This is a genomic window from Streptomyces sp. ATexAB-D23, from assembly GCF_000373645.1.
Taxonomy (GTDB): Bacteria; Actinomycetota; Actinomycetes; order Streptomycetales; family Streptomycetaceae; genus Streptomyces; species Streptomyces castrisilvae.
Window position 1 is genome coordinate 1 of the sequence record NZ_KB892020.1, and the last position, 98068, is coordinate 98068.

Here is a 98068-nt window from a genome sequence, read left to right on the forward strand (position 1 = left end):
AGGAACTCGGCCAGCTGCTTGCCGCCCTCGCCCTCGTCCTTCACGATCGTGCCCGCGGTGCGGGCCGGACGCTCGGCCGCGGAATCGACCGCGGTCCAGGAACCCGCCAGACCCACCTCGTCCGCGTCGATACCCAGGTCGTCCAGGTCCAGGGACTTCACCGGCTTCTTCTTCGCCGCCATGATCCCCTTGAACGACGGATACCGGGCCTCACCGGACTGGTCGGTCACCGACACCACCGCAGGCAACGACGCCTCCAGCTCCTCCGACGCACTGTCACCATCACGCCGGCCCCGGACGACACCGCCCTCCACCGACACCTGCGACAACAGCGTCACCTGCGGCACACCCAGCCGCTCCGCCAGCAGCGCCGGAACCACACCCATCGTCCCGTCCGTCGACGCCATCCCCGAGATCACCAGGTCGTAACCCGTCNCCTCGACAGCCTTCGCCAGCACCAGCGACGTACCGATCACATCCGTACCGTGCAGATCGTCGTCCTCGACGTGAACCGCCCTGTCCGCACCCATCGACAACGCCTTGCGCAACGCGTCCTTGGCATCCTCCGGACCCACCGTCAACACGGTGACCTCCGCATCGTCCGCCGCATCCGCGATCTGCAACGCCTGCTCGACCGCGTACTCGTCCAGCTCCGACAGCAGACCGTCGACATCCTCACGGTCCAACGTCAGGTCATCGGCGAAATGCCGGTCACCGGTCGCGTCGGGCACGTACTTCACACAGACAACGATCCTCAAGCTCACGCCGGCTCTCCCTGTACCTGGTGGTGTCCTGCGGGAATCCTATGGCACTCAGTACCCTGCGTAAAGGTACCCAGTGTCAGAGGGGCGCTTTCGGTGTTACGTTTCCGGCATGACCGAAGACCGCGGACCGGCCAAGAAGCCCCCCATGCGTGACGTGCTCGCCGAGGCGGCCTTCGGGCTCTTCATGGAGCGAGGGTTCGAGCGGACCACGGTGGACGACATCGTCGCGAGGGCGGGGGTGGGGCGGCGCTCCTTCTTCCGCTACTTCCCCTCGAAGGAGGACGCGGTCTTCCCCGATCACGAGCGCTGCCTCGCGGACATGACCGCGTTCCTCGCGGACGCGGGCGACGACGACCCGGTCGCCACGGTGTGCGACGCGGCGCGGCTGGTGCTGCGGATGTACGCGGAGAACCCGGAGTTCTCCGTACAGCGCTACCGGCTCACCCGGGAGGTGCCCGGCCTGCGCACCTACGAACTCTCCGTGGTGCGCCGCTACGAGCGGACCCTCGCCGGCTACCTGGAGCGCCGCTGGGCCGAGGCCCCGGACGCTCCGTCGGACGCCGCGCTGCGGGCCGAGGTGATCGCGGCATCGGTCGTCGCCGCGCACAACAACGGGCTGCGGTCCTGGCTGCGTTCGGGCGGCGAGGGCGACGCGGGGGCGGAGGTGGACCGGGCGCTGGAGCTGGTGCGCGCGGTGTGGAGCGAGGCGGACATACGCCCCGTCACCCGGGCGCCACAACCCGCCCCCGTCGCCACCGCCCCGGCCCCGTCCGCCCTCGTTGGCGAGGACGAGGTGATCGTCATGGTCGCGCGCAAGGGGGCGCCGATGTGGCGCGTGGTCCAGCACATCGAGTCCGCGCTCGGCACCGCCTGACGGCCCGAGGAGAGCCACATCACCTCTTCGCGGCACTCAGTGCCTTTACTTCGTGGAACTAAGTGCCATACGGTGCCGGTGTGCCGTCGCCGAGGGTGCGGCGCGGCCGAGTCGAGCGCGGGAGGCGGAACGTGTTCAGTACCGGAATCGACGTGGGGCCGCCGGCCCGTGAGGCAGTACGGCCGGACAGTCACGAGGGGCTGGTCTACCAGGTGTGCCGGTGGTGCGGCACGGCCTCGTTCCGCAAACTCCTGTGCCCCGTCTGCGCGTCGAGCGACCTCGAATCGGAGCGCAGCGACGGATACGGCGTCGTCGTGCGTTCCAACGTCGTCAACCGCTACTCGCGGGTGATGCGCAACGAGTCCCTGGTCCGCTTCCCCGAGGGCTTCGTCTACCGGTGCCGCATCGTGGGCGCGGCCCCGCACCTCGTGAACGTCGGCGACCGGGTCCGTCCGGTCGGCGGCAGGACCTCCGAGGCCGGCGAAGTGGTGCTCGAACTCTGCGACCCTCCCGGCTCCTCCGGCTGGTACTGAGCGGGCGGGCCGTTTCCGCCGGAGGCGTGGCCGCGGTCACGCCTCCGGATGGCGGGGCACGGCGAGGACGCCCCGGTATGCGGTTCGCCGCCGGCCGAGGTGCGCGGTCCCGTACGCCCACCCCGCGGTTGCCCGCAGGGTGCCGGGCCGCCGGGCGGCAAAGCGGACGTCCAACTGATTCATCCGATGAACTTTGCGCCCGCCCTTCTCCCGAGGGGGCGTCGCCGCTACCATCGGGACGCGAAATGGGAGCGCTCCCACATCCGTTCACCCCCTTACCGCCGTTGTCGGCGGTCCTGTTCGGAGAGGACGTTCCCGTGCGCTCACGCGCAAGATCCCTTGCCACTCTGGTGGCAGCACTCACGCTCACCGCCGGGCTCTTCGCCGCCGGTGCCCCGGCGTCGGCGAGAGCCGGCGATGCCACCCCCACTGCCCAGGCATCCGATGTGTCCCTCGCGGCGGACACGTACGACTGGAAGAACGTCCGCATCGACGGCGGAGGCTTCGTCCCGGGCATCGTCTTCAACCGGTCGGAGAAGAACCTCGCCTACGCCCGCACCGACATCGGCGGTGCCTACCGCTGGGACCAGTCCGGGAAGCGATGGACGCCGCTGCTGGACTGGGTGGACTGGGACCACTGGGGCTGGACCGGCGTGGTGAGCCTCGCCTCGGACTCCGTCGATCCGGACAATGTGTACGCCGCCGTGGGCACGTACACCAACGACTGGGACCCCACCAACGGCGCGGTGCTGCGCTCGTCGGACCGGGGCGCCAGCTGGAAGGCGAGCACGCTGCCGTTCAAGCTCGGCGGCAACATGCCGGGCCGGGGCATGGGCGAGCGGCTCGCGGTCGACCCGAACAAGAACTCCGTGCTGTACCTCGGCGCGCCCAGCGGCAACGGTCTGTGGCGGTCCACCGACTCCGGTGCGACCTGGTCCGAGGTGACGGCCTTCCCCAACCCGGGCAACTACTCCCAGGACCCGACCGACACCAGCGGCTACGGCAACGACAACCAGGGCATCGTCTGGGTGACGTTCGACGAGCGCACCGGCAGCGCGGGCGGCGCGACGCAGGACATCTACGTCGGGGTCGCCGACAAGGACAACACCGTCTACCGCTCCACGGACGGCGGGACCACCTGGTCGCGGATCGCCGGACAGCCGACCGGATACCTGGCGCACAAGGGCGTACTGGACTCCGAGAACGGCTACCTCTATCTGACGCTCAGCGACACCGGCGGTCCCTACGACGGCGCCAAGGGGCAGATCTGGCGCTACACCACCGCGACGGGCGAGTGGAAGGATGTCAGCCCCGTCGCCGAGGCCGACACCTACTACGGCTTCAGTGGGCTGACCGTGGACCGGCAGCACCCGGGCACCGTGATGGCGACCGCGTACAGCTCCTGGTGGCCGGACACCCAGATCTTCCGCTCCACGGACAGCGGGGCGACCTGGACCCAGGCCTGGGACTACAGCAGTTACCCCAACCGCACCGACCGCTTCACCCAGGACGTCTCCTCGGTGCCGTGGCTGACCTGGGGTGCCAATCCCTCGCCGCCGGAGACCACGCCCAAGCTGGGCTGGATGACCGAGGCGCTGGAGATCGACCCGTTCGACTCGGACCGGATGATGTATGGCACCGGCGCGACGGTCTACGGCACCGAGAACCTCACGAACTGGGACGCCGGCAGCCAGTTCGAGATCACCCCGATGGTGCGGGGGATCGAGGAGACCGCCGTCAACGACCTGGCGAGCCCGCCGTCCGGGGCGCCGCTGCTCAGCGCGCTCGGTGACATCGGGGGCTTCCGGCACACCGATCTCGACGCCGTGCCGGACATGATGTTCACCTCGCCGAACCTCACCTCCACCACCAGCATCGACTTCGCCGGGACCAGCCCGAACACGGTCGTCCGGGTCGGCAGCGCCGACGACACCCCGCACATCGGCTTCTCCACGGACAACGGCTCCAACTGGTTCCAGGGTTCCGAGCCCTCCGGGGTGACCGGCGGCGGCACGGTCGCGGCGGCGGCCGACGCCGGCGGTTTCGTATGGAGCCCGGAGGGAACGGGCGTCCACCACACGACCGGGTACGGGAATTCGTGGACCGCGTCCACCGGCATCCCGGACGGCGCGGCGGTCGAGGCGGACCGGAAGAACCCGAAGAAGTTCTACGGGTACAAGGCCGGCACCTTCTACCTCTCGACGGACGGCGGCGCGACCTTCACGGCCAAGGCGTCGAGCGGCCTGCCCACCGAGGGCAACGTCCGCTTCCAGGCCGTGCCGGGCACCGAGGGCGATGTGTGGCTCGCGGGCGGCAGCGCGACGGGCGCGTACGGCCTGTGGCACTCCACCGACTCGGGGGCGACCTTCACCGAGCTGACCGGCGTCGAGGAGGCGGACTCGGTCGGCTTCGGCAAGGCGGCGGCGGGGGCCTCGTACCAGACGGTCTTCGTCACCGCGAAGATCGACGGGGTGCGCGGCATCTTCCGCTCCACCGACGCGGGCGCCAACTGGACCCGGATCAACGACGACGCGCACCAGTGGGGCTGGACCGGCGCCTCGATCACCGGTGACCCGCGCGTCTACGGCCGGGTGTACGTCTCGACCAACGGGCGCGGGATCATGTACGGCGAGTCCTCGGACAGCGACGGAGGCGGCACGGACCCCGGCACCGACCCGGGTACGGACCCCGGCACCGACCCGGGTACGGACCCCGGCACCGACCCGGGTACGGACCCCGGCACCGACCCGGGTAACCCGCCCGGTGACGCCGCCTGTTCGGTGACGTACGAGGTCACCAACGAGTGGGCCGGTGGTTTCCAGGCCGAGGTGACCCTCACCAACACCGGCGGCACGGAGCTGGACGGCTGGGAGCTGGCCTGGACGTTCCCGGACGGGCAGCGGGTCGGCCAGATGTGGAACGCGACCCCCGCACAGGACGGGACGAAGGTCACGGTCTCCAACGTCTCCTGGAACGGCAGGGTGGCGCCGGGCGCCTCGGCGGGCTTCGGCTTCACCGGCACCCTGACGGGCGGAAACACGCCACCGGACGACTTCGCCCTGGGCGACGAGGTCTGCGCCACGGGCTGATACCGGGTGCGGTGGCCTTCGGGTGAGGGGCGGGCCGGGCGAGGCCGGCCCGCCCCTCGACACGCTCTTACTGGCCCTGTACAGGTTCGTCGGCCATACTGCCCGCCGTGGAGCAGCGCATAGATCCGAACACTCAGCCCGCGTACGCCGCAGGGACCGACCCGGCGTACATCCCCGGTCTCACGGCCCCCCGACCCGCCGCGACGGCGGAGAAGGAGGAGCCGGAGAGCACCGGGGAGCCCGCAGCCGCCGACGCCGTCACGGAGCCGGCGCCCGACGACGCGAAGCCCGACGACGGGCCGGCGGCGGACGACGAGAAGGCCGGGGAGACAGCGACGGCCGACGCCGGCGAGGAGGCCGCTAGGGACGAGGCCGGCGAGGCGGCCGGGAACGACGAGGACGGCGAAGAGGCCGACGGCGGGCCCTCGTTCGAGGTGAGCGACCGGCGCGGCTCGATCTCCGCGGGCCGCGCCGGCGTCCGGTTCACGCTCGACGACCAGCAGGCCGACTTCGGCTGGGACGAGATCGGCGCGGTCGAGCTGAAGCCGGCCCGTTTCGGCCGCCGGTTCACCGTCACCGTCCACCTGTCGACCAAGCGCTGGTTCAACGCGGAGGTCGAGGCGGAGTCCCGCGGCAGCCTCAAGGAGTGGACGGAGGGCTTCGACGCGGTCCTGGACGCCTACTTCGAGGAGTCCTGACCCGGGCTCGGGCCATGGCCTGACCCGGCCCGCGCGGCGCCACCAGCAGGTGCGGCCACGCGGACGCCCCGAGCGCCGCGTCGGCCGCGGGCGAACCCCCGTACCGGAAGCGGTCCGAGGCGGCGACGGGCCCCTCCCCGGGCAGCCCGGGGCGGTGCCCGGCGTCGGCGCGGACAGGCGGGCGGTGCGTTCCACGAGGTTCGCGCCGCCGATTGCCGCTCAGGCGTCCGCGAGGACCACCGAGCGGGTCAGGTGGCGCGGGCTGTCCGGGTCGAGGCCGCGGGCGGTGGCGCGGGCGACGGCCAGGCGCTGGACGCGGACCAGGTCGGCCAGCGGGTCCAGGTCGCTCTCCACCCAGCGGGCGCCGGTCTCCAGGAGCTGCTCGCGCAGGCCGTCGGGGGCGGCGCCGAACATCCAGGTGGCGGTGGAGTCGGTGGCGATGGAGATGGGGCCGTGGCGGTACTCCATCGCGGCGTACGACTCGGTCCAGGAGAGCGAGGCCTCCTTCATCTTCAGCGCCGCCTCGTTGGCGAGGCCGGCCGTCCAGCCGCTCCCGAGGAAGGTGAACTGGGTGCAGTCCACCAGGCCCTCCGGCAGCGGTTCGGCGAGTGCCCTCTCCGCGTCGCCGGCCACCGCGTCGGTGTGCAGGCCGAGGTGGGCGCGCAGCAGCGTGAGCAGCGTGGTGGCGAACCGGGTCTGCACGACGGACTGTTCGTCGGCGAAGTCGAGGACGACGACCGCGTCCGCGACGGTCATCACCGGGGTCCCGGGGTCGGCCGTGATGGCCACCGTGGGCGTGGTCCCGCGCAGCCGGCCGAGGAGTTCGAGCACCTCGGTCGTGGTGCCGGAACGGGTGAGCGCCACGACCCGGTCGTAGCGGCGGCGGGTGGGGAACTCCGAGGCCGCGAAGGCATCGGTCTCGCCCTGCCCGGACTCCTCACGGAGCGCGGCGTATGCCTGAGCCATGTAGAACGAGGTGCCGCAGCCGACCACGGCGACGCGCTCGCCGGGCGCGGGCAGCACGGCCGCGTGACTCGGGGCCAGCTCCGCGGCGCGGCGCCAGCACTCCGGCTGACTGGCGATCTCGATCTCGACAAATGACACTTTTGCACTCCGTACTGGTGATGGGATGCTCGTTTACGCACGCTACCCGCGATGAGCGAGCATTATCAAGCATCCTCTTTGCAGAGGACTTGACTCGCCTGAGCCTTGTGCGACGCTTGCGCCCTGTCCGGTGATCGCGCCCAAGGGGATGGGCGCACGCAGCCCGGGTCTGTGAGGAGAAGTCTCTTGTCCAGGGATTCCCGGTGGAACGCACTGCTGGAACTCGTCGGTAAGAACGGCCGGGTGGACGTCGAGGACGCCGCGAAGACGCTGGACGTCTCGGCGGCGACGATCCGGCGGGACCTGGACCAGCTCGCCGAGCAGCAACTGCTCACCCGGACCAGGGGCGGCGCGGTCGCCCATGGCGTCAGTTACGAGCTGGCCCTGCGGTACAAGACCGGCCGCAACGCCCCCGAGAAGCAGGCCATCGGCCGTGCCGTCGCCGAACTGGTCGCGGTCGGCGAGGTGGTCGGGCTCACCGGCGGCACCACCATCACCGAGGTCGCCCGATCGCTCGCCGTCCGCTCGGACCTGGTGGGCGAGGGCGCGGGCGGAGCGGCCGGGCAGCCGACGCTGACGGTCGTGACCAACGCCCTCAACATCGCCAACGAGCTGGTGATCCGGCCGCAGATCAAGATGGTGGTCACCGGCGGCGTCGCCAGGCCCCAGTCGTACGAGCTGACCGGCCCGCTGGCCAGCGGGGTGCTGGGCGAGATCACGCTGGACGTGGCCGTCCTCGGCGTCAACGCCATCGACACCGAGCGCGGCGCCTACGTGCACCACGAGGGCGAGGCCAGCATCAACCGCCTGCTCGCCCAGCAGGCCCAGCGCGTGGTGGTCGCGGCCGACTCGTCGAAGATCGGCAAGCGGGCGTTCGCCCGGGTCTGCGATCTCTCCCTGGTCGACTTCCTGGTCACCGACCGGGGCATCACGCCCGAGGCCTCCGCCCGCTTCACGGAGGCCGGCGTCACGGTCGTCGCCGTCTGAGCCCGCCCGCGCCATCCCACGGCGGGCCGCCGCGCATCCGTGTGCGGCGGCCCGCCGTCCGCTGTGTGCCCCTCCTGCCCGGCGTGCTGGATCATGCGCGATGCGCCCAACGGCACTGCCTGAAAATGTTTGTTGCATCCGTGAAATGAACAACTATTGCCATCGGGGCGCGCGGTCGTGAACTATGTGCCTGTCGTCGCGAAGGGCCGTGGCCGCACCTTCCGACGTGCGCGCCGCCCTCCACGTCCGCGGGACGTTCTCTCGCTCCACCGGCCCCGGAGGTACCTGTGACGATGGCAAAGCGAGTTCGAGGCCCCGCTCACCGGTAAGCGGTCTCCGCCCGCACGACCCGCACCAACAGAAGGGACTACCGTGTCAGACCTGCGACTCGGTGTCATCGGGCTCGGCCTGCGCCGGTCCATCGCGATGTCCGCCCACCACCCCGGCAGGGGATCGGCGATCACCGCCGTCTGCGACCTCGACCCGGAGGTGCGCCGCCGCGAGGCCGAGCGCTTCGGCGCCGGGATCGCGGTCGAGGACTACAAGCTCCTCCTCGGCCGGGACGACCTGGACGCCATCATCGTCGCCACCCCGGACGACACCCACGAGGCCATCGCCGTCGACGCCCTGCGGGCCGGCAAGGCGGTCTTCGTGGAGAAGCCCCTCGGCATCACCGTCGAGAGCTGCGACGCGATCCTGCGCGCCGCGTACGAGACCGGGTCCCGGCTCTACGTCGGCCACAACATGCGCCACATGGGCGTCGTCAGGCTGATGCGTGACATCATCGCGCGCGGTGACATCGGCGAGCCCAAGGCCGTCTGGGTGCGGCACTTCGTCGGCTACGGCGGGGACTACTACTTCAAGGACTGGCACGCCGACCGGACCCGGACCACCGGTCTGCTCCTCCAGAAGGCCGCACACGACATCGACGTCCTGCACTGGCTGGCGGGCGGCTACACGCGGCGCGTCAACGCGCTGGGCGACCTGCTCGTCTATGGCGGTCTGCCGCGCCGGGAGCCGGACACCCCGCGCCCGGAGAACTGGCTGCGCGAGTTCGACTGGCCGCCCACCGCCCGCAAGGACCTGCACCACATCGTGGACGTCGAGGACGTCTCGGTGATGAACATGCAGCTCGACAACGGCGTCGTGGCCGCCTACCAGCAGTGCCACTTCACCCCCGACTACTGGCGCAACTACACCGTCATCGGCACCGAGGGCCGCCTGGAGAACTTCGGCGACGGCCCCGGTGACGAGGTCAAGGTCTGGAACACCGGCCCCAGCGGCTACCGCGCCGACGCCGACATCACCTACCGGGTCCCCGAGGCCAAGGGCTCCCACGGCGGCGGTGACGGCCGGATCATGGAGGAGTTCTGCCGGTTCGTGCGCGACGGCGGTGTCACCGACACCTCCCCGGTCGCCGCCCGGATGAGCGTCGCCGCCGGCGTCCTCGCGACCCGCTCCCTGCGCGAGGGCGGTGCGCCCCACGAGGTGCCGGCCCTCGACCCGGAGCTGGTCGCGTACTTCGAACGCGGCCAGGTCCGTTCCTGAGGATCTGACCGGGAAAGACCGGGCCGGGGCCGCACGGCCCCGGCCCGGAGCCCCCTTCCCCCCATCAGAAGCAGGTGTACCGCATGAAACTGCGCCACTTGTTCGCCACCACCACCGCCACCGTCGCCGCGGCCGCTCTCGCGCTGCTCGGCACGGCTCCCCCCACCCAGGCCGCGGAGCTCGGCACGACTCCCGGCACCTACACGAACTACGCCTTCTCCGGCGCCCCGGTCCTGACCGACGTCACCTGGTCCACCACCGTCCAGCACGACCCCGGCTACCGGGCCAACGTCTTCTGGAGCCACCAGTTCGGCTTCGACAAGGGCAACGGCGCCTACCTCGGGACGCAGTCCAACGGCGGTTCGAAGCGGACGCTCCTGTTCTCCGTCTGGGACGTCTCCGAGGCGAAGTCCGGCTCCACGGGCAGCTGGTGCCAGGGCTTCGGCGGCGAGGGCGAGGGCATGAGCTGCCGGATGAACCTCGACTGGACCGCCGGCCACCGCTACACGTTCGAGGTGGCCGCCGAGGGCGACGGCTGGTTCGGCGCCACCGTCACGGACACCGCCACCGGCACCGCGTACAAGCTCGGCTCCATCAAGACCCCGGCCACCGCCATCTCACCCACCGGCATGGTCGACTGGACCGAGTACTTCGAGTGGAACGACCCCCGGGCCACCTGCTACGACCAGCCGTTCAGCGACGCCCGGTTCGGGGTGCCGACCGGCAACGGCGGGACGGTCACCGCCTCGGTCTCGGGGACGTCCGACAGCGGCAACGCCTGTGCGTCGATGACCCGGACGGACGTCGCCGCCGACTCCACGGTCCAGAACCTCGCGATCGGCAACTCGGTGCGCGGCGCGGTGACCGGCCAGGCCGGAAAGTGCCTGGACGCCCTCGGTGGCGTCATGGACGGGGCGGTGGCAGGGATCTTCCCCTGCTCGGGCGGCGCGAACCAGGCCTGGGTGCGGGCGGCCGACGGCACGCTTCGGCTGCCGTCCGACTACTGCCTGACCGCCGAAGGCACCGGCAACGGCGCGGCCGTACGGGTCCGCGACTGCGCGGGTACGGGGGAGGGCGGCGCCGTCACGGACCCGGCCCGGCAGTGGACGTACGGCACGAGCGCCCGCACCCTCGTCAACAAGGCGTCCGGCCGCTGCCTCGACGTCCCCGGCGGTGACATCACGGACGGCACCGCGCTGAACCTGTGGGACTGCGCGGGCGGCGCCAACCAGCAGTGGAACGCGCCGGCGACGTACTAGGCGCATCCGAGCCGCAGCTCCCCGCAGGACCGCCCCAGGCGGTTCCATCGGGGAGCTGCGGCGACTGTTTTCGGCCATGCTCGGTGGGTAATCGACCCCTCCCGGTTTGACAGCGGCCCGTCGCCTGTCGGTGACGGATGTGGTCGAGCCCATGCCTTTCCCGCCGGAACGCCCGGAACATTCCGTACGGTGACGGGCTCGCGTGCTCTCATACGGTCACCGGCCGACGACCCAGGAGGCCAGTCAAGGGCTGTTTCACGCCAATCGTGTGTCCAGATAGCAGGGTTCGAACGCGCGGCCGGAAAGCGGTCGGCATAATCGCGTCCATGTCGATCACGGTTGGGGACGTCGTTGACCTGGGCCGGGGCCTGTACGCATGGCTCCCGCCGAAGCGTGGCTGGGGGCTCGCCAACTGCGGCCTGCTGGTCTCGCCTCGTGGTGCGCTCTGGATCGACACCCCGTACGATCCGGTCCTCGCCGGCCAGTTCCTCGCCGAGAGCACCAAGCGGCTGCCCGACGGGGTCTCCATCGACCGGGTGATCGTCACACACGCCAACGGCGACCACTTCTGGGGCGCGGGCGTGCTCCCGGACGCCGAGATCATCGTGACGCGCGAGGCCAGGGAGCACATCCACTACGAGCCCTCGCCGCAGCAGCAGCACGCGCTCGTGACCGGCGGCGACCGGTCCACCCCGCTCGGCGCCTACCTCGGACGGCACTTCGGGCCCTTCGACTGGTCGCGGACCGAGCCGGTCAGCCCGACCACCTACTTCACCGGCGAGCTCGAACTGAGCCTGGGCGACTACCCCGTGCAGATCACCTCGCTCGCACCCGCGCACACCACGGGCGACCTGATGGTCCATCTGCCCGCCCAGTCCGTCGTCTTCAGCGGCGACATCATCTTCTCCTCGTCCCCGGACCAGCCCGGCGACCACCCGATCCACTGGGAAGGCCCGCTGAGCAACATCATCGGCGCCTGCGAACAGGTCCTCGCCACCGGCGCCGAGACCATCGTCCCGGGCCACGGCCCCGTACTGGACCGGGCCGGGGTACGGGAGCACATCGGCTACCTCGCACACATCCGCGAGCGCGCCCACCACTTCCACGCCGCCGGCGTCCCGTCCATCGACGCGGCCCGCCGGGTCATCGCCGAGAACCGCTACCCCGGTCTGGGGCTGCCCGAGCGGCTGGTGGTGACCATCGGCAGCGAGTACCGGCAGCTCGACGGCTCCGAACGGCCCAGTGTGGTCCAGGTCATGACCGACGTCGCCACGGTCGCGCACGAAGTGGAGCAGGCCAGTGAGACGGCCGGCGCGGCCGGCTGACCGCGCGGTCCCGCACCGCGCCCGCCGGCGGACCGCCCCGACGACAGAAACACGGTAACGGCATGGCATGGATCGTGGCAGTGATCGCCGTCGTCGTCGCGGTGGCGGCGGCCTCGCGCGCGTACCGGGCCGGCCTCTCCGAACAGCAGGCCCTGACCCGCGCCGAACTCGCCGAGCGCCAGTCGAAGGCCGCCGAGGCCCGCACCGCCGCCCTCCTGGACGAGATCAGACAACTCGCGCGCAAGCGGATACCCGCCACCGTCCTCGCCCTCTCCCACTCCAGCGCCTCCGTCCCCGGACTGCGCGAGGCGGCCGAGGTCGACGGCGGCGCCGCCCTGCTGCTCACCGAGGCCGTCCAGGCCGCCCGCACCGCCGTCCTGGAGGAGCGCGGACGCGTCGACGCGGCGGCCCGCGCGGCGATGCGCGGCACATCGGCCAAGATCCAGTCCCTGCTGAACCAGTCGCAGCAACTCCTGCACGAACTCCAGCACGAGTACGACGACCCCCGCATCCTCCAGCTCGACTTCCGCAACGAACTGGCGCTGCGCCGCACCCAGTCCACCGCCGTCCTCTGCGACGCCTGGCCCGGCCTCGCCCGGCAGAACTCCCCGCTGGTCGAGATCGTCCTCGGAGCCCAGTCGAGGGTCGCCGGCTACGAACGGATCAAGGTCGCCAACCACCTGCGCGACGAACGGCTCGCGCTCGTCGCCCGCGCCGCCGAACCCCTCGCCATCGCCCTCGCCGAACTGCTGGCCAACGCCACCGCGTACTCCCACCCGGACACCGATGTGCAGGTCACCATCCAGCAGAGCGGCGGCCGAGGCGCGTTCCTGGTCGTGGACGACGCCGGTATCGGCATGGACGAGGACGCACTGGCGCGGGCCCGCGCCCTGCTCGCCGGCCCCTCCGAGGTGCTCCTGACCGAACTGGGCGACCCGCCGCAGACCGGCTTCGCCGTCGTCGGCCGGCTCGTCGTGCAGTACGGCTTCGACTGCCACATCGAGGGGTCCCCATTCGGCGGGATGCGCACGATGCTGCGCGTCCCCGCCCACCTGCTCACCGTGCTGGACGAGGACCGCGACCTCTCCGCCCTCGCCCCGACACCCGTCACGGCCGCAGCCCAGCCCGAACCGGCCGCCTCCCGGCCCGTCGCCGACGCGGCGCCGCGGAGCCCGGCCGAGCCCGCCGAGCTGCCCAGCCGGCGCCGGCGCGCGCCGCGCCGTACCCCCGCACCGGCCAAGGCCACCGAACCGTCCGCCGGACAGGTGCCCCGTACACCGGAACAGGCCGGGGCTTCCTGGGCGGCCCTCCAGCAGGGCACCCTCAACGGCAGGAGCGTCACCGGGCGGAAAACCGCACCGGACACCGGCGCCCACGACCACCAGGACGACCAAGGAGACGACGAGACGTGAGCGCCCCCAGCCCCACCTCAGGCGACCTCGCATGGGTGCTGACCCCGCTGCTGGAGCTTCCCGGAGTCCAGCATGCCGTGGTCGCCACCGGTGACGGCCTTGTCGAAGGCGCCTCGCCCGGCCTCGACCGGGCCTCCGGCGAACGGGTCGCCGCGATGACCGCCACCCTGCACGCCGCGGCCCGCGCCTTCACGACCGCCTTCACCGACGTCGAGGCCCCGCAACTGGCCCAGACGGTGGTCGAGTCGGACCTGGGCTTCGCCGTCGTCGTACCGGCGGGACGCAACACGACACTCGCCCTGTTCGCCGAACCCGGCGCCAAACTCGGCGACATCGCCTACCAGATGCAGGTGCAGGTCACCGCGCTCACCCGGGCGATGCACGCACCCGCCCGCCAATCGGACACCGCCGCCCGGCCATGACCCCCGGCCCAGCACGCCGTCTGATCCCCGCCTATCTGGTCACCGGCGGCCGGTCCCGGCCCGCCGGCCCCGCGCTCGACCGGCTCGCCGTCCTCGTGCGCACCGACGCCGCCGTGCCCGAGGACGCCGGTTCGCAGGCGCGCAGACTCTGCGCCCTGCTGGAACCGGGCGCGCTCACCGTCGTCGAGTGCGCGGCCCATCTGGACCTGCCGGTCAGCGCCACCCTGTTCCTGGCCACGGATCTCGCGGCCACCGGACTTCTGCTCACCCGACCGCCGATACCCAGTGCCGGGGAGATCGACCGGTCGCTCGTCGAGAGGCTGCTCGTTGGACTCCGCTCCCTGCCCTGACCGGACCGGCGTCGGCTATCTGCCGGCCGCCGCCCGGACCCTGATGAAAATCGTCGTCACGGGTCCCTTCGGCGTGGGCAAGACGACCCTGATCCGTACGCTCTCGGAGATCGCCACCCTGCACACCGAAGAGGCGATGACCCAGTCCAGCACGCGGTTCGACTCCACCGCCGGACTCCCCGACAAGAGCACCACCACGGTCGCCATCGACTTCGGACGCCTGACCGTCCAGGACGACCTGGTGCTCTACATGTTCGGCACACCGGGCCAGGAACGGTTCCTGCCGCTGTGGGAGGACATCGCCCGGGGCGCGCTCGGCGCGCTCGTCCTGGCCGACACCCGGCGGCTCGCCGACTCCTTCACCGTCATGGACATGGTCGAGGAGCAGGGCCTGCCGTACGCCGTCGCGGTGAACCGGTTCTCCGACGCGCCCGCGCACAGCGACGAGGTGCTGCGCAAGCACCTCGACCTGGACGCCACGACCCCGCTCATCCAGTGCGACGCGCGCGAACGCCGCGGCAGCGTCGACGCCCTGATCGCGCTGGCCGAACACGTGCTGACCCGCATGCCGCCGCCCGAGGACGCCTCATGAGCCCGTACGCACCGCCGCCGAGGCCCCTCGCGCTGTTCGGCCCCGCCTTCGCGGCCGACCCGCAGGGCCACTACCGCGCCCTGCGCGAGCACGGCCCGCTCGCACCCGTACGCATCGCCCCCGACATCGAGGCGATGCTCGTCACCGACTACCAGGCCGCCGTCGACCTGCTGCGCGACACCCACACCTTCAGCAAGGACCCACGCGCCTGGCAGGCGACCGTTCCGCCGGACTCACCGGTGCTGCCCGTGCTCGGCCACCGCCCCACCGCGCTGTTCAGCGACGGCGCGGTGCACACCCGCTATCGCGAGGCCATCAACGACAGCCTGGCCCTGATCGAACCCCACGTCCTGCGCGCCGAGGTCGCCCGGGTCGCCCGGCAGCTGATCGGCGGGTTCGCCGCCACCGGGAGCGGCGACCTCATCGCCCAGTACGCACGCCGGCTCCCGATGCACATCTTCGTCACCTGGTTCGGCGCCGACCCCGACGACGGCGACCGCATCGTGGACGGCATCGCCGGCATGATGAACTCCGCCGAGGACGCCGCCGCCGCGTACGCCGACCTCGTCGACGTCGTCACCCGCCTCGTCGCCGACCGCCGCGCGAAGCCGCGCCGCGACCTGACCTCGCACTTCCTCGCCCACCCCGCGGGGCTCGACAACGACGAGACGGTGCGTCAGATCACGCTGGTGATGAGCGCGGGCAACGACCCCATGACCAACCTGATCGGCAACTCGATCCTCCACATGCTCACCGACGAGCGGTACGCGGGATCGCTGCACGGCGGCGCGATGACGGCCCACGAGGCGATCAACGAGGTGCTGTGGCGCGACCCGCCGATCGCCAACCTGGCGGCCCACTACCCACGCCATGACACCGAGTTCCACGGGGTACGGCTGCGCGCCGGGCAACTCGTCCTGGTCTCCTACGCGGCAGCCAACGGCCAGTCCGCCCCGCCCGTCCTCGACGACGGGGTCCGTTCCGGGGCCAGCGCCCACTTGTCCTGGTCGGTCGGACCGCACCGGTGCCCCGCCAAGCAGCCCGCCCTGCTCATCGCGATGACGGCGATCGAACAGCTCACCAGCCTCCTGTGCGACGCGGAACTCGCCGTTCCGGCCGAAGAACTGCTGTGGCGGCCCGGCCCGTTCCACCGCGCGCTGGCCCACCTGCCGATCCGCTTCACCCCGCTCAACACCATCGCGCCCGTCATCCCGCCCGCCGAGCCCGCGGGACTTCGGACATGATTCCGGCGGGGTCGGCCGTTCCTGAGCCGTGTCGCTCGTAGGCCGAACGGGTGAGGGAGGGGACAATCGCCCGATGAACAGTGAGCGCGACCGGCACAACGCCGACCGATGTGCGGACGGGGTGGTCCGGTGAGCAGGTACGACAGGTACGACGTCACGGACGAGCAGTGGGAGGGGCTGGCCCAGGTCGTACCGCTGCGCAGCCGCAACGAGTGGCCCTCCCGGGTGGATCACCGCACCGTCTCCGACGAGGCGGAGAGCGCCGAGCAGCGGCGCATGGTGGTGCTGCGGGTCCAGGTCTTCGCCGACGCCCGCGAGGTCGCCGAATACCTGGTCGCCCAGGTGCCGGTGCTGCTCGACCTGACGAGCGCGGAGAGCGATGTGGCCAAGCGCATCCTGGACTTCGCCAGCGGTGTCGTCTTCGGCCTCGGCAGCGGAATGCACCGGGTGGACCGGAACGTCTTCCTGCTGTCGCCCATCGGCATGGAGGTCGAGGGGACCACGGCGGCGGGGGTGCCGGGCGCGTAGGCCTCTCCCTCAGCCCGTACGGGGCGGGAGTCCGTACGGGAGGATGCCGTCCCGGTCCGACGAGCGGCCGGGACGGCTGGTAGACCTGACGCCGTGACGGAACTCGACGTACGCGCCCTCCAGCAACGGCTCGCCGCCTTCGCGGCCGCACGCGACTGGGAGCGGTACCACACCCCCAAGAACCTGGCGTCGGCGCTGAGTGTCGAGGCCGCGGAACTCGTGGAGATCTTCCAGTGGCTGACGCCCGAGCAGTCGGAGCGGGTGATGGAGGACCCGGCGACCGCGCCCAGGGTGGCCGACGAGGTCGCGGACGTGCTGGCGTATCTGCTCCAGTTCTGCGAAGTGCTGGGCATCGACGTGCTGGCGGCGCTGGCGGCCAAGATCGAGCGGAATGAGGGACGTTTTCCGGTTCCGGGGCCGGCGGAAGGCAAAGATCGTCACTCTTCGGAGTGATCGATTTATTCACACTCGATTGAGTGTCCACAGATTTCCGAAATCCTCTGGCCTTTCGGTACCACCGCCCTCACTGTGGGTAATGGAAGTGGTGAGCGGGATTTCGCGTCGAACGGGGGCAATCGATGGAAGCGGAGCGGCTGGTAGCGGTCATCAGGCGGGCCCTGGCCCAGAGCCGGGACACGCCGGACATCATCGCCGAGGCCTGGCAGGCCCAGGCCCTGGCACAGGCGGTCGGCAGCCGGCTGGCCGCGAGCGGCCCCAAGGAGTTACGGGGCGAGGCGCGCGCCCTCAGCGAGATCGGCGGCCGGAGCAGCGGCGCGCTCGACCACCCGGCGGCCCGCGCCGGGGTCGCCCGAGCGGCCCGCCTCTCCGAGGTCGCCGACCCGCGTGAGGCCCTGACCGGTCTGGGCGCGCTGCTGGGGGAGGTGGGGATAGCCCTGGTCGGGGTGGCGTGCGAGACCGACGAGCAGAGTCTGTACTGGCAGTGCATGGAGGCGATCGACGCCGCCGACGAGTCGACGGACCGGGTGCGCTCCATGCTCCGGCTGCTCGACGAGCGGGACCGTGAGCGGCAGGACCGCCGGGACCGCGGCCGGGAGCGGGACGGCCCGCACGGGGTGCTCCACGGCCCGGCGGGGCCGATGGGCCCGGCAGGCCCGGTCACCGGCATCCAGTGAGCCGGCCCGCCCCGGGAGGGCGGCGGCGTGCGGGCGGGGTCGGAAGAGGGGGACCGGGGCGAGTGGGTGCAGGATGGAGGCATGGATCTTCGCATCTTCACCGAGCCCCAGCAGGGGGCGAGCTACGACACCCTCCTCACCGTCGCCAAGGCCACCGAGGACCTCGGCTTCGACGCCTTCTACCGCTCCGACCACTATCTGCGCATGGGGCAGGGCGACGGGCTCCCCGGCCCGACGGACGCCTGGATCACCCTGGCCGGGCTGGCGCGGGAGACCAAGCGCATCCGCCTCGGCACGCTGATGACTGCCGGTACGTTCCGGCTGCCCGGCGTGCTCGCCATCCAGGTGGCGCAGGTCGACCAGATGTCCGGCGGGCGTGTCGAACTGGGCCTGGGAGCCGGCTGGTTCGAGGAGGAGCACAAGGCGTACGGCATCCCGTTCCCCAAGGAGAAGTTCGGCCGGCTGGAGGAGCAGCTGGCGATCGTCACCGGGCTGTGGGCGACCGAGGTCGGCAAGACGTTCAGCTATGACGGCACGTACTACCAGCTGACCGACTCGCCCGCGCTCCCCAAGCCGGCGCAGGCCAAGGTGCCGGTGCTGATCGGAGGCCACGGCGCGAAGCGCACGCCGAGGCTCGCCGCCCAGTACGCCGACGAGTTCAACATCCCCTTCGCCGGCCTGGAGGACAGTGACAAGCAGTTCGGCCGGGTCAGGGAGGCGGCCGAGGCGGCGGGCCGTCGCGCGGACGACCTGGTGTACTCCAACGCACTGGTGGTCTGCGTCGGCCGGGACGACGCGGAGGTCGCTCGCCGGGCCGCCGTCATCGGCCGTGACGTGGCCGAGCTGAAGGCCAACGGACTGGCCGGCTCGCCCGCCGAAGTGGTCGACAAGATCGGCCGGTACGCGGCGATCGGCGCCTCCCGGATCTACCTCCAGGTACTCGACCTCGACGACCTGGACCACCTGGAGCTGATCGCGGCGCAGGTCCAGTCCCAGCTGACCTGAGCGAGGAGCCCCTGATGTCACCCGCCCGCGCTCCGGGCCCTGCGGCCGGGGCGCCGTCCCGGCCTCTCGGGGCCGTCCTCGCCGAGGGGAGGGCCCTCGTGCTCGACGGCGGGCTCTCCAACCAGCTGGAGGCGCAGGGCTGCGATCTGTCCGACGCGCTGTGGTCCGCCCGGCTGCTCGCCGACGGGCCCGAGCAGATCGAGGCGGCGCACGCGGCCTATGTGCGGGCGGGTGCGCAGGTGCTCATCACGGCCAGCTATCAGGCGGGCTTCGAGGGGTTCGCGCGGCGCGGGATCGGGAGGGCGGAGGCGGCCGGGCTCTTCGCCCGCAGCGTGGAGCTGGCCCGGCGGGCGGCCGGTGCGGTGGAGCGGGACGTCTGGGTGGCGGCCTCGGTCGGCCCGTACGGGGCGGTGACGGCGGACGGCGCGGAGTACCGGGGCCGCTACGGGCTCACGGTCCGGGAGCTGGAGCGCTTCCACCGCCCCCGGATCGAGGCGCTGGCCGCCGCGGGGCCGGACGCGCTGGCGCTGGAGACGGTGCCGGACATGGATGAGGCGGAGGCGCTGCTGCGGGTGGCGGGGGAGTGCGGGCTGCCGGTCTGGCTCTCCTACACCGTGGCCGGGGGCCGGACCCGGGCCGGGCAGCCGCTGGACGAGGCGTTCGCCCTGGCCGCGGGGTGCGGCCAGGTGATCGCCGCCGGGGTGAACTGCTGCGACCCGGCCGACGCGGACGCGGCCGTCCGGACGGCCGCCGAGGCCACCGGAAAGCCGGTCGTCGTCTACCCGAACAGCGGCGAGCGCTGGGACGCCGCGGCAGGGCGCTGGGCGGGCGGAGCCACATTCGACCCGGGCCGGGCCGCTGCCTGGCGGGATGCCGGTGCCCGGCTGGTCGGCGGCTGCTGCCGGGTCGGCCCGGCGACCATCGCGGAGCTGGCCACCGCACTCGGCGGAGGGGGCGGAGCGGGGGAGGGAGGGGAGGGCGGGGCGGGAGGGTAATTCCCTGGTGGGAGGGGGCCGACCGGACCATACTCAAACGCGTGTTCCTGACGATCAGTACAACCGGCACCCCGGAGCGTCCCGCCACCGATCTCGGCTTCCTGCTGCACAAGCATCCCGGGAAGGCGCAGGCGTTCTCCACTTCGCACGGCACCGCGCACGTCTTCTACCCCGAGGCGTCCGACGAGCGGTGCACAGCGGCGCTGCTACTGGAGGTGGATCCCGTCGCCCTGGTGCGGCGGGGCAAGGGCAAGGGCCGGGGCGGTGCCCCCGACGCGGCGCTCGCCCAGTACGTCAACGACCGCCCCTACGCGGCCTCCTCGCTGCTGTCCGTCGCGATGAGCACCGTCTTCAAGTCCGCGCTGAGCGGTGCCTGCAAGGCGATGCCCGAGCGGGCCGAGGCTCCGATGGAGCTGCGGATCGAGGTGCCCGCCCTGCCGGCCCGTGGTGGTGCCGAGCTGGTGCGGAAGCTTTTCGGGCCGCTCGGCTGGTCCCGGGTGGACGCGGTGGCCGTGCCGCTGGACGAGAGGTTCCCGGAGTGGGGCGACTCGCGCTACGTACGGCTGGTGCTGGAAGGGGAGTTGCGGCTCGCGGACGCGCTGCGCCAGCTGTACGTCCTGCTGCCGGTGCTGGATGACGCCAAGCACTACTGGGTGGCGCCCGACGAGGTCGACAAGCTGCTGCGGGCGGGTGAGGGGTGGCTTGCCGAGCACCCCGAGCACAAGCTCATCACCAGCCGGTACCTTTCGCGGCGCTGGGGGCTGACGCGGGAGGCGATGCAGCGGCTGGAGCTGGTACGGCTCGCCGAGTCGGACGACCTCGATGTCGAGAGCATCGACAACGCCGTCGACGAGAGCGCCGACACCGAGGAGCGGCCGGTGCCGCTCGCCGTGCGGCGGCGGGACGCGATCCTGGCGGCGCTCACCGCCGCCGGGGCGAGCCGGGTGCTCGACCTCGGCTGCGGGCAGGGGCAGTTGGTGCAGGCGCTGCTGAAGGACACGCGGTTCGAGGAGATCGTCGGCGTCGACGTCTCGATGCGTGCCCTGACCATCGCCTCGCGCCGGCTGAAGCTGGACCGGATGGGGGAGCGGCAGGCCGCCCGGGTGACGCTGCGCCAGAGTTCGCTCACCTACACGGACAAGCGGCTCAAGGGGTATGACGCGGCGGTGCTCAGCGAGGTGATCGAGCACGTCGACCTGGCGCGGCTGCCCGCCCTGGAGTTCGCCGTGTTCGGTTCGGCGCGCCCCCGCACCGTGCTGGTGACCACGCCGAACGTCGAGTACAACGTCCGCTGGGAGACCCTCCCGGCCGGGCACGTCCGCCACGGCGACCACCGCTTCGAGTGGACCCGGGCAGAATTCCGGGACTGGGCGGGCGAGGTGGCAGGCCGGCACGGGTACGACGTGGAGTTCCTGCCGGTGGGTGAGGACGACCCCGAGGTGGGTCCGCCCACCCAGATGGCCGTGTTCACGGTGGCCAGGACCGACGAGACCGAGAAGGAGGCGAAAGCCGCATGACCAGGACCGGAAACACCGGCCACACCCCCGGACCGTCCGAGCCCACCGGAGGCACCGGCCGCACCGAGCCCTCGGAACCCACAGGACGCACCCGGCGCACCGAGCCGTCGGCGCCCACCGCACCCACCGACCTGTCGGACCCCACCGCGCCCACCGCGCGCACCGACCTGTCGGACCCCACCGCACCCACCACGCGCACCGGCCCGTCGGACCCCACCGAGCCCACCGCGCCCGCTGCCCGTGCCGGGCGTGTCCTGCCGGTGACCGATACTGGTAACCCGGGCTATTGGAAGTTGCGGAATGGCCGATCTCTCTCAGCCTGGCGCGAGCTGCTTGTGTGCACGAGTCCTGGGGCGGACGTTGGCCGGCTTGGGTTAGTTGGCCTCCCCCAGGTAGCTCAGGGCTTGGCGGAAGTCATCGAGGGCGCGCCTGAACTCGCCGGCGGCGGTGTGGAAGGTCGATCGGTCGATCAGGATCCTCGCCAGTGTTCGCGGTCCCTCCACCGGGTCGTGCTGAGACAGCCGACGGGCCAGGCCCACTCCGTCGTCGAACAGGGAGCCCACCCGCTCCACGAACAGATGGGTGCGGTGCTCCCAGTAAACGGCGGAGCGGACAGTGAGAACCCGATGCAGGCGGACCAGTTCGGCCAGATGCCGGTCCGGATCCTCAGCGGCTCGCGGAGCAAGGGCGTCCACCTCTTCACGGAGGGCATGACGGCTGTCGAAGTAGCGCTGCTTGGTGTCGGGCGACCACCGCATGGCCACAGCCCCCGAAGGCGGACGCGGTCCATCGGACGCAGGCCGATCGCTGTCGGCGCCGGACATGGTCAGCAGCACCGCCCAGAACGACGCCTGGTAGCCACTCCAGGAATTGCGCTCACCGGTGTCTGCCAACTCCGTCAGCAAGGCGAGTGCATCCTGCCGCACGTGAGCCGCCTGCTCGCCTCGGCCGTGGGCGTCGAGCATCCGTGCGTACCCGATGAGCGAGTAGAGATGGCAGGCTATCGGGCCGCTGTCGTTCGCGGCTTCGGCCGCTTCCATGCCGACGAGTGTCTCGAACGCGGCGAATGCTTCGCCGAACCGGCCGGCGTCATGGAGAGCGGCGATCCACTCGAGGAGTGACCAGGCGAGAGCCCCACTGCGGGGCCCGTGGGGCAGGATCGCAGTGACCAACTCGGTCATGGCATCGGCAGCCTCGGCGTACCGGCCTTCCTCGGAAAGGCCGGCAGCCCAGTCTTTCAGTCCTTGGACCGCGGAGTTTCCGGTCACTTCGGCCTGCGCGCGGCCAATGGCGAGCATCTCGGCGCGCATGGCAAGTCCTTCTGCGCGTCGGCCCGCCATGTACAGCTGTCGCTGGCACGAGTCGAGGGCCTGGTACAGAACATCGGCCCGGGCAGTCTCGGCCGGGTCGATGGACCGCGCAGCGGCCACTGCCTCCTCGCACAGCGCGAGCGAGGACGGATGCCACTTGCCGACGCTGGTGTCGTAGCTCAGACGTTGCAGCGCCCTGGCCAAGAGAGGAAGGTACGCGGCGGGGCTGACCTGGGAGAGCACCCGGTAGGCGTCGACTTCCTCGTGCGGCGTGCGGCGTCCCGACGCGAGCAGCACATTCCGCGCTCGCACGATGTCGTCCTGATCGACTTTCCCCGAGTGATTCATAGCGGAGATTCTGGGCGCCCAGAGAGGGTCGAACAAGGCAGGTTGCATGTGCCGTTCCTCCTACGAAAACACCCTCTGACCTGTCATGATGGGTGTGACATCACCCCTCGGGGTGTACTGGTACTGAGATTGAACGCGTGGTGTCGTAGGGGGTGACGGCTGGCCGTTGGCTGCGGTATCACCGAAGGTATGCGGTATCCACAAGGGGGCGGGCTGACCGCCGAACGGCAGGCGTTCCGCGAGGAGTTACGGCTGCGGGCGGCCGAGCGGTTCGCTCTGGGCGAGGGCAGTACAGCGATCGCCAGAGATCTGCGGGTGAGTGTCCGCTCGGTCCAGCGGTGGCGTCACGCGTGGGCCGAGGGCGGCCCGCGATCCCTGCGGTCGCAGGGGCCGGCGTCCCTCCCAAGGCTGAGCGGTCGGCAGTTCGCTCAGCTGGAGGCGGAGCTGGCCAAGGGGCCGGCCGCGCATGGCTGGGAGGACCAGCGCTGGACGCTGGCCCGGGTCAGGACGGTGATCGGCCGGCGCTTCCATCTGACGTACACGATCCAGGGTGTGCGGAAGCTGTTGGTGCGTAACGGCTGGTCCTGCCAGGTCCCGGCCCGCAGAGCGATGGAGCGGAACGATGACGCGGTCGCGGGGTGGGTCAAGGAGGTGTGGCCCCGCGCGGAAGGTTAGCGGCGGCCCGTGGGGCCTGGCTGGTCTTCGAGGACGAAGCCGGCTTCTCCATGACGCCGCCGCACGCGAAGACGTGGTCGCCACGCGGCCGCACCCCGGTGGCCCGGGTCCGCGGCCGTTCCCGCCGCCAGCTCTCCATCGCCACGCTGACCTGCTACAAACCCGGCCACCGATCGAGGCTGATCTACCGGCCGCGACGGGACGACGGCAACCGTGACGGGCGCAAGAGCTTCTCCTGGCGCGACTACCGGGACCTGCTGATCGCCGCCCACCAGCAGCTCGACGGCCCCCTCGTGCTCATCTGGGACAACCTCAACGTCCACAAAGCCGCAGGTCTTCGGGAGTTCGCCGCATCCCGCGATTGGCTGACCATCTACTACCTGCCGCCCTACGCACCCGACCTCAACCCCGTCGAAGGCATCTGGTCCCTCCTGCGGCGCGGCTGGCTCTCCAACGTCGCTTTCAGCACCCCAGAACACCTCGTCCAGACCGTCCGGCGCGGCCTGCGGCACATCCAGTACCGCAGCCACCTCATAGACGGCTGCCTCACCGAGACCGGCCTGACCATCAGACCCACCTGACCAGCAGCACGACATTCCGAGTTCAACCTCAGTAACCCCGGCTAACAGAACCTGCGGAATGAGATCTGCCCAGGCTCACTCCATGTCTTGATAGTTTTGACGTTCAAGACGTGGAGGCGTGAGTCGTGATTGAGGTTCCGACCCCCACGGGGGAATGCTTCTGTGGATGTGGATCCGTTGCGAGGCCCGGCAACTACTTCAGGCAGGGCCACGACAAGAAGGCGGAAGGCGATCTCAACGCCCTCTACCACGGTGATCGCGTCGTCCAAAGGCTAGTCGACAGGGGCTTCGGGCCCGGCGGTCAGAACCTGCACCAGGCGGCGATCGATGGCGGGGTGCGAGAAGCGTGCGGCGTGGTTCCGAACTGCCCGGCCAGTGGTAGGCCGGGCAGCGCTGAGCTGAGAAGGCACCGGGCGACGCATCAGAAGCCTGCCGACGGCTGATCCCTAGGCACCCCACCCCGGTAGCAATAGCGGTCGGTCTGGGGGCACTTGGTCAGATATCATTTCCGATGACAGCGTGGCAATCAGGGGCCGTGCCCGAGCTCCTGACGCTGGTCTCGTGGGCCAATCTGGCTCTGAAGCTTCTCTATCCCAGCACTACGAAGCCGACTCGGCAGGCGAGACGTAGGTAGGCGGCTGGACACCTTCCTCATGTGGAGTTGTCCACGTATGTGATCTGCGTTGTTGCCGTTTTCGCCCTGGTGGTCCAGGAGCTGTTGGACGACACGGGCGGCGGGCGCGGCGCCGACACGGACACTGACGAGGACGGTAATGGCTGAGAACGTGAGACGACATAGCTGGGAGGGCGACACCCGTGCCTTCGGCGTCGCCGAGGTCGTCGTGGGCGGGCTGATCGTGTTCTGTGTCGTGGCCGCGGTCCTGCACTCTGACTCGAAGAAGGCTGGGCGGGCCCTGAAGATTCTGCCGATGCTGCTTGGGTTCGCGACTTCAATTCGGGAGTAGTCTCCTTGGACGGAGCTCGGACCCGCGTGTCGGGTTCGAGCCCGTTGTTCGTTCACGCCCGAGGGTGAGGCCGCGGAATGGCCGTGGGTCGGGAAGGGATCATCGTCCGAAGCGCATGTCCCCGTCCTCGTCTTCATACGGGCTGAGGTAGTCCTCAGGGTTGTCGTCAAGGGGAACGTCGCCAGCCAGGTCTCCCAGGTGCCAGAGCATCTCGCCTTCCACCTCAAGATCGCAGGCAGAGCAGGCGAAGACATGGGTAACGAGGTAGGCGCCCTCTCTGCCCACCTCCACTTCGCCGGCCAACCAGCCCTGTGAGTCACACGCGGGGCACTGTTGGGGCACTTCTCGTGCCATGCCGACGGCTGGGTGACTGGTGATTGTGGCGAGGACGACTTTTCGTTCGCTGTCGGACAGGTGCCCGAAGCGCTGCCAGAAGATCGATCGCGCATTGACAAGCATGGTCTCCACGTCGACGCGGGTTTGCTTGACCTGCTCTTCGATCAGCCTGTCGTGCAGAGCACGGTAGGGCCCCCAGTAGGTTTCGGGATCGATCTTCAGTTCTTCGAGAATGGGATCTGTCAGCCGCAGGCAGGTGGTGAAAACGGTTTGGACTTCGGCAAGATCGTGGATACCGCTGTGCGCGACGCCGTTGCGGGCATTCGCGACTGGCATGAAAGCTCGCTGATCGATCGGGATCTGCTTGCGCAAGATCTTGTGCACTCGGGCATGCGCTTCCATCAGGCCGATTGTCTTCGCCCGGCTTGCTGGGGCGGACGCGTGCGTGCCGTGGCCGGTGGCGTGGAGCAGCGAGTCGAAGTCCTTGGCCTCGACTATCAGCGCCGGGTGCAGGGACGCGAGGTAAGCCTTGAGGAGGTGCTCGGCGGCGATCCCTGCATGGTGAACCGCGAAGTCGTAGGAGTCGGCCCCCTGCGAGAACGCCGTGAGCGCCGCGTTCATCCACCTCTGTGAGGAGAGCTTGAGCTGTTCGGCGTGCATGGAGTGGACTCTAGGCTTGCCGGGACAGTGGTACGACCTGCTTTAGGGCTCAACCCCGTGAGGGCGGTCAGTCCGGGATCTCTGCCGGCAGGGCGAAGCTAACTTGCTGAGACCGTTACGACTTGGTGGACGAACCCGATCGCCGACTCGACGCGAGTGCGGATTCCCGACAGTTCCGTGATGGTGAAGCGCCCCGCGTGTCCATGCGTGCCGTCATTGAACGTCCGGAACAGCGACAGCAAGTTCTTGACGTCCTCGTTGACGAGGTTCGTGATGCCGTCGTCAGCCACGCCGTGTCGGCGGAGGAGGTAACTGATCTTGGCTTTGCGGGTCGGCGCACCCCTGTCGGTCACCTCGCAGGCCGGTTCCTCTTGCTTGACCTCTGCGTCAGGGGCCGAGCTGTCCAGCATGGTGATGATCACTTCGCGCGCACTGGTGCAGAAGTGCCGAGCGGCGTCCGGGTTGTGCGGACTCAGTGCATAGAGAGCCCCTGTCCACCGGTTGACGAGGTCTTGGCCGAAGGCCGCGAGTTCGGTGGCCATTGAGGGGGCTCGGAGCTCATCCTCGGTGGGGTCATCCTCGGGGGCCCCGTCGCCGTCGAGCGCGTTGACCAGGTACACACTGTTCGCTGTCTCGTCGCTGGCAAGGTCCAAGAACCGCTGGGCAGTTGGCGAAACAGCACGCGATGCCAGGCTGGACTCGACCGTGCTGTACGTCTGAACGAGAGTGGCTGTCGAAGCCCGGTAAGTGCTGAAGGTTGTACTTGTGGGCCGAGCGTTGAGGCGCGCAATCTCCTGGTTGATGCGCCGTCGCTGGTTCTCGACCTGGCGGTTGTGAGCGCGCGCCTTCGAGTTGTAGCTGCGCACCTCGCGGTTGTAGTCGTTGACCGCCTTCTTCACCGCGGCGTTGTAGTTGCGCACCTGGCGGTTGTAGTTGTCGATGGCACGTTTTTGTTCACGCTGGGCCTTCTGCGCGGCAGCCCGGAACTGTGCGGGAGTCATTCTGCGGACCATGTTGTCCAGTATGAGGGGTGGGACTGACAGCCGAACGGCGTTTAGGCGGTGGCGGCTTTGGAGCCAGCTCCCGGCAGTTGCACAACGCCTGCTGCCGGTGGCTGGGCGAGGATTCTCAGGTGCTCTCACCTCGGCTGTCAGTCCTTGCGGTGTGCCATGCGGGCAACCTCGGCTGCGTAACTCGGGCGAGTGTTTCCGGCTTCTTGGGACCAGAGTGTGGCGGTGTTGAGGTTGAGGCCGAGGAGTCGGCTGAGGACCACGGAGGGCAGCTGCCCGGCAAGGTCCATGAGCGCGGTGGCTCGACCGGCCCGGGTGGGAATCCCGAGTCGGCCGAGTCGGCCCGTGAGATGCATGGGACTGATCGGTCGCCCGGGGAGGCCGCCGGGGAAGAGCCAGGGATGGGTGTCGGTGTGACCGACGACCGCCATCCCTTTGCGGGTGACGACGAGTTCGCGAATCAGCGTGCTCAGGGGCTCCGGGATCTCGACAGGGCGTGTTCCCAGCATGAGATGGAGGCGTTCGCCGGTGTCGGTGACCTGTGCCGTTGTGAGGTTCGCGATGCGGGTACAGGGCTGACCGTAGAGCAGGACAAGGCAGCCGGCGACGCGGTCGATGGTCGCGAGTTCGGTGTCGTGCAGGAGACGGCGGCTCAGGCGCCATCGCTGATCGGGTTCTGGGAGTCTCGCCTGGCCCCGGGTGCTTCGGTGAGGGGGGATGGCGACGCCGTGGGCCTGGCCGCGGTCCACGTTCCAGACCAGGAAGTTGCGAGCGTCGAATTTCTCCCGGCCGCCTGAGGCGAGCCAGGCATCGATGTCGTGCTGGGTGCAAGCAGACAGGGTTGTGCCGCGGCCGTGGAGCCAGTCGAGCAGACGGATAGCCGCCCGGACGTTGCCCTGGGCGGTGACCATCTGGCCGTGGGTGAGCGGGCGCCGGGCGGACCGCTGCCGCAGTCGGCGTAGGAGGAACCAGACCGCAAAACTTTGCAGGTCACGCCGTTCATCAGAGTCTTCGACCTGTTGAAGGGTCGGCTCAAGCCATCGCTCGAACCGGGCGAGGAACTCGTCTCGCTCGGGAAGCGCCGCGTTGGCGACCAGGATGGCGCGGAGGTAGCGCACCGCCTTCGAGTCGGTCACGTTGTCCAGCGTCTCGTGGGTGACCGGACCCGACCCCGTAGCGAGGATGGACAGCAGATGACGAGGCCCGGAACGTGACAGCCAGAGCAGGACGGAGGAGGGCTCACTGTTGGCGACGGCGGTGACGATGGGCTCCAGTTGCAGGCGCATGGTCCCGTCAGGGCCCGCCAGCAGGCTGCGAAGCTGTCGCGGTGCGGCGCATCGGGCGCAGAGTCCGAAGTGGTGGAGCCGTTCGACGACGCCGCACTCGACGCAGGCGGAGAACGACACGGGATCGTTCGGATAGCAGCTCTTGCAGAGGGGACCGCTGTGGGTGCGTCCATGGACTCGGCGGACTCTGCCGCAGTTCGAGCACGGTTCTGTGCGCCGAGAGCAGGACTCGCAGAGCGGGTTTCCATCGTCGGTGCGGGCCCAGACGGGGCGGGTAGTGCCGCAGTTGGCGCAGGGCTCCGGGTTGAGGCGGGCTGTGCAGCTGGGGCAGCGTGGTGAATCGGTGTTGGCGTGATGGCAGGGCTTGTGGATACCGCAGACGGAACACGTCGCCAGGGGCGGCCGCCAGCAGCGTTTGCAGAGAGCGGCACCGTCTTCGGTGCGGTGAGCGGCGATAGCGAGCCGCCCGCACTCAGCACAGGTTTCGTGGTTGACCGGATCACGGCGGAGGCAGGTTGTGCAGAGAGGTTCTCCTTGGGGCGTGCGGGCGGCGACGGGCATTGGTCGGTGACAGCCTGAGCACGGCTGAAGCCGTGTCTGGTCGTAGCAACGGCGGCAACAACGAGCGCCGTCCCGGCGGAACCTCAGCGCAACTGAACGGTGGCAGAACGGGCAGGCTGGCAAGACGACGCTGCGGGCGCCATGAGCGATCAGCTCCTCGATGAGCGCCACCACCCGGGTTGATCCGTAGGCTCCCAGCCCGGACAACAGCTCAGGACGACGGGAAAGTTCCTCGGCGACCTTGCGGCGCTGGAAAGGCAAAGGCAGGGCCAACTCAACGACGTATTTGATGAGTTGACTGTCGAGGCCCGTGTCCATCTCCTCAAGGACGGCGCAGATCACTTCAACGTCGCCTGTCTCCTTGGGCCGGTGCCGGTGGCAGCGGGGACGCCCCTCCCGGTCCTGCCCGGAAACCTGCCGAGTCTGGCCGCAGACAGCGCAGGGGCGACGCTTTACTCCGCTGAGCAGGTTGCCGCAGTGGGAGCAGAGCCGCCTGTCCCCGTCTGTGCGAAGCAGCGGCTTGGTCTTGCCGCAATCGGCGCATCGCGGCAGGACGAGACGGGAGGCGCCGTGCGCCAGCAGAGTGCGTACCAGCAGTTCGACGAGGCGAGGTCCCTCCGGGCGCCCGGAGGCCAGCAGGTCAGGGGTGGATTCCAGGGCCTGGGCCAGCCGCCGGAGTTTGGTCCGGGTGTCGGCGACCTGGTCGACGTCCTGCGTGAGAACTTCGAGTGGAAGGGCGGGTTCGGCGGTAACGAGGGCTTCGAGGATCACGGCCCGCGGGTCTGTCAGGAACCGCGGGGCATCGTCGCTGGTGCTGGATATCACGGTGGAAGATCAGAGGATGCGGGCTCGCTTGGGACGGAACGTACCGACTCCGGGGTCCGGGGTCTCGGGGCCGGCGGCAGCGGTCTCGCCGGAAGCGGTCTTGCGCTGGCGGCCGGTGACGCGGATGGGCTCGATGAGTTCTTCCATCCGGCAGCCCAGGATGTCCAGCAAGGCCATCAGGGTCTTCATGCTAAGGCGTTCGGGCTTCTCGGTGACCAGCCGGAATACCTGGCTCGCTGAGAGGTTGATGTCCCGCTCGGCCAGCAGCGGGCGCAGGTCGGTGGTGGAGAACATGCCCCGGATGGCCATGAGCTCCCGCAGGTGCCACTGGTAGTCCAGCTTGGCGCTCATATCGTCTCCAGTTCGTCGGCGGTGAAGGCCCGGTCGAGGGCGTTACGCATCATCGTGTTCATGAAGTCCGTGCTGACCCCGGTGTAGATGGCGGTCGTCGACGCGAATCGGTGGCCGACCTGTTCCTGTACGAACTTCGGGTCGACGCCGTCCTCGATCTGGTGCGTGACGTGGCTGTGCCGCAGGCAGTGGGGGACGAGGGCCTTATCGAAGCCGAGGGCATCACGGTAGGCGGCGAACCGCGTCTCGATCTCCCGGGGTTGCAGGCGGCTGCCCCGCTCGGTCAGCCAGACGGCTTTGCGGTCAGCGTGATCCCGAAACCTCGGACGGATGTTGACGAGGTAGTCCTCCAGGGACTCGACTGCCCAGGGCATCACGCTGGCCACCATTCGGCGACGTGGCCCAGACCCCTTGGACGCCTTGCCGTAACGGACGTTGATCATTCCGAACTTGCCGAGCTCGGGAGCCTTGGCGTTGCGAAAGAAGTCGGTGAGATCGAGGCGGGACACCTCACGGGCTCGCAGACCCCAGCCGTAGATCGTCTTGAAGACGGTGGCATCCCGGTATGCCGTGAGGGCACCCTTGCGGCCGAGACGGATCGCCTCTTCGACCCGGGCATCGGCGTAGTCGAACAGGGCCTGGCACTCTTCCCGGGTCAGCGGTCGGCGTTCGGCATCGCCCTCGTAGTCCTCCAAGTGGACCGCAGTGTTCCACTCGTGGCAGATCTGGATCGGATGCGTTCCGAAGCGCTTCACGCACTCCTCAGCCCACTTGTAGTGGGGCGAGGTGATGAAGTCGCAGAACAGGCGGATCGCACCTTGGTAGGAACGGATCGTTGACTTCGCCCGCCCCTGTTCGGCGATGAGCGAGAACGACCACTCGTCCATGTGGGCGGCGGTCCAGTTCCACGGATACTCCCCGCTGAACTCGATGAATCGCCGGACGAGGCGCTGGCGGTCGTCGATCGTGTCGGGCTCCAGACGGCGCCCGCGCTGCTGCTTCTCCCACCCGTGGAGCATCCCGTCCAGCACGGCGTCCTCGGGGTGCAGCAAGAACACCCCGTCAACCAGCTCCAGCCGAGCCGAACCTGGCGACTCGTCGTCGCGTGGGACCACATCAACCCCCATGCATCGGAAGGTCGAATCATGCATCACATGAATGATCGCTGTCATCCTGCCTGGTTGAAGCCCGCATCGGGCGTCGCAACAGGCTGCTACTGTGACCGGCAGGTCAGGGGCGAATCGCCCAGCATGGGATGCATCCAATGCAATTCCCCGGGGTTCCTCTCCCTCGTCGTCCTCATCGGGGCCAGCGGCTCAGGCAAGTCCACGTTCGCCCGCCGCCACTTCAAGCCGACCGAGGTCATCTCCTCGGACTTCTGCCGCGGCCTGGTCGCCGACGACGAGAACGACCAGAGCGCCAGCAAGGACGCCTTCGACGTACTCCACTACATCGCGGGCAAGCGTCTGGCCGCCGGCCGGCTCACCGTCGTGGACGCCACCAACGTGCAGGCCGAGGCCCGCCGCCGGCTCGTGCGGCTGGCCCGCGAGCACGACGTGCTGCCCATCGCCGTCGTCCTCGACCTGCCCGAAGAGGTCTGCCTCGCCCGCAACGCCGACCGCCCGGACCGTGCCGACATGCCCCGCCACGTCGTCCAGCGCCACCGCCGCGAGCTGCGCCGCTCCCTGCGCGGCCTGGAGCGCGAGGGCTTCCGCAAGGTCCACGTCCTGCGCACCGAGGAGGAGGCCGAGCACGCCGAAGTGGTGCTGGAGCGCCGCTACAACGACCTGCGCCACCTCACCGGCCCCTTCGACATCATCGGCGACATCCACGGCTGTCGCTCTGAGCTGGACACCCTGCTCGGCAAGCTCGGCTACGTGGACGGCGCCCACCCCGAGGGCCGCACGGCGGTCTTCGTCGGCGACCTCGTCGACCGGGGCCCCGACAGCCCCGGCGTGCTGCGCCGCGTGATGTCGATGGTCGCGGAGGGCAACGCGCTGTGCGTGCCCGGCAACCATGAGAACAAGCTCGGCCGCTACCTCAAGGGCCGCAAGGTACAGCTGACCCACGGCCTCGCCGAGACCGTCGAGCAGCTGGAGCGGGTGGACGCCGAGGACCCCGAGTTCCGCAAGCGGGTCGGGGAGTTCATCGACGGGCTCGTCAGCCACTACGTCCTGGACGGCGGCAGGCTCGTCGTCTGTCACGCCGGTCTGCCCGAGAAGTACCACGGCCGCACCTCCGGCCGGGTCCGCTCGCACGCGCTCTACGGCGACACGACCGGCGAGACGGACGAGTTCGGTCTGCCCGTGCGCTACCCGTGGGCGGAGGACTACCGGGGCCGCGCCGCCGTCGTCTACGGCCACACCCCGGTCCCCAACACCTCCTGGATCAACAACACCATCTGCCTGGACACCGGGGCCGTCTTCGGCGGGAAGATGACCGCGCTGCGCTGGCCCGAGCGCGAACTGGTCGACGTACCGGCCGAGCGGGTCTGGTACGAGCCGGCCAGGCCGCTGGTCACCGAGGCACCCGGCGGGCGCGAGGGCCGGCCGCTGGACCTGGAGGACGTGCGGGGCCGCCGGATCGTGGAGACCCGGCACATGGGCCGCCTCGCCGTCCGCGAGGAGAACGCGGCCGCGGCCCTGGAGGTGATGAGCCGGTTCGCGGTCGACCCCCGGCTGCTCGCCTACCTCCCGCCGACCATGGCACCCACCGCCACCTCCCGCGAGGACGGCTATCTGGAGCACCCGGCCGAGGCGTTCGCCCAGTACCGGCAGGACGGCGTGACGAAGGTCGTGTGCGAGGAGAAGCACATGGGCTCGCGCGCCGTGGCCCTGGTCTGCAAGGACGCCGCCGCGGCCCGGGAGCGCTTCGGGACGGGGGAGGCCGGCGGCGGCGGACCGACCGGCGCGTTGTACACCCGCACCGGCCGCCCGTTCCTGGACGACTCCGCGCTCACCGAGACCGTGCTCGGCCGGCTGCGCGCGGCCGTCACCGAGGCCGGGCTCTGGGAGGAGTGGGACACCGACTGGGTGCTGCTCGACGCCGAGCTGATGCCCTGGTCCCTCAAGGCGGCCGGCCTGCTCCGCTCGCAGTACGCGGCGGTGGGTGCCGCGTCCGGCGCGGTGTTCCCCGCCGCCACCGGGGCGCTCGCGGCCGCCGCCGCGCGCGGTGTCGACGTGGGCGCGCTCGCGGACCGGCAGCGGGACCGGGCAGAGGACGCGGCAGCGTTCACCGAGGCGTACCGGCGCTACTGCTGGAGCACCGAGGGCCTGGACGGCGTGCGCCTGGCACCGTTCCAGATCCTCGCCGTGCGGGGCCGCTCCCTGGCCTCCGTACCCCATGACGAGCAGCTGGCCTGGCTGGACCGGCTGGTGGAGCACGACCCCAGCGGCCTGCTCCAGGTCACCCGGCGGCTCGTGGTCGAGACCGCCGACGAGGCATCGGTCCGTGCGGGCGTCGACTGGTGGCTGGAGATGACCGGCCGGGGCGGTGAGGGCATGGTCGTCAAGCCGCTCGGCGCGCTCGTCAGGGACGGCAAGGGCCGGCTGGTCCAGCCGGGCATCAAGGTGCGCGGCCGGGAGTACCTGCGGATCATCTACGGACCCGAGTACACCCGCCCGGAGAACCTGGACCGGCTGCGGGGCCGTTTCCTCGGCCACAAGCGCTCGCTCGCCCTGCGCGAGTACGCCCTCGGGCTGGAGGCCCTGGACCGGCTCGCCGACGGGGAGCCGCTGTGGCGGGTCCACGAGGCGGTCTTCGCGGTCCTGGCACTGGAGTCGGAGCCGGTCGACCCCCGGCTCTGAGCGCCGGGGCATACAAACAGGCTGGCGATTCGCCGGGTGAACGGCGCGCCGCGCGGTGAGGATGTGGGCATGGGATTCCATGTCGACTCCGAGGCCGGGCGGCTGCGCCGCGTCATTCTGCACCGCCCCGATCTGGAACTGAAACGGCTCACACCGAGCAACAAGGACGCGCTCCTCTTCGACGACGTGCTCTGGGTGCGCCGGGCCCGTCAGGAGCACGACGGCTTCGCGGACGTGCTGCGCGAGCGCGGGGTGGAGGTGCATCTCTTCGGCGACCTGCTCCGCGAGTCGCTGGAGATCCCCGTCGCCCGGCGGCTGGTGCTCGACCGGGTCTTCGCGGAGAAGGAGTACGGCCCGCTCGCCACCGAGCATCTGCGGGCCGCGTTCGAGGAGTTGCCGGCCGCCGAGCTGTGCGAGGCGCTGGTCGGCGGTATGACCAAGCGGGAGTTCCTCCAGCGGCACCCGGAGCCGGTATCGGTGCGCTTCCACGTCATGGACCTGGACGACTTCCTGCTCGGACCGCTGCCCAACCACCTCTTCACCCGGGACACCTCGGCGTGGATCTACGACGGGGTCTCCATCAACGCCATGCGCTGGCCGGCCAGGCAGCGCGAGACCGTCCACTTCGAGGCGATCTACCGCCACCACCCGCTGTTCACGGGCCCGGAGGCGGGCGCCTTCCACCACTGGTCGCAGGGGCAGGACGACTACCCGTCCACCATCGAGGGCGGCGACGTCCTCGTCATCGGCAACGGCGCCGTCCTCATCGGCATGAGCGAACGCACCACACCGCAGGCGGTGGAGATGCTGGCCCGGGGCCTCTTCGACGCCGGCTCGGCCCGGACCATCGTGGCGCTCGACATGCCCAAGAGCAGGGCGTTCATGCACCTGGACACCGTGATGACGATGGTCGACGGCGACACCTTCACCAAGTACGCGGGCCTCGGCATGCTCCGCTCGTACACGATCGAGCCCGGTGAGGGACCGCGCGACCTCAAGGTCACCGACCATCCGCCCGAGCAGATGCACACCGCCATCGCCCATGCGCTCGGCCTCGACTCGATCAGGGTGCTCACCGCCACCCAGGACGTGCACGCGGCGGAGCGCGAGCAGTGGGACGACGGCTGCAACGTGCTGGCCGTCGAACCGGGCGTCGTCGTCGCCTACGAGCGCAACGCCACCACCAACACCTATCTGCGCCAGGAGGGCATCGAGGTCATCGAGATCCGGGGCAGCGAGCTGGGGCGGGGCCGGGGCGGGCCCCGCTGCATGAGCTGCCCGGTGGTGCGGGAGGCCGTATGACGGGCGACGGGGGCTCTGTATAGCAATGCATTGCGTCGTATAGAGTTCCAGGGATACCGTATGCGTCCCCCGCCCGACCCAGGAGCAGTCACCATGGCCATAGACCTCGCAGGCCGCCACTTCCTCAAGGAGCTGGACTTCACGGCCGCGGAGTTCCGCGGCCTGATCGAGCTGGCCGCCGAGCTCAAGGCGGCCAAGAAGTCGGGTGGCGAGACGCAGCGGCTGCGCGGCCGGAACATCGCGCTGATCTTCGAGAAGACCTCCACCCGCACCCGGTGCGCCTTCGAGGTGGCCGCCGCCGACCAGGGCGCCTCCACCACGTACCTCGACCCCTACGGGTCCCAGATGGGGCACAAGGAGTCGGTCAAGGACACCGCCCGTGTCCTCGGGCGGATGTTCGACGGGATCGAGTACCGGGGGGACAGTCAGGCGACCGTCGAGGAGCTGGCCGCGCACGCCGGGGTTCCGGTCTTCAACGGGCTCACCGATGACTGGCACCCCACCCAGATGCTCGCCGACGTCCTGACGATGACCGAGCACAGTGCGAAGCCGCTGGAGGAGATCGCCTTCGCCTACCTCGGCGACGCCCGGTTCAACATGGGCAACTCCTACCTGGTCACCGGGGCCCTGCTCGGCATGGACGTGCGCATCGTCGCGCCCGAGGCCTACTGGCCCGCCGCGACGGTGATAGGGCTGGCCCGCGCGCTCGCCGAGACGTCCGGGGCGAGGGTCACGCTCACCGAGGACGTGGCCGAGGGCGTGCGCGGTGCCGACTTCGTCTCCACCGACGTCTGGGTCTCGATGGGCGAGCCCAAGGAGGTCTGGGACACCCGCATCGCCGCCCTCGCGCCGTACGCCGTCACCATGGACGTCCTGCGGGCCACGGGGAACCCCGGGGTGAAGTTCATGCACTGCCTGCCCGCATACCACGACCTCGGCACCGGGGTCGGGCGCGAGATCCACGAGCGCCACGGGCTGACCGAGCTGGAGGTCAGCGACGAGGTGTTCGAGTCCGCGCACTCCGTCGTCTTCGACGAGGCGGAGAACCGTATGCACACCATCAAGGCCGTCCTCGTGGCGACGATGGCCAAGGACTGACCCGCACGGGCACCCGCATGCCCATGCACCCATTCGGGTGAACATGCGGGGGCATGTCTATGATGGTTCCGATTGGTGGGGTTCGAGCTCGCACGCTCGGACCCCCTTTTCGTGCGCGGAACGGCCCGGTCCACGACGACGTCGGACCACCGCCCGGACCGCACCCCCCCCACGTGTTCCGCCAGAGATGAGACCCCGCCGTGAGCCCCCTGCGCCTCCCCGGCCCGCCGCAGCGCGTCAAGGACCCACACCGGCTGATCGCCGAATCGGGCGCCGACCTGGAGGGCCACGGCCTCAAGCGGACCATGGGCCTGTTCCAGCTGGTGTGCTTCGGGGTCGGCGCCGTCGTCGGGACCGGCATCTTCGTGGGCCTGTCCGACAGCGTCGCCGAGGCCGGTCCCGCCGTCGTCGTCTCCTTCGTCCTCGCGGCCGTGACCTGCGTCTTCACCGCGTTCTCGTTCGCCGAACTGGGCAGCGCGATCCCCGTTTCCGGCAGCTCGTACTCCTTCGCCTACGCCACGCTCGGCGAGCGCCTCGCCTTCCTCGTCGGCTGGTGCCTGCTCCTGGAGTACGGGGTCTCGGTCTCCGCCGTCGCGGTGGGCTGGAGCCAGTACGTCAACGAACTCCTCGACAGCCTCCTCGGGTACCGGCTGCCGGACGTGCTCTCCGCCGGGCCCGGTGACGGCGGCGTGATCAACCTGCCCGCCGTGATCGTGGTCATGATGGCCGCCACCCTGCTGGTGCGCGGCGTCCGCGAGAGCGCCGGTGCCACCGCCGCGATGGCCGTCCTCAAGCTCACCGTCCTGGCGCTGTTCTGCGTCATCGCCTTCACCGCGTTCGAGCGCGGCCACCTCACCCCGTTCGCCGCCCATGGTGCGAGCGGCGTCACGGCGGGCGCCTCCCTGGCGTTCTTCTCGTACATCGGCTTCGACGCGATCACCACCGCCGGCGAGGAGGTCAGGAACCCGCGCCGCGACATCCCCGTCGCGATCATGATCTGCATCGGGCTGGTCACCCTGCTCTACTGCGCGGTCGCCCTCGCCGCGCTCGGCGCGCTCGGCCCGGAGGCCGTCTCGGACAAGCCGGCCGCGCTCTCGCTGATCGTCGACCGGGTCACCGGCTCCTCCGTCGGCGGCGGCGTCATCGCGTTCGGCGCGGTCGTCGCCATCGCCTCGGTCGTCCTCGCCGTGATGTACGGACAGACCCGCATCCTGATGTCGATGTCCCGCGACGGCCTCGTGCCGAGGGTCTTCGAGCGGGTCTCGCCGCGTACCTCGACCCCGGTCGCCAACACCTGGATCGTCGCCGTCGTCTTCGCCGTCCCGGCGGCCTTCTCCTCGCTCGGCATGGTCGTGAACCTGACCACCATCGGGACGCTCGCCACCATGGTCGCCGTCAACACCGCCGTGATCGTGCTGCGCCGCCGCAACCCCGAGGTGAAGGGCTCCTTCCGGATCCCGCTCCACCCGCTCAGCCCGCTCCTGGGCGTCGTCTTCTGCGTCTACCTGATGTACGGGACCGGCTGGACGACCTGGGTCCAGTTCGCCGTGTTCCTCGCCGCGGGCGCCCTCGTGTACGCGGGCTACGGGCGCCGCCGCTCCCGCCTGGCGGACACGGCCTGAGGCCTACTTCGGCGGCAGGGTGAACCAGACCGCCTTGCCGCGCTCCGTCGTGCGGTGACCGCAGGACGAGCTGAGGGTACGGATCAGCAGCAGCCCCCGGCCGTGCTCCTGCCAGGGGTCCGGTACGTCGTCGGGCTCCGGCCGGGACAGATCCCCGGGCGGGGCCGGGTCGCCGTCGTGCACCTCCACCTGGCACCCGCTCGGCAGCAGCTCCACCACCAGCTCTATGGGCTCGTCACCGGGCGTGTGCTCCACGGCGTTGGCGACCAGCTCGGCGGTCAGCAGCTCGGCCGTGTCGCTGTCGGCGGGGGCGTCGATGTCCGCCAGGACCGTACGGATCAGCGCGCGGGCGATCGGCACGGCGGCCGTGGAGTGCGGCAGGGTGATGCGCCAGGAAGGGGGTGGCAGGCCGTCGGGGGGCACGGGGGTTCCGTTCGGGTGAGCGCGGGTGTCCTGGGCTCAGATTTCCGCGCTCAAGACTTCTTGGCTTCAACCTTACGAAGCCGCGCGACGCGGACAAGAGGCTGCGGGCCGGTACGAAGGGGACGTTCGTCACTGGCCCGGCTCCGCGCCGGCCGTGAGGGCGCCGACGTCGTCTTCGGAGGTCCGGCTCATGCCCCGCATTCTGCCGGGCGCGACGCCCGGCGGGCAGGGGTTTTCCCGACGGACGCCGAGCGCGCGCACCGCGTCCGGGTCCGTACCGATCGCAGCGGGCCGTGGTGGGTGCGGCGCGCCGTACGGGTGAAGCGAGGCAGGGGAGATATCTGTATTGAGTGCCCTTCGCCCGTTATGTGACTGTCCGTGTCACCCCGTCCACCGCCGCGCCCCGCCCCCCTGCCGCATGACCGCGCTCCTCGTCTGTCACTTCGTCCTCGCGGCCTGCGCGCGCCCGCTGGTGCGATGGCTGGGGACGCGCGCCTTCCTCGTCCTCGCGCTGCCGCCCGCCGCCACCACCTGCTGGGCCTTCACACAGTGGGACATGGCCGCGTCCGGCGCCTCGGTCTCCTGGTCATGGGCGTGGATGCCCGACTACGGGGTCTCCGTGGACATGCGCCTGGACGCCCTCGCCGAGCTGATGGTGCTGCTCGCGGCCGGCGTCGGCACGCTCGTCCTGCTCTACTGCGCCTCCTACTTCAGCGACGACACCCCGAGGCTGGCCGGATTCGCCGGGAACCTGCTCGCCTTCGCCGGGGCCATGCTCGCCCTCGTCCTCAGCGACGACCTGATCTCGCTCTACGTCTTCTGGGAGCTGACCACGGTCTTCTCGTACCTGCTCATCGGGTACAACAGCGAGCAGCGGCACAGCCGCCGCTCCGCCCTCCAGGCGCTGACCGTCACCACGCTCGGCGGGCTCGCCATGCTGATCGGGTTCCTGATCGTCGGTCAGGAGGCCGGGACCTACCGCATCTCCGAGATCCTCGCCGACCCGCCTCAGGCCGGCCCCGCCGTCGAGGCCGCCGTCCTGCTCATCCTGTGCGGGGCGCTGTCCAAGTCGGCCGTCTGGCCGTTCAGCCTCTGGCTCCCCAACGCCATGGCGGCGCCCACCCCCGTCAGCGCCTATCTGCACGCCGCGGCCATGGTCAAGGCGGGGGTCTACCTGGTCGCCCGGCTCGCCCCCGGCTTCGCCGACGTGCCCGCCTGGCGGCCCGTAGTGATGGTCCTCGGCGCCGCGACGATGCTCCTGGGCGGCTGGCGGGCGCTGCGGCTCAACGACCTGAAGATCGTCCTCGCCTACGGGACCGTCAGCCAGCTCGGCTTCCTCACCCTGCTGGCGGGCATCGGCAACCGCGACATCGCGCTGGCCGCCGCCGCGATGATCCTCGGGCACGCCCTGTTCAAGGCCCCGCTCTTCCTCGTCATCGGCATCGTCGACCACGCGGCCGGCACCCGGGACCTGCGCAGACTCTCCGGCGTGGGACGTGCGCTGCCCCATGTCTGCGCCGTCGCCGTGCTCGCCGCCGCCTCCATGGCCGCGCTGCCCCCGCTGCTCGGCTTCGCGGCGAAGGAGGCGGCGTTCGAGGCGCTGCTGCACGGCGACGCGGCGGACCGCTGGGCGCTGGGGATCGCGGTGGCCGGGTCGATGCTGACCGTCGCGTACACCGTCCGGTTCGTCTGGGGTGGCTTCCTGCGCAAGCCGGGCGTGCCCGACACCCCGGTCCACCGGGTCGGCCCCGCCTTCCTCGCCCCGCCCGCCGCGCTCGCCCTGTGCGGGCTGGTGCTCGGCCCCGGAGTCGGCTGGACCGACCGGCTGCTGAGCGCCTACGCCGACGTCTTCCCCGCCCCCCACCACCCCTACCACCTGGCCCTCTGGCACGGCTGGGGCACCGCCCTGCTGCTCTCGGCCGTCGCCGTGCTGGGCGGCGCGGTCCTCTTCGCCGGACGCGACAGGGTCACCCGGCTCTCCCGGCGCATCGCCTGGCCCACCGCCGACAGCGTCTTCGGCCATGTGCTGCTGGGCCTGGAACGCCTCTCCCTCCAGGTCACCGGCTTCGTCCAGCGCGGCTCGCTCTCCGTGTACCTCGCCACCACCCTGCTGGTGATGCTCGCCGGACAGCTCGCCGTGCTCGTCGCCGACCGGCCCTGGCACGGCGCGCGGGCGCCCCAGCTCTGGGACGTACCGCTCCAGGGCGCCGTCGCCGCGCTGACCTGCGCGGCGGCCCTGCTCTGCCTGACGGTGAGACGGCGCATGAAGGCCGTCGTGCTGGCCGGACTCACCGGATACGGGACCGCGCTGCTCTTCGTCGTCCAGGGTGCCCCGGACCTGGCGCTCACCCAGTTCTGCGTGGAGACCGTGTCCATGATCGTGTTCGTGCTGGTGCTGCGGCGGATGCCGGTGCACTTCCAGGAGTCGGTGAGTTCCTGGCGGCGGGCCGTGCGCATCCCCGTCGCCCTCGCCGCCGCCGCGACCCTCGGCGTGGTCGTCTGGGTCGCGGGCGCCGCGCGCACCGCTCCCGCGGCCGGCGCCGCCATGGTCGAGGAGACCGCGCACCACGGCCTCAAGGACGTGGTCGCCACGATCCTGGTCGACCTGCGCGCCTGGGACACGATGGGGGAGTCCGCCGTCCTCGCCGCCGCCGCGATCGGCGTGACCAGCCTCATCTACCTGCACCGCCGCGCCGAGGGAACGGCGGCACCCTCGGAGACGCGCGGGCACACCGCCTGGTCGGTGACCGCCGCCCCGCTGAACGGGGTGCCGCGCGGCGACGAGGGGGCGCCCGAGCGCGGCTGGCTGGCGGCCGGAGCCACCCTCGCGCCCGAGCACCGGTCCGTCGTCTTCGAGGTGGTGGTGCGGCTGCTGTTCCACCCGATCCTGGTGCTCTCCGTGTACCTGCTGTTCTGCGCCGAGAACATGCCGGGCGGCGGCTTCGTCGGCGGTCTGGTCGCCGGCCTCGCCCTGATCACCCGCTACCTGGCGGGCGGCCGCTTCGAACTCGCCGAGGCCGCGCCCCTGCAACCCGGGCTCTTCACCGGCCTCGGCCTCTTCCTCTCCACCGGGGTGGCGCTGCTCGGCCTCCTTGACGGAACGGTCCTGCACGCCTGGACCCACCACGGCCACCTGCCGCTGATCGGCGACTACGAGTTCGGTACGCCGGTGATCTTCGACTGCGGTGTCTACCTGCTGGTCCTGGGCGTCGTCCTCGACATCGTGCGGGCCCTCGGCGCGAAGATCGACCGCCAGATCGAGCGGGCCGCCGCCGAGAAGGCCGCCGCCCGCGATGCCGGACCGGAGACGGGGGAGGCCACCCCATGAGCGTCAGCGCCTCGCTCCTCGCCACCGCCACGGTCCTGTGCGCGGTCGGCGGCATCCTCATGCTCACCCGGCCCCTCACCCGCATCCTGCTGGGCGCGGTCGTCGCGGGCAACGGCATCAACCTCCTCATCCTGTCGGCCACCGGATCGGCAGGCCGGGAACCGCTGCTGTACGGCGTCGACCTCGCCCGGGTCACCGACCCGCTGCCCCAGGCCATCGCCCTCACCGCGATCGTCATCACCCTCGCCACCACCGCGTTCCTCCTCGCCATGGCCTACCGCTCCCACCAGCTGACCGGCACCGACGAGGTCCACGACGACCTGGAGGACCGGCGCATCGTGCTGCGTGCCGAGGTGCTGGGAGAACGCGACGAGCTGCGCGAACGCTTCCGCGCCGACGACGAGCGCACGGCCGAGACCCGCCGCCGCTACCGCGAGGCCCGCCGCGGGCTGCGGGCCAGGCTGCGCGCCGACCGCGCCCTCCAGGCCAGGGGCCGCAACGCCACCGGCGACCTGTGGCACGACGTCCTCGGCGCGGACCCGGAGGACTACGCGAAGCGCGACGAGGCCCCCGCGCCCGACACCGACAACCCAGGAGGCACCGGATGAACGCACTCGTCCCGCTGCCGGTGCTGCTCCCGCTCTGCGCCACCGGACTGAGCCTGACCTTCGGCACCCGGCTCAAGCGGTTCCAGCGCTTCATCAGCGTCGCCGTGCTCACCGCCGTCCTCGGGCTCTCCGTCACCCTGATGGTCGCCGCCGACACCGAGGGCCCGCTCTCCGTCCACCTCGGCGACTTCGCACCGCCGCTCGGCATCACCCTGGTCGCCGACCGGCTCTCCGGCCTGATGCTGACGATCTCCTCGGCCGTCACCCTGTGCGTCCTCGTCTACTCCCTGGGCCAGGGCATGGCCGACCGCGACGAGGAGACGCCCGTAGCGGTCTTCCACCCCGCCTACCTGATCCTGGTCGCCGGGGTCTCCTGCACCTTCCTCGCGGGCGACCTGGTCAACCTCTACGTCGGCTTCGAGATCATGCTCGTCGCCAGCTTCGTCCTGCTGACTCTCGGCGGCACCGGCCCCCGCATCCGGGCGGGCTCCACCTACGTGATCATCTCGCTGTTCTCCTCGATGCTCTTCCTCACAGCCATCGCCATGACCTACGCGGCGGCCGGCACCGTCAACTTCGCCCAGCTGGCCGGGCGCCTCGCGGACCTTCCGCTGGGCGTCCAGACGCTCATCCAGGCCATGCTGCTGACGGTCTTCGCCATCAAGGCCGCAGTCTTCCCGCTCGCCGCCTGGCTCCCCGACTCCTACCCCACCGCCCCCGCCCCCGTGACCGCCGTCTTCGCCGGGCTGCTCACCAAGGTCGGCGTCTACTGCATGCTCCGCACCGAGACGCTGCTCTTCCCCGGCAACCGGCTCGGCGACCTGCTGATGGCGGCCGCGCTCGCCTCGATGATCGTCGGCATCCTGGGGGCCGTCGCCCAGACCGACCTCAAGCGGCTGCTCTCCTTCACCCTCATCAGCCACATCGGTTACATGGTCTTCGGGATCGGCCTCGCCACCCGGGAGGCGTACGGCGGGGCGATCGTCTACGTCGTCCACCACATCACCGTCCAGACGACGCTGTTCCTGGTCGCCGGGCTGATCGAACGACGGAGCGGCACCACCGAACTGACCCGGATCGGCGGCATCGCCCGCGCGGCCCCCGCACTCGCCGTCCTCTTCTTCGTCCCCGCGATGAACCTGGCCGGCATCCCACCGCTCTCCGGCTTCATCGGCAAGCTCGGCCTGATGCGCGCCGGCGTCGCCGACGGCGGGGTATGGGCGTGGATCCTCGTCATCGGCGCCACCGCCACCAGCCTGCTCACGCTGTACGTCGTGGCCAAGGTCTGGAACCTGGCCTTCTGGCGGGCCGCGCCCCCCGGACAGGCCGCCGCCGGCACGGTCCTGGAGTCGGACGACGACAGCGACGACGACACCGACGAGGGCCCCGACCGGATGCCCGGCACCGGAGACGAGGGCGTACGCCTGCGCCACCAGCCGGCCGGGCTCGCGGTCGCCGCCACCCTGCACGGCCGCGCCGTCACCACCACGAGTGTGCTGCCCCGCCCGATGATCTGGGCGACCGCCGCCACCGTCGCCCTCGGGCTCGCCTTCACCGTGTTCGCCGGACCGCTGACCTCGTACACCGACCGCTCGGCCGCCGAGCTCATCGCCCGTACCCCCTACATCGAGGAGGTGCTCGGCCGGTGAGACGCCTCGTCACCTTCTCCTTCCGGAACAAGGACCTGCCGCCCTTCAGCGCCGTGTTCGGCCGCCGCCGCGTGCTCGACCTCCCGCTCATCGCCTGGCTCACCGTCATCTGGGTGCTGCTCTGGTCCAGCCTGAACTGGGCCAACCTGCTCACCGGGGCCGTGGTCGCGGTGGCCGTCTCCCTGGCGTTTCCGCTGCCCAGGGTCGACCTCGGACTGCGGCTGCACCCCTGGGGCATCCTGCGGCTGAGCGGCTATCTGCTCTACGACATGTACACCTCGGGCGTGAAGGTGACCCGGCAGATCCACGGCCGCCACCCGCGCCGGGGGGCCGTCATCGCCGTACCGCTGCGCTGCCGCTCGGACCTGATGCTCACCGCCGTCGCCGTCGGGGTGTCCAACGTGCCCGACAGCTCGGTCGTCGAGGTGCGCCGCGCCACCGCCACCGTCTTCGTGCACATCCTGGACGGCCGGCCCACCGAGCTGGCGGCGGCCAGGCGGTCCGTCTGGCGCATGGAGGAGCTGATGGTACGGGCCTTCGGCACCCGCGACGAGATCGAACGGGTCGCCGCACCGCCCCCGCGACTGCCGCACACCGGCGGGCGGCCGGGAGACCAGGAGGAGGGCACATGAGCGCGCCGGAGACCGTGGACCGGGTGCTGCTCTTCGCGGCCGTCGTCGTGACCGTCATCGCGGGCGCGGCCCTGCTGGCGCGCATCTGGCGGGGGCCCTCGATGCTGGACCGGGCCATCGCGCTGGACGTCTGCGCGGCCCTCATCATCGCCGGGCTCGGCGCCAAGTCGGCCTTCGCGCGCGACCCGTTCTACTTCCCGATCATGCTGGTGCTGGCCTTCCTCGGCTTCACCGGTTCCGTCGGCATCGCCCGCTTCATCGCCGTACGCGACCGGCCGCCGGGCCACCCGCACGGGGAGCGGACCCGGCACGGCGGGGAGGAGAAGCCATGAGCGTCTGGCTCCAGATCCTCGACACGGCGGGCGCGGCACTGGTGCTGATCGGCGCCGCCATCTGCCTGCTCGGTGTGATCGGCATGCTGAAGCTGCCGGACGTGCTCTCGCGCAGCCATGCCGCGACCAAACCGCAGGCGCTGGGCATGCTGATCGTGCTGGCCGGTGTGGCGCTGCGGCTGCGCAGCGGCATGGATCTCGCCACGCTCGCGCTCATCGGCTTCTTCCAGCTGATGACCGGGCCGGTGGCGGCGCACCTGGTCGCGCGCTCCGCCTACCGGACCGGGCAGGTCGACCACGGTGAGCTGCTCTTCGACGACCTCGACGAGCAGCTCACCGAGGAGCACTGATCCGGCCTACGGCGAAGGGGTCGCGCGGATGTTGCTGAGCCCGAGCCCGAGATCGCGCCCGGTGCCGCGCAGCCGCCGGGCCATCCCGTCCTCCATCACCCGGGCGAGGAGGGCCAGCGCGTCGGCCACCCGGGTCCGGTCCTCGCCGAGCCCGGCCAGCAGCTCGGTCTCGATCTCCACCTGGCGCGGGAAGAGCGCGTCGATCGCCGCCTTGCCCGACTCCGTGATGGTCACCAGCGCGGCCCGCCGGTCGGCCGGGCTGGGGGTGCGCTCGATGTGGCCGCGCTTCTCCAGCTTGGCCAGCGTCTTGCTGACCCCGGCCCGCGACAGCCCCATGTTGTCTGCCAGCCTGCGGGCGATGGCGGGCTCGGTGGCGTGCCGCAGCGGAATCAGCAGCTCCGCCTCGGGGCCGGTGAGCGGGGCGCCCTCGTAGAGCGGCTCCAGGGCGAGGTCGAACAGCGAGGACACCTGTTTGACCAGGGCCACGACCTCCATGGCGGAGATGTCGAGCCCGGGATTGTGGCTGGCCCACGCATCGCGTACGCCGTCGGGATGGGACTGCACCGGCACTCCTTCGTCAGCGGCGAGCTTATCGAATCCCCGCTTTGTTAACTAGTGAACCATCGGTTATCTTTTTCGTCATGCTCTCTCGTCCCCCCGCCTCCGCCGAGGCGACCCAGCAGGCCGCTCCGTCCGTCCCGCCCGGCCGGGCCTCCGCCCTGATCGCCGTGCTCGGCGCGCTCACCGCCGTCGCCCCGCTCGCCACCGACATGTACGTGCCCGGCTTCCCCTCGATGGGCACCGCCCTGCACGCGAGCGGCTCGGCCGTGCAGCTCACGCTCACCGCGTTCCTGGTCGGCATGGTCGTGGGCCAGCTGCTCATCGGCCCGGTCAGCGACGGCTGGGGCCGCCGCAGGCTCCTCATCGCCGGAGCGGGCGGCTTCATCGCCTTCTCCCTGCTGTGCGCCGTCGCCCCGAACGTGGAGCTGCTCACCGCGGCCCGGTTCCTCCAGGGCTTCGCGGGCGCCGCCGGCATGGTGCTCGCCCGCGCGGTGATCACCGACTGCTTCCACGGCGCCGACGTGCCCCGCTACTTCGCGCTGCTCTCGCAGATCCTCGGCATCGCGCCGATCATCGCGCCCGTCATCGGCGGCGCGGTCCTCTCGGTGTCGACCTGGCGCGCGATCTTCGTCGTGCTCGCCGTGATCGGTGTACTGCTGTTCGCCGCCGTGATCAGGTACGTCCCCGAGACGCTGCCGCCCGAGCGGCGGCACGGCGGGGGCCTCACGGGGACGTTCCGCACGATGGGCACGCTGCTGACCCGCCGCGCCTTCATGGGGTACGTGCTCGTGCTCGGCTTCACATCGGCGGCGCTGTTCGCCTACATCAGCGGCTCCAGCTTCGTCTTCCAGAACGTGCACGGCGTATCGCCCACCGTCTACTCGCTGATCTTCGCCTCGAACGCCGTGGGCATGCTGATCGGCGGGGTCACCTTCGCGCGGTTCGCCGGCCGGGTCGGCCTGAACAGGCTCCTGATCATCGGCCTCGCCGTCTCCGGCGCCGGGGCCCTGGCCCTGCTCGTGATCCCCGCCCTGGCCGGGCAGAGCCTCGCCGTCAGCTGGATCTGCCTCTTCGTCGCCATGTCCGGCGTCGCGCTGATCTTCCCCTCGACCATGAGCATCGGCCAGAACCTCGGCCGCCGCGCCCCGGGTGCCGCGTCGGCGCTCATCGGCGGCCTCCAGTTCCTGTTCGGCGCCGCCGCCTCCCCGCTCGTCGGCCTCTTCGGTGAGGACACCGCGACCCCCATGGCCGTCATCATGCTCGCCGCCCTCGCTCTGGCCGGCCTCGCCCTCGTCCTGCTCGCCCGGCCGTGGCGGGCGCACGGCGAGGTCGGCGCCGACCGCTCCTGACCCACGCGGTCACACCCGGGCCGCCGGTCTTCTCACACCGGCGGCCCGCGCGATGTGCGGCGAGCGTTACCGCCCATGATCGGCCGGGGCCACACCGGCGTAACGGGCCATTCCTACCGTCGGGGCACGATCCGATGTCACGGAAGGTCTCCCGGTGCCCCCACACAGCTCGTCGGCCGACACCACTCAGGTCCGTACGGTCTGCTCGTACTGCGGGGTGGGCTGCGGCATGGTCCTGGACATCGGGTCGGGGCCCGACGGGCGCCGCACCGTCCGCAAGGCGTCGGGGGACAAGGCCCACCCCGCGAACTTCGGCCGGCTCTGCACCAAGGGGGCGACCACCGCCGACCTGCTCTCCGCCCCCGGCCGGCTGACCACCGCGCTGATGCGGCCCGAACGCGGGGCGGAGCCCGTACCGGTGGCCGTGGACGAGGCGGTCACCCACACCGCGCGGCGGCTGCGGTCGGTCATCGACGAGCACGGGCCGGACGCGGTCGCGCTCTACGTCTCCGGGCAGATGAGCCTGGAGGCGCAGTACCTCGCCAACAAGCTCGCCAAGGGGTTCGTCCGGACCAGCCGGATGGAGTCCAACTCCCGGCTGTGCATGGCGAGCGCGGGCAGCGGCTACAAGCTCTCGCTCGGCGCCGACGGCCCGCCCGGCTCGTACGACGACCTCGACCACGCGGACGTCTTCCTCGTCATCGGCGCCAACATGGCCGACTGCCACCCGATCCTCTTCCTGCGGCTCCTGGACCGGGTCAAGGCGGGCGCCAAGCTCATCGTCGTGGACCCGCGCCGCACCGCCACCGCCGACAAGGCCGACCTCTTCCTGCGCGTCAACCCCGGAACCGACCTGGCCCTCCTCAACGGGCTGCTGCACCTGCTCCACGCGGACGGGCACACCGACCCCGCGTTCATCGCGGAGCGCACCGAGGGCTGGGAGGCGATGGAGGAGTTCCTCGCGGACTACCCGCCCGCCGCCGTCGCCGCGGTCACCGGCGTCCCGGAGGAGGACATCCGCCGCGCGGCCCGCTGGATCGGCGGGGCGGCCGAGTGGACGAGCTGCTGGACGATGGGGCTCAACCAGTCCACGCACGGCACCTGGAACACCAACGCGCTGATCAACCTGCACCTGGCGACCGGCGCGATCTGCCGCCGGGGCAGCGGCCCCCTCTCGCTCACCGGCCAGCCCAACGCCATGGGCGGCCGCGAGATGGGCTACATGGGACCGGGCCTGCCCGGCCAGCGCTCCCTCCTGGACGACGAGGACCGTGCCTTCACCGAAGCGCTCTGGGGCCTGGAGCCCGGCACGCTGCGCAAGGACGAGTGCGGCCGGGGGACCGTGGAGATGTTCGAGCGGATGGCGGCCGGCGACATCAAGGCGTGCTGGATCATCTGCACCAACCCGGTCGCGTCTGTCGCCAACCGCCGCACCGTCATCGAGGCGCTGGAGCGGGCCGAACTCGTCATCACCCAGGACGTGTTCGCCGACACCGAGACCAACGCGTACGCCGACGTCGTGCTGCCCGGCGCGCTGTGGAGCGAGGCGGAGGGCGTGCTCGTCAACAGCGAACGCAACCTCACCCTCGCCCGCCCCGCCGTGGACCCGCCCGGCGAGGCCCTCGCGGACTGGCGGATCATCGCCCGCGTCGCCTGCGAGATGGGGTACGCCGACGCCTTCACGTACGACAGCGCCGAGGAGGTCTTCGAGGAGCTGAAGCGCGCGGCGAACCCGCGCACCGGCTACGACCTGCGGGGCGTGACGTACGAGCGGCTGCGCACCGCGCCCGTGCAGTGGCCCGCCCCCACGGCCCAGAGCCCCGACCGCAACCCGGTCCGCTACCTCACCCCGGACGGCGCGGGGCCGGTCTTCCCGACACCCACCGGACGCGCCCGCTTCTTCGCCCGGCCCCACCTGCCGGCCGCCGAACTTCCCGACGACGACTATCCGTTCACGCTCAACACCGGGCGGCTCCAGCACCAGTGGCACACCCTCACCAAGACCGGCAGGGTCGCCAGGCTCAACAAGCTGAACCCGGGCCCCTTCGTCGAACTGCACCCCGAGGACGCGGCGCGGCTCCGGATCGCCGAGGGCGACACGGTGGAGGTCGAGTCGCGGCGCGGCCGTGCCGTGCTGCCGGCCGTGGTGACGGACCGGGTGGCACCGGGCTGCTGCTTCGCGCCCTTCCACTGGAACGACCTGTTCGGCGAATACCTCAGCGTCAACGCGGTGACCAGCGACGCCGTCGACCCGGTCTCCTTCCAGCCGGAGTTCAAGGTGTGTGCGGTGGCGCTGACGAAAGTGGCCGCCGCGCCGGCCCCGGTCACGCATCCGGCCCCGGCCGAGGCCACCGGACCCGCCGAGGTCGCCGGACCCGCCGAGGTATTCGGCCTGGAGAGCGCGCCGCCCCCCGTGCTCGCCGAGCACGAGCGCCAGTACCTGGTGGGATTCCTCGCCGGACTGCCCCTGGGCGCACCCGGCGTCCCCGTGCTCCCGGCCGGCGCGCCCTTCAGTACGGAGCACGCCCGCTGGGTCGACGGGGTCCTGGCCGGCATGTACTCGCGCACCGGACAGCCCGCCGCCGACCCCGCGCCGCCCGCCCCCGCGGAGGCGCCGCCCGGCCGCGAGGTGGTCGTGCTGTGGGCCTCGCAGACGGGCAACGCCGAGGAGTTCGCCGTCGCCACCGCCGACCGGCTCACCGCGACCGGCCACCGGACGCGGCTCCTCGGCATGGACGAGGCCGACCCGCGCGCCCTGCCGCCCGCCTCGGACCTGCTGCTGATCACCAGCACCTTCGGCGACGGCGACGCGCCCGACAACGGCTCCGGGTTCTGGGAGGCCCTGACCGCCGCCGACAGCCCGCCCCTGGACGGCAGGCGGTACGCGGTGCTGGCCTTCGGCGACTCCTCGTACGACGACTTCTGCGGGCACGGACGGCGCCTCGACCGGCGCCTCGACGAGCTGGGGGCCGTCCGGCTCGCGCCGCGCACCGACTGCGAACCCGACTACGAGCCGTCCGCCCTGAGCTGGCTGGACCAGGTCCTGGCCGGCCTCACCGCCCCGCAGGACGGGACGGCCCCCGCGCCCGCCGCCGCCCCCGCCCCTGCCAGGAGCGCCAAGCCCGAGCCGGTCACGGCCCGGCTCTGCGGCAACCGGCTGCTCGGGCTGCCCGGCGCGGGCAAGGAGGTCCGCCGGTTCACCTTCGACACCTCCGGCACCGGCACCGCCCTGGACTACGCGGCCGGTGACGCCCTCGGCGTACACCCCGTCAACAACGCCGCGCTCGTCGCCGAATGGCTCGCGGTCACCGGACTCGACGCCGACGCCGCGATCGAGGTCCCCGGCCTCGACGGCCTCCGGCTGGGCGACGCGCTGCTCACCCACCTGGACATCACCCGGCTCACCCCCGCACTGCTCGGCTTCGTCACCGAACGCACCGGGGACCGGGAGCTGAAGAAGATGCTGCGGCCCGACAACAAGGGCGAGCTGGCCCGCTGGTCCTGGGGCCGGCAGGCCGTCGACGTCCTCGCCGCGTACCAGGTCCGGGCCACGCCCCAGGAGTGGGCCGGCATCCTCAAGCCCCTCCAGCCGCGCCTGTACTCGATCTCCTCCAGCCCGCTCACCGAGCCGGACCGGCTCTCCCTGACGGTCTCCGTCGTCCGGTACGAGAACCCGGACGGCCTGCCGCGCGCCGGGGTGTGCTCACCCTTCCTCGCGGACGCCGAGCCGGACGCCCGGGTCCCGGTCTTCGTCCGGCGCGCCCCGCACTTCCGGCCGCCGGCCCGCCCCGACGCGCCCATGGTGATGGTCGGCCCCGGGACCGGCGTGGCTCCGTTCATCGGCTTCCTTGAGGAGCGCCGCGCCCGCCGCGACCCGGGCCCCAACTGGCTGTTCTTCGGGGAGCAGCACCGGGCGACGGACTTCTTCTACGAACAGGAGCTGGCGTCGTTCCTCGCCGACGGCACCCTCACCCGGCTGGACACCGCCTTCTCCCGGGACCAGCGCGCCAAGATCTATGTGCAGGACCGGATGCGCGAGCACGGCGCCAAGCTGTGGACCTGGCTGCGCGACGGCGCCCATTTCTACGTCTGCGGCGACGCCGCGCGGATGGCGAAGGACGTCGACCGGGCGCTGCGCGACATCGCCGTCGCCCACGGCGGGCTCGACCCCGACGCGGCGGCCCTGTACGTGAAGCAGCTCGCCGCCGACAAGCGGTACGTCCGCGACGTCTACTGACCGGCGGCGCCCCGCTCAGAGCGCCACGAGGGTCACCTCGGTGGCCTTGACGCCGGTCCACACCTCCACCCCGTCGGCGAGGGACAGCTCCGCCGCGGCCTGCGGGGTGATCTCCGCGACGAGGTCCGGTGCCCGGTCCGAACCGATCAGGATCCGGAGCCGGCTGCCGCCCGCGGTGATCTCGCGCACCGTCCCCGGCCACACGTTGCGCGGGCTCCCGGTGGGCTTCTCGCGGTGCACGGAGACCGCCTCCGGCGCGATGACCGCGAGCGCGGGCACCCCGGCGGGCAGCGCGTCGGCGACGACGAGGTGCCCGCCGTCCGCCGGGGTCAGCCCGTCGGCGGTGGTGGTGCCCGGCCAGGCGTTCCGGCCGAGCATGCGGGCGACCCAGGGGGAGCGAGGGTTGCGGGTGACGTCGGCGGGCGGTGCGTCCTGGAGCGTACGGCCCTCCTCCAGGACGAGGACCCGGTCGGCGAGCGCCACGGCTTCGACCGGGTCGTGCGTGACGATCAGGCACACGCCGCCGAAGCCTTCGAGGTGGCGGCGCAGGGTGTGCCGGACCTGGGAGCGGGTCGTCTGGTCGAGCGCGGCGAGCGGCTCGTCCAGCAGCAGGAGGCGGGGGCGGGCGGCGAGCGCCCGTGCCAGCGCCACCCGCTGGGCCTGCCCGCCGGAGACCTGGGCCGGCCGGCGGCCGGCGAGGTGGCCGACCCCGAGCCGGTCCAGCCACTCCTGGGCGCTGCGGCGGGCCTCTGCGCGCGGCACTCCCCGGGCGCGCAGCCCGTAGGCGGTGTTGGCCAGCGTGCTCATGTGCGGGAACAGGGCGCCGTCCTGCGGGACCCAGGCCACGCCCCGGCGGTGCGCGGGCAGGGCGGTGACGTCGGTGTCGCCGAGCCGGAGCCGGGCGTGGGCGCGCGGGGTGAGGCCGAGCAGGGCGCGCAGGAGGGTGGTCTTGCCGGCGCCGTTGGGGCCGACGACGGCGATGGTGGTGCCGCCCTCCGCGTCCAGGGTGAGCTGGTTGAACCCGGTGACCTCGGCGTGCAGCGGCCAGTTCTCCCGGTCGGCGGCGGGCCGCGGGGCGGCCTCCACCCGCTTGCGTACGGCCGCCGGTTCGTCGTCCGTGTCCTCGGGGCGCGGCGCGCGGGGGCGGGGGGCGCCGCCGGTCCACCGTCCGCGCAGGGCCAGGAGCACGGCCATGGCGATGACGAGCAGCAGCAGGGAGACCGAGGTGGCGGCCTCCGGGCTGTCCTGGAGCAGTAGATAGACCTGGAGGGGCAGCGTCTGCGTGGTCCCGGGGAGATTGCCCGCGAACGTGATGGTCGCGCCGAACTCGCCGAGAGCGCGCGCCCAGGTCAGCGCGGCGCCGGCGGCGAGCCCGGGGGCGACCATCGGCAGGGTGACGGTGAAGAACACCCGTACCGGCGAGGCTCCCAGGGAGGCCGCGGTCTCCTCGTACCGGGGGCGCAGACCGCCGAGCGCCCCTTCGAGGCTGATGACCAGGAACGGCATGGCGACGAAGGTCGCGGCCAGGACGGCGCCGGAGGTGTGGAACGGCAGGGTGATGCCGAACCAGTCCTCCAGCCAGGGCCCCAGCAGTCCGCGGCGGCCGAATCCGAGCAGCAGGGCGACACCGCCGACCGTGGGCGGCAGCACCATCGGCAGCAGGACCAGCGAGCGGACGAAGACCTTGCCGGGGAAGTCGACCCGGGCCAGCAGCCAGGCCAGCGGGACGCCGAGGACCAGGGAGAGGGCCAGTGCCCACCCGGAGACGATCAGCGACAGGGTCAGCGCCTGTCTGGTCCCCTCACTGGTGAGGTGGCCGCCCAGTTCGCCCCACGAGGTGCGGGCGAGGATGCCGGCCAGCGGCAGCAGCAGAAAGGCGACGGCCAGGAGTGCGGGGACCGCCAGCACGATCGGCGCGCGAGGGCGCGCGGCGCGGCTGCGGGGACGGTTCATCGGGGTTCCCTGGGGCTGGAGGGCAGGGCCGCCCGGCGGGTGCGGGCCGGGCGGCCGTCCGCGTTACGGCTGCTGGAAGCCCGCGTCGGTGAGGATCTTTTGCGCCTCGGGCGTCGACAGCCACTTCACGAACGCCTCGGCGGCGTCGCTGTGCTCGGTGGTCTTCAGTGTCGCCGCCGGGTAGGAGGCGACCGCGTTCTGCTCGTCCGGGATGTCGACGGAGTCGACCTTGCCGGAGGCGGAGGCGACATCGGTCTTGTAGACCAGACCGGCGTCCGCCTCGCCCAGCTCCACCTTGCTCAGGACCGCCCGCACGTTCGGCTCCAGGGAGACCGGCTTCACGGTGATCTTCTGGGCGTCCAGGATCTGCTTGCTGTAGCGGCCGACCGGCACCTCGGACGCGGCGAGTACCACCTTGAGCCCGGTGTCCGCGAGGTCCTTGAGGTTCTCGATCTTCTCCGGGTTGCCCTTGCCGGTGGCGATGACGAGGCGGTTCTTGGCGATGACGGTGGGCGTCCCGGTGTCCGCCTCCAGCCCGTCCATCGTCTTGGTGTCGGCGGTGACCAGGGCGTCGGCGGGCGCGCCCTGCTTGACCTGGGCGGCGAGCTCCTGGGAGCCGGCGAAGGAGAACGTCACCTTCGTGCCGGGGTTCTCCTTCTCGTACGCCGCGCCCGCCGCCTTGAACACATCGGTGAGCGACGAGGCGGCGAGGACCGTCAGATCGGCCGCGGGGGCGCCGGAGGCGGACGCGGAGGCGCTGGAGCCGGTGGCCGGGTCCTTCGTGTCGTCGTTGCTGCCGCAGGCGGTGAGCGGGGTGAGCAGTCCTACGACGACGAGGGCCGCCGCGGCGCGCCGGCGGGTGAGGGCGGGGGTGAAGGGCATGAGGGCGGGGCTCCTTGGGAACGCGAGAGGCCGATGCCGCCGGGCCGGTGAGCGGACCACCCGGTGGCGGGAGACAGCATGTGCCACAGAATAGGTGTTCTGGGATTGCATTTACATATTTCCATGGGAAACCACATGGCAGATGCGCCCGCTGCTGGAGGAAGGTCCGAGGTCTGCGGGGGCGGTGGGCCGTCGGTGGCGGGCCGTGGGGCGATCCGGCGTCGGGCTCCGTTGTCAGTGCCTCCCCATAGTGTGAAGACGTCGCTTGGGGAGCCTCGCAGAAGGAGCAGAAGTGTCCGCAAACAAGATCCAGCACAAGGTGAATCACGTCGCGCTGGTCGTGGACTGTTCGGGTTCGATGTACCAGCACCAGGGGCAGCTCGTGCGCGTCGTGGACGAGTTCGTGGCCGGCCTGAAGGCCGAGTCGGACAGCCTCGGGCACGAGACCCGGATCAGCCTCTACTCCTTCGACCACAGGGTGGAGAACCTGGTCTGGGACATGGACGTGAAGCATCTCCCTTCGATGCGCGGCCTGTACAAGGTGAACAACGGCGCGACGGCCCTCATCGAGGCCTCCCTGAAGTCCCTGGACGACCTGGGACACATCTGGGAGGAGTACGGCGAGCACAGCTTCCTCCAGATCGTGGTGACGGACGGCGAGGAGAACGCCTCCGGCGGCGACCGCAGGCACGACGGGGACATGAAGATCCTCGGCCCCTGGCTCGACCGCATCGCGGCGAAGATGGGCGCCCTCCCGGGCCACTGGACGTCGGCGATCCTCGTCCCCAACTCCCTGGCCAAGCGCACCGCTCAGAACTACGGCTTCCCGGCCGGCAACATCGCGATCTGGGACGCCGATTCGAAGGAGGGCGTCGAGGAGGCGATCGGCACCGTGCGCGCCGCCGCCACCAGCTTCCTGCGCGGCCGTGAGCAGGGCGTGCGCGGCACGAAGAACCTCTTCGCGGTGGGCCAGGACATATCCGTGGACGACGTGCGGGCCAGTCTCGAACCGGTCCCGGCCGACAAGTACCGGCTCCTGAAGGTCGACAAGGAGGTCGAGATCCGCCCCTTCGTCGACTCCCACCCGGGCGTGACGTACGAACGCGGCTCCTGCTACTACCAGTTGGGCGCCCGGGTCCAGGTGCAGCCGGACAAGGAGGTCATCGTCGTGGAGAAGGACACCGACCGCGCCTACTCGGGCGACGCCGCCCGCAACCTGCTCTTCGGCTCGGGCGTGCGGGGCACCGTCTCCGTGAAGGCGGGGAACAATCCCGATCTGGAGGTGTACGTGCAGAGCCGCTCGGTCAACCGCAAGCTCAAGCCGAAGACCCGTCTGCTGATCATGCTCTGACCGCCTCGGCCCTCGGCCCCGGGGAAGGGGGGGCGCTCCCGGGCCCGGGACCTGTCCGGCCCCCGGCCGGGACCGGACAGTAGAGTTCGGGAGCGTCAGCCCCCGAGACCCGAGGTACCGTCCGTGACCCCCGAACCCCCCGAGCCCCCGCTCCCACCTGCAGTGACCGTGGTCGGGATCGGAGCCGACGGCTGGGCGGGCCTGTCCGGGGCGGCGCGCGCGGAGCTGGAGGCCGCCCAGGTCCTGATCGGCGCCGGACGCCAGCTGGACCTGCTCCCGCCCCGGTGCGCGGGCCGCCGCGTGCCCTGGCCCTCCCCGCTGCGCCCCGCCGTCCCCGGCCTGCTCGCCGCGCACGCGGGCAGCCGCACCGCCGTACTGGCCAGCGGCGACCCGATGTTCTACGGGATCGGCCGCGCCCTCACCGAAGTCCTGGGCGCCGGGCGGCTGCGCGTCCTGCCGCACCCCTCGTCCGTCTCCTACGCCTGCGCCCGCGTCGGCTGGCCGCTGGAGGACACCGAGGTCGTCACCCTGGTCGGCCGCCCCGCCGCCCGGCTCGCCGCCGCCCTGCACGAAGGGCGCCGGCTGCTGGTCCTCAGCGCCGGCGCCACCACCCCGGCCGAGGTCGCCGCCCTGCTGCGCGACCGCGGCTTCGGCCCCAGCCCGATGCGGGTGCTGGAACAGCTCGGCGGCGAGGACGAGGCGTGCGTCCGGGGCATGGCGGAGACCTGGTCCCACCCGGCGGGCGACCCGCTCAACGTCATCGCCGTCGAGTGCCGCAGGGCCCCCGGCGCCCCGCGCCTCGGCGCCGTACCGGGCCTGCCCGACGAGGCGTACGCGCACGACGGCCAGCTCACCAAGCGGCACGTGCGGGCCGCCACCCTCGGCGTGCTCGCCCCCGCACCCGGCGAACTCCTGTGGGACATCGGCGGCGGCTCCGGATCGATCGCCATCGAGTGGATGCGCACCCACCCCTCCTGCCGGGCCGTCACCGTCGAACGCGACCCGGTGCGGGCGGCCCGCATCGCGGACAACGCCGACCGGCTCGGCGTCCCCGGTCTGCGCGTCGTCACCGGCCGGGCCCCCGACTGCCTGGCCGGACTGCCCGCCCCCGACGCCGTGTTCATCGGCGGCGGCCTCACCGCGCCCGGCCTCCTCGACACCTGCCTGCGGGCGCTCCCGCCCGGCGGCCGGCTGGTCGCCAACACCGTCACGCTGGAGTCCGAGGCGGTCCTCGCCGCCCAGCACCGCGAGCACGGCGGCGACCTGGTCCGCCTCGCCGTGGCCCACGCCGTGCCGGTCGGCACCTTCACCGGCTGGCGCCAGGCGATGCCGGTCACCCAGTGGTCCGTACGCAAGCCCCCCAAGACCCGGGCGGCGCCCGCACAACCCTCAGGAGACAACAGATGACCGTGTACTTCATCGGCGCAGGACCGGGCGCGGCCGACCTGATCACGGTGCGCGGCGCGCGCACGCTCGCCGCCTGCGGAGTCTGCCTGTACGCGGGCAGCCTGGTGCCCCGCGAACTCCTGGCCGAGTGCCCCGCCGACGCGCGCCTGGTGGACACCGCGCAGCTCGACATCGACCGGATCACCGCCGAACTGGTCGCCGCGCACCGGGCCGGCCACGACGTGGCGCGGCTGCACTCCGGCGACCCCTCGGTGTTCAGCGCGGTCAACGAGCAGATGCGGCGTCTGGACGAGGCGGGCGTGCCCTACGAAGTGATCCCCGGCGTACCGGCGTTCGCGGCGGCCGCGGCGGCCCTGGGACGCGAGCTGACCGTCCCGACCGTCGGCCAGACCGTCATCCTCACCCGCGTCGCCCAGCAGGCCACCGCCATGCCCGAGGGCGAGGACCTGGCGACGCTGGGGCGCAGTGGCGCGCTGATCGTCCTGCACCTCGCCGCCCGGTACGCCGACCGCGTCGTCGAGGAACTGCTCCCGCACTACGGGGCCGACTGCCCGGCCGCCGTCGTCGCCCTGGCCTCGCGGCCCGACGAGGTCATCCTGCGCGGCACCCTGGACTCCATCGCCGAGCAGGTGAAGGCGGCAGGGGTGATCCGTACCGCCGTCATCATGGTCGGCCGCACCCTGGGCGCCGAGCAGTTCCACGACAGCCACCTCTACTCGCCCGCCCGCGACCGCCACACCTGCTGACGGCCGCCCCGGCCGGGCGGCGCACGGGTCAGCGCACGGAGCTGCGCCCCACCACCGTGCCCGCCCGGTCGACGCAGATGACGTCCACGGCCACCGGAGCGCCCCGCAGGACCGACAGCGCCTGGTCCCGCGCCGCGACGGCCACCAGATCACCCAGCGGCACCCCCCGTGCCTGGCACGAGCGGAGTGCGGCCAGGCCCGTGTTGGCGGCGGCGACCTCGGCGGCCAGGGCCTCGTCGGCGCCGCCCTGCCGGGCCAGCCGGGCCAGGTACGCCTTGTCGACCTGGGAGCGGCCCGAGTGCAGGTCGAGATGGCCGGCGGCGAGCTTCGACAGCTTGGCGAACCCGCCGCAGACGGTGAGCCGTGCCACCGGGTGGCGGCGTACGTACTTGAGCACCGCGCCCGCGAAGTCGCCCATGTCCAGCAGGGCGATCTCCGGCAGCCCGTACTCGGCGACCACGGTCTTCTCCGACGTGGACCCCGTGCACCCCGCCACATGGGTGTGACCCGCGGCGAGCGCCACGTCCACGCCCCGGCGGATCGAGTCGATCCACGCCGAGCAGGAGTAGGGCACCACCACCCCGGTCGTCCCCAGGACGGACAGGCCGCCCAGGATGCCCAGGCGCGGGTTCCAGGTGGACCGGGCGATCTCCTCGCCGTCGTCCACCCCGACCGTCACCTCGACGTCCCCGGACCCGCCGTGGGCCGCCGCGACCCGGGCGATGTGCTCGCCGATCATCCGGCGCGGCACCGGGTTGACCGCCGGCTCACCGACCTCCAGCGGGAGCCCCGGCAGCGTGACCGTGCCGACGCCGGGGCCCGCCCGGAACACCACGCCGGAGCCCGGCGGCAGCGCCCGCACACTGACCCGGACCAGGGCGCCGTGCGTCACGTCGGGGTCGTCGCCCGCGTCCTTGACCACACCCGCAGTCGCCCGCCCGGCGGCCAGCTCCTCCACGGCCAGGGCGAACGCCGGGGTCTGGCCCCGGGGCAGCGTGATGGTGACCGGGTCGGGGAAGTCGCCGCTCAGCAGCGCCGTGTACGCGGCGGTGGCGGCGGCGGTGGCGCAGGCACCGGTCGTCCAGCCTGGCCGCAGACCGGTGTGTTTGAGTTGGGCGGCGCGCCCGCCCTTCGCTTCACTCATGGATGGTTCCGATGCACGTACTGATTCTCGGCGGGACGACGGAGGCCCGCCGTCTCGCCGAACTGCTGGAGGGCGAGCTGCCCGCCGGGTCCGGGGTCACCAGTTCGCTCGCCGGGCGGGTGGCCCGGCCGAAGCTTCCGCCGGGGGAGGTCCGCGTCGGCGGTTTCGGCGGAGCCGGCGGGCTCGCGGACTGGCTCCGCGCGCACCGGGTCGACGCGCTCATCGACGCCACCCATCCTTTCGCCGGGACGATCAGCCACAACGCGGCCACCGCGGCCGCCACCGCCCATGTTCCCCTGCTCATGCTGCGCCGGCCCGGCTGGGTGCCCCGCGAAGGCGACGACTGGCACCCGGCCGGCTCGCTGGCCGAGGCGGCGAAGGCACTGCCCGCGCTGGGGCGGCGGGTGTTCCTCACCACGGGGCGGATGGGCCTCGCCGCCTTCGCGGACCTGGACGAGCTGTGGTTCCTCATGCGGTCCGTGGACGCCCCGGAACCGCCGTACCCGGTCCGGATGGAGACCCTGCTCGACCGGGGCCCCTTCACCCTCGAAGGCGAGCGCGAGCTGATCCGCCGCCACCGCGTCGAGGTCCTCGTCACCAAGGACAGCGGTGGCGCCGCCACCGCCCCGAAGCTGACCGCGGCCCGCGAGGCGGGCATCCCCGTCGTCGTGGTCCGCCGGCCACCGCTCCCGGAAGGGGGCGCGGTGGCCGGCAGCCCGGAAGAGGCCGTCGCCTGGCTGCGGACGCTGATGGCGTAGGACCTGTCTTCAAACTGCCGTCTGCCGGGCGACGCCATGCACGCACTCTCGCCGCACCGGTCCCAGGCCCCGGTACGTCCAGTACAGGGGCCTGGGGCCGGCACGCCGAGAGCACGCACCTGACGCCGCCCGGCCGCCCTTCGGGCGACGACGGCAGTTTGAAGACAGGCCCTAGCGGCTCAGTCCTCGGGATAGCGGCGCGGCGTCCACACGATGTGCCGCCCCTCGCCCCGGCGCTCCCAGCGGGTCTGCGAGGAGCCGACGATCAGGATCGTGCGCATGTCGACCTCGGCCGGGTCGAGATCGGCCAGCCGCACGGTCCGTACGCTCTCGGCCGGTCCGCCGACGTCCCGGCCGATGACCACCGGCGTGTCCGGCGAGCGGTGTTCGAGGAGCAGGTCGCGGGCCTTGCCGACCTGCCAGGTCCGGCTGCGGGAACCGGGGTTGTACAGCGCGAGCACCAGATCCGCCGACGCAGCGGCCCGCAGCCGCCCGGCGATGACCTCCCACGGCTTGAGCCGGTCGGAGAGCGAGACCGTGGCGTAGTCGTGGCCCAGCGGCGCCCCCGCCCGTGCCGCGGCCGCGTTGGCGGCCGTCACCCCGGGAAGGACCCGCACCGGCACGTCCGCGTACTCCTCCTGGGCGGCCACCTCCAGCACGGCCGTCGCCATCGCGAACACGCCCGGGTCGCCGCCGGACACCACGGCCACCCGCCGCCCGCGCCGGGCCAGGTCGAGCGCGAACTCGGCCCGCTCCGACTCGACCTTGTTGTCGGAGCCGTGCCGTATCTGCCCCGGACGCACCGGGACCCGGTCCAGGTACGTGGTGTAGCCGACCAGGTCGTCGGCGGCGGCCAGCGCCCCGCGCGTCTCGGGCGTGAGCCACAGCGGACCGGCCGGACCCGTGCCGACGACCGCCACCTCACCGTCGCCCGGGGCGCGTTCGGGGCGTGCGTCGATCCGGCTCGGCAGCACGGCGACCGCGAAGTACGGCACCGAATCCGCGTCGGTCTCCGCCAGCTCGCCCAGCCGCTCCCCGGCCATCGTGGCGCGCTCGACGTACCGCGCCTCGGGCAGCCGGCCGGACGCCTCGAACGCGCGGCGCACGGCGGGGAACGTACGGCCCAGCTTCATGACCACGGCGGCGTCGGTGGCGGCCAGCCGGGCGGTCAGTTCGTCCTCGGGCAGGGTGCCGGGCAGGATCGTCAGGACCTCCTCGCCCTCGGCGAGCGGGGTCCCGAGCCGCGCGGCGGCGGCGCTGACCGAGGTGACCCCGGGAATGACCTCGGTGGGGTAGCGGCCGGCCAGCCGCTTGTGCATGTGCATGTACGAGCCGTAGAAGAGCGGGTCGCCCTCCGCCAGCACCGCGACCGTGCGGCCCGCGTCGAGGTGCACGGCGAGCCGGGCCGCCGCCTCGGTGTAGAAGTCCTCCATCGCGCCCCGGTAGCCGCCCGGGTGGTCCGTGGTCTCCGTCGTCACGGGATAGACCAGGGCCTCCTCGATGTGGTCGGCGCGCAGGTGCTTCGCCGCTATGGACCGGGCGATGGACCGTCCGTGCCGGGCGCTGTGGTAGGCCACGACGTCCGCGCCGGCGATGACCTCCACCGCGCGCAGGGTCATCAGGGCCGGGTCGCCGGGGCCGAGCCCGACCCCGTAGAGCCGTCCCGTCTGCTGCTCGCTCACGCTCATTCTTCCTCGCTGGCGATGGCGTTGAGGGCGGCGGCCGCGATGGCGCTGCCGCCGCGCCTGCCGCGCACGATCAGGTGGTCGAGCCCCGAGGGGTGCGCGGCCAGGGCGTCCTTGGACTCGGCGGCGCCGACGAAACCGACCGGCACACCGATGACGGCAGCGGGGCGCGGGGCCCCCTCCTCGATCATTTCGAGGAGCCGGAACAGCGCGGTCGGCGCGTTGCCGACGGCGACGACCGCCCCTTCGAGCCGGTCGCGCCACAGCTCAAGGGCCGCCGCCGAGCGGGTCGTGCCCAGCTCCGCCGCGAGGCCGGGCACCGCCGGGTCGGACAGGGTGCACACCACCTCGTTGTCCGCGGGCAGCCGCTTGCGGGTGACCCCGCTGGCGACCATGGCGACGTCGCACAGGATGGGCGCGCCCGCCCGCAGAGCCGCGCGGGCCCGGGAGACGGCGTCGGGCGTGAAGGCGATGTCGCGTACGAGGTCGACCATCCCGCAGGCGTGGATCATCCGGACCGCGACCTGGCTCACGTCCGAGGGCAGGCCGGAGAGATCCGCCTCCGCCCGGATGGTGGCGAAGGACTGGCGATAGATGGCCGGTCCGTCCTTCTCGTACTGGTGCACAGTGCTGTCGCTCTCTTCATCGGGCGGGGAAATCGGGCGGGGAAACGGGCTGAAATCGGGCAGGAAACAGTCGGGTCGGGCGGGAGCCGGGCGGGGGGCGCCTGTCAGGTGCCGGGGGTGCGGGCCGTCGACACGGCGGTGGCGAGCGCGGACGGATCGTCGGTGACACAGGGAGGCGCGTCGCGCCGGCCGTCCCGTACGACGGAGACCCGGTAGCCGTCCGGTCCGGCGACGACATCGACCCAGGCACCCCGGGGGTGACCGCACCGCCGCTCGCACCCCGACCAGTACACCGGCAGGGCGGGTCCGGCCGGCACGGGCCCCCGGACGTCCACGGCCACCGCCGCGTCGCCCCGCACATCGGCCAGGGACTTCGCGCACCCGGGCCGCCCGACGCACGCGCCCACCCCGGCCCACGGCGAGCGGTCCCCGGTGACGAGGCCGGCGCCGCCCAGCGCGTCGAGCAGTTCACCGGCCCGCCCCCGCCCGACGCCGGGCACGACGACGCCGCGCCACGGGGTGAGCCGCAGTTCGCCGTCTCCGTGCCGCCGGGCGAGGTCCGTCAGCGTCCGCCACCGCGCCGCGTCGGCCCGCCCGAGCGGCAGTCCGACCGAGAGGGCGTCCGTGGCGCCGGGTCCGGTCACCACACCGAGGGCCGGGGGAGCACCGGCCGGCACCGGCAGGACCGCGCGGGCGAGGGGCAGCCCACCCGCGCGCAACCGCCGTACCACCGCGTCGAACAGCGGTGCCGCGCCGCCGGGCAGATCCGCCACCCGCCACGCACCACAGCCGGCCGCCGCCTCCAGGAACACCTTCGCGGCGGTCAGCGCCGCCCCGGGTGCCTCGTCCGCCGGAATCCGGGCGACGGTCTCCAGAGCGCCGATCCGCAGATCCGCCTCCCCGCCGCCCCGCGCCCGCAGCGTCACATCGGCGCCCAGCGCGTCCACATCGCCGCGCCCGTCGTCCAGCGCGAACAGGAACCGGCCCGACAGACCGGCCGCCTCCTCGCTCGCGCACACCGAGGCGTCCAGCGCGGACAGCCACGGACGCACCTCGCGCTCGCCGCGTCCGTCGAGCCCGGACAGCGCGGAGGCCACCACATTGCGGACCCGCTCATGCCGCTCGGAGGGCAAAAGGCCCATTTCGCTCATCCGGGAGGCCAGTTCGCCCCCGCACTCCGCGCCCAGACCACGCAGCTGCACATTGCCGCGCGAAGTGAGATGCACCTCACCATCGCCCAGCCGGCCGGCCAACTCACACAGCCCGTCCGCCTGGTCCGCGCTCAGCACACCTCCGGGCACCCGGACCCGTGCCAGGGCCCCGTCGTCCGCCCCGTGGAGCCGCAGGGCACCGGGGCAGGCGTCGCCACGGGCCCGGGACACGGCGTCCGGGGACTGTGCGGGCAGGGTGGCTGGGGGCGGCATGGCGGCGAGCATACCGACCATCTCATCCGATCCGTATGACCCATCGTCGGCGACGGGCCCTTACTATGCCTAGCGACAGGCCATCCGGCCTGTCGTCGCCACAGACGGCGACAGGGGAGGAAGCCCGGTGAGATTCCGGCGCGGTCCCGCCACTGTGAGCTTGGTCCCACCCGGCCGAGCGAGTCAGGAACTCCCTTCCCCGCACACCCGGCACGCGCGCCGGGCAGGGGAGCTCTCGACACCGCCCGGGGCGTGGACACCCCGAGGAAGGCCAGACGCCGCATGATCCTGCTCCTGTCGACGTCCGACACCGACCTGCTCAGCGCCCGCGCCTCCCAAGGACCGGTCAGCTACCGGTACGCCAACCCCTCCCGGCTGCCGATGCAGGACCTCCCCGAGCTGCTGGACGGCGCCGACCTCGTCGTCGTACGCCTCCTCGGCGGTGTCCGCGCCTGGCAGGACGGCCTCGACCAAGTCCTCGCCGCCGGACGCCCCGTCGTGGTCCTCACCGGGGAACAGGCCCCCGACGCCCAGCTGATGGCCGCCTCCACCGTCCCCATCGGGATCGCCGCCGAGGCCCACGCCTACCTCGCCCACGGCGGCCCCGCCAACCTGGAGCAGCTCGCCCGCTTCCTCTCCGACACCGTCCTGCTCACCGGCCACGGCTTCGAACCCCCCGCCGCCGCACCCTCCTGGGGCCCGCTGGAGCGCACCCCCCGCGCGACCGGCGACGGCGCCCCCACCGTCGCGGTGCTCTACTACCGCGCCCACCACATGAGCGGCAACACCGCGTTCATCGAGACCCTGTGCCGGGCCGTGGAGGCCGAGGGCGCCCGCGCCCTGCCGCTGTACGTCGCCTCGCTGCGCGCCCCCGAGCCCGAACTCATCGACGCCCTGCGGGACGCCGACGCGATCGTGACCACCGTCCTCGCGGCGGGCGGCACCCGGCCCGCCGAGGCATCGGCCGGCGGCGACGACGAGTCCTGGGACGCGGGCGCCCTCACCGCCCTCGACGTCCCGATCCTCCAGGCGCTCTGCCTCACCAGCTCCCACGCCGACTGGGAGGGCAACGACGAGGGCGTCTCACCGCTGGACGCCGCGAGCCAGATCGCCGTCCCCGAGTTCGACGGGCGCCTGATCACCGTCCCGTTCTCCTTCAAGGAGATCGACGAGGACGGCCTGCCCGCCTACGTCGCTGACGACGAGCGGGCATCCCGCGTCGCCGGGATCGCCGTGCGCCACGCCCGGCTGCGCCACATCCCGAACGCCGACAAGCGCCTCGCCCTCGTCCTGTCCGCGTACCCCACCAAGCACTCGCGGATCGGCAACGCCGTCGGGCTCGACACCCCCGCAAGCGCGGTCGCCCTGCTGCGCAGGCTGCGGGCCGAGGGCTACGACTTCGGTGACGAGGAGGTCCCCGGCCTCGCGTCCGGCGACGGCGACGAGCTGATCTACGCCCTGATCGAGGCGGGCGGCCACGACCAGGAATGGCTCACCGAGGAGCAGTTGGCGCGCAACCCGGTCCGTATCCCCGCCGCCGACTACCGCCGCTGGTTCGCCACGCTCCCGGCCGGACTCCGCGAGGCCGTCGAGGAGCACTGGGGCCCCGCCCCCGGCGAGATGTTCGTGGACCGCTCGCGCAATCCGGAGGGCGACATCGTCCTGGCCGCCCTGCGCCGGGGCAACCTGCTCATCCTGATCCAGCCGCCGCGCGGCTTCGGCGAGAACCCGATCGCGATCTACCACGACCCGGATCTGCCGCCGTCCCACCACTACCTGGCCGCCTACCGCTGGATCGCCGCCCGCGCCGAGGACAACGGCTTCGGCGCCGACGCGATGATCCATCTCGGCAAGCACGGCAACCTGGAGTGGCTGCCCGGCAAGAACGCCGGCCTGTCCGCCGCCTGCGGCCCCGACGCGGCGCTCGGCGACCTGCCGCTCGTCTACCCGTTCCTCGTCAACGACCCGGGGGAGGGCACCCAGGCCAAGCGCCGGGTGCACGCCACGCTCGTGGACCACCTGGTGCCGCCGATGGCCCGCGCCGACAGCTACGGCGACATCGCCCGGCTCGAACAGCTCCTGGACGAGCACGCCCAGATCGCCGCGATGGACCCGGCGAAGCTGCCGGCGATCCGCGCCCAGATCTGGACCCTGATCCAGGCCGCGAAGCTCGACCACGACCTGGGCATCGAGGGACGCCCCGAGGACGAGGGCTTCGACGACTTCATCATGCATCTCGACGGCTGGCTCTGTGAGATCAAGGACGTCCAGATCCGCGACGGCCTGCACGTCCTGGGCGGCGCCCCCACCGGCCCCGCCCGCGTCAACCTGGTCCTCGCGATCCTGCGGGCCCGTCAGATCTGGGGCGGCACGGCCTCCCTGCCCGGCCTGCGCGAGGCGCTCGGCCTGGACGAGTCGGCGGCGACCCGCACCGACGCCGACGCCGTCGAGGAACAGGCCCGCGCCCTGGTCCAGGCGATGGAGGACGCGGACTGGAACCCGTCCGCCCTCCAAGCCCCCGCGGCGATCGAGCAGCGGGGCCCGGGGCAGAGCCCCGAGCGGACGAGCAGCACACTCCTCCACGACCTGCCCCCGGACGTGGCCGCGATCCTGGACTTCGCCGCCCGCGAGGTCGTCCCCCGCCTGGCCGGGACCACCGACGAGCTGGACCACTGCGTCCACGCCCTGAACGGCGGCTTCGTCCCCGCGGGCCCCTCCGGCTCCCCGCTGCGCGGCCTGGTCAACGTCCTGCCGACCGGCCGCAACTTCTACTCCGTCGACCCCAAGGCCGTCCCCTCCCGCCTCGCCTGGGAGACCGGCCAGGCCCTGGCCGACTCCCTCCTGGAGCGCTACCGCACCGACAACGGCGAGTGGCCGGTCTCCGTGGGCCTGTCCCTGTGGGGTACGAGCGCCATGCGCACCGCGGGCGACGATGTCGCCGAGGCGTTCGCCCTGCTCGGGGTTCGCCCCGTCTGGGACGACGCCTCCCGCCGCGTCACCGGCCTGGAGCCGATCCCCGCCGAGGAACTGGGCCGGCCGCGCATCGACGTCACCCTGCGCATCAGCGGCTTCTTCCGCGACGCCTTCCCGCACACCATCGGCCTGCTCGACGACGCGGTCCGGCTGGCCGCCTCGCTGGACGAGCCCGCCGAGATCAACCACGTACGGGCGCACACCCAGGCCGACCTGGCCGAGCACGGCGACGAACGCCGCGCCACCACCCGTATCTTCGGCTCCCGCCCCGGCACGTACGGCGCGGGCCTGCTCCAGCTCATCGACTCCCGCGACTGGCGCACCGACGCCGACCTCGCCGAGGTCTACACGACGTGGGGCGGCTACGCCTACGGCCGCGACCTCGACGGCTGCCCGGCCCGGGAGGAGATGGAGACGGCGTACAAGCGGATCGCGGTCGCGGCGAAGAACACCGACACCCGCGAGCACGACATCGCGGACTCCGACGACTACTTCCAGTACCACGGCGGCATGGTCGCCACGGTCCGCGCGCTCAAGGGCAAGGCCCCGGAGGCGTACATCGGGGACTCGACCCGCCCCGAGACCGTCCGCACCCGCACCCTGACCGAGGAGACCTCCCGGGTCTTCCGCGCCCGCGTCGTCAACCCCAAGTGGATCGAGGCGATGCGCCGCCACGGCTACAAGGGCGCCTTCGAGCTCGCCGCCACCGTCGACTACCTCTTCGGCTACGACGCCACGACGGGCGTGGTCGCGGACTGGATGTACGACAAGCTCACCGAGGCCTACGTCCTGGACCCCACCAACCGCGCCTTCCTCGAACAGGCCAACCCCTGGGCCCTGCACGGCATCGCGGAACGCCTGCTCGAAGCGGAGTCGCGCGGGATGTGGGCCAAGCCGGACCCGGCGGTGCTCGAAGCGCTGCGCCAGGTGTTCCTGGAGACGGAAGGGAACCTGGAGGGCGAGGACTGACCGGCCGGCGTCAGTCGGCGGTGCCGGGCTTCACACCCCATACGTAGACGACGTCGTCCAGGGCGAGCAGGTCCCACAGCTTCGCCGCGTCGTCCACGGTGAGGTTGACGCAGCCGGCCGAGCCCCCGCCGTCGTACAGGTCGCCCGGGTGACCGTGCAGCGCCTGCCCGCCGTCGAAGAACTGGGAGTACGGCATGGGGGCGTTGTCGTAGATCGTGGAGACGTGGTCGCGGTCGCGCCAGTAGATGGTGTGCCGGCCCGGCCGTGTCTCCTGCGCGTCGCGGCCGGTGCGGGTGGGCACGGGTCCGAAGACGACCTCCTTCCCCTTCTGTACCCACAGCAGTTGGCGGTCCATGTCGACGCAGGTCACCCGCGAGGACTCGACGGGGCAGCGGCCCGCGGCGTTCGGGTCGGGCGTCGCCTCGACCACGAGCACGGTGCGGTACGTGCCGAGGTCGGCGAGCCCGTCGGCGTGCGGCCGGCCGTGTGCGGTCTGGAAGGCCCGGATGGCCCGGCAGTCGGCGTCGGACTGTCGGCCGTCCACGGGCAGGCCGAGATGCTGCTCGAGCTGCCGCTGGTAGGGGCCGGCCGGTGCGGTGCACGCGGTGTCGCGCACGGGGGCGGCGGCCGAGGGGGCCGCGGTGCACAGCAGTGCCGTGGCCGCTGCTGCGGCCACGGCACCGGTGAGGCTGGGGGTACGCACTGCCGGACCTCCTGGCGGATCGGGAACCGAAGTGCTGCCAGCCAATCAGCGCACCCGCCCGGCCGCCCATTGATGGGCAGCCGGGCGGGTGACCGGATCAGGCGTGCGTGGACTTGTGCGTGTCGTCCTTGCAGTCCTTCCCCTTGCACGGCTCGCCGCGCTTGTTGGACAGCTCGACGGTGACGCCCTCCGAGCTGTTGGCCTCCGTCACCTCGAACGGCCCCGATACGGGGTTCGCCGGCAGGACGTAGCCCTCGGGTACGGCGATCTCGCGCAGGTAGTACTCACCGAGCGGAAGATCGTCGAAGGCGCACTGCCCCGCGCCGTCGGTGGAGCATCCGGCGTCGGTGAGCGTGTCCGGGTCCGCCCCGGTCGTCTGGAGCCCCGGCACGTCGTTGCTCTCGCGCCACAGTTCGAAGACGGCCCCGGCCAGCGGCCGCCCGTTCTTCGCGTCCGTCTTGTCCAGCGTCAGCGAACCCGTCGTGGGCGTCACGGGGCCCTGGGTGTTGAGCGCTTCGGTCTGGACGCCGGTGTCGGCGTTGTCCTCGGTGAGGGTGAGGGGGCCGAAGACGGCGGGGTCGGGGAGGCCGTAGCCGTCGGGGGCTTCGGTTTCGCGCCAGTAGTAGGTGCCGGGGGCGGTTGTCTCGGTGCAGATGCCGGTGGTGGGGGTGGTGCAGGTGGTGACGAGGGTGTCGGGGTCGGTGCCGGTGGTCTGGAGGCCGGGCACGTTGTTGGTCTCGCGCCACAGTTCGAAGTCGGCTCCGGCCAGGGGTTCGCCGGTCTCGGCGTCGGACTTGAGGATCCGTACCTCACCCGTCACCGGCTGCGTTCCGCCGCAGTCGGGGAGGTCGCCGTCGAACGGGTACGCGTGGAACTCCTGACCGCCGCCCCCGGCCGCGGCGCTGGTGTGCGTCACCGAGCCGGTGGTGAAGAACCTGCCGTTGACCCCCGGAAGGGTCACGGTGGTCATCGAGGACTGCTCACCCATCAGGAAGCTGCCCTGGAACTGGCCGGTCCCCGACAGGTCCACGGTGGTGGCGTCCGGGAAGTTCCACAGAAGGCGCTCGCGGTAGGCGTTCAGCGGGTCGGTGGCGTCGTCGATGCCCCCGCTGTACGTGTTGATCGCGCGGTCCGCCCCGATGACGTTGACGAGGATCGTCGCGCCGGCGGGGATGTCCTCGAAGACGACTCCCTGCTGGCCGCCGGTGGGGCCGGTCATGTCGAAGTCGACGTTGAAGACCTGCAACGCGGACGTCCCGTCACCCGTGAAGAGCGTCTGCGTGCCCTGGTTCACGGCGGTGCCCGTCGGCGTCCGGAGCGTGCCGTCGGGCCGTGCGTAGCACTGGCTGGCCTCCGTGAGCTGGTCGCGCAGCCCCGCGTAGGGCGTCACGGCCTCCGGGTCCTGGACGAGCGTCCCGGAGACGGTCCCGCTCTGCGTACCGGCGTGGCGCACGTTGCCCTGCTCGCCGACGATGCCGCCGGTCGTGTCGAGGGTCTGCCCCGGCGCGATCGTGACGTTCCCGCCCGTGGTCAGGAAGTCCGCGCCGTTGGGCGGCGGGACGCGCGACCCGACACCGACGATGCCCAGGTTGTACGTCTGGCCCGCCGCCGGGTCCTTGTCCTGGTCGAAGTCGTCGAGCACCACGACCCGGCCCTCGGCCTCGGCGGCCCGGCCGCGCACGAGGAAGTCGTCGCCGACGAAGATGTTGATCCCGTTGTCCCGGCCCGCGAGAGGTCCGTTGTTGATCCCCGGGAACGGGTCGGGACAGTCACCCGGCACACACGGCCCCAAGCCGCCCGGCAGCGGCGCGGCGGCGGCCGGCGCCACACCGATGCCGAGGGTGAAGGCGGGTACGACGGTGGCCAGGACGGCGCAGGCCGCACCGGAGGCACGGGCGCGTGAACGCAGCGCTGCGAAGCGCTTGGGCATGGGTCTCATACGGGCATCCTGGCCACCCGCCGCGTGGGGCCCGGCGGGCGACACGTGACGTTGCCCCTTCCAGCGGAAGGGGCCACCCGGACGGACCCGGTACCGACGCCGCCGCACCGCCCCGGCCGCCGCACCGCCCCGGCCGCCGCACCGCCCCGGCCGGCGAGCGCGCGGGCCGGCGAGCGCGCGGGCCGGGGGCGGTGCGGCGGCGGTACCGCGTGGGTCAGGCCGGAAGGGTCCACCGCTGGTTGTCGCCGGCGTAGCAGGTCCAGATCTGGAGGCGGGTGCCGTTGGCCGAGCTGGGGCCGGTGGCGTCCAGGCACTTGCCGGACGCGGGGTTGACCAGCGCACCGTCGCTCCGGTGCTGCCAGACCTGCGCTCCGGACCCGTTGCAGTCGTACAACTGCACCTTGGTGCCGTCCGTGATCCCCGCCCCGGTCACATCGAGGCACTTGCCCAGTGCCTCGACCGTGCCGTCGGAGCCGACCGCCCACCGCTGGGCATCGGACCCGTTGCAGTCGTAGAGCTGCACCGCCGTGCCGTTGGCGGAACTCGAACCCGCCACGTCCACGCACTTGCCGCCGTATCCCGTGATCCGGCCGGTGGGGTCGCCCTGCGGCGGGGTGACCGGTCCGCTCCGGCCCGCCGCCCAGGCGATCTCCTGGAGCAGGAGCCGGTTCTGCTGGGTGCTGGCGAAGGTGGAGGACAGCGCGGTGTCCGTCGCGTAGTCCATCGCGTTGTGGCCGAAGTTGTTGTACACCATCCGGTAGTCGCGGTTCGTCCACACGATCGGGAAGTAGCCGCTGTACCAGGTCTGGTTGGGATCGGTACCGATGGGGAACGTCGAGGGGTCCATCGACGCGAGGATGTCGATCGCGGGGTTGTCCCGCAGATCGTTCTGCCAGCTGTACCACTCGCTGACCGACGAGGTGATGGTGCCCGGCAGCCCCGCCGTCGCCGGATGGCCGGCGTCCTCGACGCGCAGTGTCTCCTGCGTGGGGCCCCAGGTGTTGGACCGGAAGGTGCCGGTGCCGAGGAAGGTGTTGTGGTACCAGGGCCAGTCACTGGTGTCCGTGTTGAACGCCGAGACGTGGAAGCCGACGAACCCGCCGCCGTTCTGCATGTACGCCTGGAACGCGGAACGCTGGGACGCGGTGTGCGGGTAGTTGTCGAGGAACATGACCACTTGGTACTGGGCCAGTTCGGCGCTGTTGAGCCGGCTCCAGTCGGTGGTGGCGGTGTAGGTGAAGCCGTGGGTGGCCCCCTGCTGCGCGAACCAGGTGTTCGCCTCGTGGTCGAAGTTGATGTGCGCGGCGTCGTAGGTGCCGTCGTAGAAGGCCAGAACGTGGAAGTCGTCGGCGGCACGGGCGGTGTGGGCCGGGGTCGCCTGCAGGCCGAGTACGACCGCTGCCAGTGCGAGCAGCCGGAGCAGCAGTGCGCGTCCCCGGTGCCCGGGATGTGCGGCTGTCCCCGGACGAAGTGTCAACAAGGCAGTTGTCCTTCCTCTCACGGTTCCACTGCTGGGGCGCGCTGTCCCTCGCTGGTTCACATGACGTCACGTCACGCGTCAAACGCGGCATGCTTCGGTCGGGCAGACCGGAGTCTGCGCGTGTACACGACATCACGTCAAGGTTTCTGTCAGGAAACCTTCCTGGCGGAAAGCCGGGCCGCCCGTCCCACGCTTCACTTTCCTGAGCTGACCTGCGACTTCAACAGACGAACGCGACCGTGACCGTGTTTCGGTCACTGCGGACCCGTCTACAGAAGGTGAAGCCTGAACTGCCGGGGCGTCGCTGTGCCGGTCCCCGCCCCCGCCCACCGGGTGGAAGCCCGGCACCGGACTGCGGCAAACACGTCAGGGGCCCGCGCCGAACTCGCCCCGCGCCTCTTCGGCCTGCTGCTATAGAGTTTCCGGGCATGAAGCGGAGCTCTGTCACAGGTGGGTAGGCGGCCTGGCGCGCGCATCACGATCCGGGCGATCGCCGAGGAGGCGGGCGTGTCGATCGCCACCGTCTCCCGGGTGATCAACGGGCGGGCGGTCGTGGCTCCCGCGACCCAGGAGATGGTCCGTCAGGCCGCGCGGCGCCTGGGCGAAGTTCCGGTTCCACGCCTGCCGTCACCGGGGCCGGCCGATGCCCCCGTGCTGGTGTACTGCCCCTACGCGCTGACCGACTACTTCGGCACCATCGTGACCTCCGTCATCGAGACTCTGGCGCTGCACGGCCGCCAAGCGGTCATCCGGGCGGGGGAGAGCGCGCGGGAGCAGACATCGTCGCTGCTCTCCCTCCCCGGGCCCGCGGGCATGGCGGGGGCTGTCCTGATCCTTCCGCCCAGCTCCACCGAGGACCTGCTGGCACTGCACGCGCGGCGCTACCCGCTCGTGGTGATCGACCCGCGTGAGGAACTGCCCGAAGACGTCGCGTCGGTGTCGGCCGCGCACGCGGCCGGCGCACGCCGCGTCACCGGCCACCTCACCGCCCTGGGTCATCGCCGGATCGGCTTCATCGGGGGCCCCGGCAACTGGCTCGCCAGCCGCTCCAGGCTGGTCGGCCATACCTCGGCACTCGCGGAGATCGGCATCCTCGTGGAGCCGGAGCTGGTCAGGGCGGTCGTCGAACCGAACGCCGAGATGGGCTATCGCGCCGCGTCGTCGCTGCTGGAACTCGACCCGGCGCCCACCGCGATCGTGGCGTTCAACGACAAGACGGCCGCCGGTGCGCTGCGGGCGGCCCTCGACCGCCGGCTGCGGGTACCGCAGGACCTGTCGGTCACCGGCTTCGACGACAGCGAACTCGGCCGGAGCACGTCCCCGATCCTCACCACCGCCCGTCAGCCACTGGAGGAGATGGGGCGCATAGCCGTCTCCCTGCTGATGCGCCTGGTGGCGGGCCATGTCGTCGACACCCTGCACGTCGAGCTGGCCACGCCGCTGCTCGTCCGGGCATCCACCGGCCGGCCGCGCTCCGAGCCGTCCGGTCCGGACACCGTCCACGCCTGAACGACCGGTCGCCATGACCGATTTGAAAAGCCCGGCCGCCGCGCACGTGACCCGTGCGCTTCGGAGCCGTAAGCGCGTTCCCGTACTGGTTCCGGCCTGACCAGGGGAGATACCGGTGGCGACAGGCCACTTGGCGCGGAGGGGTTGACGGAGGCACGGCCGCGGTCATAACTTCACGGCTTGAAAAAAGCAGGTAACAAAAATATGTCATGCACCTGCCGTAATCACCGCAGTCGGCACGTCAGTTCCGGCTCCGTGCCGGGTACCCGGCCTCGCTCCGTCAGGTGCGTCGGCGCGCGCCGTACGCAGTCGGCGCACCCCCGCACACCGTTCCGTGCCGAACAGGTCAGCCGCTCCCTCTTCAGGAAGGCCCGCCCATGCCTCACCCCCGACAGCGCCGCAGACGCCGGACCGCACCTCTGGCCATGGCCCTGAGCGCGACCCTGGCCGCCGCCGGAGCGCTGGTCGTCCTGGACACCGGGACCGCCGGCGCCGCGACCCCCGGCGCCCTGACCAACACCGGCAACGGCAAGTGCCTGGACGTCGCCGACGGTTCGACCGCCGACGGGACCCCCGCCCAGATGTGGACGTGCTACCCCGGCAGCCAGAACCAGAGCTGGACCCTGAACAGCGACGGCTCGCTGACCGCCCGGGGCAAGTGCCTGGACCTGGTCGCGGGCGGCACCGCCAACGGCACGGCCGTACACCTGTGGACCTGTTACGACACGGTCGCCACCCAGAAATGGCGGCTGACGGCGGCCGGTGACCTGGTCAACACCGCCGCGGACAAGTGCCTGGACATCAAGGACAACAGCAACGCCGACGGAGCGCGCCTGCAAGTCTGGGACTGCGCCGGCACCGCCAACCAGAAGTGGGCCTACTCGGGCGCGACCGACCCGACCGACCCCACGACACCCCCTGCGGGCGACGACCCCGACCTCGGCCCGAACACGGTGGTCTTCGACCCGTCCATGTCGGCGTCGTCCATCCAGTCCAAGCTGAACAGCATCTTCAGCCAGCAGGAGTCCAACCAGTTCGGCTCCCAGCGCTACGCCGTCCTGTTCAAGCCGGGTACGTACAGCGCGGACGTCAACGTCGGCTTCTACACCCAGGTCGCGGGCCTCGGGCTGTCGCCGGACGCGGTGAACATCAACGGGGCGGTGCACGCCGAGGCCGACTGGTTCCAGGGCAACGCCACGCAGAACTTCTGGCGGGACGCGGAGAACCTGTCCGTCACCCCCAACGGCGGCAGCGACCGCTGGGCCGTCTCGCAGGCGGCCCCGTACCGGCGCATGCATGTGCGCGGCAACCTCAAGCTGGACGACGGCGGCTGGTCCAGCGGCGGCTTCATCTCCGACTCGAAGGTCGACGGCCAGATCCAGTCGGGCAGCCAGCAGCAGTTCCTGACCAAGAACACGCAGATGGGCTCCTGGTCCGGCTCCAACTGGAACATGGTCTTCGTCGGCGACCAGGGCGCCCCCGCCCAGTCCTTCCCGACCTACACCACGGTCCCCACCGCCCCGGTCAACCGCGAGAAGCCCTTCCTCTACATCGACGACGCCGGTGACTGGAAGGTGTTCGTCCCCGCCGCCCAGACCAACGTCTCGGGGACCACCTGGAGCGGCAAGAACCAGGCGGGTTCCTCCCTCCCGCTCGACCAGTTCTACATCGCCAGGCCCGGCGCGAGCGCGGCCGACATGAACGCCGCCCTGGCCGCCGGCAAGAACCTGCTGATCACCCCCGGCGTCTACCACCTCAACCAGACGCTCGACGTCACCCGCCCCGACACCGTGGTCCTCGGCATGGGTCTGGCCACCCTCATCCCCGACAACGGCATCACCGCGCTGACCACGGCGGACGTCGACGGCATCAAGATCGCCGGAGTCCTCGTCGACGCCGGCACGACCAACTCCCAGACCCTGATGCGGATCGGCCCCGACGGCGCTTCGGCGGGCCACGCGGCCAACCCCGTCACGCTCAACGACGTGTTCTTCCGCATCGGCGGCGCCACCGTGGGCAAGGCCACCCGGTCCCTGGTCGTCAACACCAGCGACACGATCATCGACCACACCTGGATCTGGCGCGCGGACCACGGCAACGGCGGCACCGTCGGCTGGAACACCAACACCGCCGACACCGGACTCGTCGTCAACGGCCAGAACGTCACCGCGTACGGCCTGTTCGTCGAGCACTACCAGAAGACGCAGGTCATCTGGAACGGCAACGGCGGCCGTACGTACTTCTTCCAGAACGAACTGCCCTACGACCCGCCCAACCAGGCCGCCTGGAAGAACGGGAACACCAACGGCTACCCCGCCTACAAGGTCGGCGATTCCGTCACCAGCCACGAGGCGTGGGGGCTGGGCAGCTACGCGTACTTCAACGTCAATCCCTCGGTGGTCGAGGACCACTCCTTCGAGGTCCCGCAGACCTCCGGCGTGAAGTTCCACGACATGGTGACCGTCGTCCTCGGGGGCGCGGGCACCATCAACCACATCATCAACAACACCGGGGCGACGGTCACGCCGAGCAACAACGTCGCGTACCTCACCACCTACCCGTAAACGGAGGAACGCTCATGCCCAGATCCCGCAGCAGATGGCTCGCCGCCGTGCTCGGCGTCCTGCCCCTGGCCGCCGCGACCCTGGTAGCCACGGCCGCCCCCGCGTCCGCCGCCGCCAACCCCGGACCCGGCTTCCCCGCCCACTACGCGGCCCCGTACGCGGAGATGTGGAACAGCCCGTCCACGCTGATGAACGCGTACAACGCCACGGGCAACAAGTACTACACGCTCGCCTTCATCGTCAGCCAGGGCACCTGCAACGCCGCGATCAACGGCAGCACCCCGGTCACCGACGCGGGCTGGAACAACGCCATCAACAGCCTGCGCGCGGTCGGTGGCGACGTCATCGCCTCCTTCGGCGGCGCGAGCGGCAACGAACTGGCCTCCTGCGGCACGGTCTCCGCGATGCAGGCCCAGTACAAGAAGGTCATCGACCAGCTCAACCTGACCCGCATCGACCTCGACATCGAGGGCAGCACGCTCAACGACACCGCCGCCAACGACCGCCGCAACCAGGCGCTCGCCAACCTCCAGCAGGAGTACGCGGCCCAGGGCCGGAAGCTCGACGTCGACTACACGCTCCCGGTCAGCCCGAACGGCCTGGAGTCCAACGGCATCGCGCTGCTGAAGAACGCCAAGAGCCACAACCTCGACGTCAACCTCGTCAACATCATGACCATGGACTACGGCCCCGCCATGGACATGGGCCAGGCCGCGATCAGCGCCGCGAACGGCCTGCACACCCAGCTCGGCCAGATCTGGACCGACAAGTCCTCCGCCGAGCTGTGGGCGATGGAGGGCAACTGCCCGATGATCGGCATCAACGACACCGCCGCCGAGGTCTTCACCACCCAGGACGCCCAGGAACTCGAAGCCTTCGCCGCGAGCAAGGGCATCCAGGAACTGACGTTCTGGTCCCTCGGCCGAGACAACCAGGGCTCCAGCGGCACCCCGCAGAGCACCTGGCAGTTCACCAACACCTTCAAGGCCATCACGGGCGGCGGCGGTCCCGTCGACCCGCCGGCCGGCACGACCACCATCCGGGGCTACGGCGACAAGTGCGTCGACGTGGCCGGCGCCAACAGTGCCAACGGCACCAAGGTCGACCTCTACACCTGCAACGGCACGACCGCCCAGCAGTGGACCCGCACCGGTGACACCTTCCGCGCCCTCGGCAAGTGCCTCGACGTCGCGGCGGCGGGCACGGCCGACGGCGCGAAGGTCCAGCTCTACGACTGCAACGGCTCCGGCGCCCAGTCCTGGACGACCGGCGCCAACGGCAGCCTGATCAACACGGGCTCCGGCAAGTGCCTCGACGTCACGGACTGGAGCACCGCCGACGGCAACCAGCTCCAGATCTGGACCTGCGGCGGCACGGCGAACCAGGCCTGGACACTGGCCTGACACATTCGGTCCGGCTCCCCGCGCCCACGCGTGGGGAGCCGGACCGGGATGCGTCAGCGGTGGTTCAGATCGCGCCAGGTCCGGGGCGACATCCCGTACGCGTCCTTGAAGACCCGGCTGAAGTGCGTCGCGTTCACGAACCCCCAGCTCCGCCCGATCGCCGCGACGGTCCGAGACCTCCCGGCCGGCCCGGCCAGCTCCCGCTTGCACCCGTCGAGCCGCCGCGCGCGAATCCAGTCCCCGAGGCTGATCCCCGCCCGGGACAGCACGGCGTACAGATGCCTCACCGAGATGTCGTGCGCGGCCGCGATCCGCGCCGCCGACAGATCCGGCTCGGCCAGGTGCTCCCGGACGTAGTGCCTGATCCGCAGCGCGAGCGTCGCCTCCATCGGCTCCTTCGCCAGGCCGGTGTCCATGTCCCCGTGCTGGGAGATCAGGACGGCGCGCAGCAGTTCGATGCTGGGGGCCACGACGGCGTCGGCGTGGGGGCTGCGGCGGATCTCGTCGCTGACGGCCAGTTGCGAGAAGTACGTGTACGCGAGGCGCGCGAGCGGGTTTTCGGTGCTGAACGTCACCGTGGTGGTGTCCCTCAGCAATCGGTCGGGCAGCGCGAGTGCCGTGAGGGGCAGGCGCAGAAAGTGGTGGTCGACCCCCTCGTCGAAGAGAAGCGTGTAGGGAGCGTTCGACCGGAACACGGCGAACTCACCGGGCCGCACCACACATTCGCGCCCGTTCTGGGCCCCCATGCTGGTCCCGGTCACCTGGAGACTGAGGAAGAGCGACGGCTCCTCGTCCTTGCGCACCAGCCGCTCCGTCCGCCGGAGCGTGACCTCCGTGGACCGCGCCGAGCAGACCCTGAGGGGACCGACCGAGTCGACGTCCATCCGCGCCCGGATCTCCCCGGCCGGAGGATGGTGGTCGATGTCGACGACCACGACGGAGTCCCAGACCGCTTGCCGGATCACTTCCTCGCGGTCCTGCGCCGGTATCAACGCGGTGTCAAGCCCCGGGCTCATCCGGTGGTTCCTCGTTCCACGCGCCCCCCTCGACACGGACGGTCCGAAACGAGTGTGGGGGACACGCTCTTGAGGCGCAACGGCTGGGGCCCCGGTCCGGCGCACCACTGGCAAAGTTCCCTGCACGAGCGGAAAAGTCGCGGACCCCCGGCGTCCCTAGAATGCTACGTGTCTGCTGGACAAAGCCGCCAAGAATTCCGCTTCAGCGAATCCCAGAAGCCCTCCGGTGCGGGGGACCGGAGGGCTTCTGGGACCGCGTGCCACAGACGAGAGCCCTGCGGGTCCGCTTCGGACCGGCAGGGCTCTCGCGCGTACAAACGCCGCCTGTACTACTGCGCCGAGGCGAGCCCGACGAGCCCGGCCCAGGCGTCGCGCGACAGGTGGAGGACGGGCCCGGACGTGACCTTGGAGTCACGGACGTGCACGGCGTTCGTGGCGGCCGCGACCTCGACGCAGTCGCCGCCCTCGGCTCCGCTGTAGCTGCTCTTGAACCAGACAAGGGGCTCAGCGTTGTTCATAGCTCTCCCAGCAACTTCTCGATGAATGCCAGTGACTCTCGCGGGGTGAGAGCCTGTGAACGGATGATCCCGGAGCGCGCGGCGGCGATGGCTGTCTGCTTCGGGTCCGTCTCCAGCGAGCTTACTCCCTGGGCCTCGACGTACAGGAACTTCTTGCCGTCCTCGCAGGTGACGACGGTGAACGGCCCATCCACGCCCGAGTTTTCCTCCGATTCGAGTGGCATCACCTGGATCTCGACGTTCCTCCGCTGGCCGACCAGGAGCAGGTGCTCCAACTGGCCCCGCAGCACGTGGGTGCCACCGAACCTGCGGCGTAGTACTGACTCGCACATGACGAAGCTCAGCAGAGGGGCGGGGCGGCGGTCGAAGATGGCCTGTCGTGCCAACCGTCCAGCCACGCGCTGCTCGATGACCTCCGTGTCGAGGACAGGACGTCGCAGGGCGAGCACCGCGCGCATGTACTCCTCTGTCTGGAGCAGCCCCTTGACCACCAGCGTGTCGTACGACACCAGCTCGATGGCCCTCTTCTCCAGCTGGGCCATGCCCTGGAAGAACGGCGGGTACTGCGCTTGCTCGACCAAGTCCTTCCACTCGATGAGGAGGCCGTCCGCTTTCAACTCCCGGTCGGACTCGTCGATCACACGGGGAGGCGTGATGCGGCGTCCCTGCTCGAAGGAGGCGATGGTCGATGCGGAGTACCCCAGGCGACGGCCCAGTTCCTCCCGGTCCATGCCCGCGCGCAGCCGTAAAGTCTTCATGCTCCGGCCGAACGCCGTGACCACGCCTTGGCCGGCCTTGTCCGCCGCGCGGGCGCCGTCCTCCGCGTCGAGTTCCCTCGGTTCACTCGCCATCGCACCTTGCCTCGCTCTGTCGCGCCGTGCTTCACGTACTCGTGCCGACGACGCGCGTACAAGTGGTTCGCGTCAGTGCGTCACTACTGGTCACGCTACGCCACGGCGAGGACTCTCGTAGCCATGACGAGCAACATCGACACCCCCGGCCGCACCACCCAACCCTCCCGCCACACGGCCCACTTGGGCACCCCCAGCTTCGCCATGCGGTTCACCTCCACACCCCGGGGAGCCAGGCTCGCCCGGCGCCTGTCGGCGGTCCGGCTGGACGCGTGGGGCCTGCCGTACGGGACGGGGGCGCACGAGGCGGTCGTACTGCTCACCGCCGAACTGGCGGCGAACGCGGCCCGGCACGGGCACGTACCGGGGCGCGACTTCCACCTCCTGCTGCGCCTCCTGGACCTGCCGGTGCCGATCGCCCGGGTCGAGGTGAGCGACACCCGGGGCGAACGAGTACCGCCCCGTCCGGGCCGGCTCCCCGAACCGGGGATCGCGGAGGGCGGCCGGGGGCTGCTGCTCGTGGAGTCGGTGGCTTCCCGCTGGGGCTGGTACCCGAGGGACCGGGCGCCGGGGAAGACGGTGTGGGCGGAGTACGAGATCCCTGCCGCACGGACCGGCAGGCTCTGACGCCGCCGGGCCGGCAGGGCTGCCACGGCACTAGCGTGTGGTGCATGGGAGCGAAGACAGCACTACTGGCGTACGCGGACGGAGACGTGGTCCCGGCGCTGAAGGCGGCCGGCGAGCCGCAGGCGGAGCGGACGGCGGAGTTGGTCGCCCGCGTTTTCCCGGGCCGGAGGACGGAGTTGACGCAGGGCGGCGTCCTGGGCGAATCGACGTATCCGCCGGAGGGCATCACGTACGCGGCCGGTTTCCCCGGCGTGGACCTGGTCTGCGACCGGCGCCTGATGTTCGACCGCCCGTCGGAACTTCCGGCTCACCTTCTGGAGGCCGCCGGGGGCCGTCGCGTGATCGTGCACGCGATGCACAGCGTCTCGGACTGGCTCGCTTTCGCGGTCTGGGAGGAGGGCCGCCTCCGCCGCTCCCTGAGCCTCTCGCCGGACGGCGGCATCGCGGAGGACATCGGCGACCCGTTCCCCTTCGAGGCGCCCTACTGGGCGGGCGAGCGGCCCGTGGAAACCGACCCGGAATGGGACGAGGAGCCGTACCCATTGCCGTTCCACCCCCTGGAACTGGGCAATGAAGCCCTCCGCGCCCTCTTCGGCTTCCTCCTGGAGGGCCGCCCGTCACCCGAGGACGTCGACCCGGACGAAATCCCCCTGCTCGGCTTCGGCCTCACGGAGCGTGGACCGTCCGGGCGAGCCCACTGACCGGGCAACGCTCGGAGAGGCGCCTCCGGTGCTTCGACTCAGCAGCTGACGCGGCCACGGCGCAGTGCGTGGCCGCCGTCGTTGGCGTCGTCGGACCAGTAGACGGGCTTGGACCCGGCGAGGCACTCGTCGGCACCGGCCAGGGCGAAGCCCTCGTTGTTGTAGTTGGGCATGCCGCTCGGGCGGTTGTACGCGGCGACGGTGGTGAAGGCGCCGGTCGTGTCGATCTTCAGGGTGGTGTGCCGGCCGTCGCAGGTGTCGTCGCAGACCGCCCACAGGCGCGATGCCTGCGGCTCCCACTGGAGTTCCATCACGCCGGACATACCGCTGCCGAAGGAGGCGACGCGGGTGTACGAGCCGGAGTCGGCCAGGACATAGCCGTGGACCATGCCGGTGCCCTCGACGCCGACGAAGAACACCCCGCCGCTGTGGGCGCCGTAGCGGGAGGGGTCGTACGCCGACCCGGTCGAGGCGTCCTTGAAGCCGGCGCCGGTCAGCGAGGCGTCCGGGACCCAGGTGATCGCTTCGAGGCCGAGGTTGGAACCGGTCGAGGGCAGGTCGGAGGTGAGGTTCCACTCCTTGGCGGCGGTCAGCGAGGAGCCCGATCCGCCGACGTCGTACTTCAGTACCGACAGGCGGCTGGTGCCGGAGGCGTCCCCGTTGCGCTCGCTGGCGACGAAGACCCCGCCGCCGGTCGCGGTGACCCCCTCACTGTCGGGGGAGCCGGAACCGCCGGGGAAGCGCAGCGTCCTACCGGAGGACCAGCCGTTCGCGGTGTCCGGCTTCCAGCCCCCGGAGCCGTCCCGCACCAGGCGCCACAGCTTGCCGCTGTTCTGCGCCGCCCACAGCACATCGCCCTCCTGGTACAGGCCGCTGAGGTCCTCGCCGAACACGTTGGAGCCGTCCGCGGTGGCCACGTCGCCGCTCCCGGGCCATGCCACGGGCGTCGTGGAACCCCCGCCCCCACACGCGTTCGGGCCGCCGAGGGTCACCGAGCCCGCCTGTTCGAAGGCGCCGGTGCCGTCGGGGCAGCGCGACCAGGACGGGCCGGAGTGCTTGCTCCAGGAAAAGCCGTCGACCTGCGTCTTGCCGTCCGCGAGATACAGCCGCGCCTCGTCGTCGGAGCCCAGCCCGAACGCGCCGCTGACGTCGAAGGCCCGGAACCCGCCGGGTGCCAGCGTGGTCCCGGAAGCGATCTTGTACGCGTGGTCCTTGTCGTCGTCCCTGAGTACCCATCCCGAGACGTCGACCGCGGCGCCGCCCTTGTTGTACAGCTCGATGGAGTCGTTGACGTCGCCGTTGGTCACCACCTCGTTGATGCGCACGTCGTCCGCCCCGGCTGCGTGCGCCGCCGGCGCACCGGTCAGCCCGCAGGCGGCCAGCAGGGGCGCGGCAACGAGAATGCGGGCAAGAGCACGGGGCCGCCGACGGGCAGTCGATGCAGTCACGGAATCCATCCTGAGATCGTCACGGACAAGCCGGCCCGACGCTCCCGCCCCGGACCGAACGGAGCGCCGTTCCCCAGGAAGACTTCCCACGAACGGCGCGCGAATTCTGCGCGCGGCCCGCCCGCCGCTCACCCCTCAGATCCGCAGCGCCTTCAGCAGGGCTTCGCCGAACTCGCGGGGATGCGTGGTCAGTCCGATGTGCCCACCGGGGAACGACCGGAGTTCCGTGCCGAGCCGCTCGGCCAGCGCGGCGGTCGCGCGGTGCGGCAGCTCGCCGGGTGAGTCCTGCCCGCCGGCCAGCACGAGCCGGTCCGCGGACTCCTCCAGCCGGCGGAAGTCCGGGGCGTAGGACATGAAGGCGGGCACGATCCGCCCGACGAAGTACGGCAGTCCCGCCATCGTCTGCTCGGCCCGCGCCGCTGCCCGGGGCGGGATCTCGGGCTCGGCCTTCGGCTCGACGGTGTCGCCGCCCTTCGCCAGGCCCGCGGCGAACACGGCCATCGCCGGCATGAGCCCTTCGGCATGGAAGGTTTCCCGTACCCGTGCGAGCAGCGCGCGGTGCTCGGCCGCGTCCGGCAGCACCTCCACCACGGGGGGCTCGTGCGCCACGACGCGTGTCAGACGTTCGGGATGCGCGGTGAGGAGATGCAGCGCGGCAATGGCGCCCGAACTGGCGCCGAACACGCGGGCGGGCTCACCGGGCGACACGAGTTCCAGCATCCGGAACGCGTCGTCGGCGTGCTCGGCCACGTGCTGCGCGGCTTCGGGGTCGTCCAGCGTGCTGCGCGCCATGCCACGTGGGTCGTAGGTCACGACCGTGTACGCGGCGGCCAAATCGTCGACAACGCCGTCGAAGGAGGCCGCGCCCCCGGTCCCACCGGGAATCAGCAGCAGGACCGGCCCCTGGCCGCGCACTTCGTAGTGCAGGTTCGCGCCGCTCACCCGCAGGCTGCCGACGGTCGGATCACTCATGAGGAGTCTCCTTGACGGGACGGGACGGGCCAGGGCCGGGACTCCGGGACATGGCTGCGCAGGGCATCGAAAGCCCGGCACGGCCCTGAAACCTAGGACCTCTAGGTTTAACCTAGGACCCCTAGGAAAGCAACGGCGAAGTCTCCGCCCCGCCGATCGCCTGCGAGGCGCCACCCGCCCCGGCTTCCACGTGGTGACCAGTGGCCCGATCAATGTCCACTGCTCGTCGGCAAGTCGGTCGCGTACGGCATCCGTTTCATGCCTGCGATCTCGCCATGCATGCGACATGAGGCGAGCGTGCAATCGCTCCAGGGGTGTAACGCCCTCCAGGTGATCAAGAAGTTGCGAGAATTTTTCCCCTGCTTGCACAACCATTCTCGACTGTGCCTGAAGTCACTTGGTAAGTGGAAACTTTCTTCCGGTGCGCCTGCTTTGTCGCGTTGACCGGCCCTGCCTCGTTGCCGTTGGTTACCTGGAGCAACTGTGAGCAACTTGTGGGTGGGGTATGGAGAGAGTGTGGGCTCGAAGGCGGGTCGGCGGCAGAGCTGTTGGAGCGTTGCTGGGGGCGGCACTGACATGTGGCGTGCTGACGCCCGTCGCTGATGCGCAAGCAATGACACCGGATGTCGTGTCCTCGGCCGGGCAGGACGAGGAAACGGCGGCGTCAACGGATCTGGAAGCGCTGGCGAAGGCGAAGAAGACCGGTCAGCCGGTCGAGGTGCTGTCGCAGCGCCGGGAGAGCAGCGAGGTCTTCGCGACTCCGCAGGGGGATCTTGAGGCGCGGGAGTACCTGCGTCCGGTGTGGACCCGGGAGAGCGGTCAGTGGAAGCACGTCGACACGGACCTGGAGGCGGCTCCCAATGGGACGGTCGCCCCCAAGGCTGCAACGGTCGGCCTGCAGTTCTCCGGCGGCGGGGACAAGGCGCCGCTGGTCCGGATGGAGCGTGCGGGCCGCACGCTGAGCCTGTCTTGGCCCAAGCCCTTGCCGGCCCCGGAACTGAACGGGGCCACGGCCACCTACCCCGAGATCCTGCCCGGCGTGGATCTGAGGATGGGCGCCCAGGAGGACGGCTTCACGCAGCTGCTGGTGGTGAAGACCGCCGAGGCCGCGGCGAGTTCGGACCTGGCGGAAATGCGGCTGAAGCTCGCCTCTGAGGGCCTGGACGTCAAGGAGACCGCAGCAGGCGGGCTCGAGGCCGTGGACATGGGCGCGAAGGGCACGGTCTTCGAAGCACCCCAGCCCATGATGTGGGACTCGAGCCCGGGAGACGCGCAGTCTGCCTCCTCGACAGCCGACACGACATCCGTCACCCCCCTCGCAGCCCCCGGTAGTGAGGGCGCGGAGCCCGGAGCAGCCGAATCGGGCAGGCTCGCACCTGTCGACGTGTCAGTTCCCGCGGGTCAGGACGAGCTGGTTCTGACCCCGGACACCGAGGTGCTCAAGGGCGCGGACACCATCTACCCGGTGTTCATCGACCCGCAGTGGTCCTCGCCGCGTGCGTCGGCGTGGACGATGGCGTCGAAGTACTGGGCGTCGTCGCCGCAGTGGAAGTTCAACGGTGACTCGGACGCCGGTATGGGCTACTGCAACTGGTCGTATTGCCAGCCCAATGACACCAAGCGGCTTTTCTACCGCATCCCGGTGTCGACGTTCGCGGGCAAGTCGATCCTGTCGGCCGAGTTCGTGGTGCACAACACCTGGTCGGCGTCCTGCTCGGCACGTTCGGTGGAGCTGTGGGAGACCAAGGGCATCTCGTCGGCGACGACGTGGAACTCGCAGAATGCGTCGGGGTTCTGGGTCAAGCGTCTGGCCTCCGACTCGTTCGCGTACGGCTACAACGGCTGCTCGGCCAAGGACGCCGAGTTCAGCGTGAAGTCGGCTGTGCAGTCCGCGGCGAACGCGCACGACTCCACGATGACTTTCGGCCTGCGGGCGGGCAGCGAGAGCGACGGCTATGGGTGGAAGCGGTTCTCGGACAAGGCGTTTCTGCGGGTGAAGTACAACCGCCCGCCGGCGCAGTTGAAGTCCTCGCAGCTGACGATGGAGTATGGCGGTGCCTGCAAGCCCGCGTCGAAGCCCGCGCGGGTGCGTACCCTCGGCAAGATCACCGCGAACAATGTGACGGATCCGGACGGCGACAACGTCTCCGTGCAGTTCCAGGCGAGCTGGGACGGGGGTTCGTGGAGCCCGGCCAGGACCAGTGCCAAGAAGTCTGGTTCCGGCTTCACGATCAGCTTGCCTTCGTCGATCCCGGCCAACAAGACGGTCAACTGGTATGCCCGCGTCTACGACGGCGCGCAGTACTCACCGTGGTCGTACGCCGGTGATCCGCAGGCCTGCTACTTCATTTACGACACGGCGGTGCCCAAGGCGCCGACCGTGGCCTCGGGCCAGTACCCGGAGTCCAATCCGGACGACCCGGATGACCCCTGGTACGACGGAGTGGGACAGTACGGGTCGTTCACGATCGACTCCGCCAGCACGGACGTAACGTCGTACTGGTACGGCATCAACACGGACCCGTCCTCCAAGAACAAGATCACGACCTCGGGCGGGGCCGCCAAGGTCGCTCAGGTGCTGCCGTCCCAGCCAGGCGTGAACTTCGTGACGGCGCAGGCCTTCGACGCGGCCGGCAATGGCAGTGAGATCCGGACCTATCAGTTCCGGGTGAAGGCGGGTCAGCCGGCCCGGGCTACGTGGCAGCTGGACGAGGCCGCGGGCGCGAGCGAGGCCAAGGGCTCCACGCCCGCGCGCACGCTGGCCCTGCACGGCGGCGCAACCCCGGGCGTGGCGGGGGTGGACGGCACAGGGGTGCAGTTCAACGGCACCGACGCCTATGCCTCTACCGACCTGTCGCCCGTCGACACCAGCAGGGGGTTCGCGGTCTCGGCGTGGGTGAAGCTGGACAAGATCCCGACCGCGACCGCGGATGTGGCCCTGATCCCGGGTAACAATGCGCCCGGCATGGAGCTGTACTACTCCACCACGTACGGCTGGTCGTTCAACCAGTACAAGTCCGACGACGCCTCCGCCGGCCTGGCGCGCGCCGACCAGGGTGACACCGGCAAGGTGAAGGCCGGTACCTGGACCCATCTGGTCGGCTCCTACTCGAACTCGGCCTCTGTCCACCAGTTGCAGCTGTTCGTGGACGGTGTGCTGGCTGAGACGGTGCCCTACGACACGCCGTGGATCGCGCGGCGCGGCCTGCTGGTGGGTGGTAAGAACTTCACCGGCACCCCGAGCGCCCTGTTCCCGGGCACCATCGATGAACTTCAGATCTTCGACAAGCCGCTCGCCCAGGACGAGGTCGACAAGCTGAAGGCCAAGCAGAGCGTGGGCGACCCCGGCCGTCCCGCCATCGCCGTCTTCGGCATGGACGACGCAGCCGATGCCACCGAACTGGCCGGACACGGTGGGGTCCTGCCCGCCAAGTACAACGGTACGGTCACCACCGGCGTGGAGGGCATCGCGGGCAAGGCAGCCAAGTTCAACGGCACCAACGGCTACGCGAAGATCGGCCAGACCAGCGGACCGCACGTCAACACCGAGCGCAGCTTCACCGTCTCGGCCTGGGCCAAGCTCGACAAGAAGCCGACCGGCGCCGCGGTGATCACCGCTCAGGCCGGCCAGGTGGCTCCTGGCTTCGAGCTGTACTACTCGGCCGCCTACGACCGGTGGGCATTCAACCAGTACTCCAGCGACAGCGCGGACGCCAACCCGGTCCGCGCGATACAGCCCGACGGCACCACTGCCCGGGTGGGGGAGTGGGTGCACCTGGTCGGTGTGCACGACACCGTGGCCAACACCCTCACCCTGTACGTGAACGGGGCCAAGGCCGGCACCACGACGTTGGAGGGAGCCTTCTACGCGAACCAGTCGATGTACATCGGCGCGTCCAACTACAGCGGAGCCATGGGCTCCTACTTCCCCGGCACCATCGACGACGTCCGGGTGATGGACCGGCCCGTCTCCGCCGAGGAGGTGACGCAGATGTTCCGCCAGCGCCCGCTGGTCAAGGCCCGCTGGAACTTCGAGACCGTCACTACTGGATCCCCGGCCACCAGCCCGGACTCTTCCGACAACGCCAACACGATGACCCTGGGTGGGCACGCCCAGCAGGGCATGGGCTGGATCGACTTCAACGGCCTGCAACTGGACGGCGTGGACGACTACGCCACCGCCAACAGCCAGCCACTGGACACCTCCACCAGCTTCACCGTCACCGCATGGGCTCAGGCAGCCGCGCTGCCCACCCAGAACGCGAGCGTCGTCTCCGCCGCAGGAACCCACACCAGCGCCTTCGACCTGCACTTCACCCCGGACGCCGCGAACCCGGACGGGATGGGCAGCTACAGCGTGGACATCCGCGCCGACGACTTGGCCGGCGCCGGCACCGACAGCGTCGCGAACACCGAGTTCTACGACGCGCGGGAATGGAACCACCTGGCCCTGGTCTATGACGGGTTCGCCAAGGAAGCCCGCCTGTACGTCAACGGCGTGCTGCAGGAGACCGCCTGCACGGACGCCGACGGCAACGGCGACGCGGACGACACCTCCTGCCAGGACCTGATCGCCTGGGCCGACAACGTCCTGGCGTTCGAGGCGGGAGGCACCCTGCAGGTCGGCCGCGCCAAGACGGCGGACGCCTTCGGCCAGTACTTCCCCGGCGTCATCGACGACGTGTGGGCCTTCCAGGGCGCACTGAACGACAGCCAGGTACAGCAGCTGGCGGTGTCATTCTTCGACATCCCCACCGACGTCCCCAGCGGCAACCAAGGCTGATCCACAAGCACCGGGTGGGCGGACCTCTCAACGGTCCGCCCACCCGACACACGCAGTTACCTCTGCGCGATTCCCACCCGATTTCCCGCGTCCGGCCCACCTGAGTGGTCAGACGCCCGACAGTGATGGACACGTCACGTATGAAAGCCAGTCCCGGGGCAAGACTGCTCCGCAGAACCTCACTCGCACTGTCCACAGTCCTCATAGGCAGTCTGCTGCAGGGTGTAGCAACCCCTGCCGCCGCTGCGGCGGGCCTGCCCGGTCTGCCCGCATCGGAGAAGCCTGTCGCGGGCACCAAGGACACGAAGGTCAAACCGCGGGCGCAGCACAAGGGGCCCCGCGTCCCGACAACAGCCCCGCACAACACGCTGCCGAAGGCGACCGAGGTCACCACCTCGCTCCCGGTCCCGGAAGCCAAGGGCGCGAACCGGTTCGCCTCGCCGAAGGGGCAGCCCATCGGGATCGCGCGGGCCACGAGCACCGCGGCGGGCAAGAACGCGGCGCAGAGCAGTCCAGCTGGCGCAAGCCTGGCGCTCGACGGCGTCACCTCACGCGTATTCGACTCCCAGCACGCCAAGCGCGCGGGGGTCAAGGGGCTGCTCTTCACTCTCGCCCCGAAGGCCGCGGGCTCCTCCGCCAAGGGCAAGGCACCGGTCGACGTCTCCGTCGACTACTCCTCCTTCGCGCAGTCCTTCGGCGGCTCCTACGCCTCGCGCATGCACCTGGTCGAACTGCCGGCCTGTGCGCTGACGACGCCCGAGCAGGACAAGTGCCGCAAGGCGCAGCCGGTCGCGGCAGTCAACGACACGGACCAGCAAACGCTGACCGCCAGTGCCATGTCTCTCCAGGCCGGCGCACCGACGGTTCTGGCGGCCACAGCAGCCGCGGACGGGGACAAGGGCGACTACAAGGCCACCTCCCTCTCGCCTTCCTCCACCTGGGCCACCAGCCTCAACACCGGTGACTTCACCTGGTCCTACGACTTTCAGACCCCGGAAGTACCGGGCGGGCTGAAGCCGAGCGTCGGCCTCTCCTACTCGTCGGGTGCCATCGACGGGCGCACCGGAGGGACGAACAACCAGGGCTCGTGGGCCGGCGACGGCTTCGACCTGTGGCCCGGCTCCATCGAGCGCCGCTACAAGCCGTGCGCGGACGACGGCGTGAAGAACGCCGACGGCAACAAGCCGGGCGACCTGTGCTGGGCCTACGACAACGCCTACATCTCGTTCAACGGCGCGAGCGGCGAACTCGTCCAGACCGGCACCAACACCTTCAAGCTCAAGAACGACGACGGCACGAAGATCGCCCGCAGCTACAACACCGCTCTCAATAACGGTGACAACGATGGCGAGTACTGGCGTGTGACCACCCCGGACGGTACGAAGTACTACTTCGGCCTCAACCGGCCCAGCGACTGGAAGGAAGGCGACGAGGACACGAACTCGGCCTGGACGGTTCCGGTCTACGGGAACGACACCGGCGAGAAGTGTCACGGCGCCACGTTCGCGGAATCCTGGTGCCAGCAGGCTTGGCGGTGGAACCTCGACGTCGTCGTCGACGCCCACGGCAACGCCATCACCTATCACTACGGCAAGGAACAGAACTCCTACGGCCGCAACCTCAAGGCCGGCGACGACACCACATACGTCCGTGGCGGGTACCTCGACAAGATCAACTACGGCCTGAGGGCGGGCGCCTACTACGCCCCGCCGCTGGCCCAGGTCGTCTTCGACAACAAGGAACGCTGCCTGCCCCAGACCGGCGTGACCTGCGCGACCGACACGATCGACTCCAAGTCCGCCTACTGGTACGACACCCCCTGGGACCTCAACTGCAAGGCCGGCACCAGCTGCGACAACGGCCGGCTCTCCCCCTCCTTCTGGACCCGCAAGCGGCTCACCGGCATCACCACCCAGGTTCGCAACACCGCTGGCACCTACGACAAGGTCGACTCCTGGAAGCTCGACCACCACTGGGGCACCGCGGACGTCGACTACCAGCTCCTGCTGGACAGCATCCAGCACACCGGTGAATCGGCGACCCCGGCCATCACGCTCCCGAAGACCACATTCGACTACACCCAGCTGGAAAACCGGCTCGACAAGACCGGCGACGGCTACGCCCCGTTCGTCAAGGACCGGCTTTCGACCGTTGCCGACGAGTTCGGCGGTCAGATCGACGCGAACTACTCGAAGGCGGAATGCAGCTGGGACGCGCTGCCGACACCCGAGACGAACACCACGAGGTGCTTCCCGCAATACCTCGGTGGCAGTGACTCGGAGCCGGCCGAACTGAACTGGTTCAACAAATACGTCACGACGTCCGTCACCCAGACAGACCGTACGGGGAAGGCGCCGGACCAAGTCACCCAGTACGACTACATCGGTCACGCCGCCTGGCACTACGACGATGACGACGGCCTGACCAAGGAGAAGGAGAAGACCTGGTCGCAGTGGCGCGGCTACGGTCACGTCCGTGTCCTGACCGGTGGCCAGGGCGGCTCCGACCAGATGAAGACGCAGAGTGACTCATACTTTCTGCGCGGCATGAATGGCGACCGGAAGAACTCCACCGGCGGCACGAAGAGTGTCTCCGTGGCGCTCGAAGACGGCGAAGGCGACGCGATAGCGGACGATGCCGCTTCCGCTGGGTTCGGCTACAAGACTGTCGCCTTCGACAAACCCGGCGGCAACGTTCTGAGCAAGACCGTCAGCCGGCCATGGTTCCACCAGACGGGGAAGAAGGTCAGAGACTGGGGGACCGTCACCTCCAACTTCAACGGCACCGCTTCCACCAGGACCTGGACATCCCTGGACCAGGGCGCAGGCAAGAAGTGGCGCACGACGTCGACCTCCTTCAAGCAGGACCTTGTCGCCGGCCGAGTCATCGAAAGCGACGACTTCGGTGACGATTCGACGGCGGCGGACGACCAGTGCACCCGCACCACCTTCGCGGAGGACCCGACGGCAACGATCCTCAGTCTCCCGACACGGGTCGAGACCGTCGCGAAGTCCTGCAGCGCGCCCGTGGACCGTTCCAAGGATGTACTGACCGATGTCCGCTCGGCCTACGACAAGGCCGACTACGGTGTGGCGCCCAAAAAGGGCGACGCAACAGCCACGGCAGCGCTGAAGAGCCACGACGGCACGAAGGCGACGTACCTCGAAGCCGGAGCCACATTCGACATCTACGGCCGCCAGCTGACCGCGACCGACCTGACCGCCAACGTTACGGTCACCGGCGACGAAGCCCCTGTCCGCACCGCACGTAGCGACGGCCGCATCACCACGACCGCCTACACCCCCACGACCGGCTTCCCCACGCAGACGAAGGTGACCACGCCGCCTGCCAAGGCGTCCGACGCAACGACGGCCCAGGTCACCACCACGGACATCGATCCGGCACGGGGGGTCGTTGCCAAGCAGACCGACACGAACAACAACGTCACCGAGTACGCGCACGACGCACTGGGACGCACCACCAAGATCTGGGCTGCTGATCGCCGCAACACGCAGACTCCCACCCAGGAGTACGTCTACACGATCGTTGAGAACAAGCCGGTTGTGATCGCGACGAAGTCGCTCAACAACACCGGTGGACAGATCACGTCCTACCAACTGCTCGACGGATTCCTGAGAGAGCGCCAGACCCAGGCCTCCGGGCCCGACGGCGGCAGCATTATCGCAGACACCTTCTACGACGAACGTGGCCTCGCTGCGAAGGCGTTCGCCCCCTACTACGTCGCGGACGCACCGAGTACCCAGCTCTTCAAACCGGACGACGCGCTGTCCGTCGAGACTCAGACGCGCGTCACGTTCGACGGGATGAACCGCGCTGTACAGACGCAGCAGATGGCCGGCAACGGCGACGGCGGCCAAATCCTCAGCACCACCAAGACCATCTACGGCGGCGACCGCACCACGACGATCCCCCCGGTCGGTGGTACGGCCACCACGGTGCTGAGCGATGCCCGCGGCAACATCACTGAGCTGCGTCAGCTGCACAGCCGTTCCGCTGATGCCGCTTACGACAGCACGACCTACCACTACACACCGCGTAACGAACTGGACAAGGTCACCGATCCCGCCGGAAACCACTGGACGTACGCATACGACCAGCCCGGCCGGCAGATCTCAACGACCGACCCCGACCAGGGGACCACGGACACCACCTACGACGACCGCGGCCAGGTGATATTCACCAAGGGCTCGCGCACCGATGTCCCCGGACTGGCGTACCTCTACGACGACCTCGGCCGTCAGACCGAGGTACGCGAGAAGTCCGCCACCGGAACCCTGCGGACCAAGCAGGTCTACGACACGGTCACAGGTGCCAAGGGGCAGCTCGCCGAATCCACCCGGTACGTGGACGGCCAGGCGTACACCTCGAAGGTCACCGCCTACGACAAGCTCTACCGCCCCATCCGGGCCGCAGTCATCATTCCCGCTGCTGAGGGCGCCCTCCAGGGCACCTACCAGACCGGAACCACCTTCCTTCCCTCCGGCCTCACCGCAGGCGTGAGCTACTCCGCAGCCGGCTCCCTGCCGGGCGGTTCCGCCAACTACACCTACGACAACGCGACACTCCGCCCGGCCACGGTCTACGGCGAGGGCATGACGTCCAGCGTCAGCTACAGCCTCACCGGCAAGCCGCTCCAGTACCAGATGAGCCTCACCTCCGGCGGCAAGATCACGCAGGTCACCAACACCTACGAGTGGGGCACTCAGCGGCTGGCCACCTCTCGCGTCGACCGCCAGGACCAGCCCGGAGTCGACCGCTACGCCACGTACCACTACGACGAGGCCGGCAACGTCCGTTCGATCTCGGACACGTCCCGGACCGGCACGGACAACCAGTGCCTCACCTACGACTACCTCGGCCGACTGACTGAAGCCTGGGCACAGCCGACGACAACCTGCGCAGCCGCACCTGCGGCATCCCAGGTCGGAGGCCCGGCCCCGTACTGGCACAGTTTCACCTACGACAAGTCCGGCAACCGCGCCACACAGACACGGCACGACGTAACAGGTGACACCGCCAAGGACCTGAAGGACACCTACACCTACCCCACGCCCGGCACAGCCCAGGCCCACAGCCTGACGTCCCGGACCACCACTGGGCCCGCCGGCTCCACCACCGACACCTACACCTACGACTCCAGCGGGAACACGATCACCCGCCCCGGCCAGTCGCTCACCTGGGACGCCGAGGGCCACCTGGCCGGCGTCACCAAGAGCGGCAAGACCACCAGCTACCTCTACGACGCCTCCGGTAACCGCCTCATAGGCCGAACCCCGACCGAGACCACGCTGTACCTGGGGAACACCGAACTCACCCTCCCCACCGGCGCCACCAAGGCAAAGGCCATCCGGTACTTCGACCTCGGCGGCGGCCAGACGGCCATCCGCAGCGACGACGGCACCTTCGCCTTCACTGTCGCCGACCACCACGGCACCGGCGAACTGTCCATCCAGGCATCCAGCCTCGCCCTCACACAGCGCCGCACGCTCCCCTTCGGCGGAGAGCGCGGCACCACACCGACAGCCTGGCCCGGTACCAAGGGATTTGTCGGCGGCACCGACGACACCAAATCCACCGGCCTCACCCACCTCGGCGCCCGCGAATACGACGCCGACCTCGGCCGCTTCATCTCAGTCGACCCGGTCCTCGACCTGACCGACTCCCAGCAGATGAACGGCTATACCTACGCCAACAACAACCCCACAACTCTCTCCGACCCCAGCGGCCTGCGCCCCGACGGCCCTGTCGGAGGTGCGTCGTACAACGACGAGAGAGAGGCAGATCCCCGGCTGCCCGGGGCCTACAGAGAAGACAAGGTCGGAAGCGGTTGGTTCCTCGACTACTACGGCGGATGGAGCTACCGACACAGGCAGAGGGTTGCCCGCGGCGGTTTGTCTGGTTGGGTTGTCTCGTACTCCTTGTCGGGACGGGCCAAGGCTGCAGGGGTTTCAGCAAAGCATGAAGCCTCTTTCACGCCGATAGAAAGGCAGCTGCCGGACAACTTCTACACGCGACATGTCGGTCCTGTGATCGGAGCGGTGCTGCTGCCCGATGTCGACTCTGAAATCGCTTGTAGCAACGGGTCCGTCAGCGGCTGCGCCTGGTCACTTACGGATATTCCGATCTTGAAGGCCCTGAAGCTACTCAAGCTCGCTAAGCTCGCCAAGCGCGCTAAGCGAACTGAGGAGGGAATCGAAGACGGTTCAGACGTAGCCAAGTGCCTACACAGCTTCGTACCCGGCACCAAAGTGCTTCTGGCCGACGGAAAGGCCAAGAACATTGAGGACGTAGGCGAAGGCGACGAAGTACTCGCAACGGACCCCGAGACCGGAGAAACTCGGAGCAAGCGAGTCACGGCGACCATCCACACCAAGGATGACAAGCACTTCACGGCACTGACGATCCAAACCGCTCACGGCGAAGAGATCATCATTGCCACCGACACGCACCCCTTCTGGTCACCCGATCAGGAGAGGTGGGTGGACGCCGGCGATCTGCAACCAGGCGAAACTCTGCGCACGGCGCGCGGCGGAAGCGCCACCGTGGTCGAAACCCAGCACTACGCCAAGAAGCAAGAAACGTACGATCTCACCGTCGAGCGCATCCACACGTACTATGTACTCGCCGGGCAGACGTCGGTCTTGGTTCACAACAGCAACTGCCCCAATGGGAAGCTGTCGGATCCCCTGCCTAGGGGGATGAATAATAAGATCGCTTCAGCCTACGACGACGTGAAGGCAGGGCGGATTCCTTCGCACGACACGTACGGGGGACTTGAACACCCGTGGTGGGCAGGTTCCAAGGAGTATCGAGTGCCTGGCAGGCCGGAAACTGACAGAATTCTGGAAAAGGAACTTCCGAACGGCGTCAAGGTGTATGGGTGGACGTCCACGCATTACACGAAGATTCAACGCTTCAGTGCACCCCATTTCCCTGACTCGGGGTGGAATTAGTAGCTCTATTGGTTAACTGGTGCAGCGACTTGATTGTCGCTGCACCAGTTCCGGTTAAGGATTAGGCATGGCTGGCGAACTGTCGATAGCGGGAAGGGTGGATTTTCCGCTGTACGTGGTATCGGATGAAGAGTCCGGAGGGGTTCTTGTTGCGGCTGAAGGAGTAGAGGGTTTTTTTGTCGACCCGGAAGAAGAGTTGCAGGAAGTGGCCTTCCTGAAGGCCCATGAGGTCGAGAAGGGTAGGCGGAGAGTCGAAGATGTAGTGATGGCGGTCATGAATCGTCAACGGGAGAAGATTGGTGAGTACTTCATTGGCCGGGTTGTACTCGGCGACACGGACGTAGAGGGGCCAGGCGGAAATATTCCGAGAGTCGCCTATCGGGTTTTTGGTAATCGCTGCGAGTATCCCGAAGCTGAGAGGATTTGGCCGCGTTGGGCGTCAGGGATCGCTCTGGAGAAGGGTGAATGGGTTCGGTGGCCGGTGAACTATCAGAGTGCATGGCTGCACGTCGTTCAGAATTCCTGGTTTGCGTCGAACCGTAGGGCTGCTAGCTATGGAGTGGAGGAGGTTGTCCACTTGGACGGTGGGCAGATTTCCACGAAGTCGGGGTTCTACTGTGCATTGGGTGAGGCGGTCAACGGGCCGGGTGGGTACTTTGGCTCAAATCTCGATGCTCTCGCGGACTGTATTTCTTCGAGTTTCGGCGAGGGTCCTCCGGACAGGATTGTTTGGCGGAACTTTCAGGCATCTCAAGAATCTCTTGATCACGCCTTCCTGGATTCGATTGTGGGACTAATGCGCGAATTCCGCGTAGATCTCGCCACTTGCTGACTTTGAAGGCGTGCGCGCGAGCAAATATGACGCCCCATCGGGTGACGTCTGGCGGGGCGTCTGGATGGGGTGACGGCAGCAGCCGACGGCAACGTCAGCGGACGGTGGCTCCGGCGAGGGGTGGTTCGTCGCTGTCTCGGGTTTCTCGGCGGTCTCGGTGGGGTTGCGGAGCGCGTGGCCGAGGAGGTCGATGGCGTCGCGTTGGAGGCGGAGCCGGACATGGGCATAGACGGTGGCGGTGACGCCGATGTGGGCGTGGCGCAACGAGTCGCAGAAGCACCTTGATCACTACAAGGTCGACGCCTTGCTCCAGGAGCAGGGTGGCCGTTGAGTGGCACAGGTCGTGAACGCGGATGTGGCGGAGCCCGTGGATGTACGTCACAGTCAGTGGCGACAGCCCCTTCTCGCAGCACTGGCCGATTGCGCACCAGCGGGACTGGTCGCGCCGCGCATCGAGGCCGCGGGTGCAGCACTGGCAGGTGTGCGGGGCTGGTTGAGCCAGGTGTGGACCTTGGCAGTGAGCTTGCTGAGCTTCTTCTTGCCCAGGCCGAGGATGACCGGTTCCACTGATACTCAGCCGGGATCCATCGGGGCGCGAACCGGCGGATCCTGGGCTCATGGGGAACCGCCTCCCACGAGCTGGGCGGTGCATGCTCAGCACGTGACACGGCGTCTGTCTGCGACAGAGGACCTGCGACGGCGCGATGTGGGTCCTCCGCTGCGTGGCGAAGTGGTCAGCCGGAGAAACTTGGATGCGCGGTCGGGCCCGAGGCTACGTCGCGAGGCCGGAGACGTCAGGCAGGTAGCGGCTCGCCTCGTCGACCACACGCGGTTGGGAGATGGTGTCCCGTGGAGTGGTGTAGCGGATCTTGGTGGGGGATGTGCGCCCGTTGTGAGCCGGCGGGTGCGTCGACTGCCTCTGTGTACTCCCTGAGAACGAGGTCGGCGACCGTGTAACTGTCCTTGGTGAACGGGCAGTTCGACCCAAGGGGGTACACGGTGGCCTTGTCACAGCATGACCTACTTCGCCTGCTGGAGTCACTACGTTCGGCGGACGGTCTTGAACTCGTGCGCGAAGTCGCCGAGCGGCTGTTGCAGGAGCTGATCGAGGCCGAGGCCACCGCGCAGATCGGGGCGGAGTGGAACGAGCATGCCTCCACCCGGACCGGCTACCGCAACGGGCACCGGGACAAGACGGTGACCACGCAGGCCGGGGATCTGGAGCTGGCGATCCCGAAACTGCGGGCCGGGAGCTTTTTCCCCAGCCTGCTCGAGCGCCGGCGTCGTATCGACCAGGCCCTCTACGCTGTGATCATGGAGGCTTACGTTCACGGTGTCTCCACCCGCAACGTCGATGACCTGGTCAAGGCGCTCGGCTCGGACACCGGCATATCCAAGAGCGAGGTCTCCCGGATCTGCGGCGATCTCGACGAACAGCTCGAAGTGTTCCGCACCCGGCCCCTGGACCACACCCGCTTCCCCTACGTCTACCTCGACGCGACCTGCGTCAAAGCCCGGGTGGACCACCGAATCGTCTCCCAGGCCGTGGTCATCGCCACCGGTGTCACCCAGGACGGCGGCCGCGAGGTCCTGGGCGTCATGGTCGGCGACAGCGAGACCGAAGCCTTCTGGGCCACGTTCCTGTGCTCGTTGCGCGACCGCGGTCTCAGTGGCGTCCGCCTGGTCATCTCCGACAGCCACAGCGGCCTGGTCAAGGCCATCCGCAAGGTCATGCTCGGCGCCGCCTGGCAACGCTGCCGGGTGCACTTCGTCCGCAACGTCTTCTCCGTGATCCCCAAAGGAGCCGCGGAGATGGTCGCCGCGACGATCCGCACGCTCTTCGCCCAGCCCACCGCCGAAACGGTCCGGACCCACCTCGACACCGTCGCAGACATGCTCGGCGCACAGTTCCCCAAGGTCAAAGAGATGCTGCTGTCCTCGAAGGAGGACCTGACCGCCTTCGCGGACTTTCCCCATCAACACTGGAAGAAGATCCAGTCGACCAACCCACTCGAACGGCTGAACCGGGAGATCAAACGACGCTCCGACGTCGTCCAGGTCTTCCCGAACACCGGCGCTGTCGCCCGGCTCGCCACCGCCGTCCTCGCCGAACTCCACGACGAGTGGATCGCGTTCCCCCGCCGCTACCTTTCCACCGAGAGCATGGACAGCCTCTATCCGGACAACACCCAGGCCCTCCCAGAAAGCACCAACTGATCAGCTACACCACGAGATGGGACATGACC

Annotated in this window: 72 protein-coding genes and 1 riboswitch; of the genes, 48 read left to right on the forward strand and 24 right to left on the reverse strand. The window is 70.5% G+C overall.

What is annotated here, in order from left to right; genetic code table 11:
* Window positions 1–764: electron transfer flavoprotein subunit beta/FixA family protein (locus B082_RS0118910; protein WP_037710475.1), on the reverse strand; the 764-nt coding region annotated here is incomplete at its 3' end.
* A gap of 109 nt (window positions 765–873) precedes the next feature.
* Between B082_RS0118910 and B082_RS0118915 the strand changes: the two genes are divergently transcribed.
* From B082_RS0118915 to B082_RS0118930, 4 genes are all read left to right on the forward strand, one after another.
* Window positions 874–1638 carry a TetR family transcriptional regulator gene (locus B082_RS0118915; protein WP_037710467.1) on the forward strand — a complete coding sequence of 255 codons (765 nt, stop codon included), beginning with the start codon at window positions 874–876 and terminating at the stop codon, window positions 1636–1638.
* A gap of 131 nt (window positions 1639–1769) precedes the next feature.
* The gene (locus tag B082_RS0118920) at window positions 1770–2171 is read left to right on the forward strand and encodes a Zn-ribbon domain-containing OB-fold protein (RefSeq protein ID WP_018553390.1); all 402 of its coding nucleotides are present in this window, start codon (window positions 1770–1772) and stop codon (window positions 2169–2171) included.
* Between the two features lie 317 nt (window positions 2172–2488).
* Window positions 2489–5260 (forward strand): cellulose binding domain-containing protein, encoded by a 2772-nt coding sequence (locus B082_RS0118925; protein ID WP_346268172.1) that lies wholly within the window; start codon window positions 2489–2491, stop codon window positions 5258–5260.
* 107 nt (window positions 5261–5367) lie between these two features.
* A complete protein-coding gene (locus B082_RS0118930; RefSeq protein ID WP_018553392.1) occupies window positions 5368–5958 on the forward strand; it encodes a hypothetical protein in 591 nt (196 codons plus the stop codon).
* Window positions 5959–6177: 219 nt separating this feature from the next.
* Here the strand turns inward: B082_RS0118930 and B082_RS0118935 are convergent, their stop codons facing one another.
* Complete coding sequence (locus B082_RS0118935; RefSeq protein ID WP_018553393.1) at window positions 6178–7062, reverse strand: SIS domain-containing protein; 885 nt, start codon at window positions 7060–7062, stop codon at window positions 6178–6180.
* 186 nt (window positions 7063–7248) lie between these two features.
* Here B082_RS0118935 and B082_RS0118940 point away from each other — a divergent pair, with 186 nt between their 5' ends.
* The 15 genes from B082_RS0118940 to B082_RS0119010 all read left to right on the forward strand — a co-directional run bounded on the left by B082_RS0118940 (window position 7249) and on the right by B082_RS0119010 (window position 21379).
* Window positions 7249–8049: a DeoR/GlpR family DNA-binding transcription regulator gene (locus B082_RS0118940; protein WP_018553394.1), complete on the forward strand. Its 801-nt coding sequence runs from the start codon at window positions 7249–7251 to the stop codon at window positions 8047–8049.
* Between the two features lie 372 nt (window positions 8050–8421).
* Window positions 8422–9597: a Gfo/Idh/MocA family protein gene (locus B082_RS0118945; RefSeq protein WP_018553395.1), complete on the forward strand. Its 1176-nt coding sequence runs from the start codon at window positions 8422–8424 to the stop codon at window positions 9595–9597.
* An 83-nt stretch (window positions 9598–9680) separates the two neighbouring features.
* Window positions 9681–10856 (forward strand): RICIN domain-containing protein, encoded by a 1176-nt coding sequence (locus tag B082_RS0118950; protein ID WP_018553396.1) that lies wholly within the window; start codon window positions 9681–9683, stop codon window positions 10854–10856.
* Between the two features lie 326 nt (window positions 10857–11182).
* The gene (locus tag B082_RS0118955; protein WP_018553397.1) at window positions 11183–12181 is read left to right on the forward strand and encodes an MBL fold metallo-hydrolase; all 999 of its coding nucleotides are present in this window, start codon (window positions 11183–11185) and stop codon (window positions 12179–12181) included.
* 62 nt (window positions 12182–12243) lie between these two features.
* Entirely contained in the window at window positions 12244–13593 is a 1350-nt protein-coding gene (locus B082_RS0118960; protein WP_026249942.1) for an ATP-binding protein, read from the forward strand.
* On the forward strand, window positions 13590–14015 hold the full coding sequence (locus tag B082_RS0118965; protein WP_018553398.1) for a roadblock/LC7 domain-containing protein: 426 nt from the start codon (window positions 13590–13592) through the stop codon (window positions 14013–14015). Before B082_RS0118960 ends, B082_RS0118965 begins: the two co-directional genes overlap by 4 nt.
* Window positions 14012–14365, forward strand: coding sequence for a DUF742 domain-containing protein (locus B082_RS0118970; protein WP_018553399.1), 354 nt, complete (start codon window positions 14012–14014; stop codon window positions 14363–14365). The genes B082_RS0118965 and B082_RS0118970 overlap by 4 nt, the downstream gene beginning before the upstream one ends.
* Window positions 14343–14957, forward strand: coding sequence for a GTP-binding protein (locus B082_RS0118975; RefSeq protein ID WP_018553400.1), 615 nt, complete (start codon window positions 14343–14345; stop codon window positions 14955–14957). The genes B082_RS0118970 and B082_RS0118975 overlap by 23 nt, the downstream gene beginning before the upstream one ends.
* Window positions 14954–16201: a cytochrome P450 gene (locus B082_RS0118980; RefSeq protein WP_018553401.1), complete on the forward strand. Its 1248-nt coding sequence runs from the start codon at window positions 14954–14956 to the stop codon at window positions 16199–16201. The genes B082_RS0118975 and B082_RS0118980 overlap by 4 nt, the downstream gene beginning before the upstream one ends.
* Before the next feature lie 108 nt (window positions 16202–16309).
* Window positions 16310–16729, forward strand: a complete 420-nt coding sequence (locus B082_RS0118985; protein WP_199783820.1) for a cell division protein SepF — start codon at window positions 16310–16312, stop codon at window positions 16727–16729.
* A 93-nt stretch (window positions 16730–16822) separates the two neighbouring features.
* A complete protein-coding gene (locus B082_RS0118990; RefSeq protein WP_018553403.1) occupies window positions 16823–17182 on the forward strand; it encodes a nucleotide pyrophosphohydrolase in 360 nt (119 codons plus the stop codon).
* A 125-nt stretch (window positions 17183–17307) separates the two neighbouring features.
* Window positions 17308–17862 carry a DUF6099 family protein gene (locus B082_RS0118995; RefSeq protein WP_018553404.1) on the forward strand — a complete coding sequence of 185 codons (555 nt, stop codon included), beginning with the start codon at window positions 17308–17310 and terminating at the stop codon, window positions 17860–17862.
* An 81-nt stretch (window positions 17863–17943) separates the two neighbouring features.
* Window positions 17944–18867, forward strand: a complete 924-nt coding sequence (locus B082_RS0119000; RefSeq protein ID WP_018553405.1) for an LLM class F420-dependent oxidoreductase — start codon at window positions 17944–17946, stop codon at window positions 18865–18867.
* Window positions 18868–18881: 14 nt separating this feature from the next.
* Entirely contained in the window at window positions 18882–19862 is a 981-nt protein-coding gene (gene mmuM / locus B082_RS36290) for a homocysteine S-methyltransferase (protein WP_051094637.1), read from the forward strand.
* Window positions 19863–19903: 41 nt separating this feature from the next.
* Entirely contained in the window at window positions 19904–21379 is a 1476-nt protein-coding gene (locus B082_RS0119010) for a 3' terminal RNA ribose 2'-O-methyltransferase Hen1 (protein WP_018553407.1), read from the forward strand.
* Window positions 21380–21753: 374 nt separating this feature from the next.
* Here B082_RS0119010 and B082_RS0119015 read toward each other — a convergent pair whose 3' ends face one another.
* Window positions 21754–23037, reverse strand: coding sequence for a hypothetical protein (locus B082_RS0119015; protein WP_078622603.1), 1284 nt, complete (start codon window positions 23035–23037; stop codon window positions 21754–21756).
* A 189-nt stretch (window positions 23038–23226) separates the two neighbouring features.
* Here B082_RS0119015 and B082_RS40520 point away from each other — a divergent pair.
* The 3 genes from B082_RS40520 to B082_RS0119035 all read left to right on the forward strand — a co-directional run bounded on the left by B082_RS40520 (window position 23227) and on the right by B082_RS0119035 (window position 25258).
* Window positions 23227–24293, forward strand: a protein-coding gene (locus B082_RS40520; RefSeq protein WP_420707687.1) for an IS630 family transposase whose coding sequence is annotated in 2 segments (ribosomal slippage) — window positions 23227–23673 and window positions 23676–24293 — 1065 coding nt in all. Because the reading frame shifts where the segments join, the coding sequence is not laid out codon by codon here.
* 655 nt (window positions 24294–24948) lie between these two features.
* Entirely contained in the window at window positions 24949–25074 is a 126-nt protein-coding gene (locus B082_RS40270) for a hypothetical protein (RefSeq protein ID WP_018553411.1), read from the forward strand.
* Window positions 25067–25258, forward strand: coding sequence for a hypothetical protein (locus B082_RS0119035; protein WP_018553412.1), 192 nt, complete (start codon window positions 25067–25069; stop codon window positions 25256–25258). The genes B082_RS40270 and B082_RS0119035 overlap by 8 nt, the downstream gene beginning before the upstream one ends.
* A 99-nt stretch (window positions 25259–25357) precedes the next feature.
* Here the strand turns inward: B082_RS0119035 and B082_RS0119040 are convergent, their stop codons facing one another.
* The 5 genes from B082_RS0119040 to B082_RS0119060 all read right to left on the reverse strand — a co-directional run bounded on the left by B082_RS0119040 (window position 25358) and on the right by B082_RS0119060 (window position 31414).
* The gene (locus B082_RS0119040) at window positions 25358–26254 is read right to left on the reverse strand and encodes a hypothetical protein (RefSeq protein ID WP_018553413.1); all 897 of its coding nucleotides are present in this window, start codon (window positions 26252–26254) and stop codon (window positions 25358–25360) included.
* A gap of 98 nt (window positions 26255–26352) precedes the next feature.
* A complete protein-coding gene (locus B082_RS0119045; RefSeq protein WP_106435514.1) occupies window positions 26353–27255 on the reverse strand; it encodes a hypothetical protein in 903 nt (300 codons plus the stop codon).
* 149 nt (window positions 27256–27404) lie between these two features.
* Entirely contained in the window at window positions 27405–28670 is a 1266-nt protein-coding gene (locus B082_RS38085; RefSeq protein ID WP_018553415.1) for a hypothetical protein, read from the reverse strand.
* 1275 nt (window positions 28671–29945) lie between these two features.
* Complete coding sequence (locus tag B082_RS0119055) at window positions 29946–30287, reverse strand: helix-turn-helix domain-containing protein (RefSeq protein ID WP_018553416.1); 342 nt, start codon at window positions 30285–30287, stop codon at window positions 29946–29948.
* The gene (locus tag B082_RS0119060; RefSeq protein ID WP_037710471.1) at window positions 30284–31414 is read right to left on the reverse strand and encodes a tyrosine-type recombinase/integrase; all 1131 of its coding nucleotides are present in this window, start codon (window positions 31412–31414) and stop codon (window positions 30284–30286) included. The genes B082_RS0119055 and B082_RS0119060 overlap by 4 nt, the downstream gene beginning before the upstream one ends.
* A 123-nt stretch (window positions 31415–31537) precedes the next feature.
* Here B082_RS0119060 and B082_RS0119065 point away from each other — a divergent pair, with 123 nt between their 5' ends.
* The 4 genes from B082_RS0119065 to B082_RS0119080 all read left to right on the forward strand — a co-directional run bounded on the left by B082_RS0119065 (window position 31538) and on the right by B082_RS0119080 (window position 38115).
* Entirely contained in the window at window positions 31538–34093 is a 2556-nt protein-coding gene (locus B082_RS0119065) for a polynucleotide kinase-phosphatase (RefSeq protein WP_018553418.1), read from the forward strand.
* A gap of 69 nt (window positions 34094–34162) precedes the next feature.
* The gene (locus tag B082_RS0119070) at window positions 34163–35395 is read left to right on the forward strand and encodes an arginine deiminase (protein ID WP_018553419.1); all 1233 of its coding nucleotides are present in this window, start codon (window positions 34163–34165) and stop codon (window positions 35393–35395) included.
* Window positions 35396–35488: 93 nt separating this feature from the next.
* Window positions 35489–36493, forward strand: coding sequence for an ornithine carbamoyltransferase (gene argF / locus B082_RS0119075; RefSeq protein WP_018553420.1), 1005 nt, complete (start codon window positions 35489–35491; stop codon window positions 36491–36493).
* 200 nt (window positions 36494–36693) lie between these two features.
* A complete protein-coding gene (locus B082_RS0119080) occupies window positions 36694–38115 on the forward strand; it encodes an amino acid permease (protein ID WP_018553421.1) in 1422 nt (473 codons plus the stop codon).
* A gap of 3 nt (window positions 38116–38118) precedes the next feature.
* Here B082_RS0119080 and B082_RS0119085 read toward each other — a convergent pair whose 3' ends face one another.
* Complete coding sequence (locus tag B082_RS0119085) at window positions 38119–38538, reverse strand: ATP-binding protein (protein WP_018553422.1); 420 nt, start codon at window positions 38536–38538, stop codon at window positions 38119–38121.
* A 418-nt stretch (window positions 38539–38956) separates the two neighbouring features.
* On the opposite strand from B082_RS0119085, the gene B082_RS0119090 reads away from it, so the two are divergent.
* From B082_RS0119090 to mnhG, 6 genes are read left to right on the forward strand one after another with little or no spacing between them, the layout of a single operon-like run.
* On the forward strand, window positions 38957–41866 hold the full coding sequence (locus B082_RS0119090) for a Na+/H+ antiporter subunit A (protein WP_018553423.1): 2910 nt from the start codon (window positions 38957–38959) through the stop codon (window positions 41864–41866).
* The gene (locus B082_RS0119095; RefSeq protein ID WP_018553424.1) at window positions 41863–42474 is read left to right on the forward strand and encodes a Na(+)/H(+) antiporter subunit C; all 612 of its coding nucleotides are present in this window, start codon (window positions 41863–41865) and stop codon (window positions 42472–42474) included. Before B082_RS0119090 ends, B082_RS0119095 begins: the two co-directional genes overlap by 4 nt.
* Window positions 42471–44123: a Na+/H+ antiporter subunit D gene (locus B082_RS0119100; protein WP_018553425.1), complete on the forward strand. Its 1653-nt coding sequence runs from the start codon at window positions 42471–42473 to the stop codon at window positions 44121–44123. Before B082_RS0119095 ends, B082_RS0119100 begins: the two co-directional genes overlap by 4 nt.
* On the forward strand, window positions 44120–44755 hold the full coding sequence (locus tag B082_RS0119105; protein WP_018553426.1) for a Na+/H+ antiporter subunit E: 636 nt from the start codon (window positions 44120–44122) through the stop codon (window positions 44753–44755). The genes B082_RS0119100 and B082_RS0119105 overlap by 4 nt, the downstream gene beginning before the upstream one ends.
* Window positions 44752–45087, forward strand: a complete 336-nt coding sequence (locus tag B082_RS0119110; RefSeq protein ID WP_018553427.1) for a monovalent cation/H+ antiporter complex subunit F — start codon at window positions 44752–44754, stop codon at window positions 45085–45087. The genes B082_RS0119105 and B082_RS0119110 overlap by 4 nt, the downstream gene beginning before the upstream one ends.
* Window positions 45084–45437, forward strand: coding sequence for a monovalent cation/H(+) antiporter subunit G (gene mnhG, locus B082_RS0119115; protein ID WP_018553428.1), 354 nt, complete (start codon window positions 45084–45086; stop codon window positions 45435–45437). Before B082_RS0119110 ends, mnhG begins: the two co-directional genes overlap by 4 nt.
* Before the next feature lie 6 nt (window positions 45438–45443).
* Here the strand turns inward: mnhG and B082_RS0119120 are convergent, their stop codons facing one another.
* Window positions 45444–46001, reverse strand: a complete 558-nt coding sequence (locus B082_RS0119120; protein WP_018553429.1) for a MarR family winged helix-turn-helix transcriptional regulator — start codon at window positions 45999–46001, stop codon at window positions 45444–45446.
* 77 nt (window positions 46002–46078) lie between these two features.
* Between B082_RS0119120 and B082_RS0119125 the strand changes: the two genes are divergently transcribed.
* Both B082_RS0119125 and B082_RS0119130 read left to right on the forward strand, forming a co-directional pair.
* Window positions 46079–47347 (forward strand): multidrug effflux MFS transporter, encoded by a 1269-nt coding sequence (locus B082_RS0119125; protein ID WP_018553430.1) that lies wholly within the window; start codon window positions 46079–46081, stop codon window positions 47345–47347.
* Between the two features lie 154 nt (window positions 47348–47501).
* Window positions 47502–51584 (forward strand): bifunctional nitrate reductase/sulfite reductase flavoprotein subunit alpha, encoded by a 4083-nt coding sequence (locus B082_RS0119130; protein ID WP_078622600.1) that lies wholly within the window; start codon window positions 47502–47504, stop codon window positions 51582–51584.
* A gap of 15 nt (window positions 51585–51599) precedes the next feature.
* Here the strand turns inward: B082_RS0119130 and B082_RS0119135 are convergent, their stop codons facing one another.
* Both B082_RS0119135 and modA read right to left on the reverse strand, forming a co-directional pair.
* Window positions 51600–53537: an ABC transporter permease gene (locus tag B082_RS0119135; RefSeq protein ID WP_018553432.1), complete on the reverse strand. Its 1938-nt coding sequence runs from the start codon at window positions 53535–53537 to the stop codon at window positions 51600–51602.
* A 63-nt stretch (window positions 53538–53600) separates the two neighbouring features.
* Window positions 53601–54419 carry a molybdate ABC transporter substrate-binding protein gene (modA, locus tag B082_RS0119140; RefSeq protein WP_018553433.1) on the reverse strand — a complete coding sequence of 273 codons (819 nt, stop codon included), beginning with the start codon at window positions 54417–54419 and terminating at the stop codon, window positions 53601–53603.
* A 292-nt stretch (window positions 54420–54711) separates the two neighbouring features.
* On the opposite strand from modA, the gene B082_RS0119145 reads away from it, so the two are divergent.
* The 3 genes from B082_RS0119145 to cobM all read left to right on the forward strand — a co-directional run bounded on the left by B082_RS0119145 (window position 54712) and on the right by cobM (window position 57923).
* On the forward strand, window positions 54712–55770 hold the full coding sequence (locus tag B082_RS0119145; RefSeq protein WP_018553434.1) for a vWA domain-containing protein: 1059 nt from the start codon (window positions 54712–54714) through the stop codon (window positions 55768–55770).
* Between the two features lie 123 nt (window positions 55771–55893).
* Window positions 55894–57177 (forward strand): bifunctional cobalt-precorrin-7 (C(5))-methyltransferase/cobalt-precorrin-6B (C(15))-methyltransferase, encoded by a 1284-nt coding sequence (locus tag B082_RS0119150; RefSeq protein ID WP_026249947.1) that lies wholly within the window; start codon window positions 55894–55896, stop codon window positions 57175–57177.
* A complete protein-coding gene (gene cobM / locus B082_RS0119155; protein WP_018553436.1) occupies window positions 57174–57923 on the forward strand; it encodes a precorrin-4 C(11)-methyltransferase in 750 nt (249 codons plus the stop codon). The genes B082_RS0119150 and cobM overlap by 4 nt, the downstream gene beginning before the upstream one ends.
* A gap of 28 nt (window positions 57924–57951) precedes the next feature.
* Here cobM and B082_RS0119160 read toward each other — a convergent pair whose 3' ends face one another.
* Complete coding sequence (locus B082_RS0119160; RefSeq protein WP_018553437.1) at window positions 57952–59067, reverse strand: cobalt-precorrin-5B (C(1))-methyltransferase; 1116 nt, start codon at window positions 59065–59067, stop codon at window positions 57952–57954.
* 11 nt (window positions 59068–59078) lie between these two features.
* Between B082_RS0119160 and B082_RS0119165 the strand changes: the two genes are divergently transcribed.
* Complete coding sequence (locus tag B082_RS0119165) at window positions 59079–59825, forward strand: cobalt-precorrin-6A reductase (RefSeq protein WP_018553438.1); 747 nt, start codon at window positions 59079–59081, stop codon at window positions 59823–59825.
* Between the two features lie 179 nt (window positions 59826–60004).
* On the opposite strand, the gene B082_RS0119170 is transcribed toward B082_RS0119165, so the two are convergent.
* The 3 genes from B082_RS0119170 to cobG form a co-directional block, all read right to left on the reverse strand.
* Complete coding sequence (locus B082_RS0119170; protein WP_018553439.1) at window positions 60005–61513, reverse strand: precorrin-2 C(20)-methyltransferase; 1509 nt, start codon at window positions 61511–61513, stop codon at window positions 60005–60007.
* On the reverse strand, window positions 61510–62136 hold the full coding sequence (locus B082_RS0119175) for a precorrin-8X methylmutase (RefSeq protein ID WP_018553440.1): 627 nt from the start codon (window positions 62134–62136) through the stop codon (window positions 61510–61512). Before B082_RS0119175 ends, B082_RS0119170 begins: the two co-directional genes overlap by 4 nt.
* A 104-nt stretch (window positions 62137–62240) precedes the next feature.
* On the reverse strand, window positions 62241–63572 hold the full coding sequence (cobG, locus tag B082_RS0119180) for a precorrin-3B synthase (RefSeq protein WP_026249948.1): 1332 nt from the start codon (window positions 63570–63572) through the stop codon (window positions 62241–62243).
* A gap of 104 nt (window positions 63573–63676) precedes the next feature.
* Window positions 63677–63753: riboswitch (cobalamin riboswitch) on the forward strand.
* A gap of 89 nt (window positions 63754–63842) precedes the next feature.
* Here cobG and cobN point away from each other — a divergent pair.
* Window positions 63843–67502, forward strand: coding sequence for a cobaltochelatase subunit CobN (cobN, locus tag B082_RS0119185; RefSeq protein WP_018553442.1), 3660 nt, complete (start codon window positions 63843–63845; stop codon window positions 67500–67502).
* 10 nt (window positions 67503–67512) lie between these two features.
* Here the strand turns inward: cobN and B082_RS0119190 are convergent, their stop codons facing one another.
* The 3 genes from B082_RS0119190 to B082_RS0119205 form a co-directional block, all read right to left on the reverse strand.
* A complete protein-coding gene (locus tag B082_RS0119190) occupies window positions 67513–68205 on the reverse strand; it encodes a L,D-transpeptidase (RefSeq protein WP_018553443.1) in 693 nt (230 codons plus the stop codon).
* 97 nt (window positions 68206–68302) lie between these two features.
* Window positions 68303–70144 carry a choice-of-anchor A family protein gene (locus B082_RS36295; protein ID WP_078622601.1) on the reverse strand — a complete coding sequence of 614 codons (1842 nt, stop codon included), beginning with the start codon at window positions 70142–70144 and terminating at the stop codon, window positions 68303–68305.
* Window positions 70145–70358: 214 nt separating this feature from the next.
* Window positions 70359–71621 (reverse strand): ThuA domain-containing protein, encoded by a 1263-nt coding sequence (locus B082_RS0119205; protein WP_018553444.1) that lies wholly within the window; start codon window positions 71619–71621, stop codon window positions 70359–70361.
* 453 nt (window positions 71622–72074) lie between these two features.
* On the opposite strand from B082_RS0119205, the gene B082_RS0119210 reads away from it, so the two are divergent.
* From B082_RS0119210 to B082_RS0119220, 3 genes are all read left to right on the forward strand, one after another.
* Complete coding sequence (locus tag B082_RS0119210) at window positions 72075–73133, forward strand: LacI family DNA-binding transcriptional regulator (RefSeq protein ID WP_199783821.1); 1059 nt, start codon at window positions 72075–72077, stop codon at window positions 73131–73133.
* Window positions 73134–73558: 425 nt separating this feature from the next.
* Window positions 73559–75697 (forward strand): RICIN domain-containing protein, encoded by a 2139-nt coding sequence (locus B082_RS0119215; RefSeq protein WP_018553446.1) that lies wholly within the window; start codon window positions 73559–73561, stop codon window positions 75695–75697.
* A 14-nt stretch (window positions 75698–75711) separates the two neighbouring features.
* Window positions 75712–77100 carry a chitinase gene (locus B082_RS0119220; protein ID WP_026249952.1) on the forward strand — a complete coding sequence of 463 codons (1389 nt, stop codon included), beginning with the start codon at window positions 75712–75714 and terminating at the stop codon, window positions 77098–77100.
* 53 nt (window positions 77101–77153) lie between these two features.
* On the opposite strand, the gene B082_RS0119225 is transcribed toward B082_RS0119220, so the two are convergent.
* The 3 genes from B082_RS0119225 to B082_RS0119235 all read right to left on the reverse strand — a co-directional run bounded on the left by B082_RS0119225 (window position 77154) and on the right by B082_RS0119235 (window position 79485).
* A complete protein-coding gene (locus tag B082_RS0119225) occupies window positions 77154–78116 on the reverse strand; it encodes a helix-turn-helix domain-containing protein (protein ID WP_018553447.1) in 963 nt (320 codons plus the stop codon).
* Window positions 78117–78445: 329 nt separating this feature from the next.
* Window positions 78446–78634, reverse strand: a complete 189-nt coding sequence (locus tag B082_RS0119230) for a DUF397 domain-containing protein (protein ID WP_018553448.1) — start codon at window positions 78632–78634, stop codon at window positions 78446–78448.
* Complete coding sequence (locus B082_RS0119235) at window positions 78631–79485, reverse strand: helix-turn-helix domain-containing protein (protein ID WP_018553449.1); 855 nt, start codon at window positions 79483–79485, stop codon at window positions 78631–78633. The genes B082_RS0119230 and B082_RS0119235 overlap by 4 nt, the downstream gene beginning before the upstream one ends.
* A gap of 123 nt (window positions 79486–79608) precedes the next feature.
* Here B082_RS0119235 and B082_RS0119240 point away from each other — a divergent pair, with 123 nt between their 5' ends.
* Both B082_RS0119240 and B082_RS0119245 read left to right on the forward strand, forming a co-directional pair.
* Window positions 79609–80112, forward strand: coding sequence for an ATP-binding protein (locus tag B082_RS0119240; RefSeq protein ID WP_018553450.1), 504 nt, complete (start codon window positions 79609–79611; stop codon window positions 80110–80112).
* A gap of 44 nt (window positions 80113–80156) precedes the next feature.
* On the forward strand, window positions 80157–80813 hold the full coding sequence (locus B082_RS0119245; protein WP_026249954.1) for a DUF6928 family protein: 657 nt from the start codon (window positions 80157–80159) through the stop codon (window positions 80811–80813).
* A gap of 38 nt (window positions 80814–80851) precedes the next feature.
* Here B082_RS0119245 and B082_RS0119250 read toward each other — a convergent pair whose 3' ends face one another.
* Together B082_RS0119250 and B082_RS0119255 are read right to left on the reverse strand one after the other, a co-directional pair.
* Window positions 80852–82261, reverse strand: coding sequence for a lamin tail domain-containing protein (locus B082_RS0119250; protein WP_026249955.1), 1410 nt, complete (start codon window positions 82259–82261; stop codon window positions 80852–80854).
* Between the two features lie 135 nt (window positions 82262–82396).
* Window positions 82397–83233, reverse strand: coding sequence for an alpha/beta fold hydrolase (locus B082_RS0119255; protein ID WP_018553453.1), 837 nt, complete (start codon window positions 83231–83233; stop codon window positions 82397–82399).
* 613 nt (window positions 83234–83846) lie between these two features.
* Between B082_RS0119255 and B082_RS0119260 the strand changes: the two genes are divergently transcribed.
* From B082_RS0119260 to B082_RS0119280, 4 genes are all read left to right on the forward strand, one after another.
* Complete coding sequence (locus B082_RS0119260) at window positions 83847–88016, forward strand: LamG domain-containing protein (protein WP_086023929.1); 4170 nt, start codon at window positions 83847–83849, stop codon at window positions 88014–88016.
* Window positions 88017–88156: 140 nt separating this feature from the next.
* A complete protein-coding gene (locus B082_RS36300; RefSeq protein ID WP_018553455.1) occupies window positions 88157–94990 on the forward strand; it encodes a polymorphic toxin-type HINT domain-containing protein in 6834 nt (2277 codons plus the stop codon).
* A gap of 67 nt (window positions 94991–95057) precedes the next feature.
* Window positions 95058–95822, forward strand: coding sequence for a barstar family protein (locus B082_RS38090; RefSeq protein ID WP_078622602.1), 765 nt, complete (start codon window positions 95058–95060; stop codon window positions 95820–95822).
* A 999-nt stretch (window positions 95823–96821) separates the two neighbouring features.
* The gene (locus tag B082_RS0119280; protein WP_026249656.1) at window positions 96822–98039 is read left to right on the forward strand and encodes an IS256 family transposase; all 1218 of its coding nucleotides are present in this window, start codon (window positions 96822–96824) and stop codon (window positions 98037–98039) included.
* Window positions 98040–98068: the final 29 nt, after the last annotated feature.

Bases quoted from the DNA above. Each gene is read 5' to 3' on its own strand.
- B082_RS0119090 (WP_018553423.1), top strand. From the start codon at position 38,957: ATGACCGCGCTCCTCGTCTGTCACTTCGTCCTCGCGGCCTGCGCGCGC.
- B082_RS0119065 (WP_018553418.1), top strand. From the start codon at position 31,538: ATGGGATGCATCCAATGCAATTCCCCGGGGTTCCTCTCCCTCGTCGTC.
- B082_RS0118985 (WP_199783820.1), top strand. From the start codon at position 16,310: ATGTGCGGACGGGGTGGTCCGGTGAGCAGGTACGACAGGTACGACGTC.
- B082_RS0119135 (WP_018553432.1), bottom strand. From the start codon at position 53,537: ATGAACCGTCCCCGCAGCCGCGCCGCGCGCCCTCGCGCGCCGATCGTG.
- B082_RS0118970 (WP_018553399.1), top strand. From the start codon at position 14,012: ATGACCCCCGGCCCAGCACGCCGTCTGATCCCCGCCTATCTGGTCACC.
- B082_RS0119095 (WP_018553424.1), top strand. From the start codon at position 41,863: ATGAGCGTCAGCGCCTCGCTCCTCGCCACCGCCACGGTCCTGTGCGCG.
- argF (WP_018553420.1), top strand. From the start codon at position 35,489: ATGGCCATAGACCTCGCAGGCCGCCACTTCCTCAAGGAGCTGGACTTC.
- B082_RS0119070 (WP_018553419.1), top strand. From the start codon at position 34,163: ATGGGATTCCATGTCGACTCCGAGGCCGGGCGGCTGCGCCGCGTCATT.
- B082_RS0118915 (WP_037710467.1), top strand. From the start codon at position 874: ATGACCGAAGACCGCGGACCGGCCAAGAAGCCCCCCATGCGTGACGTG.
- cobN (WP_018553442.1), top strand. From the start codon at position 63,843: ATGATCCTGCTCCTGTCGACGTCCGACACCGACCTGCTCAGCGCCCGC.
- B082_RS0119040 (WP_018553413.1), bottom strand. From the start codon at position 26,254: ATGCACGCCGAACAGCTCAAGCTCTCCTCACAGAGGTGGATGAACGCG.
- B082_RS0119230 (WP_018553448.1), bottom strand. From the start codon at position 78,634: ATGAACAACGCTGAGCCCCTTGTCTGGTTCAAGAGCAGCTACAGCGGA.
- mmuM (WP_051094637.1), top strand. From the start codon at position 18,882: ATGTCACCCGCCCGCGCTCCGGGCCCTGCGGCCGGGGCGCCGTCCCGG.
- cobM (WP_018553436.1), top strand. From the start codon at position 57,174: ATGACCGTGTACTTCATCGGCGCAGGACCGGGCGCGGCCGACCTGATC.
- B082_RS36300 (WP_018553455.1), top strand. From the start codon at position 88,157: ATGAAAGCCAGTCCCGGGGCAAGACTGCTCCGCAGAACCTCACTCGCA.
- B082_RS0118980 (WP_018553401.1), top strand. From the start codon at position 14,954: ATGAGCCCGTACGCACCGCCGCCGAGGCCCCTCGCGCTGTTCGGCCCC.
- B082_RS0119255 (WP_018553453.1), bottom strand. From the start codon at position 83,233: ATGAGTGATCCGACCGTCGGCAGCCTGCGGGTGAGCGGCGCGAACCTG.
- B082_RS0119245 (WP_026249954.1), top strand. From the start codon at position 80,157: ATGGGAGCGAAGACAGCACTACTGGCGTACGCGGACGGAGACGTGGTC.
- B082_RS0119225 (WP_018553447.1), bottom strand. From the start codon at position 78,116: ATGAGCCCGGGGCTTGACACCGCGTTGATACCGGCGCAGGACCGCGAG.
- B082_RS0119125 (WP_018553430.1), top strand. From the start codon at position 46,079: ATGCTCTCTCGTCCCCCCGCCTCCGCCGAGGCGACCCAGCAGGCCGCT.
- mnhG (WP_018553428.1), top strand. From the start codon at position 45,084: ATGAGCGTCTGGCTCCAGATCCTCGACACGGCGGGCGCGGCACTGGTG.
- B082_RS0118955 (WP_018553397.1), top strand. From the start codon at position 11,183: ATGTCGATCACGGTTGGGGACGTCGTTGACCTGGGCCGGGGCCTGTAC.
- B082_RS0118995 (WP_018553404.1), top strand. From the start codon at position 17,308: ATGGAAGCGGAGCGGCTGGTAGCGGTCATCAGGCGGGCCCTGGCCCAG.
- B082_RS0119055 (WP_018553416.1), bottom strand. From the start codon at position 30,287: ATGAGCGCCAAGCTGGACTACCAGTGGCACCTGCGGGAGCTCATGGCC.
- B082_RS0119035 (WP_018553412.1), top strand. From the start codon at position 25,067: ATGGCTGAGAACGTGAGACGACATAGCTGGGAGGGCGACACCCGTGCC.
- B082_RS0118960 (WP_026249942.1), top strand. From the start codon at position 12,244: ATGGCATGGATCGTGGCAGTGATCGCCGTCGTCGTCGCGGTGGCGGCG.
- B082_RS0119240 (WP_018553450.1), top strand. From the start codon at position 79,609: ATGACGAGCAACATCGACACCCCCGGCCGCACCACCCAACCCTCCCGC.
- modA (WP_018553433.1), bottom strand. From the start codon at position 54,419: ATGCCCTTCACCCCCGCCCTCACCCGCCGGCGCGCCGCGGCGGCCCTC.
- B082_RS0119000 (WP_018553405.1), top strand. From the start codon at position 17,944: ATGGATCTTCGCATCTTCACCGAGCCCCAGCAGGGGGCGAGCTACGAC.
- B082_RS0119165 (WP_018553438.1), top strand. From the start codon at position 59,079: ATGCACGTACTGATTCTCGGCGGGACGACGGAGGCCCGCCGTCTCGCC.
- B082_RS0119260 (WP_086023929.1), top strand. From the start codon at position 83,847: ATGACACCGGATGTCGTGTCCTCGGCCGGGCAGGACGAGGAAACGGCG.
- B082_RS38090 (WP_078622602.1), top strand. From the start codon at position 95,058: ATGGCTGGCGAACTGTCGATAGCGGGAAGGGTGGATTTTCCGCTGTAC.
- cobG (WP_026249948.1), bottom strand. From the start codon at position 63,572: ATGCTCGCCGCCATGCCGCCCCCAGCCACCCTGCCCGCACAGTCCCCG.
- B082_RS0118950 (WP_018553396.1), top strand. From the start codon at position 9,681: ATGAAACTGCGCCACTTGTTCGCCACCACCACCGCCACCGTCGCCGCG.
- B082_RS36295 (WP_078622601.1), bottom strand. From the start codon at position 70,144: ATGAGACCCATGCCCAAGCGCTTCGCAGCGCTGCGTTCACGCGCCCGT.
- B082_RS0119045 (WP_106435514.1), bottom strand. From the start codon at position 27,255: ATGACTCCCGCACAGTTCCGGGCTGCCGCGCAGAAGGCCCAGCGTGAA.
- B082_RS0119100 (WP_018553425.1), top strand. From the start codon at position 42,471: ATGAACGCACTCGTCCCGCTGCCGGTGCTGCTCCCGCTCTGCGCCACC.
- B082_RS0119170 (WP_018553439.1), bottom strand. From the start codon at position 61,513: ATGAGCGTGAGCGAGCAGCAGACGGGACGGCTCTACGGGGTCGGGCTC.
- B082_RS0119110 (WP_018553427.1), top strand. From the start codon at position 44,752: ATGAGCGCGCCGGAGACCGTGGACCGGGTGCTGCTCTTCGCGGCCGTC.
- B082_RS0119015 (WP_078622603.1), bottom strand. From the start codon at position 23,037: ATGAATCACTCGGGGAAAGTCGATCAGGACGACATCGTGCGAGCGCGG.
- B082_RS0119160 (WP_018553437.1), bottom strand. From the start codon at position 59,067: ATGAGTGAAGCGAAGGGCGGGCGCGCCGCCCAACTCAAACACACCGGT.
- B082_RS0119220 (WP_026249952.1), top strand. From the start codon at position 75,712: ATGCCCAGATCCCGCAGCAGATGGCTCGCCGCCGTGCTCGGCGTCCTG.
- B082_RS0119060 (WP_037710471.1), bottom strand. From the start codon at position 31,414: ATGGGGGTTGATGTGGTCCCACGCGACGACGAGTCGCCAGGTTCGGCT.
- B082_RS0119215 (WP_018553446.1), top strand. From the start codon at position 73,559: ATGGCCCTGAGCGCGACCCTGGCCGCCGCCGGAGCGCTGGTCGTCCTG.
- B082_RS0119235 (WP_018553449.1), bottom strand. From the start codon at position 79,485: ATGGCGAGTGAACCGAGGGAACTCGACGCGGAGGACGGCGCCCGCGCG.